This window comes from Neptunicella sp., assembly GCF_048268085.1.
In the GTDB taxonomy this organism is placed as follows: domain Bacteria; phylum Pseudomonadota; class Gammaproteobacteria; order Enterobacterales; family Alteromonadaceae; genus Neptunicella.
In genome coordinates, this window is sequence record NZ_JBLWWF010000017.1 from 1 (window position 1) to 100,491 (window position 100,491).

Here is a 100,491-nt window from a genome sequence, read left to right on the forward strand (position 1 = left end):
AATAGTGATTTTAAACAGTCGGTAAAACAACAGCTGGGCAATGTTTCAGTGCATGATTATTACGGTATGGTGGAGCAAACCGGCACAATTTATATGGAATGTGAACAGGGGCATTTACATTGCCCGGTTTGGTCAGATGTTCTAATTCGTAATCCGGGCGATATGAGCCTATGCGAGCCTCATCAAGTGGGTTTAATTCAGGTGAATTCGGTGTTGGCGCGAAGCTATCCGGGACATTGTCTGTTAACTGAAGATTTAGGGGAAATTTTAGGCGAAGATGATTGTGTCTGTGGCAGAAAGGGTAAATATTTCAAAGTGCATGGACGAGTACCTAAAGCTGAAGTGAGAGGCTGTAGTGATACCTTTGCCTGATGAGTTAAGTTCATTAGAGCCATTAAGTTGGCCACTGGTGTATCCTGAATTCTGTCAGACTACTCAACCTTTTTCTCCCTGGTCCAAGAGGTTGCTGGCAGAAGTAAATCAGTTAGCACAATTTATTCTTAATCACCCCCAAGCCCGTGATATGCCGGAAATAACGGCTTTAGGTTTTTGGTGTCGGGCCACTAATCTTGAGCCAATACGTCAGGATGCATCTGCATTGGTAAAGAGTGATTCGAAAGCCGGTAATATATTGCATATTGCCCCCGCCAATGTGGATACGGTGTTTTTTTATTCTACCGTGTTATCTCTATTGGCAGGGAACCGAAATATAGTGCGACTAAGTACCCGCAGCGGTGATATTACTCGTCAATTAGTTAGCCTGTTGCAATCATTTTTGCAAACGCATACTGATTCTGTATTACGTTATTTGTTGGCGATAGTGGAATATGACGCACAAAACAGAGTCGCAACAGCGAGCTTAAGTCGTTGGTGTGACCTACGAGTGATCTGGGGTGGAGACCAAGCGATTCAAGCGATTAGTGGTATTGAACCTGATACACAGCAATGTTGTTTTCCGGATCGGTTTTCACTGGCCATCATGCAACTCGATAGTGAAGAACAGATTGGTCTCGTTGTAGATCGCTTACTAAGCGATATGTTGCCTTTTGCTCAACAAGCCTGTTCTTCCCCTAAAGCATTGTTTTGGTGGCAAACGGCCAAGCCACTGCAACAGCAATTTTATCAGCAACTGCAAACTCAATTGGTGCAGCGAAAACAGCGGTTTGAAATGGCTGATCAAGTGGAACAATACCTTAATCAGCAACGTTTATTGATGTTAGGTGATAGTCAACTGATTCATCAGCACCCTTGTCAGGGACTGACAATTTTAGAGTTAGATAAAATAGAAGCAGACTTGTTTGATTGGCATTCCGGTCACGGTTTGTTGCTGGTTAACCAGCTTGCTTCTTTAGATAAATTACCCTTTGCCGATAAATTGCAAACAGTGAGCTGTTTTGGAATATCGGTAGCCGATTTGCAAAAGCAGCTGGACCGATTACCAATGGCTCAATACAAACGAATTATTACCCAGGGAAAAGCACTGGAGTTTCAGCCTATCTGGGATGGTATTGACTTATGTCGCGTGTTTTCGTTGTTGGATTATAAGTAATGATTGATAGTAATCATAATCTGTTTAGTCAGCGGTAGATAACATCTGCATGTCATCAGTGGATAATAAAATGAACGAAAGTCAACGTCCTAAGGCGGTGATTTTTGGAGCCAGTCAGGCGGGATTGGCTGCCTATCATCACCTTAAGGATGAATATGCAGTGATTGGCTTTTGCGATAATGATGTGAATAAGCAAGGTCAACGTTTAGCTGGTGTGATGACAGTGGCGCCTAATGAACTCCCTCGGATAGCCACGGACTATATTCTGATTGCCAGTGAGTATGCTGAATCGATAGAAAATCAATTACAACAGCTATCATTGAACGCCACTATTCAAACGTTACCAGCGAGATTAATTAAATTCAGTCACTTTCAGGACGATCCCGAGGTGAGTCAGATAGCAATCAACATTTTGCATCTGGTTTGTGCGCACCTGCAGCGCACGTCTGTTCGTTATTATGTAGATGCAGGGACTTTATTGGGGATTATCAGGGATAACGCATTAATCCCGTGGGATGATGATTTGGATATTGCCATTCATGCAGAAGATTTAGAGCAAACTAGGCAAAGTATGCAACCGTTGCTTCAACAATTGGCAACACTGACCGGTGAAAGCTGGCAATGCACTGAACAAACAAACATTAAAGTGTTTGGTGCCGTCCCCAAAGGTGCGATACGGGCAATGAAATTATCTTCAAATCAACCAGATAGTAAATTGCCGATGATGGATTTTTTTATTAAATATATCGACGGGCAATGGATGGATTATTGTTTGTCCTCACGTGGTTTTCGAATGCCGGCACTGCATTTTGAATATACTGAAAAGGTCATATTTGCTGGGCAACAATTGGCAATTCCCGCTCAGGTGGAAGACTATTTAGCGCGTCATTATGGTGACTGGCGCACTCCCAAGAAAGACTGGAATTTAAGTGATTTGCAAAATACCACTTTGTTTTAATTGGTTAAATTGTAAGCGTGGCATATAAACGATAGGGCTTTGTTATGACAACAGTAATCACCTACGGAACATTTGATTTAATGCATATTGGCCATCTGAACCTATTGGAACGGTTAGCCGCTATGGGTGATGAACTGATTGTGGCCGTCTCGACGGATGAGTTTAATCAAGTCAAAGGCAAACATAGCCTGTTTTCCTACGAGGAGCGAGCCAGATTAGTTGGGGCATTAGCCTGTGTGGATAAGGTGATCCCGGAACATAATTGGCAGCAAAAAGAGCAGGATGTGAAAGCTTATCAAGTAGATATTTTTGGCATTGGTAATGACTGGCAAGGAAAATTTGATCACTTGCCATGTGAAGTCGTGTATTTAGAACGGACACCCACTATCTCAACTACGCAGTTAAAACGTTCGTTGTCCCAGATTGATCCGGAAGCCATTAGGCAAATTAAACAGGGTTTGGATGGGGTGCTGAATATTGTCAAGGCGCTGGAATAAAACCCCTGTCAAACCGTATATGTTGATGGAAATACTATGTCATTAGTTAAAGACAAGCTGGATCTTAAAGCCGGGCAAGCTGTTTATATTACTCCTTTTACGCCGATGTCGGAAAAACTGAAACGGCATCTTGTTCAGCATTCTGATGTGACGGTGTTAGGATTTGTGGATAAAAGCAAACAAGGTGAGGATATTATTCACCCGGATCAGCTGGTTACTGAACAGTTTGACAACGTCTTAATCATTTCACCTAACTATGGACTGGAAATTTTTAAAGGGTTGCATCAATCCGGAATTGCTAAATCCAAACTGCAATTGGTGATTTATAGTGGTGTATTTAGCCGTATTTCGGCACTTAAGCTTTGGTGGCAAAAAACTAAAGATGATGCGTTACCGCGCATACATTTATTCTTGCAGCGCTATGTACAAAAAGCTTTGCAACGTGATGATCGGGCACTTTTTCTGTGCCAGGGCTTTATTGATTTAAATATTAAAGAGCTTTATCTGTACTTCTCTGCTCAACCTAATGTTCGTGCTGCGATAGCAACGGATAATCAACAGCAGATTGAGCAATTGCGCAAGGTGGGATTTAAGGTCATTCCGATTAAATCCTTACAGTTTATTTATTACAGTTTGCGCGCCAAACTAAAAATACTCGACCATACACCATTAACTAAAGATCTGCGTTACGCCATTCTAGGTTCAAAGACTATTCAGATTTGGCATGGTATTCCGCTTAAAAAAATAGGTCACTTGGCCAACTACAATATCGCTAAATATGATTTGATGATTTCTACCTCCGACTTTGTCACTGAATATGCCTTTTCAAAGGTGTTTGATTATAAAAAAGTGACTCATTCCGGTTATCCTCGAAACGACATATTGATTCAACAGCGAACCGATGAAAAAAGTCTGGCGATGGTGGAGCATGATATTTATCAGTGGATACAAAATTCGAATAAAAAGTTGATTATCTACATGCCAACTTGGCGAGGTGATTCCTTTGAAAATAATCCAATCAACTTGGAGCAATTGAATCTTTTTGCTAAGCAGCATGATTTGATTATTTTAATGAAAATGCATCCTTTTATTAGGCCCGAATCATTTTTCGACACGATGGAAACTGATGACTATCAATTTACTTCCGGGTATCAACAGAATGTGGTTTTTTATCCCAGTATTAATGATATTTATCCCCTGTTAGCTATGTCATCGATGTTAATTACAGATTATTCGTCGATTTACTTTGATTACTTGTTGCTGGATAAGCCCATCTTGTTTTTCATTTACGACAAGGATGATTATGTGAAACGGCAAGGCGATTTCATGCTGGATTTTGACGCCTATACACCGGGGCTTAAACCGACCGATATGCCGAGTTTACAACAAGCTATTTTGACTTCATTACAGCGAGACGAGTTTAAACAGGATAGAGCTACGTTGACGGAACGATTATATGAGCAACGAAATATTGGTCATAGCTCCGCAGTTATTTATGATGAAGCGATTGAGTTACTTCATAGTTAATATTTTCAACGATTGTGAAAATTTGACTAATCATGGTTGTTGCCGATAACAGAGTGGGCAATGAGTACATTGGTTGAGTAAACAACAGATAGGAATAGCATGCACATAACCGACAGAATTCGTTCCTCTATTGATAGTAATGGTATCAAACTGTTGTCATTGGATCTGTTCGATACACTTATTTTTAGGAAAGTTAACCGACCTCAAGATATTTTTTCAATATCCTATAGTTTGGCGATTCAACACATCTCTTTACCCATAGAACAAAAAGAATATCAAGAATTAAGAGTGCATGCGGAAAAAGCCGCCAGAGAAAAAACACAGAGTGAAGATATTACCCTTGAAGAAATATATGCCGAAATGCCTTTTTCTAAGGAGCAATCCAATGTTTTGCTAGCGTGTGAATTGGCCGCTGAGCAACAATCCAGTTTTATCCTGCCGGAATTAGCACAACTGCTAAGCGAAATTAGCGCCCAAGGCATATCTGTGTGTTTTATTTCCGATATGTATTTGTCGGTAACGCAGATAAGGGAAACCTTTTTTAATGACTTTCCTGATTTAACAACAATTCCTTTATTCGTTTCTTCACAAATTCGATTAACCAAATCCAGCGGCAAAATATTCCCTTATGTCAAACAATCATGCGAGATTGAATATAGCGACTGGTTGCATGTGGGTGATAATAAAATTTCGGATTTTGATTCGCCGAGACGCTTGGGAATACAGGCCATTCACTTTGGGATATTGCTCGATAATAAAATGATTGGCAAAGCGGAAAGTGAGTTTTATGCAGTAAGCAACTCAGCCATGGCAGCTAGAATGTTGGCAGCCAGCGATTTTAGCGATAAAGAAGCGGGAGAGCATAGAATCGCTCATGAACTGGGTGCGTTTGTTTGGGGGCCATTATTTTCGAATTTTGCCGATTGGATTATTGATAAAACCATAGCTGCTAATAGCAGGGTTATTTTATGTTTGATGCGTGAAGGGCATTTATTACAACCACTGTTAACCGCCAAACTTAAACATCGTGGTATTGAAAATATTCAAGTTATAAAATTTTATATTTCACGTAGAGCAGCATTCTGGCCTTCCGTTGATTTAGAACGACAGGATTGGTTTGATAAATTAGTTGAAATTTGGGTTCAAACCAGAGGATATACAGTCGTTAATTTTGTGAGAGATTTCAAAATCCAAGATCCTGAGCGCTACGAAAAATATTATGACTATGATCTAAAGGATAGTCAGGGTATCTATCTGAATGAAACTACTGTTTTACGTTGTTTAACGTCTGAGGCCAGAAAAAAACAGGGGGAGTTGGAAAGTTATATTCGTCAGCAGAAGAAAATGATTCATCAATATTTTCATCAAATGGTGGACTGTAATTTTAGGGAATGTGTTACCGTCGATTTTGGTTGTGGAGGTACAGCACAAGGCGCGATGGAGAGTATTTTTGTACAATCGGCCAAACAAAATTTGTTATTTTATTCGGCTGGAAGAATTTATCGCTACTTACAAAAAACGGTATACAGTAGCTTTATTGGTGCGACTAACAATCGTTGGCAAATCAGAAATACCTTGGGGCGTTCACCGGAGTGCATAGAAGCCTTAATGCTAGGGGATGAAGGATCTACATTAAGTTACCGGCAAGATGATAATGGCGTTGTCTTACCTGTTGTAGGCAGATCCATTCCTGAAAACAAAGCTATATGTGATAACTTTCTGGCGGGAGTTCTCAAGTTCATCGAATACCAAGTTAAGTTTCAATTATCGAAAATTAGTGATGATGACTGCATTAGCATATTGGCTCGTTATATTAAACAGCCTACAGGTGCTGAAAGTTCGTTATTCCAGTCAATTTATCATCAAGATAACTTTGGTGCAGATACGCTATTTCCAATAGTGTGTGATAAGCAAATAGCAGAAGTGAAAAAACTAGGCATTGTAGAAATGTTGTCTAAGTTTAATCAGAAGCGTCGTTGGGGGTATCGACGGATAAATTGGCCTCAGGCGGTTGTGAGCACACTAGACAAACATTACTTATTTAATGAATTGGGTATTAACAACGATAATTTTAGTCATGCTTTAACCTTAATCGATAAAATTAATGATAAAGGTTGGGATGAGTTTGCTATTTATGGTGTAGGGATGTTTTATGAAACAATGAAACCACTTTTTGAGCAGCATAATTATAAAATCAACTGTTTGATTGATAGAAAAGCAGAATTTAATGATTCATTACAGGTGAATGGGGAAAAAGTGCTAACTATTAATGATGCGCTAAATTCCGGAATACCCCGTGTAGTTGTTTGTTCTAACGCTTTTATTGATGAAATTGTCGATAATATTACTGTTAGCGCACGAAACTTGGAAATAGCTTATCCATTTGAAATTATGACGGTTTCTAATTAACTACTGTAGTTTGGATGAGCTCTAGACATTAATCTAGCTATTCAGTCCCATAATTCATATTAGTAAAAAGAAGTGCAGTTTGAAATGAAAATAGCCGTAGTATCAAAAGCGACAGCCAAAGGAGGCGGTGCCAGTAAGGTTGCGCAACAATTGACTGAGCTATTGAATAACTCCGGCCATATCGTCCACCATTATCGTCGTGATTTGGAAGCTGGTTATAGCCAGCAATCAACATCTGTGTATGGTAAGTATGAGAAGCTCGCCAAAAAGTCTTTTTACAAACTTAAAAAACTGGGTTTGCAAGAGATTATCCCGTGGGAATACTGGCATTTACGTGAAGAAATAAAACGTCACCAATTTGATTTAATTCATTTTCACGATATTACTACTGCCGTCTCGCCAGTGACACTTGGGCTGTTAACCACACACGCTCCCGTAGTATGGACAATGCACGATTGCTCATCTTTTACAGGTGGATGTATTCAGCCTAAAGGATGTGATCACTATCACAGCGGATGCCATCATTGTCCTCAACATGGTTTATGGCCACTTAAAGGACGCTTTGATTTAGCCTCTTATTATTTAAAAGTTAAAAAATGGCTACATAAAAAACCGATAAACTTAGTTTCTCCCTCCAAATGGTTAGCAGCCAAAGCGCTTGCTAGTGGAGTGGTGATAAATCCAATTCATGTGATTAATAATAGCGTTGATACGACCCAATTTTATCCTTTAGAGAAAGCAGAATCAAAGCGTCAGTTAGGCTTGGGTGAGCATGATTTTACCATCTTATTTGTGGCTAAATCTTTGTATGATCAATTTAAAGGACTTGAATATGCTAAAAAGGTTATTAATGGTGTTCGGCACCTAAATCCAACTATTTTAGTTATTGGTCGCATACACAAGCATCAAACGAATCCTTTTGCTGAATTCAAACATGTTTATGCAGGGCATTTAGACAGTAATGCAGACTTAAACCGTTATTACAATGCGGCCGATATTTTTCTAAATTGTAGTTTGGCCGATAACTTTCCTTTGGTTGTGTTGGAATCATTGGCAGCGGGTGTGCCGGTGATAGGCTTTAATACGGGGGGGATCCCGGAAATGATTCAACAGAATTATAACGGCTATTTAGTGGAAAAATATGACACCGATGCTCTCATCTTGAAGATTAAACAATTGACCAAAAACGAGGAATATAAAAATTGGAGTAAAAACGCTCGTCAGTCGGCCTTAACCTATTTTAATCAAGAGCAGATGCTCAAAAGATATACTGACTATTATCAACAAATTATTCAATCTCAAGGTCGTGACAAGTGACTAGAAAAGTATTGATAAGCTACGATCTGCTTACAGTAAAGCCATCTATGGGTCGTCAGATGGTATCGCGTTTTGACTTTGTTCAAACCATTTTGGAACGATTGGGTTTTGATGTGGTTTTAGAAACTAACAGAGAGCAATATTTTCCTTTTGACACTATCTGTGAGGACAGTCACAGTGGCTATCTGCGGACAGTAACCGGGGTTGATAAAAACAGCGTTGAGAGTCGTTTATTGCTCGAACATATTCAGCATTTTGATATTGTTATTTGTTATGAGTTAAGCGATGAAAGTTTCAAGCTTTTTCAGCAATTGAATATAGACGTTATTGATATTTGGTTTTCACCTATTCGCTTTTGTGCCGACAACATGTTTACCCTACGCGCATCCAACCCTGAAGTGCAGCAAAAATTATCGCTATTTAATATTGATGAGCAGGTGTTTTATCAACAAGCGAGAAAGTTGTCCGAACATTGTCAGCAATTTTTACCAACAGAGATGAAATTATCACCGAATAGCGCTTTATTAATTGGCCAAATGTTGCAGGATAAAGCGGTTATGAAAGGCGATAAGTTTATTACCTTGCAGGATTATCTGGATGAAATACAGACACTTGCTAAGCAGTATTCAATGCTCTATTTACTTAAGCATCCTTTCATGTCGGACCATGATTTTTCACTTATTCGACAAAGTTTGTCATCCATATCTAATCTAGTTTATTTACGACAAGGAAATGTGTATAAGTTGTTGGCATGCCCAGAGATTAGCGCGGTTATTGCCCTTTCATCGTCGGTTTTGAGTGAAGCGGTCTATTTTGGTAAACAAGTGCATTACTTATTTCGTAACTTGTTTGTTCAAGGATTTATTACTGTTCAGGATGCCTTCTTCAGTAGCGATTTTTGGGCTGCATTATTAAAGTGTGATAACCCTATTGCGGGAGTGAGCTATCTGCACTGCGATAATTTTTTAAGGGCAAGATTTAATGCAGCGTACGCTTATGAACCTTTTATCAGTGAAGTATTGAATGCCCGTGTGAAACCCAAAAAACAGATTGTATATAAGGGGATTACACAAATATATCAATTCCTTAATGAGCTTGATAAAGACAAACAATATGTGTTGTATGGGTATGGTACCGTAGGTAAATTGATTGCTCCTTTTCTCGGTAAAAATGTTAAAGGCATCATTGACGAGTCGCTTTCAACTGCAATTGACGTGAACATCAATATTTTGCAGCCCCATGATCTTACAACGGAAGATGAAGTGATTATTACAGCGTTTAAATATGCAGAAGAGATTATCCCTCAACTTCAGCCTTATACTCAGCATATTCATGTACTTTACAGTGAAGACTAAAAGACTGTCATGTAAATAAGTGTTTAATTAACACAAAATAGGCCGATACAAAGCTATCAGGCCAATTGTTGTGTGACTCTATTTTGTGCATGGCTATTCTATTGAGGGGTATGTAAGGTGAAACCATTTGATTAATACTCAAAATAAGATAAAAACAAAAAAGGTTCTTATGCATAGTTTAACGATTGATAAAATTAGCCAAGGTAAAGTTTTTTTCAGCGGAAACGATGGGCTTAATGATAGTTGCACTGCATGGAAGTTGAGTAAAGCTTACAAGGCGCTTGCTAACATTGAATGTATGCAGGGTTTAACGCTGCTGACCACTATGGAAGCTGATGCAACTTTAATTGATTGGTTTAAAGTATTAAAAGTAGGTGGTCAGTTGACCATTAGTGTACCTGATAGTAACTATTTTGCTCAAATGTGGATAGATGCAGATTGGAATGAAGCGACGTTAAGCGATGAATCATCGCCGGCTAGAACTTCTTTTACCGCGTTGTTTGGTGAGCAAAAGGCGGGTAATCCAAAGTTTGCCAATTATTCTACTAATTACCCAGATGTGAATAAGGCCGCATATAACGCAAAACGCCTACGCTTTTTACTTGAGCGAGTGGGGTTTGTTGATATTAATATCGCGTCAGATGGACATGGTGTTCTAACCGCGACAGCAATCAAATCGATGAATATCGGTGAGAGACAAATTGCCACTGATTATGCAAAAATTCGAGGCGATCATAAAAACAGATATCATTTTGCATGCGAAGTAGTTGCACCATCGACGCCGCAAAAAATACTCGATTGCGCTTGTGGTATTGGTTATGGAACTCTAATGCTCAGTAATGCGACGAAGGCAAAAGTAACCGGAGTTGATATTGATGAGGGCGCCATTAATTATGCACTTCAGTATTATTGTAATCAGAATACTGAATTTCTTTGTCAAGATGCCAGATTATTGGATTTTAAGGATGAAGTTTACGATGCCATTATTTCATTTGAAACCATAGAACATGTACCTTTTGATCAGGAGTTGATCAAGTCTTTTCATCAGTGGCTTAAACCAGGAGGCCAGCTAATTTGCTCTACCCCGAATCAAGATACATTGCCCTTTTCGCAGGAAAAATTCCCTTATCATATTAAGCATTATTCAAATGATGAACTAACAAATTTGTTAAAATCTGCCGGTTTTCAGGAAGTAGAGCTATTTACACAACGGGACGTTGTTTCTGGTGTTGTGGAGTCAGGTGATGATGGTTTCTTTACTGTTGCTGTCGCTATAAAGTAAATATGCATTTTTCAGTCATTATTCCGGTTTTTAATCGTTCAGAAACGTTGTATCGAGCGATAAGTTCAGTGTTTGCACAGCAAGTGCAAGACTTTGAAATATTGGTAGTGGATGATGGTTCTTCTTCGGCCTATGCTGCACAGATTTCCGCTATTGTGCAGCAATTTAGCGATTCTCGTATTCAATTATTAGTCCACCCGCATAATTTAAATGGTGCTGCTGCTAGAAATACAGGTATTGAGGCTGCGACGGGAGATTATATTTGTTTTCTTGATTCCGATGATGAGTGGTTAGATTCCAAATTAACCGAAGTTAAAAAGATGATTGATGCTAATGCTCATAAAAAGAGCAGCATTTTAGTTCATCATCAATATGCTAATGTGAAGGATGGAAATAGGGGACAACCTTATCCAATTCAAGCTAAGCAGTCTGGTGAATCTGTTGCACATTATTCTTTTGTGAAAAATCATGGTGGAGGAATCCAGTCCAGTACGATATGTGTTTCATCGCACCTGGCTAAAACTATCAGGTTTAATGAAAAACTAAAAGGTCATCAAGATTGGGATTTTGCCATAAGAGTTGGGGCTGAGTGTGATAATTTTGTTTTTATTGAACAGACTTTAACGTTGCGGCATTTGGATAGTGAAGATAGTGTGGTAATGAATCTGGATTGGAGATTTTCATTACAGTTCTTAATCGCATACAAAGTATTTTTTGAACCAGAATCACTTGCCTGTTATATGCAAAAAGTGGTTGTGACGAAGGCAATAAATGCGGAAAAGCTGCTTTCGCTCGCCTCATATCGACTTTTTTGGTACGCATTGTTGATTAAGCCATCAATAATATCCTTCATAAAAAAACAGCTAATAAGCAAATATTATTTATCACAGCGAATAGATGCTTTATTTCAATATTGCCATCGTTACAATATTTGCAATATTATCTTATGGGGACTGAACAGTTATACCAGTGAAATACTTAAGAAGGTTCCACAAAATATTGATGTGATTGCTATTATTGATAAAAAGACACAATCAAAACAGCAGTCATATTGTGGGATCCCTCTTCGATCTATTGATAACATAGAGGAGCGTTGTCTAAGTTCAGTGCAGGCTATCGTATTTGTTACCGATAATCATCACATCTCAATGAAAAACGATTTGGAAAAGAAAGACGGGAATTTATTGAATAAAATAATTAATTTTTAGTAATCATCTTACCCTATCTCACCCAAACTAAGGATAATCTGGATATTCAGCTATTTATGCTTCAATATCGCAGTTGTCGTCAAGCGGTACATTGTAAAGTAAATATTAGGTTGGTCGATAAAAGGATAATAGCTTCCGATTTTTTGTACCATAAAGTAAATAAAGCAGTTTTAATTTAATGGTGTAGCCGTCTAATCTGCTCTGATAATTTATTTTAAATGATACCAAATCCAATACAGATACAAGGTGACAAAGTATGATTCCTTTTAATATGCCAGCCAGAACCGGGCATGAAGATCAGTTTGTTATGGATGCAATCAACGCTTCTGCTATGTCGGGTAATAATAAATATACCAAACTTTGTGAATCGTGGTTTGAGCGGCATTTGTCTTGTAAACGTGCATTATTGGTAACATCTTGTACGCATGCGTTGGAAATGGCGGCTATTTTACTGGATATACAAGATGGCGATGAAGTCATTGTTCCATCATACACATTTGTAAGTTCAGCCAATGCTTTTGTATTACGTGGTGCAAAAATTATCTTTGCTGAAGTTGATCCTACGACATTAAATATTGATGCAGGGCAACTAGAAAAATTAGTTACTTCCAAAACTAAAGCCATTGTTCCTGTGCATTATGCCGGTGTCAGTTGCGATATGCATGACATTATGAATATCGCCAATAAATATGGCATTAAAGTGGTAGAAGATGCTGCCCAGTGTATTGATAGCCGTTATAAAAACCGGCCTGTTGGGGTATATGGTCATCTTGCCACGTTTAGCTTTCATGAAACCAAGAATATAACCGCGGGTGGTGAAGGTGGAATGTTGGTAATTAACGATCCTACATTACTAGATAGAGCGGAAATATTGCGTGAAAAAGGTACCAATCGGCGTCAGTTTGCTGAAGGGAAAGTAGATAAATATACATGGGTAGATATTGGCAGTAGTTATTTGTTAGGTGAGCTTAGCGCTGCTTATTTATACGCCCAACTATTAAATTTGCAGCAAATTCAGGATGCTAGAATGGCTTGCTGGAATAACTATTTTGAAAGCTTGTCGAAATTAGAATTATTAGGCCATTTACAGCTCCCATCAATACCCTCAACGTGCCAGCATAATGGACATATATTTCATATCCGTGTAAAGGATATTGAAAGCCGCGCCAAGCTTATTGATTATCTTAAAGCTAAAGGGATTATAAGTGTATTTCATTATGTTCCATTGCACAGTTCTCCAATGGGAAAAAAGGTGGGACACAATCCTTTCAACCTTGCTATCACTAATAAAGAGTCGCAACGAATAATGCGCTTACCTTTGTATTTTGGACTGAAAAACGAACAAATAGCATTCATTACTCAATGTATTAATCAATATTTTCAAATGAACCTTCATGATTGTGTTTCGGCGGTCAATAGCTAATAGTCGAAGTAATATTTAAAATTGCTGTAGTGTATATTATTCCTAGGCCAAATCTAATGGAACAAGCTTGCTTGTTTTGGCTTGACTCGTGGTTTTATTAAAGTAAATAAGGTGTCTTAATGAGTGACCCAACTAAAAAAAGCGGAGAGATTACTAATGATTCGGGACCAAGAACAATTAATAGTAAAAGATTGAAGGAGTTAAGTTCTGAATTGATTCATGAGTATGGAGATGGTTGGAGGCGTCATAATTTGAATTCTCTTACTGTTGATTCTTTAGCAAGGGTTTTGTATTTTTCTGACTTATATAAAAAAATTATTGATGTCCCAGGTGTTGTTTGTGAATTTGGAGTTCAGTGGGGTGCGTCATTATCTGTTTTGACAAACCTGAGAAGCATATATGAGCCTTTTAATCATAGCCGAGTGGTATATGGATTTGATACTTTTGAAGGTTTTATTGCAGTAGATGATCGTGATGGGAAACACGCAAGTTTAGGAGATTATGCATCTGCTTTAGGTTTTGAGATTAAGCTTGAAGAAATCCTTAGTTTGCACGAGAGTTTTGCTCCATTACCTCAAATCAAAAAGCACAGTTTGATAAAGGGAGATGCTTCTAAGACCATTGATACATGGTTGGACGATAATCCGCATGCCATTATCTCCATGGCTATCTTTGATATGGATTTGTATCAGCCTACCAAAGATGTTCTTAGCAAAATAATTCCAAGGTTAACGAAGGGGAGTATTTTGGTTTTTGATGAATTGAATTGTTCTTTTTTCCCGGGAGAAACCAGAGCTGTTGATGAGGTGATGGGACTGAATAATTTAAGGTTAAAGAGAAGTGAACTCCAACCTCATTGCGCTTGGGCTGTATTTGGTGATTAAAAATAGTGGAATGTATCACTATCAAATTTCTAAGGCTTGGTAATGGTGACAATTAAAGCTACACCATGGAACGATCCTGTTTTGGGAGGAAAAACAGTCGAACTGTTTTTTGATGAACAGAATTCAGAAGTATTATCAGCTCAACTTGAATCCACATTGCTTGATTTGAATATGTCAGGGGTCGTGTTTGCTCAAGTCAGAACAGATTATTGCCTTGAAAGAAGGGTTGTATTGGAAAAGCTCGGATTTCGATTTATTGATATTAGTTATGAACTTAAGTTTAATCAGCCGTTACGGCAAGCGGTCAACTGGAGAATGCCTACCGGGATAGAGTTGTGCACAGATTACTCGGAATCGGAATTAGATTTTGCAAAAAAAATGGCGTACGAAGATTTCAAGTTTGGTCGATTATTGGAAGATCCACGGATTATCCAATCATTTTCCAGGGCAAGAACCGGGCGCTGGATTGACCTTCTACTTAAAGAACCCTATAGCTTTTATTTGGCCAAATATAAAGGTGCTCCCATAGGCTTTCATGCAGAATTAAAACATTCTGATCATGTTGAATGGATTTTAACGGGTGTTTCTAGCCAATATTCTATGCTGGCACTAATGTTATGGCAGGAAGCTTTTTTGTTAGCTCAGACTAATTGTTGTAAAAGTATAACTACCGTTGTTTCTGCATTGAATTATGGTGTTATGAATATTTATAGTTCATTTCCATTTAGGATAAATAATGCATGGTGTGGTTATCATTGGCATAACAATATCTAGAATTAATTCAAAATCGTTTTCCACTGTGCTACTAGAGTATCTTCGGAGTAATGTTGGTTCAGACTCTCGATATTATGCATTATATCGGCTTCTGTCATAGATTCGATAGATAACTGGTTAATATCAAAAACTTTTAAATTTTGGCTGGTAAAAGTATCCCACATGCTGATAGATGGGCGCATGAATACCTTTACACCAAGACTGAGAAGTGTAATCAATGTCCCTACGCCTTGTTGTCTATTATGATCAAAAATTGCAATATCGATTTCCTGTAGATACGTTAAATATTCATCAAAGGATAAAAAGTTCATCAAGGGAACAAATCGTTCACCAAATAATGATTTACCATGTTCTACCACATGTTCTGCATAGCCTTTAACGCTGAGATTAGCATATGACAAAGGAACTATAATTTTACCCAAGTTTGAACGATGCTCTATCAGCCTGTCTAAAATCTGAATATGATTGTTATTTAGTGCAGCTGAATTACCCACTAAAACATTCTTTTTTTTACGCTTACTGACTCGAAGTGGATATGCTTTATACAGATTACTGGTATAGGCAAAACAACGAACTTGTTCACCTTGTGCTTTATACCATTTTTTGATAAATGCAACGTCACCTTCCACAAGGGAAATGTAATGGCCGACATTTTTAATCACTTCATGATGGGCTTGGTTTTTTAATTCGGGGGAATAAAAATCCCCACCCCACAATATCCAATAGGTTTTTTTTAATAAATCAGAATGTTTTAATAGGAGTTGATTGATTTTATCGCGCCAGAGTCCATGTAAAAATATTTTGTCTGCTTGATATAGTGGTGCCAGTAACTCATCGAAGTCTTGTGTTGTGTGACAAAATTTTACCCCGTGAGATGGTGTTAACCCAAAATCATATTTTTCACTCGTAATATAAAAAAATTGGTGTTCATTAATATTAAAATGTTTATTAATAAAGTCTATATAGGGCGGCATAAACTTTTCTGAAATCATAATGTGCAGATATTTCATATTTACAACTTCTGAATGGCAAAGCTTTGGGCTTCTGCAATATCCATTGTCAGGTAACGTAATTGGAAGTTATGTTTACTACAAAATTCATGAACTGCCTCAATCACTCCATATTTATAATCAGCTTCCCAGTTTCCTTGCGTATAATCGTGACCAGTCAAAAAGCCACCTGATTTAATTTTATACTGATATAGCTCTAACTCTTTAATGGTAGTTGTATATGAATGATCGGTATCTATATATACCCAATCAAAATATTGATCTGGGAATTGATTTACCGCCTCTATTGATAATTTTCGATGGATCTCGACCGTATTACTATTTATTTCTTTTAAGAACTTATCATTAACATTTTTAAATAAATTTTCTCCATATCGGGAAGAACCCCAAATATCGACTAAATGTAATTTTTCGGGGGTGGAATATTCTAAAATTTCCTGTGTAAAGTCGCCATTCGCGACACCCAACTCAGCCACAACACCATTCTTGGGTAATTCATTTAACAGCTCTCGCCTATTTGTCAATAGCCTTGTATTTTTGATTAAATTAGAATTTAAAGGGACTTTAGGGATTTTATTTAAATTTTCTCTCTTATATAGTTGATGTTGTGTTTTTATTTTTTCTTGGATTTTTTTGACCTGGTTAAGATCGTCAACATTAATATATTCATGAATATTTATTTTATCTAAAATACTTTCTATTTCATTTGCATAGCTTGATGTAATAATTATTTTGTCGAATTCTAACGACTTGAGATCGGTGTAATGATAAACGGGTAATCCAGAAAATTCGCTATTGCGCTTATCCTTATTGCTATCGATAAATCCTAAAACTTGGAAATTTAGGCTTAACGGAAATAAGTTATCAAATCCCTTTTTGGAAGCACCATATAAATATACCTTAAGCATTTTTTTACCTTTTTAATAAAAGTGTGCCGGAGCTTTATGTTGATTTTTAACAAACTGCATAGTTATTGTAATATTTTGACAATGAGATATAGTCATTGGTCGATATGCAAATTAAGAAAAGTTTGAAACTCTACGTAAATAATATTCCAATGTTAGAAATATAAAAATTTCTGTAGTGTAATTGTATTTTGTAGAGGATAAGTGCGGTGTTAAATACTTCTCAATAACGTCAATATCAACAAAATGACTATACTTTGAGCCATTTACATGCAATAACTCATTAATTCTGGCTAGTACAGATTCATCTCTTATTTCTCTTGCATAATTAATATAACCACGAATGATATTGTCTTTTTTCAAGTTATTAGACTCTTTCCCTGAAATGGTTTTTCGAGTCTTTTGCCAAGGTATATCATTGAAAAATTCAGGAAAAAACTTCAGCAGCATAGTGCTATATAACTTATGATCTTTTCTATATTCGTCGGGAAGAGATAAAACAAATTCCATCAGGCCATTATCGAAAAAAGGTTTTCTCTGTTCTATTTTATCTAAACTATTGACCGTTCCCATATTTGTAAAGCGTCTGACTCTATTCATGAGAAGGTGAGGTTCACTTTTATTTATGTCGTAGAACTCAGTATCAAAAGATAGTTGCTGTGTTTGGCCTTTATAGAAATTTTGCATGTTATATATATTTGCTTTTGTATCTAATGGTAATGATTTGAACCATCCGCCGCCGCATACAACATCGCCTGCATACCCATTTAGGTTGATTTCAATATCTATTGATATGTCATCTAAAAACTCTGAACCGTGCATATGCTGCATACTTAGCATGCCGTCGGTTCGCCATATGGAATCAAATCTCGGCTCAAACCAATTTTGAGCAGTGAAATGGTATATTTTATGATTCCAGTTCGTTTTATTCGCGACCATTTTAGCTATTTCTATATCATCACAGCCGTCTATACCAAAAGTAAATAATGTTCCTTTATAATCCGGATAGAGTCGAGTCACAGCTGCTACGATGGCACGACTATCCAATCCTCCGCTTAATGCTATTCCCATTTTTTTGCTTGGGTCAAAACGTTTTTTAATTGCATCTAAAAATAACCAACCCAGTTTCTCTGTAGCCTGTTTAAATGTAATAGATTGCGTCTTGATTGCTGACCATTTCCAGTAATACTCTTGTTTTAATTTTTTTGATTTGAGATCGAATGTCATTATAGTTGCGGGGTTGAGGAGCTTTACATTAGTGAATAGTGAGCGATCTTCTAATACATAACCAAGTTCAATAAAAGACTCTACTGCCTTGGGGTCAATTGATTTACTTATAAATGGTAAAGCTAATAAGCCTTTTACTTCTGGCGACCAGGAGAACCTGCTATTATCAAGTGAGTAGTATAGGAACTTCATGCCATACCTATCACTTATTATATGAATCTTTTTTTCTACACTGTCATATATGACCGCATTAAATATTCCATCAATTTCAGCAAGCGTGTTTTTGAGCTGCCCATTTAAATAGGATTTAACCAGTAATTCTTCGAAATCTTCCTTGGTATAATTATACTTCTCACCTTCAATTGAGATGAATATGTCTGCGCGATGGGATTTTTTTTTGTTTGGTTTAATTAGATGTACCTGTGACATTTGCAGGTGTTCGTCGCTTATTACAATTCCCGTAGTTAGCTGTGTTATTTCTCTAAGAGAAGAAGTCATTAACGGTATTAAGTTTTCATCGGGCTCATTTTTAGTATAACCATATATACCAGGCATATTAATTTACTCTAAGTGTTGTTCGTTTTTAAACATTTATCACATGATGTTATATGGTATTGCTTCTATTTTCTTGTTTCTAAAATGTAATATATCCGTTCAATATTTCAGATCTATCACTGTATAAATAAATCCATTGTCAAAATGAGTACTCACAAATAACTTACTAGAGTTTGGGAGTGAATTCTGTTCATTGTTACATAGGTATATAGCATAGCTGCAGTAGTTGACTCTAAATTGCTAAGTATGGAAAGCTCGTGTAGGTAATTAACAATTGCTTATATTATTCAGTAATAGAACCTTCATTGCGTGTGTGTTTAGTGTTTTTCTATCCATTAGAGTAGCCCTATCTTCAAAGCATGTTCAATATATAACAAAGCCGTATTACATTGTTGCATCAGTACTTACTATTTCGTCTGTTTGTCTAATATCTTTAATAAATGATATGCCTTGATTTGGATTTCCTCAGCTTGATAGGCCAACATCATCTATTGTTTGACGTTACTTTACGCAATCATGCCTGAATACGGTTTATTTACAGTCAATGGCAACGTTCGCTAATGTGGTTCAGTGAAAATGTAAAAGGGGCGTGGCATGGAACCCTGTTAGGACCGATTTGTGGGGATACCTCAGAGTTGAAGCCTTATACTGATTTTTAACAAATGGTGTCATTATTGTCACTCTTTGATTGATGAAATCTAGCCATCAGTCGATATATGTGCATAGCCTGTGCAGACAAGCTTTTTCTGCTGAACTTGTACGAACGTTGCTTATAACTTAATAGCATGGAAGGAGATTATATTCGCTTCGTTAACGATGATTGTTACAACTTGTGGCTATTGTAAAAATAATACAAACTTTATTTAATGATTAATAAGAATATATGTATTAATCAATATTATAGTTAAAGCAAAGGATGGCTGGACAATATTGCAAGTGCCAATTGATTATTCGCTAGAAAGTACGTTTGAAGATTGGTCGATAACTACTGATGAAGGTCGAACTGAAGCGTTTGGTCAATATGATCATGTTAGATGGTATGGTAAAGATTATCCCCAAAAGCTTTCATCAAATGGGTTTAATGTTAAAGAAGATGATTTTGTTAAAACCTTTAGTGAGGACGAGTTATATCGCTATGGTTTAATGTCTTCGGAATTTATTTACTATTGCCTGAAGTGAGAGGAAATGCCTATTGAAAACAAAAATAATGTCGTCCGACGTTATGATTCTCGTTACAAAAGGTTTAGATGCCCCCTCAAACGTTAGGTTGGGATAAGGGGTAGCAGGATTTCCGTTATTTCAGATTGTTTGATCATTTTGATATTGAAAGTAAACGAATGTTATACATAGGTTGTGGTTTTGGGGAAGAGTTAAGACTTTCAATGATTAAACCTTTTATCGGTGAAGTGTAAATGTTACTTAAGGTGAAAAAATGACGAGTTCTTTACAGTTTTTGAGTCAAAAACTTCATGAATGCAGTAAAGGCATTGCCGCCCCAGACTATATCGAACATGTTATTAAAGAATGGTATAAACTTGATCCAGAGTCGTGGCGTTGGAAGGAAGTTGAAAAATTTGAAGATCACACCGGTAAAATATTAGATATGGCATGCGGTGTCGGGACATTTTTTTTTATCGGATTACTTAAGGGATATGACGTTTATGGTATTGAACCAGAACCCTGGAAATTAGAATACATTAAGTTGAGGCTGGGCGAGTTAGGGAAGCTGGATGAATTACATCGAATTGTAGAAGGGGTAGGTGAGAAGTTACCGTATCCCGATGAAACATTCGATTTTATTTCAACTTACCAAACGTTAGAGCATGTTAATGATGTAGATTTATGTATCGATGAAATGGTGCGTGTTTTAAAACCAGGTGGGAAAATTATAATACGAGCTCCCGATTATAATAGTTTTTATGAACCTCATTATTGTGTTCCGTTCCTACCCAAAATGAATAAGAAACTTGCAGCTATTTATTTAAAAATACTGGGTAAACCATTAGATATTCTTTGGACTTTGAATTGGACAACTGCAGAGAGTATAGAAAGCTCTCTTGCAAGATATTCTTCATTAAAAGTTATTGATCTTTCTAGGCTTTATAAAAAAAGATTGTTTGAAAAGCATAGGCTTCGACTCCCTCAATTAATGCAAAATCTTTATTTAATTAAATTATATTTACGTTTTTTTGTAAACTTTAAATATTACAGAAAAATTTATACTTTTCGTGCAGAAAAACAAATATACATTGTTGTCACTAAACCGATTAACTAGTTGTTTATCTAAGCTAAAGGAGTTGTCACGTAGAGATGTATGTCAATTCATACGGCGGTATATTATTAAGCCTGTTATTTGCTTACTTTCTGCCCAACCCTTTGCTATCCTTACCAAGAGGTTTTGTGTCGGTGTGGTAGCTGGCAGAGGAGGTGAAAATGATTAATTTTAGTCCCAACAGTGAAAGCAATACATCTATATTGCAGCAGTTGCAGGAAAAGCAGAAATCCATTTTTGAAAAGTTATCTTCGGGCAAGCGGGTTAATAGTGCGGCTGACGATGCGGCTGGTTTGCAAATTATTGATCGACTTACGTCCCAGGTGTCCGGTTATCGTCAATCTGTAACCAATGCTTATGATGGTATTTCCTTGTCTCAGGTTGCAGAGGGCGGGTTGTCTGGTATTTCGAGCGATGTAAACAGGATCCGCGAACTATCGATTCAGGCTGGCAACGGTATTTTGTCTGCCGGTGACCGCAAGGCGCTGCAAAAAGAAGTCAGCCAGTTACAAGACAATATTAAACAAACCATTGATCAAACCGAATTTGCGGGTAAAAAATTATTGAGCAGTGACGGTAATATCGACTTTCAGGTGGGTGCCAATGCGGGTCAAAAGATTGGCGTGGGCACTAAAGATGTTGCTGGTGGCTTAGGTGATATTTTGAACGTGGATTTAAGCACAGCCAAAGGTGCTGAAGATGCACTAAAAGCAGCTGATAACGCTGTTGAATATGTAGGCTCTGCTCGGGCTGATTTAGGGGCTACCCAGAATCAGTTTGAAAGTGCCGCCCGTAACTTAACTCAAACTGAAGTCAATGTAGCCGCGGCACAAAGTCGGATACAGGACACCGATTATGCACAGGCAACGTCTGATAAAGTGGCCAACGATATATTGAGTCAAGCCAGTACAGCGGTGCAAGCTCAATCGAATCAGCAAAAAGGTCAGGTACTTGCTTTACTTGGCTAATTGAGTTTTAAGTCAAATAAACAGAAGGCCGTTATACGATGAGTATAACGGCCTTTTAGTCTCTGTATTGTAATACATCGAATGTGATAATTATTTTTTCAATATGCCGACAATATTGTCCTGTTCTAACACGATTAATGCAGTAATCTGATTTTTTTCCATCAGGGCGAAAGCATCACTCATTCGAGCGTCGGCACTGATGGTTTTCGGTGATGCCGACATCAGATCGGCAGCCGTCAAATCAAACACTTCTTTATTGTAACGGGTAAAAGCCCGGCGAATATCCCCATCGGTCGTGATACCGATGCCCTCTTCGGACTGGACTACCGCTAACCCTAGCTGACCACTGGAAATACAATCGACCAATTCAGCAAAGCTGGCAGACGCTTTTATCATTGGTAAGTTATCGCGGATCATTTCGTCTTTAACAGTGGCTAATAACCTGCGTCCCAAATTACCGCCAGGATGGAAGCGAGCGAAATGCTCCGGTTGAAAATCCTTAGCATGCATTAGCGTGACGGCAATGGCATCGCCCATGGCTAAGGTTGCTGTTGTGGATGCGGTGGGAGCTAACTGCAACGGACAGGCTTCCTGTTCCACACTGATATCCAGTATTGCATTGGCGACCCGGCCTAAACTAGACGTTTTATTACCTGTCAGGGCAATGACATAATTTTGATTGTCCGTTAAAAAAGGCATTAATTTCAGTAACTCTTCGGTTTCACCCGAATTCGAAATTGCCATAAAAATATCATCAGAAGTCACCATCCCCAAATCGCCGTGAAATGCCTCACTGGGATGCATAAAGAAACTGGGTGTACCGGTACTAGCTAGAGTAGCCGCAATTTTTTTGCCAATTAAACCGGATTTCCCCATGCCACACACCACCACCCGGCCTTTCGCTTTGAGGATCGCATTGATGGCTTTGTTATAGTCGCTATCCAGTTTTTCGGCCAAATGCAAGATGGCTTGTGCTTCTATTTTGAACACATCACGAGCAGTATTGAGTAAATCCATGCTGATTATTAATCGATAAGGTTTAATACTTCGGATGGTACCGATTAAATATTTATATTCCAAGTCAGTAAACTGGTTGCTATCACTCCATGAACAGTTAAAATCGATTTAATAAAAGTGGGCGCATCAATTATGTTGGTTAAAAATTGGGCGCTCCAATAATAATCAGTTAGGTGCATTTGGATTGGGAATGAATGATATTCTGGTGATCAGTGGGCAGGAAACCCGACGAGCAAGTTTGGAAACCGTACTTACCTTTATGGCGGAATCCTGTTGTACGGCCGAATTTGCTCAGGCTGTATCGCGATTAAACAGTTCGGTGCAATATAAAGCGGTATTGATCGATTCCGACCAACCTCAACAGGCCATCGAGCTGATCGAATCTTTTCCTCTGCAACCTTTCGTGGTTGTGGGCAGACCTTTGGATAATAAACCTGCGAATGTGGTGGGTGTATTAGCAGAGCCGTTAACTTATCCTGAATTGACGCGCATGTTACACCGATGCCAAGAGTATATTAGCCAGCGTCCGCAAAAAAATACTTCAGTTATTAATAAAACCAAACTATTTCGCAGCCTAATTGGTAAAAGTGCTGAAATTCAGCATGTGCGCCAGATGATAGAACAAGTTGCTCCCACCGAAGCTAACGTATTGGTATTGGGCGAATCCGGCACCGGTAAAGAGGTGGTGGCGCGTAATTTACATTTTTTATCGGCACGAAAATCGGGGCCTTTTATACCGGTTAACTGCGGCGCCATTCCTGCGGAATTATTAGAGAGTGAGCTTTTTGGGCATGAAAAAGGGGCGTTTACTGGCGCAGTGAGTGCCCGTAAAGGCCGATTTGAGCTAGCTGAAGGTGGTACGTTGTTTCTGGATGAAATTGGCGATATGCCATTACAGATGCAAGTAAAAATGTTACGAGTACTGCAAGAGCGCACTTTTGAACGTGTGGGTGGTATTAAGCCGGTTAAATGTGATGTTCGGGTAATCGCGGCAACCCACCGTGATCTGGAACAAATGGTCGAACAGGAAAAATTCCGCGAAGATTTATTCTATCGGCTCAACGTGTTCCCCATTGAAACCCCTGCATTAAGAGATCGCAAAGAAGATATTCCCCTGTTATTACAGGAGTTGGTGTCGCGAGTCGAAAAAGAAAATAGCGCGAATATTAAATTTACCGAAAATGCGCTAATTTCACTGATGGAGCATCACTGGGCCGGTAACGTCCGGGAGTTATCTAATCTTGTTGAACGTTTAACGATAATGTATCCCAATCAAATTGTTGATGTGGCACAACTGCCCCGCAAGTATCAGCATTTGGACGTGGATGATTATCAGCCCGATTACCCGGAGGAAATGCTCGAACGCGACGCGATCAATGCCATGTTTGGTGATGATCCTGATGTTGATGATGAAGAAGATGATGATTCTTCCCTCAATGGTAGTCTTAATGGTCAGTTGCCTCCCGAAGGTGTTAACTTAAAAGAATATATTTCAGAGCTGGAAATCTCTTTGATTAAACAGGCGCTGGAACAACAGGAGTGGGTCGTGGCGCGCTCCGCTGAATTATTGGGAATGCGCCGAACCACCTTAGTTGAAAAAATGCGTAAATATGATCTCTCCCGGGATGATTCATAACCTATTATCTGGTTGTCTTGCTTGTTGATGTCGTCTTTCTGACGCGACTTTTTCACGCTAACTTATTGAAATAAAACAACTATAAAATTGGCATGGTAACTGCTTTGTCTAATCTGTCTGGATTTTGACATGAGGTAGATATGGCCGTTGCACAACTTAGAGTAAATCCTACTCCGGCACCGCAGTCCGATAGCAAAACATATAGTGCGCAAGACATTTTAAGTCTTCAGCAGCAAAGTGATCGTTTAGCCCATTTACTTGAGGTGATGCCTGCTGGTGTAGTGGTCATTGATGGTCAGGGTAATGTTCGTCAAGCTAATCAGGTCGCTATTGATTTACTCGGAGAGCCGCTGGAAGGTCAGTCATGGCGGATGATAATCCAGCGTTCATTTCGTCCTCAAGCGGATGATGGTCATGAAGTGTCACTGTATGATGGCCGCAAAGTTAAGCTATCAATCTGTCCTCTGGAAAAAGAGCCAGGCCAATTAATTGTTCTTACCGACTTGACCGAAACCCGTCAATTACAGCAGCGGGTGAGTCATATGCAACGCTTATCCTCATTGGGGAATATGGTAGCGTCATTGGCACATCAAATTCGTACACCGTTATCTGCAGCCATGCTATATGCCGCCAATATTGCCAATAGCCGTTTAGATCAAACCTCACGGCAAAAATTCAGTGATAAGTTGTTATCGCGTTTGCATGATCTGGAACATCAGGTGAATGATATGTTGTTATTTGCCAAGAGCGGTTCAGAGCAGGTGGTAACCGAATTATCGATGCAATCTTTATTAGCTGAGGTAGAAGCCGGTGGAGAAGCCATGCTTAGTCAACATCAGGCGAGTATGGACGTACAGTTACCTGACCCGGATATTATTATTTTAGGCAATCGAACTGCACTGGCCGGAGCGTTACAAAATTTAATTCATAATAGTTTGCAGATTAAACCTCAAGGCGCCCACATTATTCTTAGTGCTAAACGTGATAGTCAGGATCCGGGCCATGTATTGTTATCTGTTAAAGATAATGGTCCAGGTATTGAACCGCAGTACATTGAACAGTTATTTGAACCTTTTTATACCACCCGTTCACAGGGCACCGGATTGGGCTTAGCGGTGGTTAAAGCGGTTGCACAATCCCACAAAGGAACGGTTTCAGCGGTCTCACCGGAAACCGGTGGCGCATGTTTTACGTTGAAATTACCCATTTTTATTCCAACCCAACCGATTAAAAATCCTTTTAAGCAGGAGTTAACGGCATGAATACCACTAAAATCATGATTGTTGAAGACGATCTTGGCTTACGTGAAGCCTTGGTTGATACCTTAATGCTCGGTGGATATGAAGTGGTTGAAGCCGATAGCGCTGAATCAGCCATGGTTCAATTGGGGCGACAAAAAGTGGATCTGGTCGTCAGTGATATTCAGATGGGCGATATGAGCGGCTTGGCATTATTAAAAAGTATCAAAAATAAATTCCCTGCCATGCCAGTATTATTAATGACCGCTTACGCCACTATTAATGATGCAGTGCAAGCCATGCGAGATGGCGCTACCGATTATTTAGCTAAGCCTTTTGCTCCCCAAGTGTTGCTTAATTTGGTTGAACGTTATGCTCCGGCACACAAAATAGAGTCACGTCAGCCTATCGTCGCAGATCCAGTCAGTTTGCAACTGGTAAAACTGGCCGAAAGAGTGGCTAGTTCAGATGCAACAGTGATGATTTTGGGGCCCAGTGGTTCTGGTAAAGAAGTGCTGGCGCGTTATATTCATGATAAATCGGCCCGTGCGGAACAGGATTTTGTCGCCATTAACTGTGCTGCAATCCCGGAGAATATGCTCGAAGCTACCTTGTTTGGTTATGAAAAAGGTGCGTTTACGGGGGCATTGCAGGCCTGTCCCGGAAAGTTTGAACAGGCTCAGGGCGGCACTTTGCTACTTGATGAAATCACCGAAATGGATCTGGCTCTACAGGCAAAAATCCTACGTGTACTGCAAGAAAAAGAAGTGGAACGCCTAGGTGGACGTAAAACTATTACCCTCGATGTTAGAGTTTTAGCCACCAGCAACCGCAATTTACTGGACGCAGTAGAAAAAGGTGAGTTTAGAGAAGATCTCTATTATCGCCTTAATGTTTTTCCGCTTACCTGGCATGCATTAGCTAAGCGTAGTGGCGATATTTTACCTTTGGCAGAACATTTGATTGAGCGGCATAGCCAAACCAATCCAGCGCCAAAGTTTACAGCGGCCGCGCGTACTAAGTTAATGCAATACAATTGGCCCGGTAACGTACGTGAATTGGAAAATGTAATTCAACGTGCACTTATCCTGTCAAATAGTGGACAAATTGATTGTCAGGATCTGATGATCGATAACATCAACACCACTGAGCAACTTGATGAGGTTCCGGCTCAAGAGCAGGAAGAGGCAAAGCTGGGAACTGAACTGCGTTACCAAGAGCATCAAATTATTCTAGAAACACTCAATGCCTGTAATGGACGTCGCAAAGAAGTCGCCGAGAAGCTCGGAATAAGTCCTCGAACATTACGCTATAAATTAGCTCGTATGCGTGATGTCGGGATACAGCTACCGGCTTAAGGGAAAAATCAGCAGCGAGCTGAAAACCTAAAAACACAAGATTCGTCAAGCCGTTAAGTAAGGCCAGAAATGACTTATCTTGTGCTTTGCTGTTCCTGCACCTCCACGTGTCCAATGGCTTTGCTCGTCATCCTTGCGGTGTTTGGGGCGGGAGGCCACATTTAAACGTTTCATATACCTGCTACTGGACCCCAGTTCAAAATACGACCGAGGTGACGGAGTTTAAGACCACTGAGATGACGAATTTACCCGTTCGTCCTGAGCGTGGGGCATGAACTGTCGAAGGGGGAATCTATCCTGGCGTTTATCATTGGCTCGCTCGTCGTTCGCAAGTCGCCACTATTTTTATCTAGTGTCAAAAAGTTGCCACTGTATTTAACACCCATAATTAACGGCATAACATATTGAAATATATATAAAATATTAATATGGCACTAGAGTTGCTATGTATTTTTTATAGTTAGATTACGTCACTAGGTTCAACGATGGATATAAAAGCACAAAGCTTATACAGCGAATTACAATCGCTCAGTGCCCAGGCCCAGATGGGGTTGGGAGATATGCAACCCACTCAAATTAATCCTTCGTCACAAAATTTTGGTGACATGCTCAGTCAGGCGTTGAATACCGTAAATAGTATGCAGCTGGACGGTAAGGACAAAGCCGTTAAGTTTGAAATGGGCGACCCATCGCTTAGTCTAGCCGATGTCATGATTGCCAAAGAGAAAGCCGGTCTGGCTTTTGAAGCAACAGTGCAGGTACGTAATAAAGTGCTGGAAGCTTACAAGCAAATTATGAATATGCCGGTGTAAATAAGAGGATTTTAGCGTGGCAGAAGCAACAGGCACAGAATTGGCCATTAGTAACACCGATGACCGAATGAGTGGTGATAAAGAATCCTCTCCCAGCTTTATTGAAAATCTCAATAGTGTTGATGTTTTGCGTCAAATCACGTTAGTGGTTGCGCTGGTTATTAGTATTGCAATCGCAATCTTCATCGTGATTTGGGCGCAAGAACCGGATTTACGCCCATTGGCGAAAATGCCTACCGCAGAATTAATTGAGCGTCTGGACTACCTGGATGCCAATCAAATCGAATATCAACTTAAAGGTAACACGATTTACGTCAATGAAGCTGACTACGAAAGTATTAAAATGGGGATGGCTCGTCAGGGCATGAATGAACCCTCTTCTTCTGGCAGCGATATTATCATGCAGGATATGGGGTTTGGGGTCAGCCAGCGGGTTGAAATGGAACGCCTGAAACATGCCAGAGAACAGCAAATCAGTCACACTATTGAAGATCTTTCCTCCGTTGCTAAAGCCAAAGTATTACTTGCATTACCCAAAGAAAATGTTTTTGCCCGTCGCGAGAAAAAAGCCGGTGCGACAGTGGTACTAACCTTAAGTCGTGGTGCCGTCTTATCTGGTGAAGAAGTGGATGCGGTTGTCGATATTGTGGCGTCCTCAGTGCAAGGAATGGAACCATCCAGAGTCACCGTTACTGATAGTACTGGACGCTTACTTAACTCTGGATCTCAGGATGCAACGTCATCACGGGCGCGCAAAGAATACGAATTAGAAAAAAAACGTGAAGCTGAATATCTGGCGAAAATTGATTCCATTTTAATTCCGGTTTTAGGGTTAGGAAATTACACTGCTCAGGTAGATGTGAGTATGGATTTTACCGCCGTCGAGCAAACCCAAAAGCGCTATAATCCCGATTTACCCTCAGTCAGAAGTGAGATGACGGTAGAAGATAATAGTATTGGCTCGGTAATTGCCGGTATTCCTGGCGCGTTAACCAATCAGCCGCCACTGGATTCGAACATTCCTGAACAGGCCAGCGGCTCTAATTCGCAAACCACCACACCAGGGCGGACCCATAAAGAAGCCACTCGAAATTTTGAGTTAGATACCACCATTAGTCACACCAAACAACAAACCGGCCAGATACGGCGGTTAAGTGTATCGGTTGCGGTTGATCATACCTATGCTACCGCAGCTGATGGCACAACCACCAGCGTGCCTCGTGATCAGGCTGAATTATTGAGTTTACGTCGATTACTGCAAGGTGGCATTGGTTTTGATATTACTCGTGGCGATACCCTTGAAGTGGTGTCAATACCCTTTAGCCGTGCCGATGACGGTGCAATTCCAGAAACGCCTATTTGGGAACAACTCTGGTTTATGCGTGTACTAAGATTAGTAGTAGGCGGATTGGTGATTATCGTGTTGATCCTTGCTGTTGTCAGACCGATGCTGCGTAAACTGATTAATCCCGATGTGGCACAGGATAGCGATGACTTTGATGCGGATACCGGATTGGATCTGGGCGACGATACGATCAGTATGCTATCGCAAGAATTCGATGCAGGTCAGGTTGGTTTCTCACCGGATGGCTCGTTACACATGCCTGATCTACATAAAGATGAAGATGTACTTAAAGCAGTCCGAGCACTGGTTGCCAATGAACCGGAATTGTCCGCTCAGGTGGTCAAAGGCTGGTTAATGCAAGATGACTAATAGGCAAAACTGATGGCTGAAGAATTAGCAGAACAACAATCAACCGGATATGACGTCGGTAAATTAGAAGGTGTTGAGAAAGCCTCGATACTGTTATTAAGTCTATCTGAGGATGATGCCGCCCAGATCCTTAAACATCTGGAGCCTAAGCAAGTACAGAAGTTAGGTACGGCGATGGCTAGCATTGAGGATATGACCCAAAACAAGATCACGGCGGTACATAAGCATTTTATCGAAGAGATCCAGAACTACAGTACCATTGGCTTCCAGAGTCAGGACTTTGTTAAAAAAGCTCTGACAGCAGCGTTAGGCGAAGATAAAGCGGCTAACTTGATCGACCAGATTCTGGCTGGTGGTGGCGCCAAAGGCTTGGATTCTCTCAAGTGGATGGATTCCAAACAGGTTGCGGGCATTATTCGTAACGAGCACCCGCAAATTCAAACGATTGTGTTGTCTTATCTGGATGCAGAGCAATCTGCCGAAATTATGGCGCAATTCCCGGAAAAAGTACGTCTTGATTTAATGATGCGGATTGCCAATTTAGAAGAAGTACAACCAGCGGCACTACAAGAATTGAATGAAATTATGGAGAAACAGTTTGCTGGTCAAGCTGGAGCTCAAGCAGCCAAAATGGGCGGCTTGAAATCTGCTGCTGACATCATGAACTATCTGGATACCAATATCGAAGGTCAGTTGATGGATGCCATCCGTGAACAGGACGAGGAAATGAGTCAGCAAATTCAAGACTTGATGTTTGTCTTCGATAATCTGGTGGATGCCGATGACCGGGCGATTCAAACTATTCTGCGTGAAGTGCAACAAGAGGCGCTACTTAAAGCCATTAAAGGTGCAGATGATAATCTTAAACAAAAAATCACCAGCAATATGTCCAAACGTGCCGCTGAAATGTTACTGGATGATTTGGAGGCATTAGGACCGGTGCGGGTTAGCGAAGTAGAAGCCGCCCAGAAAGAGATCCTGTCTGTGGCTCGTCGTTTGGCTGATGCGGGTGAAATCATGCTCGGTGGTGGAGGTGGGGATGAATTCCTCTAAGTCACTTCGCTGTATCCCAGTGATTCATCAGCTTGGATATTGTTATGTCTGATCGGGATGATGAATTATCCGAAGCGATAAAAGCATGGGAATTACCGCTGGTTGAAGATGAAGACAAACGTGCCCGTGAATCGGGTAAAACCAACGCCATTAATAAATCTCCCCAGTGGGTTTATGAGCCTCCGGAGGAGGAAGAGCAAGAGGAACTCACCTTGCCAACGGCGGATGAAATTGAAGCCATCCGCCAGGCCGCCTATCAGGAAGGTTTTGCAGAAGGAAAGCAGGAAGGTCTGCAAAAAGGCATAGAGCAAGGCAGCGAGGAAGGTCATCAGCAAGGTTATGATGAAGGTTTTGAATTAGGTAAAACCGAAGGGTTAGCGGTTGGTAGCGAAGAACTCACTCAGCACGTTGAACAATGGAAAAGCCTAGTTGAGCAATTGGTGAATCCTGTTGATAAAGTAGATAAACAATTAGAAAACGAATTAGTTTTGCTAGCGACTTCGTTGGCCAAAGCCGTTATTCGCTGTGAAGTTACCACTAATAGCGACATTATTTTCCAAGCCCTAAGTGAAGGGTTAAAAGTATTACCCATTGCTGATAAGCAATATCAAATTCGTTTACACCCTGATGACATGCAGTTAATCAAACAGCATTTTAGTGAAGAAGATATTGAACGGCATCATTGGCGTTTAATGGAGTCACCGGATATGACCCGTGGCGGTTGTGACATTGTTACTGATAGTAATGCGGTAGATTTATCAGTGGAAAGGCGCACTCGTGATGTGCTGGATAAATTCTTATTGCAGCAAGGTCTGGATTATCAATGAATAATTTACTTGAGCGGATCAAAAAATATCAGGATCAGGTGCCTCATCCGCAAACCGTAGCAGAAGGCAAATTGGTGCGTGGTATTGGTTTAACCCTTGAAGCGGTTGGTTGCCAACTGCCAGTCGGTAGTCAGTGTTTAGTGCAAACCATTGATGGTGATATTGAGGCCGAAGTGGTCGGTTTTGCCGAAAATATTACGTATTTAATGCCCACTGAAGCTGTAAAAGGCATTGTTCCCGGCTCCCGAGTACAACCCTTAAGTCGTGAACAAGGCATACCGGTGGGGATGGAATTACTGGGTCGAGTGGTAGATGGAAATGGTCAACCACTTGATGGCTTAGGCGCGATTAAAACCGATAAGCGGGTGCCACTTTCCCGCCCACCCATGAATCCTTTATTACGTAAACCAATAGAGCAGCCACTGGATGTTGGTGTTCGAGCCATTAATGCGATGTTAACTGTTGGTCAAGGTCAGCGGATGGGATTGTTTGCAGGTAGTGGTGTGGGTAAGAGTGTTTTACTCGGCATGATGACCCGCGGTACACAGGCTGATGTGGTGGTAGTAGGATTAATTGGTGAACGGGGACGAGAAGTAAAAGAATTTATCCACGATATTTTGGGAGAAGAAGAGCGTCAAAAATCGGTGGTAGTTGCCGCTCCGGCAGATACTTCTCCTTTAATGCGTCTTAAAGGGTGTGAAACGGCAGTCAGCATTGCCGAATATTTTCGTGATCAGGGCATGAATGTCTTGCTGCTAGTGGATTCCCTTACCCGTTACGCGATGGCTCAGCGGGAAATCGCATTAGCAGTGGGTGAGCCGCCCGCGACTAAAGGTTATCCACCCTCGGTGTTTGCACGTTTACCGGCATTGGTCGAACGAGCTGGAAATGGAAATACTAATCAAGGTTCTATTACCGCTTTTTACACGGTACTGGTTGAAGGTGACGACTTGCAAGATCCTATTGCGGATGCAGCCCGTGCGATTTTAGATGGGCATATTGTGCTAGCCCGACGTTTGTCAGATGCCGGTCATTATCCTGCTATTGATGTAGAAGCCTCGGTGAGTCGAGTGATGCCTATGGTGGTTAGCGAAGAGCATTTGGCCGCCTCGCGCCGGATCCGGCAAGTCTATTCCAACTATCAACAAAATCGTGACTTAATTAGTATTGGGGCTTACACCAAAGGCACCGATCCCAGAATTGACTTAGCCATTAATGCCGAACCCGCGATTAATCAATTATTCCAGCAAGGTATGAAGCAAATTACCCCTTATGACGAAAGTTTGGAAGATATGAGTAAATTGGCTCAAGCCCTGGGTCAAGGATAAAGCGGATGGCAGATAAACAATTATTGATGGTCGCACAGTGGGAAAAAGAAAAAGAAGACAAACTGGCTCGCGATTTTCAACAAGCGCAGCAGCATTGGTTAACTAATAAAAGCAAGCTGACCGGCTTGGAAAACTATCGTTTAGACTATTTGCGTCAACTACAGCAAAAGGGCGTTAATGGGGTTCGCTCGCTTTCCTATGGTCAACATCAATCGTTCATCGGTAAATTAGACAAGGCGTGTGAAGAACAAAGTAAATTGATCGCTAAAGCCAAATTGGTGGCCGATCAGCGTCGCGATCTGTGGTTAAAACAGCAGCGTAAACGTAAAGCGGTGGATATGTTGCTGGATAAAAAAGCCCTACAGCGGGAAATACAAGCTAATAAAGAAGAACAGAAATTGCTGGATGAAATCTCCATTCAAAAATTTATTCGAGCCAGAGCATAGTTGTTAATTAAAAATAACAGGTTGGAATAGAACTTGCTCTATTTGTCATTACAACCTGGATATAGACCGAAAGAGCCATAAAGCACGGTTTATAATCTGCCATTATAATGAATTTAACACGACTGTTTACGCTAAAATAACGATAAAAAACAGATGGTTAAATGTGTTTATTAGGATAGTTAGCATATGATGCAACAACTTGCCGCTTCATCAACAGAGCTTGCCACATCAAGTAAACAGGCTTCCCATAGTCAGGATACGGATAAACCTGCTAGTGAGTTTGTGGCGATGTTTGAGCAGCATCAGCAGAAAAAATCTAACACCTCAAATACGGGGACACATACGTCCTCATCAGAGCATAAACAGACCAATCAAACTAAAGGTAATCAGGAGAGGACTCATCCTGATTCAGCTGAGCAATCCGATAGCCAGACAAAAGCAGAAGATGCTACGCAAGTGGAAACAACGGCAACAACAGCGAATAAACCGGCCTCTAAAACCGGTGACGAAACAACAGTGGCTGACGAAAAAACAGATAATGTTGTTTCAGCAACGGATGATGAATTGAAATTAGCCAAGGACTCTGAAAAAGAAAGTGAGCAGTTACATACGACCTGGCTGGATCTGTTAGATAAAATTAAAGCGGTTACTCAGGGGAGTGATAAAAGCCAGTCTAAAGAATCGGAAGAGGAATCATCATCTGTCTTGAGTCAATTATTTGAAAAGTTATTTTCGTCAGAATCCGATAAGCAGGTGGATAAAGAAAAGTTTGATAACTCAATTGACCAGCTTGCCGATTCTACTGATCAACAGGAGCAACCAACCGATCTTGATTCATTGTTAGCTATGATAAATGAGCAGGGTGTGGCCGGTGAGCAAACTGATCCACTCAATGAATCTTCAGATAATACCGACATCATTAATATTTTGGCAGAGTTAATTAAATCATTGCAACTCAATGGCAGTAACGAGGACCAATCTCTGCAAAGCGGAACAGAGCAGTTAGACAAAGATAATTCAATCGATCAGATTATGGCGCAACTGACCGCAACAACAGATGGCCAATCAGGTGAGCAACAAGCCAGTCAGTTATTTGACAGCGTAGATCGGGTACTGGCCTTTTTAACCGCTCAACAGCATGAGGGCTCTCAATTATCAGCAAAACAGCAATTGCCTGAAGTTAAGCAGGATATTGCCAAGCTCGCCGATGACATGAAAAACATATTGTCGTTACCTAAAGAGCAGTTGAATAAAATGCTGGATAAGTTAACCACACAAATGTTGCCGGATACGCCAACGGAAACCAAACAAACTTTTATCGCTTCATTACAAGCGGGGATTAACGAAATACGCAATCAATTAGAGCAAGGGCGCGAACCCGGTTTGGATTTACAAGCGATGGTGGGCAAAGCCATGGCAGAGTTAACTAAAACCAATCCTGATTCGGCTGGGGCCTTGTCCCGTCAATCAGTGGCACAAGTACTGGATTTTGCTCGTATGGCCGATAACAATGCCCAGCCAATGGTAAGCAATCAAGCCGGTGAGCATATCGTAGATGATTCTGCCGTGCGACTTGGTGAGGCCGGAAAAGTACTTCAGCATAATAATGGCGTGGATAAAAACAGTACTAATCTGCAAAAAATGGAAGGTATTAAGACGCTGGTAGATAAAGTACAGCTAATGGTTAACCAAAAAAATCTAGTGGCTGATATTCGCATTGATCCACCGGATTTAGGCAGTATGCAAATTCGTTTGCACTTGGGGGGTGATCAAGCCAGTGTCAGTTTTGTGGTACAAAACCAGCAAGCCCGAGATATGTTGGAACAAAGTACTCCTCGACTAAAAGAAATGTTGGCCGAGAAGGGGATTGAACTTGGACAATCTTCGGTGCGTCAGGAAAAAGATCAAGCTAACGATGGTGCCGATCAGCAAGGATCCGCTAAGGGCGGCCAATTTGCCCAAGACGATAGCAATTCAGAGTCACCGGAACAGCAAACAACCCATGAAATGCACGTTACTAACGGGGCGTTAGGTGGCATTGACTATTTTGTTTAGCGCAAAATACAACAGATAAAAGTCCGTTAGCAGATTTGCCATTGCCAACAGGCCTCATGTTTCTGGATAATGGCAATACATTTATCTTATTAAGGATCGCTCGATGGCCGATGAAGAGTTAAAAATTGAAGACGGTGGCAAGAAGAAAAAGATGATCATTATCATCGCCGCAGCGGTGTTATTGATTGGTGGTGGTGCGGCCGCTTATTTCTTACTCGGCAGTGATGACGATATGCCGGAATTAGGTGAAGTGGTTGATCCCGGAGAACCACAAGCAGCGCCATCCAGTGGAACAGCCTTATATGTGGCGATGCCAAGGCCTTTTACTTTTAATGTGCCCGGTGTTGGTCGTGATCGATTAGTGGAAATCAAAGTCCAGCTTATGATCCGTGGCTTTGAAAACGAAGAAGAAATTAAAAAGCATATTCCGCTGGTTGAAGGGGCATTGTTAAAGGTATTTAGCAGTTCCAATGCAGATGATTTAGTGACTGAAGCCGGTAAAGTGGCAATTAAGGAAAAAGCGTTGCGGGAAGTGAGAGCAACCATGAAAAATATCACCGGCCATGAAGTTGTTGAGCAAGTTTTGTTTACTGGTTTTGTAATGCAATAGTGAAAAACCTTTGTTGTTGTGAAGGAATGTGATCTTTCATTTTTGTCAGCGGTGATGAATATGAAACAGCAATAGCCTTTGGAATAAGACAACATTTAAAGCAGGAAGGTAAAGTGAGCGATTTATTATCACAAGACGAAATTGATGCCCTATTACACGGGGTAGACGATGTCGAAGAAGAAGAAATTGATACGTCCATCGATGATGGTTCGGCGATTGAATATGACTTCTCTTCGCAGGATCGTATTGTGCGTGGTCGCATGCCGACGTTGGAAATTGTTAATGAGCGATTTGCCCGGCATATGCGGGTTAGCTTGTTTAATATGATGCGTCGCAGTGCTGAAGTATCGATTAACGGTATCCAGATGATTAAGTTTGGTGAATACATTCATACCCTGTTTGTTCCAACCAGCTTAAATATGGTGCGTTTCCGTCCACTGAAAGGGACCGGACTCATTACCATGGAAGCGCGTTTGGTGTTTATTCTGGTAGATAACTTTTTTGGGGGAGATGGACGTTTTCACGCCAAAATTGAAGGGCGGGAATTTACTCCAACCGAACGCCGTATTATTCAAATGCTGCTAAAACTGGTGTTTGAGGATTACAAAGAAGCCTGGTCGCCGGTAATGGATGTATCGTTTGAATATCTGGATTCGGAAGTGAATCCGGCGATGGCAAATATTGTTAATCCCACCGAAGTTGTGGTCATTAGTTCTTTCCATATTGAATTGGATGGCGGTGGTGGTGATTTCCATGTGGCATTACCTTATTCCATGCTCGAACCTATTCGTGAATTACTTGATGCCGGTGTCCAAAGTGATAAAGAAGATACGGATTTACGCTGGTCCAAGGCATTACGGGACGAAATTATGGATGTTAAGGTCGAGGTGTCCGCTGACTTACTCGATTTTGAATTATCCTTACAAGAAGTAATGGATTTACAGGCGGGTGATATTATCCCGATTGAGATGCCGGAACATGTCGTGATGTCGGTTGAAGAGTTACCCACATTCAGAACCAAACTAGGTCGCTCTCGTGACAATGTGGCATTAAAAATTACCGAGAAAATTCAGCGGCCGGTATCGGTTAAATCCGAATTGCAACTATTAACCAAAGGTGGGCGTCGTATTGATGGCGATGCTGAACTTGAGATCCTTGAAGAAGATCTGTAGACGAAGATAAAGAGGTAGCAGATGAGCACCGAAAATGAAGACGGTTTGGACGATTGGGCTGCTGCGATGGCAGAACAGGCTGATGCTGAAGCGGCTGAAGCCGAAGGCGGAGATGATGTTCAGGTCGCGGAATACGATGAGTTAAAAGAAGATGCCAATATTTCGGTAGAAGAAAAGCGTAAGCTGGATTCTATTTTAGATATACCAGTGACCATTTCGATGGAAGTGGGGCGCAGCCATATTAGCATTCGTAATTTGTTGCAATTAAACCAGGGATCGGTGGTTGAATTGGATCGAGTTGCGGGTGAGCCATTAGATGTTTTAATAAATGGCACGTTGATTGCTCATGGAGAAGTAGTAGTCGTCAACGATAAATTTGGTATCCGCTTAACTGATGTTATTAGTCAAATCGAAAGAATCAAAAAGCTCCGCTAAAATACTTGCTCGCCCCTTGCTGGGCGGGCTTTTCCTCCATTCCCAAAACGTATTTGCCCAATCAGCCTCACCCACTGATGCTTCCACCTATGTGTCAATTTTACTATCAATGATCGTGGTTTTGGCGCTGATTTTCGGTTTGGGTTATGTGATGCGTCGGTTTAATGTCACTCAAACCGGCAGTGCCCAAATGAAAATTGTCTCCTCGATGGCATTAGGCAATAGAGAACGCATTATGTTGATCCAGATAGGCGATGAACAGCATTTATTAGGCGTTACCACTCAGAATATCAATCATCTAAGTAAAATGGAGAATCCGGTTAGCCCGGAATCTGGCGGTGAAGGATTTAAAGATAAACTAAATCAATTTATGAAGCATAGCCGAGGTACGCGCGATGAATAAGTGGCTGTTGATTGGATTCATCCTGTTTGGCTTGCTGCCAACTGATGTCTTGGCACAGGGCATTCCTGCCTTGACCGTCACCCCTAATCCAAACGGGGGCGAAGATTACACCATGACCTTACAAGTTGTCGCCATTATGACGGCGCTCAGCTTGTTGCCGGCATTTTTGATTATGATGACCTCGTTTACCCGCATTATTGTGGTGTTGTCAATTTTACGTCAGGCGATTGGTTTACAGCAGTCGCCCTCTAATCAGATACTTATTGGCGTAAGTCTGTTTTTAAGTATTTTCATCATGAGCCCAGTGTTCGAAAAGATAAACGAACAAGCACTACAACCCTATCTGGACGAACAAATAACCTCTATTCAGGCTTATGAGCTCGCCAAAGCGCCGCTCAAGGCGTTTATGCTGGCGCAAACCCGGGTAAAAGATTTGGAAACATTTGTGGAAATTGGTGGGTATCAGGATCAATTTCAGGATCCGGCCGATGTCACCATGAATATTTTAATCCCTGCATTTGTAATAAGTGAGCTGAAAACGGCTTTCCAGATTGGTTTTATGTTGTTTATTCCCTTTCTTATTCTGGATTTGGTGGTGGCATCGGTATTGATGGCAATGGGGATGATGATGTTGTCGCCGATGATTGTTTCGCTGCCATTTAAGTTGATGCTATTTGTCATGGTAGATGGCTGGAATCTGGTGTTCGGTACCTTGGCCAACAGTTTCGGGATGTAGGGGAGTCAGATGAGCCCAGAAATCTTTGTCGATGTACTGCGAGAGGCATTATCCATGGTGATATTGCTGGTATCTGCGATTATTTTACCCAGTTTGTTTGTAGGACTGGCCGTATCGGTTTTCCAGGCGGCCACATCAATTAATGAACAAACTATTAACTTTTTGCCCCGCTTGATCGTCACGTTATTGGCATTGAGTTGGGGGGGCCATTGGCTGGTAGGGCAATTAATGGATTTCACGTTCGAGATGGTTGCCCGTATTCCTCAGGTAGTTGGGTAAGTTACATGGTTGTTGTTGCCGATACCATCACCCAATATCTGGCCGATTTATTGTTGCCGTTTATGCGGATATCGGGGTTATTTGCCGCGATGGTAGGACTCAGTGCCAAATCCATTCCTCCACCGGTCAGGGCGTTGCTGACATTATTTTTAACAGTTCTTATTATGCCGATGATTAAACCGGTACCAGTAGATGAAGTGCTGTCAGTAGGTACTTTTTTGTTGGTTATTCAGCAATTAATTATTGGTGTTGCGATTGGCTTTATTTCGATGATGATGCTCAATACTTTCGTGCTGTCGGGACAGATTGTAGCGATGCAAACCGGCTTGGGATTTGCGTCAATTGTGGATCCCGTCAATGGCATTAATGTACCGGCAGTAGGCCAATTTTATCTGATTTTGGCTACCTTGATGTTTTGGGCATTTGATGGGCATTTAGCCATGATCAAAATGATTATCCTTAGCTTTGAAGCCTTTCCGGTAGGAGCTGAATGGTGGGACGCGGAGAACTTTCAGAAAATCGCATTGTGGGGACGCTGGATGTTTATCGGTGCAGTGACTTTATCTCTCACGCCGATAGTCTCACTGCTTATTATTAATCTGGCGTTTGGAGTGATGACCAAAGCGGCACCACAGCTCAATGTTTTTACTATTGGTTTTTCTATCGCACAGATAACTGGCTTGATCATTATCTGGTTGACCATGGATAACTTCACCTTTCATTTTGAACAACAGTGGGGTCGGGCACAGCAACTGATGTGCGACCTACTGGTTGTCTGTCAGTAGAGTTATAAACGATGGCTGGTGCACACGAAAAAACCGAAGAACCTACCGCCAAACGAAAATCGCAGGCCCGAAAAAAGGGGCAGATTGCTCGATCCAAAGAGTTTGCTACCACACTCGTATTGATTGCCAGCGCTGTCGCGTTGTTATTTTTAGGCAAGAATATTGGTCAAGCGTTATATCATGTGATGAAACGCTCATTTACCTTGTCCCGCGATGAAACTTACGATTTCAATCATATGTTTCAGATTATGGGCGCGACAATCAGCGAAATCACCGTTCCGGTATTGTTTTATATGGCGGTGGTCTTTGCTGCCGGGATGTACGGCAATATTGCCTTGGGAGGTTATAACTTTACCCTTCAGTCGGCATCCCCAAAATTCGGTAAACTTAATCCGATTCGGGGCCTGAAGCGCATGTTTGGCATGAACGGTATTGTTGAGTTATTGAAAGCCTTAACCAAGTTTATTGTGGTGGCATTAACTACTTATATGTCGCTCAGATTATTTCAGGATGAAGCCTTGCATCTGGATATGGAACTCTATCCTCGCAATATGATTCATGCACTGGAATTATTATCCTGGGTATTTTTAATTATTTGCTGTTCGATGATCCCCATTGCCATTTTTGATGTGCCTTATCAAAAGTATAAGCATTCCAAAGCGATGAAAATGACCAAACAAGAGGTTAAAGATGAACGTAAAAACTCAGAAGGTAATCCTCAGGTAAAAAGTCGAATTCGTAAATTACAATACCAAGCAGCAGCGAAGCGGATGATGCAAGCGGTGCCGACTGCGGATGTGGTCGTAACCAACCCGACGCATTATTCGGTGGCACTGAAGTATGACCAGAATGGTAACAGAGCGCCAATTATGATTGCCAAAGGGCAAGATGAATTGGCAATGCATATCCGAACTATTGCCACCGCCCATGAAGTACCACTGGTTGCCTCACCTATGTTGGCGCGCGCGATCTTTTATTCTACCGAGGTAGATCACGAGATCCCTGCCAAATTGTTTATGGCGGTTGCCCAGGTGCTAGCTTATGTGTATCAACTTAAGGCTTACAAAAAAGGCAAAGGTCAGCGTCCTTCTCCGTTATCCAGAAACTTGCCTATACCGCCAGAGTTACGTCGATAGGGTCATTGACGAGCTACGAGCTATCTGTGCGTCATATCGCTTAAATGGCGTTCAAATAAGGTAACGATTAAGGTTTGGTATTATTGGCCTGGTTGTTGCAATTCCGATAGCAATGTCAATTTTTCGTTGTTCTCCCTATGGAATTAGCTTCATATTTCAATCGTATTGATAAAACTCAGGTTAAACAGATTACTTCCGGATTGGGCGCTCCGATCATCTTATTGGCAATTATGGGCATGGTTATTTTGCCTATGCCGGCTTTTCTACTCGATGCATTGTTCAGTTTTAATATTGCCTTATCCCTAGTAGTGATTCTGGTTTCAGTATTTACCAATAAACCGGTGGATTTTGGTTCTTTTCCCCTGGTTCTATTAATCGCAACAGTATTGCGGCTGGCATTGAATGTGGCCTCCACTCGAATTGTTTTACTGGAAGGTCATGAAGGTGGTGATGCAGCTGGTAAAGTGATTCAAGCTTTTGGTGAAGTGGTGATTGGCGGTAATTTTGCGGTGGGGATAGTGGTATTTGCAATATTACTGATTATCAATTTTAAAGTGGTTACTGCCGGTGCCGGACGTATTTCTGAAGTGAGTGCTCGTTTTACCTTGGACGCCATGCCGGGTAAGCAAATGGCCATCGATGCTGATTTGAATGCTGGTTTTATCGATCAGGATCAAGCGCGTGAACGCCGCGAAGAAATTACCGCAGAGGCTGACTTTTACGGCTCGATGGATGGTGCATCCAAGTTTGTTAAAGGAGATGCGGTCGCAGGTTTGTTCATCATGATGATTAATATTGTGGGTGGTTTATTCATTGGCATAATCCAACATGATTTGAGCTTCAGCGATGCAATCGAAATTTATACCCTACTAACTATCGGTGATGGGTTAGTCGCGCAAATTCCTTCATTGTTACTTTCTGTCGCAACCGCGATTATTGTTACTCGTGAAAATGACAGTCAGGAAATGGGCACCGAATTAAAACGTCAGTTGGGTAATCAGCAGGCCATGGTGGTCACTGCAATAATATTGTTTGTGATGGGGATCGTTCCGGGAATGCCGCACTTAGCCTTTTTAGGTTTTTCCGCTATCGTCGGGGGAACAGCATATTACCGCTGGAAACTGACGAAAGATGAGTCCGATGCCACCAAAAAATCCGGTGAATTGGTTGAAAGAAACAATGCGCCCACTGAAATCCGTGAGCTTGGTTGGGATGATGTGCAACATGTCGATACTATTGGTTTGGAAGTGGGATATCGACTAATTCCTTTGGTAGATAAAAGCCAGGGTGGCGAATTATTGACGCGTATTAAAGGCGTCAGAAAAAAATTATCCCAAGAACTCGGTTTTTTGGTACCTCCTGTGCATATCCGCGACAATCTGGATTTAAGCCCCAATACATATACGATTGCCATGTTAGGTGTCTCTATTGGTGAAGCCGATATCAGCCATGACAGTGAACTGGCGATTAATCCAGGACAAGTGTTCGGTAAATTAGATGGTACAGCAACTACGGATCCTGCCTTTGGGTTGGACGCGGTCTGGATTAAACCTAGCCAACGTGAACATGCGCAAACATTAGGTTATACCGTGGTAGATGCGGCGACAGTGGTGGCGACGCATTTAAGCCAGCTATTAACCACTAACGCCTACCAGCTATTAGGCCATGAAGAAGTACAGCAGTTACTGGACTTGCTGGCTAAAAACAATCCTAAGCTGGTCGAAGGGCTGGTGCCAGAAGTATTGCCTCTTAGTACCGTGGTTAAAGTATTACAAACACTGCTTTATGAAGGTATTTCCATTCGTGATTTACGCACTATTGTCCAAACCTTGTCCGAATATGGACCTAAAACACAGGATCCGGATGTATTGGTGTCAGCGGTGCGTATTGCCTTGAAACGCTTAATTGTTCAGGAAATCACTAATGGCGCAGCTGAAGTACCAGTCATCACCTTGGCACCAGAGCTGGAACAGATGTTGCATAAGTCTCTTCAGGCGGGTGGCGAAGATGGTGCAGGTATTGAGCCCGGCTTGGCAGAGAAATTACAGCAGTCATTAAGTGAAGCGGTTCAACAGCAGGAATTAGCAGGGGAGCCTTCGGTATTGCTGACCTCAGGAATGTTAAGGCCAGTACTGTCAAGATTTACCAAGAATGCTATTTCAGGACTACATGTTCTGTCGTATCAGGAAATTCCGGATGACAAACAAATTAAAATTGTCAGTGCTATAGGTCAATAGGGGATCGAAAGTGAAAATCAGACGTTTTTTTGGTAAAGATATGCGTGACGCATTAAACCAGGTAAAAGAAGAGCTAGGTAGCGATGCCGTTATTATGTCAAACAAAAAACTGGCTGATGGGGTCGAAATAGTCGCAGCTTACGATAAAGAGCCAGTTAAAAAATCGGTTATTGGTACGACTGCTGCACGTTCTGCGTCTCCCCAACAGGACAATAAACCTAAATCTTCCCCCAGTTTAAGTGAAATCATTGGTGATTCTGGTCCTGATAGTTTAAAAGCGTTGTTAGAAAAACAGGCTAAATCAGCACAAGAGTCATCACCAGTTTCGTCATCGAAAGATGAAAGTAACACCTCACAAACCAGTTCAATTGCTAGTCATCATGATATGGGCGAGATCAAGGCAGAGCTAGCTTCGTTGCGCAATGTACTGCAATTTCAGGTCAATGGTTTGTTAAAGCAGCAACAGCGTAATGCGCACCCTATGCAATCCTATTTGACGGACAGTTTAGAAGGAATGGGAATTTCTCCTGAGCTGGCACGCCAGGTGGTCTCTTTTACCCCTGCGGACTGCAGTGAACGGGAAGCGTGGGTATTTTTACTGAAATTATTGGCTAATCGCCTCAAAACCAATCAGAATGATATCTTGACTCAAGCTGGTGTAGTGGCATTAATGGGCCCCACGGGTACCGGTAAAACGACTACTATTGCTAAGCTGGCAGCTCGTTATGCACAACAACACGGCAGTGATAAAGTGGCGTTGATTACCACTGATGGTTACCGAATTGCGGCTTATGAGCAGCTTGCGACCTATGGAAAAATCATTGGTTGCCCGGTAAAAAAAGCCATTAATGCAGAACAACTTGACGAAGTTTTATACCAATTTCGCAATAGACAGTTAATATTATTGGATACAGCCGGATTTGGGCAAAGAGATATCAGGTTAATCAAACAGTTAGATACCTTTAAGCAAACTTCCTGTGCTACTATTAAAAGCTATTTAGTATTGCAGGCCAACGCGCAAAGGCAGGTTATGCAACAAACAATTAAGTTGTATGATGATATTTCTTTGCAAGGATGTATTTTCACAAAATTAGATGAGTGTTACAGTCTGGGTGAAATGGTCAGTGTAGCGATAGAGAATAATCTGCCGATCAGCTACTTGACGGATGGGCAGAAAGTACCGGAAGATATTCGTAACGCAGAGGTAAAATATATGATTTCAACTGCGGCACGTATGTATAAAAAATATGGATTAACCCCTATGACCTCTCGTCATGTTGAACAAGCGTCAGTAGCCGTATGATAGAGGATCAAGCGAGTAGCTTAAGAAGTATGCAGCAATCCAGTTTGATTAAAGTAATTGCCGTAACAGGCGGTAAAGGAGGTGTAGGTAAAACCAACATCACCTTGAATACTGCTATTGCGATGGCCAAAATGGGCAAACGAGTCATGGTACTGGATGCCGACCTTGGTTTGGCTAATGTGGATGTCATGCTGGGGCTACGAGTTGAAAAAAACCTTTCTCATGTCTTATCCGGTGAATGTTTGCTCGAAGAGGTGTTAGTGGAAGGTCCGCATGGACTTAAAATCGCGCCAGCGACGTCGGGTAGTCAGTCGATGACCGAATTAACCCATATAGAACATGCCGGTCTTATTCGCGCATTTAGCGAAATTCAACAAGATATTGATGTGTTAATTGTCGATACTGCGGCGGGCATCTCTGATATGGTGTTGAGCTTTTCCAGAGCGGCACAAGATGTCATGGTGGTGGTTTGCGATGAACCAACGTCACTGACCGATGCTTACGCGTTAATTAAAATTTTAAATCGCGATCATGGCGTATTCCGCTTTAAAATTGTGGCTAACATGGTGCGTAATTTACGTGAAGGGCAGGAATTATTTGCCAAACTTTCCAAAGTCACCGGCCGTTTTTTAGATGTGGCACTGGAACTTGTCGCGACAGTCCCTCACGATGAAAATATTCGTAAAGCGGTGCGTAAGCAAAAGGCGATAGTTGATGCTTATCCTTCTTCACCGGCAGCGATCGCCATTAATAATTTAGCTAAACAAGCCTTAAATTGGCCTATTCCACGACAGCCAGGTGGTCATTTGGAGTTTTTCCTTGAACAACTGGTACGTCAACAAAACGTTCAATCAATGCAGGGCGAGGCGTGAATAGTAAAGCAACAGCCTATCAACAACATGATGATAAAACCAAACTGGTAGAGCAGCATGCTTCACTGGTAAAACGTATTGCACATCATTTGATGGTTCGGTTACCCGCGAGTGTATTAGTGGATGATCTGATTCAGGCTGGCATGATTGGTTTATTGGAAGCGGCCAAAAACTTTGATGGTAGCAAAGGCGCGAGTTTTGAAACCTATGCAGGTATTCGAATTCGTGGTTCAATGCTGGATGATATTCGCAAAGGTGACTGGACTCCCCGCTCAGTACATAAAAATAACCGTGCTATTTCAGAAGCGATTGCCCAAGTTGAAAAAGACACAGGGCGAGACGCCAGAGATTTAGAAGTAGCGGAGTATTTACAAGTGAGTATTGATGAATATCATCAAATGCTTAACGAAGTAAATGCGGGACGAATCATTGGTATAGAAGATTTAGGTGTTACTGAAGATGTTATTTCTAACGATAGAAATAACAGTATTGATGAACCTTTTGATGATGTTTTGCAAGGATCGTTTCAGAAGTCACTGGCACATGCTATTACCACTTTGCCAGAAAGAGAGGCGATAGTATTATCTCTTTACTATGATGAAGAGTTGAATCTGCGCGAAATCGGTGAAGTACTGGAGGTCAGTGAATCACGAGTGAGTCAAATTCATAGTCAGGCAATGCTGCGGTTGAAAAACCGAATGAAATCATGGCGAACAGCTTAATAATTTATAAATAATAATGGCAAGTTGATACCTCAACGGAGGCGGTTTTGAATAAAAATATGAAAATTCTGGTTGTTGATGACTTTTCAACAATGAGACGTATCATCAAAAATTTGTTAAAGGATCTTGGGTTTACCAGTGTGCAGGAAGCGGATGATGGAAGTACCGCCTTGCCGATGCTGCAACAAGGAGACTTTGATTTTGTGGTGACGGACTGGAATATGCCCGGAATGCAGGGAATTGATTTGCTAAGAGCGATCCGTTCCGATGACAATCTTAAGCATTTACCGGTACTGATGGTAACCGCAGAAGCGAAGAAAGAACAAATCGTTGCCGCTGCGCAAGCCGGTGTTAACGGTTATGTTGTGAAACCTTTCACTGCAGCGACGCTAAAAGAGAAACTCGATAAAATATTTGAACGTCTGGGTTAACCGGTGGCTTATCCTGCCAATTTAGGAGAAGCTGAATGGCTAATTTACAAAAAACGTCAATCTCGTTAGACGATGCGAGAAAACTGGTCAGCTTGTTAGAAGCCGGAGATCAGGACGGAGCAAATCAATTACTTGAAACTGTCAGTATTAATGGTTCAGTAGAGTTATTTTCTGAAGTCGGTAAATTGACCCGACAGCTACATGATTCACTTAATAATTTTCAACTTGAATCACGTATTGCCGATCTGGCCAATGAAGATATTCCAGATGCGCAATCGCGCTTAAACTACGTCATCGAAACGACTGAACAGGCAGCCAATCGCACCATGGATGCAGTGGATACCTGTATGCCAATTGCCGAACAAATCAACTCTGGTATTAAAAATATTATGCCCGAGTGGAAAAAATTGATGACCCGTCAGCTAGAATTAAATGAGTTTAAAACGCTGTGTTATGACTTGGACGGTTTCTTGGAACAGTCGTTGGCGGAATCAGATAAACTAAGTAATTTGTTGACTGAAGTCCTTATGGCACAGGGGTATCAGGATATTACCGGGCAAGTGATCCGCCGTGTAATGGAGCTGGTTAAAGAAGTCGAAGATAGTTTGGTACATATGCTAACCATGTTCAGTATGCCAGAAGCTATTGATACTTCAGCGAAAAAGGATAAAGAGTTAGCAAAAGATTCCGATAAGATGAAAGCGGAAGGGCCCATCATCGATGCTGAGAGTCGAGACGATGTTGTTTCAGGACAAGATGATGTGGATGACCTACTATCTAGCTTAGGCTTTTAAGAGGAATGATTCATGGGATTTGAAGTTGACGAGGAAATCCTCGAGGATTTTTTGGTTGAGGCGGGAGAAATTCTGGAACAGTTGCAAGAGCAGCTTGTTGAGTTGGAAAATGATCCTGATAATGCCGATTTGCTCAACGCTATTTTCCGTGGATTCCATACCGTTAAAGGTGGCGCTGGATTTTTGTCGTTAACGCCTTTAGTGGAAGCTTGTCATGGCGCTGAAAATGTCTTCGACATCATGCGTACCGGTAAGCGCAAGGTCAATGCCGAATTAATGGATGTTATTCTGCAGGCCTTGGATAGCATTAATGACATGTTTGCTAAAGTGCAAGCGCGTCAAGAACTTGACCCTGCCGCGCCTGAACTTATTGAAGCATTACATCGACTGAGTAAACCTGAGTCCGAAGATCAGTTTACGCCTGCGGTCACCGCTCCTCCCGTTGTGGAATCTCCTCCGGTGGTGGAAGAAGAGAGTGTAAGCGAAAGTGAAAGTTCTTCAGGTGATATTGACGAAATTACCGAAGATGAATTTGAAAAATTATTAGACGAATTGCACGGTACCAGCAAGCCTCCTGCTAGTTCCGCTCCTGAAACCACACCCAGTGCTGGAAGTGATGGGGATATTACCGATGATGAATTCGAGTCTTTGCTCGATGAATTACATGGTAAAGGGCAGTTTGCCGTGGATAGTCCCGCTGCACCTTCTGCGCCGGTGCCAAGTTCTTCCCAATCAACAGCGAGTGGTAGTTCAGATACCGACGAGATCAGTGATGATGAGTTTGAATCATTACTCGATGAATTACACGGCAGTGGTAAAGGTCCCGGTGCGGTGGCTCCTCCCAGTGCCGACAAAACAAGTCAGGTAGAACCACCTCCTAAACCCGTTGAACCACCTGCTGCTAAAGCTGAACCCCCTGCAGCGGCTAAAGCATCTCCATCACCCGCAGCGGTTTCTTCTGCAGCCAAAAAGGATGATAAAAAAGCTGCCCCCGCAGCTGCAGCTGAAACCACTGTACGGGTCGATACTAAACGCCTTGATCAGATTATGAATATGGTAGGCGAATTAGTATTAGTGCGTAATCGGTTGTTGAGTCTTGGCATCAATGTGAACGATGAAGCGATGACCAAAGCGATAGCTAATCTCGATGTGGTAACGGGAGATTTGCAGGGCGCGGTGATGAAAACTCGCATGCAGCCAATCAAAAAGGTATTTGGTCGTTTCCCGCGGGTTGTGCGTGATTTAGCCCGAAGCTTAAAAAAAGAAATTACTTTACAACTAATTGGTGAAGAAACGGATTTAGATAAAAATCTGGTTGAAGCCTTGGCCGATCCGTTAGTGCATTTGGTTCGAAACTCGGTCGATCACGGTATTGAAATGCCCGATGACAGACAGGCTGCCGGCAAACCTAGAATGGGTACGGTAAAATTATCGGCATCTCAAGAAGGTGATCATATCCTGCTAATGATAGAGGATGATGGTAAGGGAATGGACCCTGATAAATTAAAGGAAATTGCCATTGGTAAAGGGGTGCTGGATGAAGAAGCCGCAGCACGCATGACCGATGAAGAAGCCTTTAATTTGATTTTTGCTCCGGGATTTTCTACTAAGGTCGAAATATCCGACATTTCTGGTCGCGGTGTCGGTATGGATGTGGTTAAAACTAAAATTAATCAACTGAATGGCTCCGTACAGATTAAGTCAGAACTCGGTGTGGGCACGACCTTGTCGATCAAAGTACCGCTGACCTTAGCTATTCTGCCCACCTTGATGGTGATGGTCTGTGATCAAGCTTTCGCGTTACCTTTGGCAACCGTTAATGAAATTATCAATGTTGATACAGGTAAAACCAATACTGTAGATGGTCAATTAACCATGATTGTCCGTTCCAAAGCGATACCGCTGTTTTTCTTAGCCGAATGGTTAAACCGCAACAAGAAGCATGTAGTAGATAAAACCAAAGGACATGTTGTTGTGGTGCAATTAGGTACACAGCAAGTGGGTTTTGTGGTGGATTCTTTAATTGGTCAGGAAGAGGTAGTCATTAAACCACTGGATGCTATGTTACAAGGCACTCCCGGTATGGCTGGTGCGACTATTACTAGTGATGGTGGAATTGCATTAATATTGGACATTCCTGGTCTCCTTAAACGATATGTCAAAAAAGCGTTAAACGCTTAGGAGTATTTTTCAGCCATGCCATATAAGGTTCTGGTGGTCGATGATTCGACGTTTTTCAGGCGCAGAGTTAAAGATATTCTGGCCAGAGATCCGGACCTCGAAGTGGTCGGGGATGCCAAAAACGGTCAAGAAGCTATTGAGCAGGTTATCGCATTAAAGCCAGACGTTGTCACCATGGATATTGAAATGCCGGTGATGGATGGAATTACTGCGGTAAAGCAGATTATGGCTTCTCATCCTGTGCCTATTTTGATGTTCTCCTCTTTGACTCATGAAGGGGCTCAAGCCACATTAGACGCAATGGATGCAGGGGCGCTGGATTTTTTGCCTAAGCGTTTTGAAGATATTGCACGAGATCGTCAAGAAGCGATTGATTTATTGCAGCAAAGAGTTAAAGCGTTAGCACGGCGCAAAAGTCGAGTCAGCAGTTTCATTAGCCGCTCAACATCCGTTCAGACGGGAGCACACACTACCGCTAGTCAGACAATAAAACCCTCGGTCAGCACATTAAGCACTAGTGTTCGTAAAAGTAGCTCGAATAAAGTCTATAAAATATTGGCAGTAGGTACATCAACCGGTGGTCCGGCGGCATTACAAAAATTATTGGCAACATTTCCAGCCAGCTTTCCTTATCCTATTTTATTGGTCCAACATATGCCGGGCACATTCACTAGTGCCTTTGCAGAGCGTTTGAATCGCTTATGTCAGATTAATGTTATCGAGGCCAAGGGCGGTGAAAGTTTACAAGCAGGAACGGCTTATTTGGCTCCTGGTGGGCGACAAATGATCCTAGATGGTCATGGGAATTCGGCTCGGATTAAAATTGTCGATACCGCAGAAGATCAACGCATGCCTTATAAGCCCAGTGTGGATTTAACGTTCACATCGGTGGCTAGAGTTTATGGCGGTGATGTATTAGGCGTTATTTTAACAGGCATGGGTGCTGATGGACGAGAAGGTTGTAAAGCGTTGAAAAGTCGCGGGGCCAGAATTTGGTCTCAAGATGAAAATAGCTGTGTTGTTTATGGAATGCCTCAAGCTGTAGCAGCGGCGGGGTTGAGTGATGCAGTTTATTCCATTGATGAGTTTGCCCAGCATATTATCGCTGAAATGCGATCCTGACGCAGCTCAATAAAACCATATTGAAGCGAGCTTGATATTGAAAGTCTGGACGGTTGCCAATCAGAAAGGAGGGGTAGGTAAAACTACCACCACCGTGACGTTGGGCGGTTTATTAGCGCAGCAAGACAAAAGAGTGCTTTTGATTGATACCGACCCACAAGCATCTATGAGCTATTATTTCGGGATTGATTCGGAGCAATTGACCAGCAGTGTCTACGATGTATTTATGGCGGGCAGTAGCCCTAGTCGAGAAAACGTGTTGGATTGTCTTTGTCCCACTAAACTAGACTCTTTATTTTTGTTACCTGCAACCATGAATTTATCTACTTTGGATCGGAAGCTTGGTAGTAAAAGTGGCATGGGATTGATTCTACGCAAAGCGATTCAAACATTGGTCGATGATTTTGATTATGTCATTATTGATTGTCCACCCACGTTGGGGGTGTCAATGGTGAATGCTTTGGCCGCGTGTGACCGTATTTTAGTGCCGGTACAGACTGAATTTTTGGCCCTTAAAGGGTTAGAACGAATGATGCATACTCTCGAAATTATGGCCAAAACACTGGCTCGTGAATTTGACTATACAATTGTACCGACTATGTATGATAAACGGACTAATGCGGCACTAGAGGCATATCAATCGCTGCGTGCCAGTTATGGTGACAGTGTCTGGTCTGCGGTTATTCCGGTGGATACACGCCTCCGTGAAGCCAGCCAGGCTCAGATGCCGCCGTCAGTGCACTGTCCCAAGTCACGAGGCGTATACTGTTATAACAATTTATTAAATTATCTGGACAGTTAATGACAAAAGGTTCATTTGCGAAAGAAGAGGTAATGGAAGAATACCTCTCATCATTATTAACCGAAGAACCGGCTCCGGCAGATGTGCTGGTTGAACAAAAGACGGTTCAGCACTTACTTGAACAGGTAGCCTCCGAACAAGAAAAAGACAAACTAAATCAACAGGTTGAATTAGCTCAAAATCGCCCTGTCGCTAAAGTAATTGAAGATTCGGCCGACAAGACTGATACCTTGGTCGAAAATATGGAAACCTCACCCGATGGTCAGGCGACATCGGTTAAAGCTTATCGACAAGGGGCATTTCAAGCGTTGTTTTTTAAGCTGGCGGGGTTAACGTTGGCCGTGCCTTTAACAGAGTTAGGCGGCATTCATAATTTGGAAAAGCCTAAACCACTGTTTGGCAAACCCGATTGGTTTTTGGGAATGATGTTGCACCGCGAAGAACAGTTAAGTGTTATTGATACCGCTAAATGGGTAATGCCAGAGAGAATGGATAATAAACTGGCAGAATCGCTAAAATATCAATATCTTATAATGTTAGGGGAAAGTCATTGGGGATTGGCTTGTGAATCGCTAATTAATACGGTTACGCTGCAACAGGAAGATGTGAAGTGGCGTGAAGTTGACGGTAAACGACCTTGGTTGGCAGGGTTGGTTAAAGATAAAATGTGTGCATTGATTGACGTGCAACAAATGATTGCCCTGCTTGAGCATGGCAGCATTTCTGGCAGTAAAGATAATAAACATTAATTATTCAGTATGTTATATCTTAATCAAGCTAATATAATGAATGATAGTGACAGACGCAGCTTGCAAGGGAGCAAGTCTTATGAGTGAAAATAAAAACTTTAACAGTACAAGCGGTGATGTAAACGATGAAGTCTTGCAGTGGGTAACCTATCGCTTAGGCGAAGAAACCTATGGCATCAATGTGATGCAAGTTCAGGAAGTGTTACGTCATACTGAGATAGCGCCGGTTCCTGGTGCACCTGATTATGTATTAGGCATTATTAACCTGCGCGGTAATGTTGTTACCGTTATTGATACTCGCTCACGCTTTGGATTGCCCTCTACAGATGTGACGGATAACTCACGTATTGTCATCATTGAATCAGAACAGCAGGTGGTAGGTATTTTGGTCGACAGTGTGGCGGAAGTGGTTTACTTACGCTCTTCTGAAATTGCCAGTGCGCCAAATGTGGGAACGGAAGAAAGCGCTAAGTTTATTCAAGGAGTCAGCAATCGAGATGGTGAGCTACTAATCTTGGTCGATTTGAATAAATTACTATCTGATGAAGAATGGAACGAAATCAGTAATATATAATGATGTAATTAATGATTAAAGCCTGTCCAGTTTATCAGGCTTTTTTTATGCCTTTTAGTCCCTGACTCGCGGATAAATACTATGACAGATTGGTATTATGGGCTCATGTTGTTGGCCGTGATAATAATATTACTGCTGTGGGTACACTTGCATTCGCAGCGTCGAATCAATCAACTCCAACAAAAATGGCAGGAACAACGTAAAACTATACTGGAATTAACCACTGAACAGCAGTTCTTGCGCGAATCAATTCATGAATTACGTACGGGCTCATTAGGGGTAGGGCAGAAAGTTCAGGATTTGGTAAAACAGTTACAAGTCACACAAGCCAGACAAGATGAACTCAAGGATCAGGATCCTGAAAGCAAACTCTATGGCCAGGCGGCTCGAATGGCTCAGCAGGGAGCCAGTGCCGAAGAGATTATGCACGAGTGCGAGTTACCTAAAGCCGAAGCTGAACTGTTGGTTCAATTACACAAGAAGTAAGCTTTTTGAGCTACGAGCTACGAGCTACGAGCTACGAGCTACGAGCTACGAGCTACGAGTTACGAGAACATAAAAAGCTAATGCGCTGAATAGATTCTGCAATCCATTTAAGCAACATCAAAAAATGATAATTGGGCGTCGCGTTGGCGACAGCAACCAAAGGGGAAAAAGCCGCTTCCCCTTTGGAATTCTCCGGGCATAAATAAACATCACTCACCTGATACTTTAATGTGCTGGCATAAAATAGCCGAATAATGCTTAGGGCGAAATCGGAATAGCAAAGTTACCTTTGGCCGCTTCAAAATAGGGGGCGCAGGATGTGGCACGAAAAAGGTATGGATGCAGTTGGTGTAGCCAATTAAGTTGTGGCTTTAAATTGACCAGGAGCATGTTGCCAGCCTTCCGGGAATTTTCCTTGTAGTACATAAGAAAACGCAATCAATTCAGCTATGACATGATATAGCTCTTCGGGGATTTGCTGACCTAAATCCAAACGTCCCAAAAAATCGGACAGGTGCTGATCTTCGTGTATCAATACACCACTTTGTTTGGCCAGTTGAATTATTTCGTCGGCTAAATCGCCAAACCCTTTGGCAATGACTTCGGGCGCATCTCCAGGCTGATATTTTAATCCGATCGCTTTTCTAGTTTTATTATCTTCCGATTTCATACTTTGGTCTCGAATAATTGATAGGGGCGTTGCTGTAAAGTAGCGGGAATTTTACCAAGCTGGCACTGACTTCTTGATACCTCAATTTGCAAGGCTTTAAAGCGTTTTTTTAACAGTGGTAAAAAATTCATCAATTGATGCAGGGTATCTTGATTGGAGGTATAAAAATCCAGTTCCAATTGATTTTTTTGTAATACGGCTTTGGTCAATACCTCCCCTAAGCTACCAATATCTAACTTCATGGTTAGATGCCAACGTTGACCGCTTTTCTTGGCGGATTTTTTCTTATCCGACGATTCAGGTTCACGGCGGATCAGTAATTCAACATCCTTGCGTTCGGCCCCTTGCCCGGTAGAAAAGTTATAAAACAGGTTGTCTTGACCTTGCAGTTGCTGTTCGGCACTGGCAATTTTATTGCCTTGGTGATTGGCGAGTAAACGTGACAGCGTTTTGCTTAGTTGTTGCTGTTGTTCAAGTTGTGACATATCGCGCAAATTGCGGCCAGTCACATTACTATTGGTCGTGCCGGCTGTTTTATCGCCTAATAAGGTGCTGATGGCATCGGCTAATTTATCGCTTTGTGCGGGTTGGTTTCGCGCTAATCTGGCGGCCAATGATAATTGCAACATCGCCACTATTCCGGCAACAAATCCTTGTGTAGGCGGAGGACTAACTAATTGAATAGGAGTGATGGGTAAGGCGCTGCTAGTTAACAGTGCTTTTAGTTGCTGATGTTCGGGCTCTTTCCCCTGGGGTTGGGTTTGCTCAATTTGCTGGAACAATTTCTCGATTAAGGGCTTGAGTTCGGGGGATTTAGCAATGAGTGGATCATTGACGATACGCTCTAACTGATTCATTAATTTTGTGGGCGAATCTTGTTGTGGCTGCAGTTGGCGCAATAATGTCTGTAGGGTTTGAGGGATCGTTGTTTGCCTTGGTGAGGTGGCCGAATCGGTCAATGTTGGAGTCAAGCTTCCATTAACACTTTGCGCCGATTTGACTGGTAATAATTCAACAATCTGTTTGGCCTGTTGCTTAGTCAATTCGATACTGGCCAGGGGTTTATCTTTAGGTTGTATCTGCAATATGGGTTGATTCGCCGAATTGATTTTGACACTGAGTTGCGGCTTGTCGTCGGCTGCCAACCACTGGTTTAATGTCGTTTGCACATTGCTTGGCAGTAAAGGGGCTAATTTGGCCACTATATTACTCGGTAACATCAACCCTTTACTGGCACTGATGGCGCCTAATAATTGTTGGGCACTTTCAGGCATTAACGCAATTGGTCGTTGGGCTTTGTTTTGCTGGTTAATGATGACTAGTTGCCATTCCTTGCCTTGTGGCCTGAGTTCCAAGGTGACTTGCTGGCCAAGTTGAAGCTTTTGCGGGTTAGCCACCGGTAATGCAATCTGTAAATCTTGTTTAGCGCTAGCGTTGTTAAAGGCAGGGGGCGTCGTGTGACGTTGTTGCTGAGTGTTGCCCAACTCCATATTGGTGGTTAATGGAGACTTCGCTTGTGCGGTTAGCAGGGGCAATAGCTTTTGCAACACCGCTTGTTGAATTGGCTGTTTGTTATCTGCAGATAAAAGACTTAATTCAATGCTCTGAGCACTGATATTGGTAATCAGTGCATTAAGCTGGATAGCTGAGGTTGCCGCGCTTTTTAATTGTAATGGCGGAATTTGCAATAATTGCTGAAACAAGGTGTCTTTAATGGCCAACTGTATGGGGGCGGCTTTTTCGGTAGCGAAAAAGAGCAGTAACTGGTTATTTTTACCAAGTTGTAATTGATATTGTTGGCCGTTTTGCAATTCGCCGCTTAATTGAGCGTTGCTGACTTGTTGCTGACCATTAGCACTGATTAATAATAGTTGTTCCCCGCTCAGATGTTTAACCAACACATCTATTGCTTGCTGATTGACCGCCGACTGTCTAGGGGACTGAAAGAGTTGTTGCAACGCATTACTGAGTTGTTGTAATGAAAATGAAGGAGCATCTGGCATGTTAATCTATCGGCCCAAGTGGTGATGTACTTAATGTTTTTTATTTGTTCAGCTTAGCATACAGAAAAATGCGATTTCGTCTTGCATTATGCTATTATTCCGGCCGTTTTTTGGGATTCAATTCAGAGGTTTGACTTGGCATTGTTGGTAGCGGAACAACTAACCTGTGTTAAAAGCGATCGGGTGTTATTTAGTCAGCTCAATCTAACGGTTCAGCCAGGCCAAATTCTGCATTTGCAGGGTCCAAACGGTGCCGGAAAAACCAGTTTGTTACGTATTTTGGTCGGTTTAAGTCAGGCTCAAAACGGACAGGTGTTATTTGAACAAATGCCACTTCCAGCGCATCCGGATATTCAGTCAAAAATACTTTATATTGGGCATAAAACTGGTTTAAATCAGAACCTTAGTGCCCTGGAAAACTTGCAATTCTGGACCAAGTTACAAGGCATAAATCCATTACCTGATTTGTATTCCATCTTACAAACTTTAGGCTTGGTTGGCTTGGAAGATATTCCTGTTGCACATTTATCCGCTGGTCAACAGCGTCGTGTGGCATTAGCAAAATTATGGTTAAAATCAGCTCTGCTGTGGGTATTGGATGAACCTTTCACCGCGTTAGATATTGAGGCAATAGAGTTGATTGAGCAAAAAATGCAGTCCCATGTTAGCCAGAACGGAGCGGTGATCCTCACCTCGCATCAAGTCTTAAAACAGCAACAACACGTCGAAACTCAATTGATGGAGTATCAATGGTAGCCGGTCAGTTGTACGCAGTATTTAAGCGAGATATGTTATTGGCATTTCGGCAGCGCTCCGAGTTATTGCAACCATTGATGTTTTTTGTGTTGGTGATCACCTTATTTCCGCTTGGCGTCGGACCTGGGCCTTTAGTACTGCAAAAAATAGGAGCCGGGGTGATATGGGTAGCGGCATTGTTATCAGCCTTATTAGGGCTGGAACGCTTGTTCAGAGATGATTTTTCCGATGGGACGTTAGAACAATTAATGATCTGCGGCTGTCCGATGAGCTTGGTCGTGCTGGTTAAAGTGTGTGGGCACTGGTTAGTGAGTATATTGCCATTGTTGTGTATTTCACCTTTATTGGCCTTATTTTTGAATTTAACCGTCGATATGTATTGGGCACTATTGCAAACTTTATTGATAGGTACACCACTGTTAAGTTTTGTTGGAGGGATTGGCGTAGCACTGACCGTCGGAGTCAGAAAAGGTAATGTCTTATTAAGTTTATTGTTATTACCCTTGTTTGTGCCTTTACTCATTTTTGCTACGGCGGCGGTGGATGCCGCTGCTTTGCAATTACCTTATAATGGTCAACTAGCCTTGTTGGCGTCTTTGTTGTTATTAGCAATAGGTTTGGCGCCACTGGCGACAGCCTATGCATTAAAAGTGAGTCAAAACTAATGTGGAAATGGTTACATCCGTACGCTAAAACCGAGCGTACGTTCCAGTTATGTAATACCTTGTTGCCTTGGTTTGCCTATCCCGCCGCGGTATTATTGATGGTTGGCTGTATCTGGGGACTTGCCTACGCGCCAGCGGATTATCAGCAAGGGGATGCCGCACGTATTATGTATATTCACGTCCCTTCAGCCATTTTATCCATGAGTACTTATGCCGTGATGGCTATTGCGGCGCTTATCGGTTTGGTATGGCAAATCCGCACTGCAGATATGGCGGTGGCTGCGATTGCCCCTGTGGGCGCGGTGATGACTTTTATCGCATTGTTGACCGGTGCTGCGTGGGGAAAGCCCATGTGGGGAACCTGGTGGGTATGGGATGCCCGCTTAACGTCAGAATTAATTTTATTGTTTATGTACTTTGGGGTGATGGCTTTATACAACTCTTTTGATGATAAACAGCAGGGGGCCAAGGCCGCAGGTATTTTGGCGTTGGTTGGAGTAATTAATTTACCTATCATTCATTATTCGGTGGAATGGTGGAATACACTCCATCAAGGTGCATCCATTAGCAAGTTTGAGAAACCTTCGGTGGATCCACAAATGTTGTGGCCATTGCTAATTTGTCTTGTGGGGTTGGCATTGTTAATTGCCACGATGAGTTTAATGGCATTACAGAATGAAATATTACGCCGTGAAAAGCATCGTCCTTGGGTGCAGCAGTGGGTACAGCAAAGGATAAAGGGAAAATAATCGATGCAGTTTGATAGTTGGGGCCAGTTTATTGGCATGAATGGTTATGGTTTCTTTGTCTGGTTATCCTTTGGGATCAGTGCGTTAGCGGTATTGCTGTGTATTGTTATTAGCCGTTATAACCGGCGTGAAATTATTCGAAGCATTATGCAGGCTCAACTCCGTAAAGAACGGATTTTGCAAGCCGAACAAGATAAAAACCAATCCGAGTCCGTGATCAGGAAGAGCAGTATATGAATCCCAGAAGACAAAAACGTCTGTTTGCCGTTATCGCTATCGTAGCCATTATTGGTGGAGCAATCAGTTTAATGCTGTATGCGTTGAATCAGAATATTGATTTATTTTACACCCCCTCGGAAATTCTTGATGGTAAAGATGGTCAGGTGCCTCATGTGGGGCAGCGATTGCGTATTGGTGGCATGGTTGTTGTTGGTTCAGTGCAACGGCATGAAGAAACCCTCGATGTGAGCTTTCGTTTAACCGATACCGGACCAGAAGTAACGGTGCTTTATCATGGTTTGCTACCCGATTTATTCCGTGAAGGACAAGGCATAGTCGCTACAGGTGTATTGCAAAGTGCCAATGTCATTAAAGCCGAAGAAGTCCTGGCCAAGCACGATGAAGAGTATATGCCACCGGAAGTGGCTGAAGCGGTTAAAGGGATCAAACACGTTAACCCTAATCAGTAATGAGGCATGACAGATGATAGGTGAAGTAGGTCATTTTAGCTTAGTACTAGCCTTATTAATGGCGATGTTACTGGCGGTTTACCCCATGTGGGGCGCGCAGAAAAATCATCCACAAATGATGGCATTAGCGAAACCCTTGGCAATCGGGGTATTTTTATTTACCTTGATCGCCTATGCCTGTTTAACATGGGGGTTTATTTCCAATGATTTCACCCTCAATTATGTCGCTCAAAATTCCAATAGCCTGTTGCCTATTTACTATCGTATTACTGCAGTGTGGGGTGGTCACGAGGGCTCTTTTCTATTATGGGTACTGATTTTCTCTATCTGGACAGCCGCTGTCGCATTGTTTAGTCGAGCAATGCCTATTGCGATGGTAGCCCGAGTATTATCGATTCTTGGGTTGGTGGCAGTGAGTTTTTATTTATTTATATTAATTGCCTCAAATCCTTTTGAACGCATGTTGCCGTTTTTTCCAGTTGATGGCCGTGATCTGAATCCGTTACTGCAAGATATCGGGATGATTATTCATCCTCCCATGCTGTACATGGGGTATGTAGGATTTTCTGTCACCTTTGCTTTTGCCATTGCTGCACTTATATCCGGTAAGTTGGATTCCACTTGGGCTCGTTGGTCTCGTCCATGGACGCTGGCGGCATGGATCTTTTTGACTATCGGGATTGCTTTAGGCAGCTGGTGGGCGTACTACGAACTTGGTTGGGGCGGCTGGTGGTTTTGGGATCCGGTGGAAAACGCCTCTTTTATGCCTTGGCTGATTGGTACCGCGTTATTGCATTCATTAGCGGTGACCGAAAAACGCAAAATATTTCAGTCTTGGACAATATTGCTGGCCATTGCAGCCTTTTCATTAAGCCTGTTGGGAACCTTTCTGGTTCGTTCAGGGGTTTTGGTCTCCGTCCACTCCTTTGCCAGTGATCCAACCCGTGGCTTGTTTATTCTGGGTATTTTAGTGCTGACAATTGGCGGGTCGTTATTACTTTACGCTATCCGTGCCCCCGGATTTAAAAGTGCCGGACAATATCGCACCTGTTCTCGTGAAGTAATGATGATGGGCAACAATGTATTGCTAACCGCAGCAGCGTTAGTGGTGTTATTAGGTACCTTATTGCCGTTAGTACATAAAGAATTAGGCTTAGGCTCTATTTCTATCGGGGCGCCATTCTTCGATCAAATGTTTACCTATTTGATTGTGCCTTTTGTATTTTTATTAGGTGTTGGCCCTATTTCTCGCTGGAAAAATCAATCACCCGCGGCTCTTAAAAATCGTTTATTGCTGGCATTGGGGCTGAGCCTTAGTGCGGCTATTTTAGTTAATCAAAGTTATTCAGAGCTGTCCTATATGGCAACATTGGGGACACTTTTATCCTTCTGGATTGTGATTACCAGTGTACAGGAAGTGTTGCAACGAGTTGGTAAAAGCGGCCTGTCTATCAGCAGTTTATCTTCATTGACTCGCAGCCATTGGGGCATGGTCACCGGGCATGTAGGCTTTGCTATTTCGTTAATCGGGATTGCCATTACCAGTCAGTACAGTGTTGAAAAAGATGTGCGAATGGCGGTGGGCGAAAGTGCCGAATTAGCGGGTTACCATTTTGTATTTAACGGTGTGAAACAGTTAAAAGGCCCTAATTACAATGGTTATGTTGGCTTGGTGGACGTGCATGAAGGTGAGCATGTTGTTGCCACTATGCAGGCTGAGAAACGTTTTTATCCGGTGCAACGCTCGATGATGACCGAAGCGGCAATCGACACCAGTTTTTCACGGGATTTATATGTCGCTTTGGGTGAGCAACTGAATAATGGCGATTGGGGATTACGTTTGTATGTGAAGCCGCTGGTCAGCTGGATTTGGATTGGCGCTTTTATCATGGCCATTGGTGGCTTGCTTTCTATATCGGATAAACGTTATCGCATGGCAACTGTGTTCTTACGTGGTCGTTCAGCGGAAAAAGCGCTTAAACAGGCTGAGGCACCCGCGTGATGAAAATAAATAAATACTGGTATTTTATTTTGCCCTTGGGGGCATTTTTACTGATTAGCGTGTTTTTATTCAGTGGTTTGTTTTCCAATCCCCGTTATGTAAATGAAAGTCAGGTAGACCGACAAGCGCCGTCTTTTAATCTGCCGGATGTGATGGATGCGTCACGCCATTACGATCAGCATATTTTTGAAGGTCAAGTCACCCTGTTAAACGTTTGGGGGGTATGGTGCGTGACCTGTGCCGTTGAATTACCTTACTTAACTCAATTACGTGAACAAGGTGTGCGAATTGTTGGCTTGTATTATGAGCAGGAAATTGATCCTGATTTTGGGGCTAAACCTTTGCCGCAAATACAGCGCGAAGTCCAGCAGCAACTAGACAAGCTAGGTAATCCGTATCAATTTAATATTTTTGATTTTGACCGCTCTTATTCACTGGATCTGGGGGTAACAGGGGCACCGGAAACATATTTAATTGATCAAACGGGCAAAATCCGTTTACACCATATTGGCGACGTGAATGCCCGAGTGTGGCAGGAAAAAATTTATCCTCTTTATCAGCAGTTGAGTAAGCAATGAAGTATCTGATCTATCTGGGCATACTGTTATGCACGTTTGCCGTTACCGCGGTAGAAGAAATTTACCAGTTTGATAATCCCCAGCAACAGGCGTTGTTTGCAGAATTATCTCATCAGTTACGTTGTCCGAAATGTCAAAATCAGAATATTGCCGACTCCAATGCGTTAGTGGCACTGGACTTAAAACGTAAAGTGTATCAGCTCGTGCAGCAAGGCCAGAGTAAGCAACAAATTGTGGATTATATGAAAGAGCGTTATGGCGAATTTGTGTATTACCAACCGCCAGTGACACCGGCGACATTAGTTTTATGGGTTCTTCCGGCGTTATTGGTCGTAGTCGGGTTTGGCTTTTTATTACGTCGCCGTAAAACCACCGATATTAATCAAGATAGTATTGCCCAAGCGGATAAGCTGCTGGAGAAAGAACAATGATGGTATTTTTCTTGGCCGCTGCCAGTTTGTTGTTGCTTGCCTTGTTATTGATTGTGGTTCCGTACTGGCGGGCGAAAAAACGTCAGCAAGAGATTGCGACAGATCAACAGCAAATGAATATAGAGCTGACTCGCCAACGGCTGAGCGAATTACAACGTGAAAATCAGCAAGGTTTGTTATCTGATGCCGATCAGATAGAGGCAGAAAAAGAACTAAAAAGCGCATTAGTCGACGAATACCAGCAAACTGAAGCTACAACACACTTTCACCGTTCAGGATGGTTACAGGGGATTGTCGCGATAGTGATGCTATGCATCGTGGCGACGGTTTACTGGCATTCCAATCAATTAGCTAAAATGGAACATTGGCAAGAGGCTATTAAGCAATTTCCGTCTTTGGCTAAACGAGCCGTGATGCAAGCTGACCAAAGCGTAACGGAACAGGAACTAACCGACCTTGCCCTGGGGTTGCGCACAACCCTACAGGATAAACCCGATGACGCCGTCGCGTGGTTGCTGCTGGGGCGAGTGTATAATGCAATTGGATATGTTGAGCCCGCTATTGCTGCCTTTGAACGCTCTTTGGAGCTTAATCCTGAGCATATAGGAGCTAAAATTAGTTTGAGCCAGTCATTGGTTATGACCAATCAACCGGCACAATTACAACGAGCAAAGGGATATTTGCAACAAGTGTTAGCCCAAGATGAGTCGGATGCTGATGCCATAGGCCTGTTAGCGATTGTTGCTAGCCAATTGGGCGAAAATGAACTGGCGATCAAAAATTGGCAAAAATTACTGCAACAGGTGCCACCAAGTGATCCAATGTATCAATCTATCGCTCAGCGCATTAGCGAGCTGCAGCCCGATTCGCCAGAAAGTAGCCATACAGCTGACGATACGCAGACCGCTTTCACATTAACGGTGAATGTTGCCGAAACCTTGCGCAGTAAGATACCTAAACAGGGATTTGTGGTGGTATTCGCACAAAATGCCGAAACAAACATGAAAATGCCCGCTGCGGTAATTAAGCAACCTTTAAATCAATGGCCTGTGACGGTTGAATTAACCGATAATAACGCCATGTTAGCTACCTATAAATTATCTGATCTTAAACAGGCACGTTTGGTTGCCCGTATTTCGCTAGATGATAATGTGCAAAAGGCATTAGGTGATCTGCAAGGCGAAATCGTTTTACCCGTGCAGGCGGGACAGAATGTTTCAGCCAATATTATGATTAATCAGGAAGTGACTCAGTGAAGAAATTATCCCCGCTATTGGTTCTGACGCTCGTAATCGGACTTGGTGGTTGTGCCAATAAGCAGGCTGTTGAGCAGCAAGTTGAGAGTAATCAAACGACTCAGTACGTTGATCAGCGCGACCCGTTTGAATCTTTTAACCGTGATATGTGGACCTTTAACTGGGATATTTTAGATAAAAATATTCTGCGGCCGGTGAGTTTATCTTACGCCCGCAACATGCCTTCATTTGCACGTAAAGGGCTATATAACTTTGCCTTAAATTTGGAAGAACCGGGCAATGTGATCAATAACCTGTTACAAGGTAAAGTGGCTGATTCGTTGATTAGTTTGGGGCGTTTTTTACTCAACTCGACGTTTGGTTTGTTAGGCACTCTGGATGTGGCAACCGATGCGGGCATTGCCCGTCATGACGAAAGCTTTGCTGAAACACTGGGCGTGTGGGGATTCGGTTCCGGCCCCTTTTTGATGTTACCGGCACTCGGTCCTAGCGATGTGAGAGATAGTTCAGGTAAATTGGTGGAAGGGGCTTATTTCCCGCTAGATACCACAATTTATATTTCGTTTACGTCCAATTTGATCAAAGCGCTAGAAAAACGGGCTTCTCTGGTTGATCAGGAACAGTTATTAAATGATGCGGTTGACCCCTATGCATTAATGAAGAATGTCTATTTTCAGGATCAGCAATTTAAAATACTCGATGGCAAAGTAAAAACCACACAGGAAGAACAAGATCTAAACGACGATATCGATTCCTATCTGGATAATTTATAAGCTAAAGCTCACGTTAAGGAACTAACATGAATCAATTTGCACATATAACACAGAAATTGACGCAGCAACCACATAAATGGCTCGTCACCGGTGTCGCCGGGTTTATTGGTTCCAATTTACTTGAAGCCTTGCTGAAACTTGATCAGCAAGTTGTCGGGCTGGATAACTTTGCCACTGGCCATCAAAAAAATCTGGATGAAGTGCAACGTTTGGTTAGTGCAAAACAATGGCAAAATTTTCGGATGATTGAAGGGGATATACGTGATGCCGAGACTTGTAATAAAGCCATTGATGGTGTGCAACATGTGCTTCATCAGGCGGCGTTAGGCTCTGTACCTCGTTCATTAAATGATCCTGCCACCACTAATGATGTGAATATCAGCGGCTTTTTGAATATGTTAATTGCGGCAAAAGAACATCAGGTAGGGTCTTTTGTCTATGCGGCGTCCAGTTCGACCTATGGTGATCATCCAGCTTTGCCAAAAGTGGAACAAAATATTGGTAATCCATTGTCACCCTATGCGGTGACCAAATACGTCAACGAATTATATGCTGATGTGTTTGCCCGCTCCTATGGTTTTTATGCGACAGGTTTACGTTACTTTAATGTTTTTGGTCGTCGTCAGGATCCTGATGGTGCCTATGCTGCGGTAATCCCTAAATGGACCGCGGCAATGACTAAAAATGAGCAGGTTGCAATTAATGGCGATGGCGAAACCAGCCGCGACTTTTGTTATATCGACAATGTCGTGCAAATGAATATTTTAGCGTCCATGACTTCACTTGAAAGCAGTCAAGTATTCAATGTTGCAGTGGGAGATCGTACTAGTCTAAATGAGTTATTTGATGCGATTAAGCAAGCCTTAAAACAACAAGGAATTGATTATCCGTCCGAGCCGGTATATCGGGATTTTCGCGCCGGTGATGTACGCCATTCGCAAGCAGATATTAGTAAAGCAAAATCAATGCTCGGTTATGATCCTAAATTTCGGATTGCGGAAGGGATTAATCTGACCATGCCATGGTATGTGGAGAATGTGTAGGGTAATTTAGCTACGAGCTACGAGCCAAACGCGTAGACAAGGCTATATGAGTTTATTTCCGTACACCCTTAGTCTTGTCGAAGGGGCAGGGCGAACGGTTTGTTTTAGTTATGTCATCCCCGCATGTTGTTAGCGGGGATCCAGTGCGTTTTCTTTAGCTCGTCGCTCGAAGCCCAACACTTGTCGCTTTACTTATATCCATTCGGATTTTTTGACTGCCAGCGCCAGGTATCTTCACACATTTCATTGATGCCTTTATGGGCCTGCCAGCCTAATGCTGTTTTGGCCAGATTGGGATCGGCATAACAGGCAGCGACATCCCCGTCGCGGCGCGGACAAATTTGATAGGGAACCGGTTTGTTACTCGCTTGTTCGAAGGCGGTGACCATATCCAGCACCGAATAGCCTACTCCAGTGCCAAGATTATAGGTAACCAGACCGACATTCTGTTGGAGTTTCTCAATCGCTTTAAGATGGCCGTTAGCCAAATCTTCTACATGAATATAATCTCGTACGCCTGTTCCATCCGGAGTATCGTAATCATCACCAAACACCGATAATAATTCACGTTTACCAACTGCCACCTGGGCGATAAAAGGCATTAAATTATTAGGAATGCCATTGGGATCTTCACCAATCAGGCCTGACTCATGGGCTCCCACAGGGTTAAAATAACGCAATAAAGCAATATTCCAGCCGTTATCGGCAATGTATATATCCTTGAGGATATTTTCTATCATCAATTTGGATTGCCCATAAGGATTGGTCGGTTTACCTTCGGGCATTGATTCATTCAATGGCAAGCTAACGGGATCGCCATAGACGGTAGCGGAAGAGCTAAACACCAGGTTCTTAACGCCATATTCAGCCATTACTTCAAATAAGGTCACCGATCCCATCACATTATTGCGATAGTATTGTAGAGGATGTTGTACCGATTCACCTACCGCCTTTAAGCCCGCAAAATGAATAACCGAATCGATAGAAAACTGCTGGAATAACGAGTGAAGTGCGTTTTTATCGCATATATCGCCTTGTATAAATGTGACTTTCTTACCGGTAATACTTTCGACGCGACGCAATGATTCCTGACTGGCATTACATAGATTATCTAGCACAATAACCTGATAACTGGCTTGCAGCAGCTGTAATACGGTGTGACTACCAATATAACCAGCTCCGCCAGTAACTAAAATATTCATGTTCAACTTACTCCTTTGATTCGCGTTCAGATTGCAACACATCTGACAGGTATTTTTCACTTAAACCATATTGTAATGGCTTGATCAGTAATGGAAAACACAATAACAGTAATAGCATCCACAGCATCACCGACCAGTCTTGTCCGACTCGCAATAATAAGAAAAACACCGGTACTAAAATCACTAATTTTAAAATATTTAATAACAGTTTTTCGGGTAAAGTTAGCTGTTTACTGGCTTGGCTGAGTTTATCGATTCGCTCAACTAAGGGGAGTGCCGCTAATTGTGGAATGTGTTTACTGGAAAAAATAAGTCGCATGAACAAGCCTTTAGATTAAATGGATAGATATAAAAAAGCCGGATAATTATCCGGCTTTTCGAATGAAGACCCTAGTATTTAATGTACGCCGTGCATACCTTTTTTCAGTAGAGGTGTCATGACTAAGATAAATACACCGACACCGATACTGATTAAACCAATGTCATTATAAACGCTGATAGTTGCGCCAATGTCTAATTGGCCACTGTCTGCACCATGAGCACTACTGCCGGTAAGTGAACTGATCCATCCCGCGACATAATTGCCTAAAGCGGTAAACAGGAACCAGGTTCCCATCATCATGCCGACAATTTTAGTGACACTAAGTTTAGTCACCATGGATAAACCCACCGGGCTTAAACATAATTCCGCGACGGTTAAAGATAAATAAATAAACACCAGCCACATGAAGCTCTTGTTGGTGCTGTCATCCAGTCCCATTCCCCAGGCAAACACCATATAGCCCAACCCTATTAGTAACATGGCCAAACCGAATTTACCGGGCGTAGAGGGTTCAATACGTTTTTTAGCTAATGCCACCCATAACCAAGCCATCACCGGCGCCAACATTACGATAAATAAGGCATTTAACAGTTGCACCTGGGAAGCAAGTACATTCATACCCAATACATTGAGATCAAATTGTTGGTCAGCTAAGAGTGTTAAACTGGCTGCTTGTTGCTCAAACAACGCCCAAAACACTGATTGGATCGCAATCAAAAAGCACGCGACCATAATACGATTACGTTCAATCGTATCGCATTGGGTAAAGGCGTAAACCAAAATAATACCAATCATCACAAAGCCGGAAACGCCCAACAGCGACCCAACGAAGGTTTGATATTGCATCAGTACCCAGCTCACCGCGACCAGAACTAAACCGAACAGGTAAATGGTATATTCTTTATTTAAACCAATAGGGGATTTTTCTTTTAAAATGGCAGGATTAGTCGGTTCTGCACGGCCATCTAAATAACGTTGGCCCCACAAAAATACTAATAATCCAAACAGCATCCCTATACCGGCAAGACCAAAACCGTAGTTCCAGCCATAGGTTTCACCTACATAGCCCACTAATGCGGTAGAGAATAATGAACCTAGATTGATACCCATATAAAAGATTGAGAAACCACCATCACGGCGAGGATCATTCTTTCCGTATAACGCACCGACAATCGTGGAAATATTGGCTTTAAGAAAACCGACTCCAGTGATAATCAGGGCTAAAGCCAAAAAGAAGATATTGATATACAGATCATTTCTGACAACGGTATCGCCGTCCATAAAGGATGCCGGGCCATGGAATCCCATCAACCCGTGCCCTGCGACTAATAAAATCGCTCCATAGGTAACGGCTTTTCGGCTGCCTAAATAGCGATCAGCCATATATCCACCAATAATTGGCATCATATAAACTAACCCAGCGTAGGCGCCATAAATCATACTGGCTTCACCAGCGCTGTATAAATGGTATTTAACGAGATATAACACCAAAATGGTACGCATTCCGTAATAAGAAAAACGCTCCCACATTTCGGTTAAAAAGCAGATTGCGAGTCCGATGGGATGTCCCATCAAATTACGTTCTTGCGAACCTGCGTAGAGATCTTCAGTGGTCTCTGACATTTCTTACCCCTAATTCATTTGAATGACTTATTATAATAATAATTAATTTGTTCAAATTAGTTATAAAACTAAACCGAGCGGTTATACCGTTGCTAACAATGAAAAGCAAGAAATGAGGGATGTGATAACGGTTATATACGTCAAATGGCTAAGTCCAGCATTAAATATTATCGAAATCTGGGCAGGTATTTTCAGCTACCCATTAATGTTCACTGAAATAAAAGTGTAAATAACAATATATTGCTATTCTTTAAATGACTTAATTTTATCTGAAGTGATTTAAACTGTGAAAAAACAATAACAAATTAGATCAATTTACTAACACGAATAGACTGGTAAAGCGTGATATATCTTTGTTAACATCGCCACCCATAAATACAAATCATATTTCTTGTGCAAACACATGGAACACGTGAACTGCATGGTTTTATTTAGGCAGGAAAATGTCGCTAATCAGATACATAACTTACAACAGAAGATAGAATGAATTTTAAATATTTACCGACAAGTTTTGTATTAAATCGATTGGTTAGGCGACATAGATTTAAACGGATTTTATATTCAATAAGGAATTATAGTTAAGATGTTTGCTTACCTTGAGTTTACCCCCCTTTTTATGGCTTTCTTTGTAGCTGTTTTGTTGATCGTCGTGATGAATCCGGTCGCACATCAATGGGGACTAGTGGATCAACCAGGAATTCGAAAAAATCACAAAGGCATTATTCCACTTACAGGTGGGCTGGCAATGTTCTTTTCAATTCTAGTGTCTAGTTTCGCGACAGATGTCTGGTTACGTAACGACCCAATGTTTTTCACCGCAGCATCTTTCATTGTTTTATTAGGTATGCTGGATGATCGTTTTGAGTTAAGCCCCAAAGGAAGGCTTATTTGTCAGTTTGGTGTCGCGGCAATTATGGCTTGGAGTGCACAAAACTATGTTACCTCTTTAGGTAATATAATTGGTTTTGGGGATATTCATTTAGGAGTTTTCGGGTATTTCTTTACATTAGTGTGTGTCGTTGGTGTCATCAATGCCTTCAATATGATGGATGGTATAGATGGATTAGCGGGGGGCATGAGTCTAATTGTTCTGTTAGGTGTCGTTGTCTTATTATTATTGTCCAATAATGAAGCTGAAATAATGGGGCCTATGCTAGTCATTGCGGCCTTAGTTCCTTTCCTTGCGTTTAACCTGAGTATTAAAGGTTTTAAAGGTAATAAAATCTTTATGGGCGACTCGGGTAGCATGTTTATTGGCCTTACCATTGTATGGTTACTTGTAGAATATACACAGGGACAACACGAATCGATGCGTCCTATTACCGCTGTTTGGTTAGTTGGGCTTCCCCTGATGGATATGGCAGCCATAATGTATCGTCGTGCCAAAAAGGGAGAATCTGTATTACGACCAGATAAACAGCATTTGCACTATATTTTCATGCGGGCAGGATTGTCTTCAAAAGCCACTTTGATAGCGATATTGCTCATTGGCTGTGGTTATGCCTGCATTGGTATTATTGGCGAAATAGCACAGATTCCAGAGTATGTGATGTGCTGGTTGTTTATTGTAGGTATGTTTATTTATAGCTACATTATCCAAAATATATGGATGATATTGCGTCAATTACGCTTGATTAAGCGAAGTTTTAATTAATTAACATTCACTTAGTTATCTAATAATCTTACATAAACGACCTATTGGCGCGCAGTTTTTATATCTTCATTGCTGATGTATACTTCTGACTCATCATTGATAAATAAAACATATTTCTAATGGATAAAATGTTCTATAACTATAATTTTCAAATACCTGTATGAAATATCTCACCGTTTTTTCTCTACTTTGTTTGATATTGTCCGGCTGTGCCGGAAATGTGCATACACAAACTACTCAAAATAATGTGTTAGATAAGGCTCAAGGTGTTTCAGCCTATAAAACCTTACCTAGTGTTAATTGGGTGCAACTTGATAATGCCGACATTGGTACAAGCATGGTGATTGATAATAGTCATGTGCTATTAGGGAAAAAATATTTTTCTGCTAGTGGAGCAATTTGTCGACAGCTTAATTGGATGGCAGATGAAAGTGGTTCAATCCAAAATAAAACGGTATGTAAAAATAATAAAGAAAAACAGTGGTATTTGGTAAAACCAATTGTGGTGCCGCATGAAGAGTTCTATGAATTGGTGAACAAATGATGATGCAACGACCGACCTGTAGGTTTTTTCTGATAATTTTTCATATTATTTGTTTGGTTAGTTATATTCCTACAGCGCTTTCTCAAACAAATTTATCCGCGGAACAAATTGAACAAGCCAAACAAGCTGGTCAAAGTCAACGAGTTGATTTATCAAAGTATATGCAAACCGAAAATGGTCATATCGGAGAAGATAATAGTACTCCACCGCATAGAAAAACAGATAACTCTTATAGCCCATTGCCTTTTGGCTCCAACTTATTTGATAGCGGAATTGACTCAAGCCGCACCGATGGGTTGAATCCTGAGTATCTAATCGCGCCAGGAGATAAAATATCAGTTCAGCTATGGGGCACTGTAGAAATGGCTGATGTTTTCATTGTCGATAATCAAGGCAATATTTTTCTACCGCAGATTGGCCCAGTGCAGGTAATGGATGTTCCTGCCAAAGCAATCAATACCGTCGTTACTGAAAAAATACGGTCCGTTTATACTAATAACGTCAATATTTACGTTAATTTATTAACGGCAACTCCTATTAGTGTATATGTTTCAGGCCCAGTTGTTAGACCCGGTCAATATGCCGGTCTGTCTGCTGAATCTGTTCTTTACTATTTAAAACGGGCCGGAGGAATAGATCCAGAAACCGGCAGCTATAGAAAAGTTCAGGTTATACGTAATAATCAAACCGTGATGACTTACGATCTTTATGACTTTTTGCGTGAAGGTAAACTGGCTCCGTTTGCATTTAAAGATGACGATGTGATTTTAGTCGCTGAGCAAGGGCCTGTGGTGACGGTTGAAGGTGCAGCTCGATATCCATTTCAATTTGAATTAACTAAAAATCATTCAACAGGAAATGATCTTGTCTACTATGCTCGGCCGTTATCTAAAACCAGCCATGTTGCTATCAATGGTAATAGACTCAATGGGCCTATTTCTGTCTATGTGCCATTAAATGAGTTCCTGGAATTTCCTGTCGCTGATGGCGACGTTGTACTTTTTAATGACGACTTAAGACCTCAAGTAATTAGTGTACAGATTTCTGGAAGTTATGTTGGTCCTTCTTTTTACACAGTAAATAAAGATGTTCGCTTAAATGACCTGTTGAATCACATTGAGATAGACCCGGAATTAGCTGATATATCTTCCATTTACATCAAAAGAAAAAGTGTTATTGAACAACAGAAGCAGCTTTTGGAATTGTCACTACAACGTTTAGAACGAAGTGTATTCACAGCCCCTGCGGCATCTGATGGTGAGTCAAGAATTCGAGCTCAGGAAGCTCAGTTGGTGATGAAGTTTGTAGAAAGAGCCCGCAGTGTAAAACCTCTTGGAAAAGTCGTTTTATCGGCCGATGGACATATTGCGAATGTTAGATTGGAGCAAGGTGACGAAATTGTCATTCCATTAAAAACCGATTTAATTCAAGTTTCTGGAGAGGTGATGCTTCCTCAGGCGATTGTCTACAATACTGGCGCAACTATTTCTGATTATGTTGCATGGTCAGGTGGGTACAGTGAAAGAGCAAACAGTGACAGAATTGCTATTGTGCATGCTAATGGTTTGACGTCTTTTGTTGATTCAGGAGAGGGGGGCCATTGGTTTAGTAATGACGATAGTTATCAAATTAAGCCTGGCGATCAAATTTTAGTATTACCTAAAGTGGATACCAAGTTGCTACAAGCGGTTAAAGATATTACTCAAATTATTTACCAGATAGCTGTAGCAGCTAATGTTGCTATGAATTGATTGGTAAAGATAATCTTCTATGGCAACGGTTCAAAAAAGAAGTAAATGGAAAATTTGGTGCGATGTAATCTTTGCTCTATTTGCCCGGGAAATCCGTATCGGATTTAATGATAAGTTCGGTATAAGTTGGGCAGTACTGAATCCAGTTATTTTTATTTTATTACTTTCTTTTGCCAGAGGCCGACTTGATGGCGGTGAAACACACGGCATTCCTACCTTTGTGTTTATGTCCTATGGACTCATAATCATTCAAGTGTTTTTACAAACCTTTAATGCAGGCTCCAGTGCGATAAAAAAAAATAAGGCATTATTTGCTTTTAGGCAAGTACAGCCGATTAGTGCAGTGATTGCAGCGTGTTTTTTTGAAGTGTTAGTTAAAGTGTTTGTGGTATTAGGGCTAATGTTAGCCATGTATTTTCTGGACATTGAATTAAAAGCATCAGATCCCCTAAAAATAATGGTGTATGTTTTGTCTATTTGGCTTTTTGCCTTAGGCATGGGGATGATATTTGGCTTGGCTATTCTTTTTGTGCCGGAAGTTCAAAAAGTACAATCCTTGATTACCAGACCCTTGTTTTTTATCTCAGGGGTGTTTTTTTCATTACAGGATTTTCCACCCGATTATTGGCACGTACTTAATTGGAATCCAATATTACACGCTATTGAGCTAGCCCGTTTCGCAGCTTACCCAGAATATGGTGATGCTGGCGTAAGCATCGGTTATTTAATGGTTACTGTACTGACTACATTGTTTCTGTCTTTGATGGTGTATCAAATATCTTGGAAGCAGGCCATTAGCCGATGATATTATTGGATAATGTGACGAAGTGTTATCGCTCTCAGGTGGATAATTTGTATATTTTCAAAGATCTTAACTTTGAAATTCCACCTGAACACAATATTGCTATTTTAGGCGCAAATGGCGCCGGTAAATCTACTTTATTTCGCTTGATTGCGGGAAGTGAATATCCGAATAAAGGACGAATTATCACGGATAAAAGTATTTCCTGGCCTGTTGCATTGAGTACCGGTATTCACGCTCAAATGACCGGCCGTGAAAACACCCGTTTTATAGGGCGCGTAAATGGTGTCGCGGATTTAGCTGAATATGAAAGAAGAGTCGTTGAATTTGCCGAATTAGGCAAAAAATATGAATTACCAGTCGCCAATTATTCGAGTGGAATGCGTTCTCGATTGGCTTTTGCTTGTTCATTAAGCATAGATTTTGATGTGTATTTAATTGATGAAGTAACCGCTGTTGGTGATGCTAATTTTAAAAGAAAAGCTAAAAAAGCACTGCTAGATAAAAGCAAAGAAGCAAGCGTAATAATGATTAGTCATCAAATGAATGAATTGCGTCAATTTTGTGACAGCGCCATTGTTATTGATCAAGGCCAATTAACATTTTACAACGACCTTAATGAAGGTATAAAAAAATATGAGGCGTTATAAATATGACTCAATCATCACAGCATAGTTTAGAAAATGAATTGGCCGAATTTAAGGCTAGTCTTGAAAAAGGTCAATGGATGGATGCTGAATTTCTATTGACTAAAATTGAGGATATCAAAGAGAGTAATTTACCTTTGGCAATTCGATTGCTGCAACGAGTGAGAAACCTCAAACCAAGTGATGCTATTAATCAGCGTATAACATTGCTTAATCGGCAACTCAGAGCTAAAAAACCGGAATTGATGCAATCATCGTCATCTGAGAATGAGCCGGTTATAAAGTCTACACGTTCTATGGAATCGAATAACACCAGCCAAATTCCAGAACCTCAATTTTCGGTTAAACAATGGCAATACTGGCGACGATGGTTAATGAGACCCTTTATTGCATGCGTTATTATTCCTTTCTTATTATTTGCTCTATATCAGATTATTTGGGCTAGCTCTCGATATGAAAGTCATGCACAAATGATAATCCAGCAACCCAATGGTATGACGACCTTGGAGCCTAAATTAGCTCTGTTGTCCGGCTTTGCTGGGGGAATGAGTAGCGGTTCTGATACGCAATTGTTACAGGCCTTCATTTATTCAAATGATATGCTTGAGTTCCTCGAACAAAAACTTGAATTGAGTCAGCATTATGCCAGTAAAGACCACGATATCTTTAGTCGTTTATCATCATCTGCGAGTCTAGAAAAAAAGCTGGAATATTTTCAAAAACACGTACTCGTTGAGATAGATGACCAATCCTCCGTTTTTACGGTTAAGGCGCAGGGGTTTGAGCCCGAGTTTGCCCAGCAGTTAACTATTGCCATCACTGAACATGCTGAACAATATATTAATAAAATTGGGCATGATTTAGCTAAAGCTCAGTTAGCGTTTGCCCAACATGAACACGATCTGGTTATGAATAAGTTGCAGCAAGCCAAGAGTGCCTTGTTAAGCTTTCAGCAGCAATACAATTTATTGGATCCAGAGGCTGAAGGCATGGCCCTACAGCAAATCGCGTATGGTATAGAGAGTCAAATTGCGGCCAAGAAATCGGAGCTAAGGACTTTACGCAGTAGTATGAGTGAAACTGCTCCAATGGTAATGCAGACTAAAGAACAGTTACAAAGTTTACAGGAACAACTGGAACATGAACGTCAAAGGTTAACCCGCTTATCCAAAAGTTCAGATATTGAAAATAAGGGACAAGGTTTGGGGGTTAACGAAATTATTGCCAAATTTGGCGAGTACAAAATGAATCTCGAGTTTGCGATTGAAGCTTATGCCTCATCTCAGGTTTCTCTCGAAAAGTCGAGGATTGAAGCTTACCGACAATTGAAATATTTAGTCGTTGTGGAAGCACCGACATTACCAGAAGAAGCCAAATATCCTCGGGTAGGGTATAATTGCATGCTGTTTTTTGTGCTTATCAGTATGGTTTTTGGTATTGGTAAAATAATTTTGGCGACAATCGAAGAGCTTAAATAGCACTTTTGAAGAGTAATAGGAAATATCATTAATATGAGTAGAAAAGGTATTGTTTTGGCGGGTGGCTCAGGAACACGATTACACCCACTTACATCTGTCGTGAGTAAACAACTCATGCCCATCTATGACAAACCAATGATTTACTATCCTATTTCTACATTAATGTTGTCCGGGATCCGCGAAATATTAATCATTTCCACTCCGCTTGAGTTACCACGATTCAAGGAACTACTAGGCACGGGAGAAAGTTGGGGAGTTGAGTTTAGCTATGTCGCACAGCCCTCTCCAGATGGCCTAGCCCAGGCTTTTATTTTGGGTGAACAATTTATTGGCGACGATGCCTGTACATTAGTGTTAGGCGATAACATTTATTACGGCCATGATTTGCAAGTGTCTTTAGTTAACGCTGCTAAACAAACCCATGGTGCAACTGTTTTTGGTTACCATGTTAACGACCCGGAGCGATATGGTGTCGTTGACTTTGATCAAAATTGGAAAGCCTTGTCAATTGAAGAAAAGCCGCTTCAGCCAAAGTCAAATTATGCAGTAACAGGATTATATTTTTATGATAATCATGTTGTTGAAATGGCGAAACAAGTTAAGCCATCCGCTCGTGGCGAATTGGAAATTACCGACCTCAATAGCATGTACCTAGAGCAAGATAAATTGCATGTTGAGTTGATGGGAAGGGGATCAGCGTGGCTAGACACTGGCACCATTGATAGTTTGCTTGATGCTTCCAATTTTATTGCTGCGATAGAAAAGCGCCAAGGCCTAAAAATATGTTGCCCCGAAGAAATTGCGTTTCGAAAAGGTTATATCAATGCAAACCAGTTAGAACAATTGGCCACCCCATTAATTAAAAGCGGTTATGGAAAATATTTAATGAAACTGCTGCAAGATAGAGTGAAGTAAATGCAAGTTATTGATACTCCAATAGCCGATGTTAAAATTATTGAGCCGAAACTATTTGGTGATGAAAGAGGTTTTTTTCAGGAAACGTTTCGTGATGACTGGTTCCGTCAGCATTGTGCCGATGTCACTTTTGTACAAGATAATCATAGTAAATCAAAGCAAGGAATTTTAAGAGGGTTGCATTATCAGTTACAGCAAACCCAAGGTAAATTGGTGCGTGTGATAGAAGGTGAGGTGTTTGATGTTGCTGTGGATATGCGTCAACATTCGAGTACTTTTGGTCACTGGTTTGGCGTGTACTTATCGGCACAAAATCATCGTCAATTGTGGGTGCCGGCCGGTTTTGCTCATGGTTTTTATGTAACCAGTGAAACGGCCGAATTTGTTTACAAGTGCACTGATTACTATCATCCAGAATCAGAAGTAAGCATGTTATATAGCGATAATGATTTAGCTATACAATGGCCATTAATTAATAATAGTGAACCCTCACTTTCAGATAAAGACCGTCATGGTGTGTTGTTTCAGCATGCACCGACATTTAAATAAAGTGTTACTTAAATCATGATTATTGTAATTGGAAAAAGTGGCCAATTAGCTCTAGCTATCAGAAAAATCGCAGCAGATAGGGAAATCCTCTTTCTAGGTCGGCATGATATTGATATTACTACTATTGATAATATCGAATTAACACTCAAACATTTTCGTCCTGTGGCAATTATTAATGCCTCTGCATATACCGCGGTGGATAGGGCTGAAACGGATGCTGAACAAGCCTACTTGTTAAATGAAACTGCCGTAGCGAATTTAGCCCGGTATTGTGCTAAAAGGGCTATCCATTTTGTTCACGTTTCTACCGATTATGTTTTTGCGGGTAATAAAGGCAGCCCCTATCTGACTGACGATGACTATGGGCCTAAAAGTGTCTATGGTTCGAGTAAAATGGCCGGTGAAATAGCAATGTTAAAATATTGTCCGAACGCCTGTATTATCAGAACTAGCTGGGTGTATTCCAGTGAAGGGCAAAATTTCGTTAAAACAATGTTGCGTCTCATGCGAGAAAAGTCAGAGCTAGGTGTCATCGATGATCAAATCGGCTCACCAACATCGGCTAACGCCTTGGCAAAAGCTTGTCTTGTAGCGGCAGAGAAGAAAGTGGTTGGCATCCATCACTTTACTGATGCCGGAGTAGCCAGTTGGTATGATTTTGCAAACACAATTCAACAATTGGCGCACCAAAAAGGATTGTTATCCACGCTAATTCCCATTAATCCTATACCGACCCGCGCTTATCCGACACCGGCTCAACGACCCGCATATAGTGTACTGGATAAAAGTAGTTTAAAAGAAAGTTTTAATCTGCAACCCAAGCATTGGCAGAGTGAATTAACGATGGTATTAGACGAGTTGTGTCAAATTAAAACCGATTAGAATGAAAGGCATATAGAACCAATTGTTATCTATGTGCAGCATAAAAGGAATAATCACAGTATATGAAAAAAACGTTATTAGTGACTGGTGGTGCCGGTTTTATCGGAGCAAACTTTGTTCATTATTGGTTGAAATCTAATCCCGATGATTCAGTTATCGTACTTGATGCACTCACCTATGCAGGCAATATTGATAATCTGGCAAGTGTACAATCGCTGGCAAATTTCCATTTTGTGCACGGTGATATATGCGACACCGATCTGGTAGAAAAGTTATTGCATGAATATCAAATTAATACCATTGTGCATTTTGCTGCTGAATCCCATGTGGATCGCTCCATAACCGGTCCCGATGCGTTTATTGAAACCAATATTATGGGAACCTATAGCCTACTTAAAGCAAGCAAAAAGGTATGGATTGATTTGCCCAAAGAACAAGGCCGAGAATCCGTATCACATCGTTTTCATCATGTCAGCACGGATGAAGTTTATGGGACTTTGGGGCCAGATGATCCCGCTTTTAGAGAAGACACAGCATACGCTCCCAATTCCCCCTATTCAGCCAGCAAAGCGGCTAGTGACCATTTAGTGCGTGCTTATCATCATACTTATGGATTAGATGTCACTACCAGTAACTGTTCGAATAACTATGGTCCATACCACTTCCCTGAAAAATTGATTCCTTTGATTATTGCTAATGTGTTGCGTAACAAGCCCTTGCCTATATACGGGGATGGACAACAGATCCGCGACTGGTTGTATGTGGAAGATCATGCCCGTGGGATTGAGCTGGTTATTAATAAAGGACGTGTAGGTGAGAACTACAATATCGGTGGACATAATGAATGGGCCAATATCGATATTGTTAAACTGATTTGTGACAAGATGGATCAGGCCTTTGCCACGGATCCCCTGTTACAAAAACGTTTTCCACTGGCAAGCCAAGCAATAGCGGGGGAAAGCCAAAGCCTAATTTCCTATGTTACCGACCGTCCTGGTCATGATCGCCGTTATGCCATTGATGCAACTAAGACTAATCAAGAATTGGGCTATAAACCGTCTGAGTCTTTTGAAACCGGAATAGCTAAGACATTACAATGGTATTTAAGTAATGAGTCCTGGTGGAAGCCGTTGCTAATTAACTAGCGTATAGATACAAGCTGGCTATATAGAATGATAAAGAGATAAATTAATGACAGATAATGTATCTGCAAAGCATATCTATTTGTTAAGTGCATCAGATCGATTTAATTATGGGGATTTATTGTTTCCCATAGTTGCAAAACATGAATTGGCTAAATTAGACGATTATGTATTTCATAATGTAGCTACTGTCGATTCCAATCTGACCCAATATGGGGCTCTCCCAACAAATAGCTACAAAGTATTATTGAACTATAAAAAACTTCCTCCCAACGCTACCTTATTGGTGGCGGGAGGGCAGGTATTAAATGCCGATTGGTCACGATTATTGAGTTTTATTAAACCTTTTTACTTTTCGATCTATCAAAAGTATCAAGGGAAAAAGCTGGAAAAGCTTGCTAAATGGTTATTTGGTCGGAATCAGGTGTCCTTTCCATTTATGCCCTCAGCACCAGGGTTATTAGATAAAATGAAATTGATATATCATGCAGTTGGGGGAGGGATTCCCCGAAAAGCAAAATACCGTGAAGAAGTTAGCCGCAGCTTTAAACATGCTCAATATTTAAGTGTACGTGAATGCGATGCTCAACGTGTAATCAAAAATAATTTTGGTCTAAACGCAACACTAGTACCAGATTCTGTGATGGTATTAAGTGATCTGTATCCTAAAGCCTCTTTACCTCGTAGCCTTAATAAGCCATACGCCTGTGTGCAATTTGGGTTTCATAAGAGTCAAGGCAAGCTAGAAGTCGTATTAAATCAATTACGGAAAATTTATCGTCAGCAAGGATTGGCGATAGGGCTATTATCTATTGGAAATTGTGCAGGCCATGATGACGAAATGACGGTGCAATGGATCAAACAGAATGCTGATTTCCCTGTACATGTTTTGCCATGCCAAACCATTGACCAGATAACCAGTGCGATTGCTCATGCCGAGATTTATATAGGCACCAGTTTGCATGGAGTGATCGTATCGATGTCTTACGGTAATCCCTTTGTGGCAGTAAATAAGCAGGTTAAGAAAGTGGAGGCTTATACCAAGGCATGGGCTCCAGAGTACTTACAAGGGAGTATTGCATTCTTCCGCATAGCAGAGACGACCAAACAACGTTTGGCCGCTCATATTGGCTATCCAGATTTAATACAGCAGCAAAAACAAATGGTGCGGGAGTCATTCCAGCGGATCCATCAAATAGCCGCGAAATAAGCCCAAAGAGATAGTGAACTTGGGCTACTTTTTGACAATAAAGTTTTGTGTTAATTTCCGCTTTTCAGGTTCGTCAAAATTTTCGACCAGATAATTTTGTTCTACTTCCATCGTCATCGGTCTTTTGCCGCCTTTAACCGTTATTTCTAACGGGAAGGTCAGTGATAATGTTTTGAGTGCTTGTTTTTCTTGGTTATCAACAATAACAGGCGTGGTTTCAGCTTTAAGTTGCGGCTCACCAATACAGGTCATTTTAAGTAATGTTGAACCAGCATGTTGGCGATTTAATTCGGTTGTAATATCTGTTGCTAAAAATTGGGGGAAATCATTCCCACGTCCTATTAGCCCGATCATACTTTCGACTTCTTTGGCACAGTCAAACCCGGTAATTTCAGGCTTTGCTTGTTCAGTTGCAGGCAGAGTCTTAGCTGAGACAATCGGACTAAATAATCCAGATAATAAACAAAATATTATCGCTTTTTTCATTCTTAACCTCATTATTACTAGTAAATAGAGTAGTTTAGTATCGCTAACCTTTAGCAAAATTTATGTTCGTTAACAGCATCTGTTAAATGACGTTTAGTCAATCGCAATACTGGACTCCTGTGGGACAATGTCTACAGATAAATGGTCAATTCTGGCACGTTGCAACTCGTCGGTTAATTGTTCTGCCTCAGTAGGAGAATTAAGCACATAGGGTATAATCATTATCATCAATTCGGTTCTATCCTGAGCGTTGGTATCGGTACTGAATAATTTACCTAACAAGGGAATTTTGCCTAATAAAGGAACGCCTTGCTGCCCCTTACTGGTGGTTGATGAAATTAAACCGCCTAGTAAAACCGAGCCACCGTCTTTTAAAGTTACAGTGGTACTTAATTTTCGATTCAGAATAGTCGGAGAATCAATATTACTGGAAGACGTAGCGGCAGCTTCACTTAACTCTTGATTAATTTCAATATCCACAAAACCGGAAGCATGCACAGTTGGTTTTATATCTAGTAATATACCGGTTTTTCGATAGCTGACATTTTGGATTACCGGCGCATTCTCATTGGTGGTGCTTTGGCTATTAGAAGTGATAATCGGAATTTCATTACCCACGTCGATAGAGGCCTCACCACCACTTTTGACCATAATTCTGGGGCGAGAACGAATATTGGCTTTTTTATTCTCATAAAAGGCATTTAATACTGCACGGGTTCCTGATGCTGTTAAATCAACTGGGTTAGTTCCTTTAACGTTTAATCCACTCGCGCCAAGCCCTAAACCACCGATGGTGCTTAATGATAAATCAAACCTACCAAGTGTGGACTTGGCTAGCCACTCAAGTCCGGTGGCTTCATTATCATTTAATTGTACTTCTGCCAGAATAACTTCCACCATGACTGATGGCGCAGGTTTATCTAATTTCTTGATCACCGGTAGTACCTGTAACCAGTCTTTGCCACTACCACTAAATAGAATGGTATTGAGTTGTTCATCGACGGCGTAGCGTCCGTTGGCGTTATCGTTGTTAACGTATGAACTTTGTCTCTTTGTAGGTGATGATGTTTGGGAAGATGCGGAATTTGATGAATTAGAATCATTTGGCTGACTGGAGCTTTTAAAATTAGCTACCCCTAAACTGTTCAATACTTCTACAATATGAGTGGCTGGGGTGCTCTGCACTTGATAGCTAAACAGACCATTTTCCACACTGTTATGTTGTTTAGTTTCAAGCGTTTTTGCCCATTCGATAATGTGATTTAATACTTCATCTGATTTGGCAAATACAATCAATTGGCCGACCGATTCAAGCGGTAATAAACGGATTGCTGCATTTCCGTCGCCTTTTCTGACCGCATAACCTTCGGTTTTTAAAACCTGTTCTAAATTATCAGATAATTCAGTCACGTTACTTAAGCTGGGACGAATGATGCGGCTATGCATACCTTGCATGGTGGGTCTGTCTAATAACTCTGTAGCAGCGAGTGCTTGTTCAACAATACGTTGAGGTCCAACAAAAATTAACGCATTACGGGTTGGATCTTCCTTAATTTCAAGCTCTTTACTTGGAAACATCGGCGTTAACCACCCTCTCACCATTGGTGTAGTAACAGCAGTTAGCGGGTAGATGTAAAAAATAGGGCGGCTACTGGAGGGCACTTCAGGTAATGTTCTGCCACTAATTAGTAGTGGTGTTTCACCACTGGCAATCGCTTCAGAAAAATTGAACATTAATACATTATCTTTAAGTGAGGTGGCCACACCGTAAGATTTTAATGTTTGGGTGGCCAGGCTATATAAATCCTTCTGACTCACGGGTTGGGTGATACGCATAGTAATTAAATCCGGAGTACGCTGTACACTGGGTTCAACCACAAAGTTCAAACCAAGTTGATTGCCGAAAACTTCATTAATAAAAGCGCCTACCGGCATATTGTTAAAGGTCAAACGACTTACTATGGAATCCGGTAATATTGGTACTATTGCGTCTAAAGCTTTTTCCGAGGCCTCTTTCACCGTAATGGTCGGCGTTTTTAACACTTTCAGAACACTGTTTTGTTGTTGTTCACTGCCTTCAAAAATGGTGGATTCGTTTTCTTTAATGTCTTTGGGCGCGCGCATTGGAGTAGTAAATATCTCATTGTCATGCTTGGCGGCTTGATAAGCTGGTCCCCTGAAATTAGCGCACGATGAAAGAAGGCTAATAACACTAATGACGATTAACGAGCGGGGAACTAGCGCGATAGGATGTTTAATTGATTGCATATCGAGTTATTTTCCAGTTTTGGAAGAAGTTAAATTTTTATCATCGTTTGGTGAATTGCGAAACAATGATTGCTGATAAGTCTGATTGCTGTTGGTGTTTTTCCACATAACAGTGTCTGGAAGAATTGATTGAATAATCCAGCTGTCTAGCCAGCCATCACCTTCTGTTAATTGCACCGGAGTCTGTTGATTGGGGGTAATCAATAAAATAGAGCGTGGTTTATCGGCAACAATAGCAATAATAGTTGAATCAGAAATTTGCACCGGTTTATCTTCAATAACAACTTGGGGAGACTTTTGTTTACTTTGATATTGAGGTAACACTTGCAAAGCCGATTGCCAATCAATTTCGATTGGCTTGTCACTTAACAAGTCTGTGGTATTTTTTTCTTCCGAATTATATTGACCTGATTGGACATGAGTTACAATCGAAATAAGTACGATAAGTAGCACAACAGGGATGCAAACAAGCAGTATACGTCTATTCATTTCCGTCCCTTTTATACAGCATATCGACAACTAAATTGATAGAGTCAGATGTTTTTGGGGAGTACTGTAAGGAAGCAATGCGCCGATTTTTAGCACTTTGATCAAAATAACTTAAAAACTCGATAAAGTTGGACTCATTCAGTTGGCCAGAAATATCGACACGTACTGTCCAAAATGGATGTTGCCCCACTTTCAGCTCTTCAGAACCTAATAAATTAATTTGTTTACGCTTTATTAGTTTGCCAATGATTTTTTCTATATCAGTTAATGCTTTGGCTTCGGCAGTGCTTGATGATGAGACCGACGGAATATTTTTTATTGCTAATTGAAAATTTTCATTGGTTGCCGTTAGCTGTTGCTCGTCTAGTGGTTGTTTTGCTGTACTTTGCAAACGAGCCAGTAGATTGATTTGTTGCTTAACGTCGGCCTGCTGTAAGGATAAATCATCAATAAAATATTTTACTAATGACAGGGCTAGCATCCCCACAATAGCAACCACCATCCATTGTAGTCTGGGGTTACTTTGATACTCAGCAAAGGCTTGGCTTTGTTTGAAACGAGTTACCGAATTCACTTGATTTTAGCCTCGAGAACCCAAGTATTTTGGGCATTATGGGGACGAATATTAACTTGAGCTAATGCATTTAATTTTTCTAGTTTTCCGATTAAAGAGGTAATATCAACATCGGCAGAGACAAACTCAAGTTCAACGTTTTTATTTTGCCATGTAACTTGATTGACTTTCCATACCCCTTGCTCGTTTAAAACATTAACGATGATTCCAAAGCTTTCTGGAAAAAAACCTTGTTCTTGCTGCCAGGTATGCAGGGTTGATAGCGACATTTGTTGGTCGCGTAACTGGGTTTGTTTGGCTAACTTTTCGCCTAAGTCATCTGCTAGTAGAGTATTTTGTTGCTCAACATTATATTGCTGAATCTTTATGGTTAAATATCCCGCTCCGACCCAACATAAACCACAAAAAAATAAAAACAATGTAATGGTTAGCCAAGAAGCTGGCTTTTTGAGTTCCTTATCCAGTTTTCTTTCCATCGCCCATGGAGTGGATAACACTATATTTTGCTTATTGGTTAACTGATCTTTGTCTCCGTTAACGGAGTTAGCAATGCAATCGATTAAACAGCCATCTTTCCATTGTTGTTGATAAATATAGGTATCACTAGCAATAGTGTGTTGACCTTCAGGCAATGAGGTTTGTGCTGCCGTTTCAGGAATACCCGATAAAGGCTGGGGCGAAAACCAGGCGTGTAAGCCTTTTTTACTCAGGTAGGTGTAACGATCACCTTGACTAAAAGGTGATAGCGTCTGCGATTGTAAACTGGCCCATTTTTTTATTTCGGTATTTTTTAAATTTTTTGGGAAGGGTTTAAACACAAAAAAGGTCATCGACGTTCGATCAGTTTTGTGATCAGCTGGCCAAATCCATTGGTTTATTAATGTCAGGTAACGTTCAAATTGTTGCTTAATCTGTTCTGCCATAGACGACATCTATTTAAAATCACTTCTTTTTTTAATTTTCTGTGGTGTAATATAACCTATTAAATTTGATTATTTAATCGGTTCTTTTTAATTGTCTAAAAGTACGGCATAAATGATAACCAATGGGACATTGTACCAATTTGAATAGCCAGCTGCATATCGATTCGACATATCTTGATTCTCATTTACCGCAAATTTTATTTGCCGCTAACTTAATCTCAAAGGCGGACATTAGTTTGCTGCAAAAAACAGCTCAAGAGCTCCATTGTAGCGTTGCTGATGCCCTCGTCCGCATGGGATTGTGCGGTGAAGATAGTATCTATTCGGCAATGAGCCAAGCGATTGATTGGCCACTAGTGGACAAAATAGCACAATGTCCGGCCGCCCCAGAAGTTTTAAGTGCTTGTCAGACGTATGGTCTTAATGTCGATTGGTGCATTGAACGTAATCTCTACCTTGTTCAGTCAGACAGTCAATTGTCGGTATATGTTCTCAAAGCGACGGCTGCTTTTGAATTGGGGGTGGTGGCATCCTTAGCCCAACAGCAAAAAGTTGTTTGTCATTTAATTACCCCTGCAATGGCTGTGAGTATTGCTGATGATGTTAATCGGGAACGAGCCGTTTCTGAATTGTTTGGTCAGGTTAATACTGACATTGCTGCATTGGCAGAAGAGGCGCCAGTGGTCAATTTAGTCAATAGTATTGTCGAGCGAGCGGTTCAGGCCGAATCATCCGATATCCATATTGAGCCGGGCGCACAAAATATGGTGGTAAGGTTTCGTGTGGACGGTCGCATGAATGAGTTTATGCAGCAACCGATGGCACGATTCCCCGCAATTGCTTCACGGATAAAATTATTATCGCAGCTGGACATAGCTGAGCGAAGGTTGCCGCAAGACGGTCGTTTTAGTATACGAGCGGGTAATAAAGATTTTGATGTGCGGGTTTCTACAGCCCCGGATGTGCACGGTGAGTCTATCGTTATGCGTTTATTGCCGAAAAAACGCGATGAGTTGAGTATTGATGGCTTGGGATTTGAACCTGACCACCTTAAACTAATCCGTGAGTGGGGCAGTTTGAGTAATGGAATTGTTCTAGTTACAGGGCCAACGGGTTCGGGAAAATCAACCACGCTATATGGTTTATTGGCGGATATAAAAACCGGTCAGGAAAAAATAGTGACGGTTGAAGATCCGGTAGAATATCAGCTAGATGGTATAACCCAAGTTCAGGCCAGGCCCGAAATAGGCTATACCTTTGCCAAGGCTTTACGGACTTTCTTGCGTCAGGATCCAGATGTCATTATGGTGGGAGAAATTCGAGATAAAGAAACTGCCGATATAGCGGTACAGTCTTCTTTAACCGGTCACTTGGTACTATCTACCTTGCATACTAATGACGCTTGCTCGGTCTTTCCAAGGTTAGCCGATATTGGCGTGGAGCCTTATTTGGTAGCGGCGACTATTCAGGGCGTACAGGCGCAACGTCTGTTGCGAAAGTTATGCCCCAATTGCAGTGAACCTGCAGAAGCCCCCACATTTATCAGTAAAAATATGACAGGCGATTGGCGCAAACCGGTGGGGTGTCATGAATGTCAGGGACGAGGGTATCGAGGGCGTATCGGTGTTTATGAGTTGGTGCCCGTGTCAGCTGCAATGCGTGACTTGATCACACGACGGGCACCAGTATCAGAGATTCGTGAAATGTCGCGTTTGGCAGGCAATCGCTCTTTGCTCGATGATGGATTATTGAAGGCTGCAAAAGGAATAACCAGCGTTGATGAAGTATTGCGTGTTTGTAGTGTCGAAGAGAAAGAGTCGTGAAATTCAAGTATCAAGGAATTGAGCTGGCATCCAATCAACGGGTTGAAGGTGAAATTGAAGGGGTAAGTCGGCAGGAAGTAGTGCGCTTATTGATTGACATGCGCATTGAAGCAATTAATGTCGAACCGCATATTGAGCAGCAAAAACGCGGGCGTAAAGTCACCACATCTGATCTCGCTATTCCCCTTCAGGAACTGGCCACCCTCACTGAATCGGGGGTTTCTTTGGTCGATGCCGTTAAGGCGCTGGCGCAGAATAAAGAAAATCCGCTACTGGCTCGTGGCTTTTCTGCTATTGTCAGCCGTATAGAAGGAGGTGAGAGTTTTTCCAGCGCGATTAACGAGTCTTCTTTACCCTTTCCAATTTATGTTTCTCATTTAGTTCATGCAGGAGAGCTAAGTGGCCAATTATCTATGGCGTTGCTTAAAGCGTCAGAGCAACTTAATTATGAACAAGCCGTCAAAGGCGATATAAAAAGTGCGTTAACCTATCCCATTGTATTAATTGGGGCAGGTATCGCAGCCATGCTCATTATTTTCTTTGCCGTTGTGCCTAAATTTAGTCATTTACTTGATTCGGGCAAAGAATTACCCACGTTAGCCTACGCGGTATTAACCGCAGGGCGTTATGCGAATGAAGCGCCCTATACCATATTGGCGGTATTATCAGCGGTAGTGATTGCAATGGTGACTATCTTTACCAACCAAAAAGTTAAACGGATGGTAATGGACCTGGCGTTGGAATTACCGGTGATTGGCCCCTGGTTGGGGGAACAGGATGCTGCGCGTTGGGCATCATTGTGTTCTGCAATGTTATTAGCCCGGGTTAATCTGATTGCCGCATTGAAACTGGCGGCAGAATCTTGTGAGTTTACCCGCAGACAATTGCGTGCCAAAAACATGATTACCGATATTGAATCCGGGATGACATTTACTGAGGCGTTGACTCGATCGCGTCTGGTGCCAAACACGTCGCTTAATCTGGTTTCGGTTGGGGATAAAACTGGTCAGTTGGCGGAAATGCTTAACGCGGTTGCTGCCCTGCATGATGCATCGTGTAAAAGAAGGATGAAACAAGTACTGACATTAATGGAGCCGATTGCCATTTTAATTGTTGGTGTGTTGTTGGGGATCATGATTTTAGGTATCGTTCTAGCTATTACCGCTTCTACGGATATTGCTATTTAGCTGGTTTCTTGTCATCCGGTAGTGTTCATCATTCCGATGGTGTTCGTCATCCCGGCAGTCTTTTGAGCCGGGATCCAGTAGTAAGGGCATCAAATATTTAAGAATGGATTCCTGCCTTCGCAGGAATGACGGAAAGAGACATGGATTCCTGCCTTCGCAGGAATGACGGAAAGAACGGAATGTTGGTTTTCGTCATTAAGGTAGTCCTCGTCATTCCGTTAGTGTTTTTCTATCGTCATCCCGGTAGTGTTCGTCATTCCGGTAGTCTTTTGAGCCGGAACGGGATCCACTAGTTGATAAGTCAAAAGAATAAAGAATGGATTCCTGTTTTCACAGGAATGACAGAAAGAGACATGGATTCTCGCCTTCGCAGGAATGACAAGTATTTCGTCATCTCGATAGTGTTTTTATTGTCATCCCTATGGTGTTTTGAGCCGGAACGGAATCCAATAGGAGAAACATTGATATTTAATTTAAGTGTGGATTCCTGCCTTCGCAGGAATGACAGAAAGAGACATGGATTCCTGCTTTCGCAGGAATGACAAGTATTTCGTCTTCCCGATAGTGTTTTTTATTGTCATCCCGGTAGTGTTTTGAGCCGGGATCCAGATACAATGTGTAGCATTATTTTATTATCAGTAAAAATTTTGAGGGTATATGAAACAAATTCGCCAAGCTGGATTCACCATGATTGAACTACTCGTGGTGTTAGTTATTTTAGGCTTATTAGCAGGGTTAGTGGGGCCGCAATTTTTTGGCAAAGTGGATGCCTCTAAAGTGCGTACCGCAGAAACACAAATCAAAATGTTAAAAATGGCGATGCAAACGTATCGATTGGATATTGGTCGTTATCCTAATGCATTAGCCGATTTACGCTCAAAACCTTCTGATGCCGGCAATTATTGGCAGGGGCCTTATTTAGATGAAGCAATCCCTAAAGACCCGTGGGATCATGAGTACCAATATCGAATAGATAGTGCCGCTGACCAAGGCTTTTTGTTATACAGCCTGGGAGCCGATGGCGTAGAAGGCGGTGAAGAACTGAATGCTGATATAGGCTATGTACCGAATCGCTAAAAATCAAAATGGTTTCACCATGATCGAGCTACTTGTCACATTAGTCTTGATCGGGTTGATTTCAGCGATGGTGGCTCCCCAACTTGATTCATGGCTAGCATCGCGCCGAGCGGCCGCTATTCGAATGGAAATTAGCAGTCAATTTGCCATGTTACCATTAAAGGCCAATCGTTCTGGACAGGCAATCCTGATCGATAGTGCCAGTAAGTTAAACATAACTGATGCGCAGCTTACTTTCCCCCACCCTGTCATGATCAATGCTAATGGCTTTTGCCAAGGTGGACGTTTTCAATTGCAACAAGCAGATACATTGATGGACTTCGACGTGCTATCGCCTTTTTGTGAGGTAAGACGTGTTATCCAAAACTGAAGCCGGATTCTCACTAATAGAGGCAATAGTGGCATTGGTAATACTCGCCTTAGTGTTTACCTCCGTATGGGGGTGGTTTGCGACAGCTACCAATAGTACCCAGCGTATTGAGCAAGCCTTATCGTTGCCCGAGGTGTTTTCGCAGTTTGTGGTTAATATCGAACTGGAAGATTTAAAAACGCCTCAGTCCGGCATTTATCGTATTGGTCAGTATGATGTGGAGTGGCAAGCTACTGTTGATAAACGATCCGATCAGGAAGCGTATCGTCGTCAACCAGCCTGGATAGTCGCCTTGTTTGCAATAAAGGCGACTATTAAACAAAACGGTCAACTGGTGTCCGAGTTTCAAACTAAAACGCTAAAGCAATGGCGTGATCCAAACTATGTTGAAATGCCGGATTTTTAATGACCATCCCTTATCGAACGATCAAAAGTATCCCCGCTGCCCAAAAACAGGCAGGTTTTAGTTTAATTGAAATGTTGGTGGTGTTAGTTATTTTGGCGCTCACCACCTCGTTGATGACACAAGGCCTATCCACCACATGGAGTAATTTTTCTCGCCTCGGGGCCCGTGATTTACTCAATTCTTCGGCACAATTACCCTTAAGTTGGTTTTCACAAAGCCTGGCCGGTGCGGTGTTATATCATCCAGATGTGCCGTCGGTGATTGGGAGCGCTAACCGTTTTGAATACATCACCTTCATGGCGCCCGATGACGCAAAACATATTCCACAAAAAATAGTATGGCAATTGGTTTCAACAGACGGTGGTTGGCAATTAGCTTTTTCAAGCGAAAGCCATCCGCAATTATCTTATATAAAAGCCTTTTCGTCGTTACCCCGCTTTGAATATTGGGTGGATCAGCAATGGCAAACCGAATTTAAACCGGATGCTGGCCGATTACCTACTGCGGTAAGAATTGTTCAGCAAGATACGATAATGGTAGTCGCTAAAATAGCTCGACCGGAACAAGCCGATATCCCCGCCGAATTGCCCATCTTCGGCAAGTACGAGTTTTAGCTGAGCGCATACATGGTAACCGATAAATTCAATGGGGTAGGAGTGAAAAGTCGTGGAGCGGTCTTGATTGCGGTACTGATTATTTCGGTAGTGTTAGTTGTCTTGATGGGGGTCACTTCCAAATTAATGGATAGCCGTTTGCAATTAGCCTTGCACTCCAAACAAATGTATCGCGATAAAACAGCCGTTTACGCCAAAGCCAATGAGTTAAGTTATTTACTCGCCACACAACGCTTAACCGTGGCAGGAGTTAGCCAAGGTATTGCAAAGCAGAGTCTGGAACGTAATGACGATGGCTTATTTCTTAATCCTATTGCTGGAGATGAAATCCGTACCGATGGTTACCAATATAACGACGATACGGGCATGAAATACAGCATCCAAAATGAAAATGGTTTAATCCCGATTAATTCTTCAGGGCAGTATTGGTTAAAACGTTGGTTAAAAGCCCAAGGCTATAATATGGCTGAGCAAGCTAAATTTGCCGATATTCTGGCCGATTATGCCGATGCGGATGATTGGCGTCGGCCTGGCGGTGCCGAAAAAAGTGAATACAACGCAAAAAAACTATCGGAACCGGCTAATTTTTTACTACAAAATTGTAGCGAGTTACAGCAGTTGCTACTGTGGCAAGAGTTGTTAAAACAGCATCCTGAATATATGGGATACTGCAGTTTACGCCGTACCCCATCGATTAATATTAATGCTATTCCGATCCGATTATGGCAAATGATATGGCCACAATCGGCAACTCAACTTGCTCAGCGCAGAAAAAACAATAGCTGGTTTATTTATGCTGATGAAGTCAGTCAAATTGAGCCCTCGTTTATTAATGAGTCAGATGAAATGTATTCACCATTAGGGGGGAACACTTTTAAGCTCATCGTCAATCTGCATCAGCAAATCTATAACAGTAGAGTTACTATCGGCACTAATCTACATCCTCCGGTTGTTTTTAAAGCGAATGTGGACTTTAGTCACTGATAAAAAGCCAGCATAGATGAATTGGAGTATTTTTTAGTATACCTAAGTATGATTTTGCTGCTCAATAAATGGGCTAATTGTCTGAAAAAAGATATGTTTTTTTACTTTTAACGATTGTTTACGCCATCTAACTACTCTATAGTTGCGCCATCAAAATTGACGTGTTAAAACTTGCTTCGTCAAATTAGCGGATAAGTTCGTGTTAATTCTGATAAATTTGATTAAAAAAGTTGATTACTACAAACTAGTGTTGTAGCTTATTATAAGTCGTCTGGTGGTTAGTCACCAAGGACTTGGTGGCAAATTGCCATGATACAAAAAACTATAGTTACTCTTGCAGGAGACTGGAATGTTAAATAAAAAAATCTTAGCCGTAGCAATTGCTACTGGCTTTACAATGAACGCTTACGCAGTACAGGATTTAAATGCTAGTCCAGCTGATAAAGCCGTTGTTTTTGCTAAAGAGCTTATCACCGCAGGTTCTGATGTGGTTGTTACTAACGCGGGTAATATTTTAGATATTAAATCTAAAGTAGGTTTCTCTATTGCTGATGGTACTTCTAAATATGTGCGTATCGTTTTAACTAATGCCGTATTTGAAACCGCCGTTGTTGCAGGTGATTTGTCTTCAGCTACTAACGCTGATGCTGGTTTTGCTATTTCTCAAGGTGGTGCTAAAGGCGATAATTATGTGGTTATCGAGGTTTCCGCTACTAATGCTAATGATATTCAGCAAACTGATACTATCACTCTGGCTGTAGCTGATTTAAATATCTCGCAATCAGCGACTACAACTGTTGCTTATACTTTGCATGATTCAGCGGTAAATGCTGTTGCTGGTACTAATGCACTGGCTAGTTATTCAGGTGCAGTTGCCCAGGTTGCTAGTATTACATCTGGTACATTTGTTGATGCTAAAAATTCTGTTGCTACAGTAGATTCACAGTTTATTGCATTTGGTTTTGGTGCGTCTTCTGGGTCTGATGCCATTTCAGCTACTGTAGGTTTGGTAGGTGCAATCGATACTAGTAAATATCTAACTGGTACCGGATATAAAACAACTGGTGTTGCTGTTGCTGCTGCTGATTTAGTTACCCCAGCCCAAAATGTTACTTTTACAGGTGACTTTAGCTTCGGTACTTGGACTTTATTTGACAATGCTACATGTACTTCTAATGCAAATGATGTTCCTTTGACCGTTAATGCTGATGAAGATGGTACTGATGCAGAAGCGATTGCTGATGTAAATGCAGCTTCTTATTTGTGTGTTACTGTAAATGGTACCGATGCTATCGAAAAAGGCAGCTACAGTGTTTCTTTGGATACTGATGAGTTGACTGATACTATTGGTAAAATTTCTTATGACACTACGTCAATTGAAGTACCTTACCTGTCTACTTATACTGGCGTAAATCAGAAGTTCTTCTTGGTTAACAACGGTGCTTCTGATGCGGTTTATACTATTTCTTTCACAACTGAAGATGGTGTAACTGCAACTGATAAAGCTAAAGCCTCTGGTACTGTTCCAAAAGGCGAAATGTTAACGATTAAAGCAACTGATATTGTTACTCTGGCCGGTGCAACACGTACTGCCGCTACCATTGAAGTTGAAGCGAAGGATGAAGATATCTCTGCTGCAACTCAGACAGTTAACCTGTCTACTGGTGGAACTGATACTGTTGTTCTTAACGACTAATCTTTATTAGTTATATCTTAAAAAGCCTTCGCTAAGCGAAGGCTTTTTTGTATCCGCAATTTGTTAAAAATGAGTAGGAAAATGGGTTTATGAGTCGATTAATCCTTTTGGTCTTTTGGATTTCATTCGAGGCGTTGTGTGTACCGTTTGATCTGGAACAATCAAATCCATTGTTTTTTGCCAAAGAACCGCTATCACGACTTGATTTTACCGGAAGTGGTGGGGTTAAAATTTATAATGCGGGTGATGTTCTTAATCTTACTTTTACGGTCAATTTTTCTTTGTCACCTAGTTCAAAATACGTCAGACTCGACGTGGAAAATGGTGTTTTTAATCAGTCTTTTCCAACGTCAGGGTTGGCTGTTGATCCTAACTATACAACACAGTTATCAGCAGGAGGGGGACTGGGCGACAATTATATGATTGTCGAAGTGAAATCTCCAACCATGCTGAGTCGAGATACACGTTTAACACTGGAAAGTAATGCATTTATTATTAAGGATATTAGCAAGCCTTTAAGCGTTACCTATAGATTATATGAAACAGCTTCAGATGCGATATACGCGGGCCCTTATCTGACTGAGATTAAAACGGATATGGCTCAGGTTATTTCAGCACTGGGAGCTTCTTTTACTCAGTCATTTACACATCGGGTGGGTTTCAACAGTGATTTTTTGCGTTTTAATCCTACCCTTAGAACTCCCAATGTCTTTAGTTTAGGGGATGCATCGGCACAGTTAGCGTCAACCGGAAAATTTGTAGGTGAAAGATTGATTATTGATAATGTGTTACTCGCCTCTACCGCTTTACCCATTACTGACTTCAGAGAATTATTGGCTGGAGTGAACACTTCTAATCAGAGCGCAACTATCAGTGGTGATTTTTCATCGATTAAAGCATTTTTAAATGAAGATGATGATTGTGCTGGAGCACGTTACGAATTAGGCGAATATACATCTAAGAATGAATTTAACGTTAGCATTGATACGTTGGTCGATTATCCTGTTTTTTGTTTGTCTGCTGAGCGAAATGATGCTCCAATTAAACGGTCAAGCTATCAGTTGGATTTGGGGTTGGGGTTTGGAACCAGCGAATTAGCTGAATTGGTTTATGATGCCGCTACCATTGATCTGCCATATATCACCAATTATAACGGATATCGTCAGCGGATAATGTTAGTTAATCATACCGGTTACGAAGTTGCTTATACATCGAGATTCGTTACTGAACAGGCTGTCGGTGATAATTTTATTGTGGGAGACATGGCTAGTGGGGTTATTCCTGCGCGTACCACTTTGAAGTTAAATGCAGAGGATCTGGTCACTATCGGGGCTGGTGGCCCCTCTAGAATTAGTGCGCGAATATTTATTGATGCCAAAGCTAAAGACATTTCTGCTGCGGTACAAATATTGTCCCCCAGTAGTAGTGAGCCGCCAATTACGCAAGTGTTACAAGTAATAGAGTATTAAATGTAGTTCTTAGAGTGGCTAACAATAAATATTAGTGTTTTATTACCATTAAACTTTACGGGCTACTACAGAAAAAAATGTACGGTATTTGGGAAATAGTTTTAGAAATAGATTTCCCATTCTTCGTTTAAACTTGGAAGTCGACTGCCATTCCCCGCGATAAATGATTGTTTCAACCTTGAATCCAATACGGCCTAGAAAAGTAATAACTTCTACCGGTGAATACAGGCGTACATGACCCATATGCCCCAAATGTTGTAGCTTCATATATTCGTCATATAGATTGGGGGGCAGTTTGCTTTTGAATACAAAATTATACCAGCCTTTCCACGACATTAAATTTGGTGTTGATAGCATCAATAATCCGTTAGGAGCCAGTACTCGATGTACTTCTTTCAAGGTAAAGACGGGATTAATTCTTAGGTGTTCAAAAACTTCATTAAATACCGCTACATCAAAAGTATTATCTTCCAGAGGTAATTTAGTAATTTCAAAATCGATACGTTTTACCACTAAGTTATCTTTTTCGATGATTGATCTAAAACGGCCTGGCTTAAGATCTAGGCCCACAACATCATATTGCAGTCTTTTCAATGCGGTTGTAAGAATGAACGGTGCCGAACCGAACTCAAGGATTTTTGACTTTGGTTGAGCAAAGCGCTGAACATAATCTATGTCATAAGATAATCTTTTTTTCTGACCTTTGGCATATTTTCTGTACCAGTTTAAAAGTTTTTTGTCATTGGGTGTTATATCAGCGATCGCATCATCAAGACTCTTTATACTAGACGGTGTGACTTCCCAGTTCTCTGAAATTATTTGTTGCTTCAAGTTTATAACCTTAACTATTTTACTTTATCTTAGGATACGCATTTTGGTGCTTGAGTGCTATATCAAGATATGTCGCATTTAACAATTTTCATTATACATTCAAATGCTTTAGGGACGTCTAATTCTACATTTTCATTTGCTTTGGCAAAATGACTTAAACAATCAATATAGGTATTTTTAATACCAGAAATGGCATCAATCATAAAAAAATTAGTATTAATATTTTTGTTGGATAATGTGATTAATTGCACGTTATTTGAGTAAGAAAATAGTATTGAATGCAATGCGGAACCAATTGTTCCAACTATAAACTCTGCACTGTTTACTAGCTGTATTTGTTCAGCTAGTGACATTTTTTCTGGGTGGTGAATCGTGAATCCTGCTTTTTCTAGTAGTATTTCCAACTCTTTTTCATCTTTTACTATACGTTTTGATGAGTGCAAAGCACTTCTAGATAAATATACTTTGTTGGAATAGAGTTGTTTGCTTCGTTGTTTAGATAGGATGTTTTTAGCCATATTCCTGCATGTTATACCGTGTTGTGAATGAATACTTTTTCTAATGGTAAAACTGGATTCGGGTACAACGACTTGTTCAATTTTGACTTGTTTATTTAGAAATAGAAAATTTTCAGGTTTGCAAAAATTTAAATTGTTGATAAATATTCTTTGATATACAGGAATCGAGTTAAAGTTCTTATGTAATATTTGGGTTTGTTTAGGTGCATTGTTATGGAATATGATTGGTAAATTAGATTTTTCTAAATACCACAGTTTACTTATTTGTTCTGTAATAAAATGTCCATAATGATGGTAACCAAAAGAATTTATAAAGATTGCTTTTTGAATACCCTGTAAATTTTTCTTTAGGGGGATTTTGTTAGGGGGACTGCTGGCTTTTTCATTTTGTCCTCTAATAAGAATGGTTTCTTCTATAAGAGAACCGTTATTGTCATATAAAGCACAATAACGAGGGTCAAAAATGACATCATGATAATATTTTTCGGCCAAACTATCTAAAATCTCAAAATCAGCTCTTAAATCACTATCAAATTGAACAGACTCGTGCATTATTTTACCTACAAAATTTAACTGATAAGAGATATACATTATACCTGTTGCAGCTATGGTCCACTTTAGTTTTTGGAAATGTGTATATATGCCAAGTTAATAGAATAAATATTATAATTGGCTATAAATATCCATTTTAACTCAGATACAACTGTGCCTAAATACTCTGCCATTAAAGCCGATTATGATACGATTTCTAACACAGTTTTTTATTTTTTAGGATTTTCGTGCAACAAACAATACAATTAGTCACAGGGATCCCCCGCTCTGGTACCACACTCTGTTGCAAATTGTTAAATCAGCGGAGTGATGTTATTGCGCTACATGAGCCAATTAATCCATCATCATTTTCCAAATCCATTAGCCCAAATCAAGCGGTTGTTGAAATTCAACACCAAATAGAAGGTTTTAATCATGCGATTCAGCATGGTTTGCCTTTTAGTCATGGCGCTCAAGGTGGACTAGATATTGATAACCCGGTGGGAAATGAGCAACAACGTGGTATACGTCAAGTCGTGGCAAAACGGGGGAAAATCCAGTTAGCGCCTCGGTTAGCCAAAAGCTATCAGCTTGTTGTGAAGCAAAATGCGTTGTTTACAGCTCTGTTGCCGTTACTTTCGAAAAACTATCCTATTGTGTGCATAGTTCGAAATCCGGTGGATGTGTTGTTATCCTGGATGACAGTTGATCTCCCTGTTAATCGCGGTCATATCCCGGCAGGCGAGCGTTTTTCACCGGAGTTGCGTGAAATGCTACGAGGTAAAGATTGCTTGCAACGACAATTGACCATTTATCAATGGTTTATTAACCAGTTTAGCCAAAGTGGTTTGTCTATTGTACGTTATGAAGACGTGATCCACAGTAATGGAGCTGTACTGGATAAGGCGATTGGTTTGGCTGAAATACAACGAGATAGGTTAACGGCTAAAAAACGGCAGTTTGAATTATCTATTGTTGACAGGATTGAATCCGTTTTACCTCGGCTGTTTGCGATGGATTATGCAGGATTGTATTGTGTCGCAGATATTCAACTGGCGTTGGATATGGTTGTTGAGAATGGATTCCTGCTCCCCGATAAAAGCACTCGAGGATGAAGTTTTTTTGCAGGAATGACGGGAAAGGATGTGGATTCCCGTCCCCGATAAAAACACTCGAGGATAAACTTTCACGCAGGAATGACGGGAATAGAGTTCGTCATTCCGGTTGTCATTTGAGCCGGAACGGGATCCAGAGGTAGATGCGTTGATATTTAGAAATGGATTCCTGCCTTCGCAGGAATGACAGGAAGGGATGTGGATTCCTGCTTTCGCAGGAATGACGGGAAGGGATGTGGATTCCTGCTTTCGCAGGAATGACAGGAAGGGATGTGGATCCCTGCTTTCGCAGGAATGACGGGAAGGGATGTGGGGTCCTGCTTTCGCAGGAATGACGGGAATAGAGTTCGTCATCCCGGTAGTCTTTTGAGCCGGGATCTATATTTCCGAATATGCTTTATGTGCAATAATGTTAGGATTAACAGCATTATCTCAATAACGATTCTATTAATAACGATTATTCATGCCAGATAACCATTCACACAATTCTTCTTTATTTTATTTATGTACTGGCTTTCATCGTAGTGGTACTTCACTGGTTGCTCAGACGTTGGCTGACAATGGCATGCGTATGGGCAATGAGTTGATGGGAGCCAGCTTTAGCAATCCGTTGGGGCATGTTGAAGATCTGCCTGTTGTGCGTTTGCACGATAAAATATTTAGTATTAATGGCGTCGATTGGCGCTATCACGACCATGCTCCGCTGGTAAAGCCCAATTGGTTGTCGAATTATATAAATCGTTATTGTGTGGAAAAGCGTAATGATACCGATTTAAACGGTGTTAAGGATCCCAGAGCCGTATTTTTTCTTAAGGATTGGCATCATGCTCTTGGACCTGACTTACGTTGCATTTTTATCTACCGGCACTGGTCTACGGCCTGTCATTCGTTGTTTAAGCGGCACAGTCGTCATTTAATTAATAGTGTGCCTGCCATGGTTGCCAATAAACTTAATTTCAGTTTTTGGCAGCATCCTGACTTAGCCTTCGATATGTGGCGAACGAGCAATAAGCGCCTGCTGGAGTTTTATCATGCTCATCCAGATAAATGTTTGCTCATTTCACAACAAGCTTTTGTAGATAATAATTTGAGGGTGCAGCAATGTGCCAGCAAAATCGGTTTATCGGCTAATAACTTTATTTGCGAAAATTACCGACCCACATTAATGACTGAAAATGTACAACAATCGACGATCAATATGCTATCCACTGAGCAACGACAACAGTTGGATGATCTATGGTTTGAATTAGAACAAAATGCCGACGTTGCTTGTGGCAATGTACCCGAAATTGTGAAAGACAAATGGTTTCCCGCTCCCCGGCATTTTACTCACAAGAGTCGCCCGGAGAGAAGGCCGATAGTTCTAACACCGTTCAATTTAGCTGAATTAAGCTGGCAGGAATGTTTTGGTTTCTTAGTGCGTATACCCACTAATCGCACTGATCAACAGTTATTTGCGGCATTATTTAAACGACATTTCACTAGCGTCGAAAATTACCAGACTCTGGCACAAATTACCCACAAAGTAGGCGACTATCTTTCTACTAAATTGGCAAAGATGCGCGCCATGCAAGTGGATTGTCAGAGCTGGCGAATAGCTGATTGGCGACTTTTTACTGACGATGATCGCCAATGGATTACCAAAGACTCTACTGAATTGCCGCAGGGGAATCCGTTTTCGCTTAGACCTAAGACTGATTTAACCAAACGTGAGACAAAATTCACTTTTGATTTAGATAAAGACTGGTCTGTCTTTTTGGATCTATTACAGGATAAACCAAGGTCGGTGGTTGCAGATTGGTTAATCGGTGGACTGTTATATAAGGCATGCAATGATGCACAGGTATATCAGGCCATTGCCCATATTGCCATACAGCACAAATTGTATGCTATTGCCGAGTTTTCCGTGCTTTACGGCATGCGTTTGCAGCAAGATGCGATTAATACTATGACATTGGGGGATGTGTATCGGGCGACCGGTTTAATTGAGCCTGCGCGAGCTTGTTTTATGTTGGCTAACCGTTTTGAGCAAGATGAACCCGGCATTCTGGCAAGATTGGCTGATGTTTGCCTAACTGCCGGTGAATATGATGACGCTCGGATTTATCTAAAGCAGGCCGGTAATATTGAGCCAAATCACCCTGTTGTTGAGTTTTGCCAACAACGAATGACACCACATGTTTCCTCGGATCCGCAACAGGAAACAACATCTACTATGGATTTGTCGCCCATGTTGATGCCTGACAATGAGCACTATGAAAATGTTGTGAACTTAATGCGCACTGATTACTTGCAGGGTAAACAACGTGATCAGTTTTATCGACAAAATGCTTTTGTACAACGCCATAACCGGCAATGGTTAGGGGCCGGATTACAGCATTTAGCACCACGGTCACAAATTAATCTTTGTAGCCATATTTATTCCCACTGGCGTACCTTATTTAAACCAGCAGTATTAGCGACAGAGCTGGAACTGGCTTCACAACCTGCGCCTGAGCAAATTAACGTCGAAAAGGCGGCACATTTAAAATTAAAAACAGCAGTTACCCTGTTTGTAAATGATGTGTCTTTGTTATCAGAGTTGTTTTGCTTTATTGAAAACATCTCTGCTGCAGTTGATCTTTATTTATTTGTAGAGCCTGATAATTATATTAAATTGCAACAAGTACTTGAGCAAAGCTCAATCCAGTCTTTGCCTATTGTGACCACATCGAACCAACCGACAGAACAAATGCTTTTGCAAACTGAATTAGAGTTGGTTAATGGTTATCAGCTAGTTTGTCGTTTGACTACGTTATCGCTAGACGGAAATAAACCGTTGGCGAATTGGCGATTACAGTTGTTATTTTCATTATTAGGGACCCCAGAGCTTGTCGAAACTATTGTTGATAAGTTTGTACAAGAGCCCCAATTAGGTTTGGTTTGTGCGCCATACCATAAAGCCTGGGCGAATAAGCTGGCGGAGGAAATTCAACGTTGGCGTGTACATAGTGGTTTGGGGGATTCATTGGTTGAGTTATGGCCTGTAGTTGGTGGAATGTTTTGGTATCGTCCTGCTGCTTTAAGGACGTTTAGTGAGGCTGAGCATCAGCTTGAAGACGCGATGACGTGGCAATTACCCGTGAGTATTTATCAAAATGATTTTTATTGCCGGTTTAGTCATCGGTTAGATGATTAGTTTTGGCTGTACTAAATTGTTGATTTCGTTCTGTTCCGGTTTCCGGCTCAAAACATTACCGGGATGACGACAATTTTATTCCTGTCATTCCTGCGAAGGCAGGGATCCATACTTAAATATTGTGACATACCAACTAATGGCTCCCGGCTCAAAACACCACCGGGATGACGACAATTTTATTTC

94 protein-coding genes and 1 pseudogene are annotated in these 100,491 nt (G+C 41.4%); 79 read left to right on the forward strand and 16 right to left on the reverse strand.

The window, feature by feature from the left end; translation table 11 throughout:
* From ACTD55_RS13775 to ACTD55_RS13835, 13 genes and pseudogenes are all read left to right on the forward strand, one after another.
* Positions 1–372, forward strand: a pseudogene (locus ACTD55_RS13775) (acyl-protein synthetase); the annotation flags it as partial.
* Positions 365–1,549 carry an acyl-CoA reductase gene (locus tag ACTD55_RS13780; protein WP_438864914.1) on the forward strand — a complete coding sequence of 395 codons (1,185 nt, stop codon included), beginning with the start codon at positions 365–367 and terminating at the stop codon, positions 1,547–1,549. The pseudogene ACTD55_RS13775 and the gene ACTD55_RS13780, both read left to right, overlap by 8 nt.
* Before the next feature lie 70 nt (positions 1,550–1,619).
* The gene (locus tag ACTD55_RS13785) at positions 1,620–2,507 is read left to right on the forward strand and encodes a LicD family protein (protein ID WP_438864915.1); all 888 of its coding nucleotides are present in this window, start codon (positions 1,620–1,622) and stop codon (positions 2,505–2,507) included.
* 44 nt (positions 2,508–2,551) lie between these two features.
* Positions 2,552–3,004 carry an adenylyltransferase/cytidyltransferase family protein gene (locus ACTD55_RS13790; protein ID WP_438864916.1) on the forward strand — a complete coding sequence of 151 codons (453 nt, stop codon included), beginning with the start codon at positions 2,552–2,554 and terminating at the stop codon, positions 3,002–3,004.
* A gap of 36 nt (positions 3,005–3,040) precedes the next feature.
* On the forward strand, positions 3,041–4,531 hold the full coding sequence (locus tag ACTD55_RS13795) for a CDP-glycerol glycerophosphotransferase family protein (protein ID WP_438864917.1): 1,491 nt from the start codon (positions 3,041–3,043) through the stop codon (positions 4,529–4,531).
* 99 nt (positions 4,532–4,630) lie between these two features.
* Positions 4,631–6,940, forward strand: a complete 2,310-nt coding sequence (locus ACTD55_RS13800) for an HAD family hydrolase (RefSeq protein ID WP_438864918.1) — start codon at positions 4,631–4,633, stop codon at positions 6,938–6,940.
* An 84-nt stretch (positions 6,941–7,024) separates the two neighbouring features.
* Positions 7,025–8,257, forward strand: coding sequence for a glycosyltransferase (locus ACTD55_RS13805; protein ID WP_438864919.1), 1,233 nt, complete (start codon positions 7,025–7,027; stop codon positions 8,255–8,257).
* Positions 8,254–9,612, forward strand: coding sequence for a hypothetical protein (locus ACTD55_RS13810; RefSeq protein WP_438864920.1), 1,359 nt, complete (start codon positions 8,254–8,256; stop codon positions 9,610–9,612). Before ACTD55_RS13805 ends, ACTD55_RS13810 begins: the two co-directional genes overlap by 4 nt.
* 127 nt (positions 9,613–9,739) lie before the next feature.
* Positions 9,740–10,894 (forward strand): methyltransferase domain-containing protein, encoded by a 1,155-nt coding sequence (locus ACTD55_RS13815; RefSeq protein WP_438864921.1) that lies wholly within the window; start codon positions 9,740–9,742, stop codon positions 10,892–10,894.
* A 2-nt stretch (positions 10,895–10,896) separates the two neighbouring features.
* The gene (locus ACTD55_RS13820) at positions 10,897–12,102 is read left to right on the forward strand and encodes a glycosyltransferase family 2 protein (RefSeq protein WP_438864922.1); all 1,206 of its coding nucleotides are present in this window, start codon (positions 10,897–10,899) and stop codon (positions 12,100–12,102) included.
* 256 nt (positions 12,103–12,358) lie between these two features.
* Positions 12,359–13,525: a dTDP-4-amino-4,6-dideoxygalactose transaminase gene (rffA, locus tag ACTD55_RS13825; RefSeq protein WP_438864923.1), complete on the forward strand. Its 1,167-nt coding sequence runs from the start codon at positions 12,359–12,361 to the stop codon at positions 13,523–13,525.
* A 119-nt stretch (positions 13,526–13,644) separates the two neighbouring features.
* Positions 13,645–14,409 carry a TylF/MycF/NovP-related O-methyltransferase gene (locus ACTD55_RS13830; RefSeq protein ID WP_438864924.1) on the forward strand — a complete coding sequence of 255 codons (765 nt, stop codon included), beginning with the start codon at positions 13,645–13,647 and terminating at the stop codon, positions 14,407–14,409.
* A 42-nt stretch (positions 14,410–14,451) separates the two neighbouring features.
* Complete coding sequence (locus ACTD55_RS13835) at positions 14,452–15,183, forward strand: hypothetical protein (protein ID WP_438864925.1); 732 nt, start codon at positions 14,452–14,454, stop codon at positions 15,181–15,183.
* Positions 15,184–15,185: 2 nt separating this feature from the next.
* Here the strand turns inward: ACTD55_RS13835 and ACTD55_RS13840 are convergent, their stop codons facing one another.
* The 3 genes from ACTD55_RS13840 to ACTD55_RS13850 form a co-directional block, all read right to left on the reverse strand.
* Positions 15,186–16,193: a TDP-N-acetylfucosamine:lipid II N-acetylfucosaminyltransferase gene (locus ACTD55_RS13840; RefSeq protein ID WP_438864926.1), complete on the reverse strand. Its 1,008-nt coding sequence runs from the start codon at positions 16,191–16,193 to the stop codon at positions 15,186–15,188.
* A 2-nt stretch (positions 16,194–16,195) separates the two neighbouring features.
* Complete coding sequence (locus ACTD55_RS13845) at positions 16,196–17,101, reverse strand: class I SAM-dependent methyltransferase (RefSeq protein ID WP_438864927.1); 906 nt, start codon at positions 17,099–17,101, stop codon at positions 16,196–16,198.
* Between the two features lie 111 nt (positions 17,102–17,212).
* Positions 17,213–18,880: an asparagine synthase-related protein gene (locus tag ACTD55_RS13850; RefSeq protein WP_438864928.1), complete on the reverse strand. Its 1,668-nt coding sequence runs from the start codon at positions 18,878–18,880 to the stop codon at positions 17,213–17,215.
* Between the two features lie 930 nt (positions 18,881–19,810).
* Between ACTD55_RS13850 and ACTD55_RS13855 the strand changes: the two genes are divergently transcribed.
* From ACTD55_RS13855 to ACTD55_RS13865, 3 genes are all read left to right on the forward strand, one after another.
* Complete coding sequence (locus ACTD55_RS13855; RefSeq protein WP_438864929.1) at positions 19,811–20,059, forward strand: hypothetical protein; 249 nt, start codon at positions 19,811–19,813, stop codon at positions 20,057–20,059.
* A gap of 253 nt (positions 20,060–20,312) precedes the next feature.
* The gene (locus ACTD55_RS13860; protein ID WP_438864930.1) at positions 20,313–21,155 is read left to right on the forward strand and encodes a class I SAM-dependent methyltransferase; all 843 of its coding nucleotides are present in this window, start codon (positions 20,313–20,315) and stop codon (positions 21,153–21,155) included.
* 158 nt (positions 21,156–21,313) lie between these two features.
* Positions 21,314–22,120: a flagellin gene (locus ACTD55_RS13865; protein ID WP_438864931.1), complete on the forward strand. Its 807-nt coding sequence runs from the start codon at positions 21,314–21,316 to the stop codon at positions 22,118–22,120.
* Positions 22,121–22,210: 90 nt separating this feature from the next.
* On the opposite strand, the gene ACTD55_RS13870 is transcribed toward ACTD55_RS13865, so the two are convergent.
* Positions 22,211–23,200, reverse strand: a complete 990-nt coding sequence (locus ACTD55_RS13870) for a KpsF/GutQ family sugar-phosphate isomerase (RefSeq protein WP_438864932.1) — start codon at positions 23,198–23,200, stop codon at positions 22,211–22,213.
* Between the two features lie 127 nt (positions 23,201–23,327).
* On the opposite strand from ACTD55_RS13870, the gene ACTD55_RS13875 reads away from it, so the two are divergent.
* The 30 genes from ACTD55_RS13875 to ACTD55_RS14020 all read left to right on the forward strand — a co-directional run bounded on the left by ACTD55_RS13875 (position 23,328) and on the right by ACTD55_RS14020 (position 53,433).
* Positions 23,328–24,773, forward strand: a complete 1,446-nt coding sequence (locus tag ACTD55_RS13875) for a sigma-54 dependent transcriptional regulator (protein WP_438864933.1) — start codon at positions 23,328–23,330, stop codon at positions 24,771–24,773.
* A gap of 140 nt (positions 24,774–24,913) precedes the next feature.
* Complete coding sequence (locus tag ACTD55_RS13880) at positions 24,914–26,035, forward strand: sensor histidine kinase (RefSeq protein WP_438864934.1); 1,122 nt, start codon at positions 24,914–24,916, stop codon at positions 26,033–26,035.
* Entirely contained in the window at positions 26,032–27,369 is a 1,338-nt protein-coding gene (locus ACTD55_RS13885; RefSeq protein WP_438864935.1) for a sigma-54-dependent transcriptional regulator, read from the forward strand. The genes ACTD55_RS13880 and ACTD55_RS13885 overlap by 4 nt, the downstream gene beginning before the upstream one ends.
* Positions 27,370–27,854: 485 nt before the next feature.
* Positions 27,855–28,181, forward strand: coding sequence for a flagellar hook-basal body complex protein FliE (gene fliE / locus ACTD55_RS13890; protein WP_438864936.1), 327 nt, complete (start codon positions 27,855–27,857; stop codon positions 28,179–28,181).
* Positions 28,182–28,197: 16 nt separating this feature from the next.
* Positions 28,198–29,895 carry a flagellar basal-body MS-ring/collar protein FliF gene (gene fliF, locus ACTD55_RS13895; protein ID WP_438864937.1) on the forward strand — a complete coding sequence of 566 codons (1,698 nt, stop codon included), beginning with the start codon at positions 28,198–28,200 and terminating at the stop codon, positions 29,893–29,895.
* A 12-nt stretch (positions 29,896–29,907) separates the two neighbouring features.
* A complete protein-coding gene (gene fliG, locus ACTD55_RS13900) occupies positions 29,908–30,948 on the forward strand; it encodes a flagellar motor switch protein FliG (protein WP_438864938.1) in 1,041 nt (346 codons plus the stop codon).
* A gap of 44 nt (positions 30,949–30,992) precedes the next feature.
* Positions 30,993–31,775: a flagellar assembly protein FliH gene (gene fliH / locus ACTD55_RS13905; protein ID WP_438864939.1), complete on the forward strand. Its 783-nt coding sequence runs from the start codon at positions 30,993–30,995 to the stop codon at positions 31,773–31,775.
* Entirely contained in the window at positions 31,772–33,103 is a 1,332-nt protein-coding gene (fliI, locus tag ACTD55_RS13910) for a flagellar protein export ATPase FliI (RefSeq protein WP_438864940.1), read from the forward strand. The genes fliH and fliI overlap by 4 nt, the downstream gene beginning before the upstream one ends.
* Positions 33,104–33,108: 5 nt before the next feature.
* Complete coding sequence (gene fliJ / locus ACTD55_RS13915) at positions 33,109–33,549, forward strand: flagellar export protein FliJ (RefSeq protein WP_438864941.1); 441 nt, start codon at positions 33,109–33,111, stop codon at positions 33,547–33,549.
* Positions 33,550–33,735: 186 nt separating this feature from the next.
* Positions 33,736–35,604 (forward strand): flagellar hook-length control protein FliK, encoded by a 1,869-nt coding sequence (locus ACTD55_RS13920; protein WP_438864942.1) that lies wholly within the window; start codon positions 33,736–33,738, stop codon positions 35,602–35,604.
* A gap of 103 nt (positions 35,605–35,707) precedes the next feature.
* A complete protein-coding gene (gene fliL / locus ACTD55_RS13925; RefSeq protein ID WP_438864943.1) occupies positions 35,708–36,214 on the forward strand; it encodes a flagellar basal body-associated protein FliL in 507 nt (168 codons plus the stop codon).
* 113 nt (positions 36,215–36,327) lie between these two features.
* A complete protein-coding gene (gene fliM / locus ACTD55_RS13930) occupies positions 36,328–37,386 on the forward strand; it encodes a flagellar motor switch protein FliM (protein ID WP_438864944.1) in 1,059 nt (352 codons plus the stop codon).
* Between the two features lie 21 nt (positions 37,387–37,407).
* Positions 37,408–37,821 (forward strand): flagellar motor switch protein FliN, encoded by a 414-nt coding sequence (gene fliN, locus ACTD55_RS13935; protein WP_438864945.1) that lies wholly within the window; start codon positions 37,408–37,410, stop codon positions 37,819–37,821.
* Positions 37,781–38,224 (forward strand): flagellar biosynthetic protein FliO, encoded by a 444-nt coding sequence (gene fliO / locus ACTD55_RS13940; RefSeq protein WP_438864946.1) that lies wholly within the window; start codon positions 37,781–37,783, stop codon positions 38,222–38,224. The genes fliN and fliO overlap by 41 nt, the downstream gene beginning before the upstream one ends.
* On the forward strand, positions 38,217–38,960 hold the full coding sequence (fliP, locus tag ACTD55_RS13945) for a flagellar type III secretion system pore protein FliP (RefSeq protein ID WP_438864947.1): 744 nt from the start codon (positions 38,217–38,219) through the stop codon (positions 38,958–38,960). Before fliO ends, fliP begins: the two co-directional genes overlap by 8 nt.
* Before the next feature lie 9 nt (positions 38,961–38,969).
* Positions 38,970–39,239: a flagellar biosynthesis protein FliQ gene (fliQ, locus tag ACTD55_RS13950; RefSeq protein ID WP_416305768.1), complete on the forward strand. Its 270-nt coding sequence runs from the start codon at positions 38,970–38,972 to the stop codon at positions 39,237–39,239.
* Between the two features lie 5 nt (positions 39,240–39,244).
* Positions 39,245–40,024: a flagellar biosynthetic protein FliR gene (gene fliR / locus ACTD55_RS13955; RefSeq protein WP_438864948.1), complete on the forward strand. Its 780-nt coding sequence runs from the start codon at positions 39,245–39,247 to the stop codon at positions 40,022–40,024.
* An 11-nt stretch (positions 40,025–40,035) separates the two neighbouring features.
* Positions 40,036–41,160 (forward strand): flagellar biosynthesis protein FlhB, encoded by a 1,125-nt coding sequence (flhB, locus tag ACTD55_RS13960; protein WP_438864949.1) that lies wholly within the window; start codon positions 40,036–40,038, stop codon positions 41,158–41,160.
* Between the two features lie 137 nt (positions 41,161–41,297).
* Entirely contained in the window at positions 41,298–43,397 is a 2,100-nt protein-coding gene (gene flhA, locus ACTD55_RS13965) for a flagellar biosynthesis protein FlhA (RefSeq protein ID WP_438864950.1), read from the forward strand.
* Positions 43,398–43,407: 10 nt separating this feature from the next.
* Positions 43,408–44,700 (forward strand): flagellar biosynthesis protein FlhF, encoded by a 1,293-nt coding sequence (gene flhF, locus ACTD55_RS13970; RefSeq protein WP_438864951.1) that lies wholly within the window; start codon positions 43,408–43,410, stop codon positions 44,698–44,700.
* On the forward strand, positions 44,697–45,572 hold the full coding sequence (locus tag ACTD55_RS13975; RefSeq protein ID WP_438864952.1) for a MinD/ParA family protein: 876 nt from the start codon (positions 44,697–44,699) through the stop codon (positions 45,570–45,572). Before flhF ends, ACTD55_RS13975 begins: the two co-directional genes overlap by 4 nt.
* Complete coding sequence (locus tag ACTD55_RS13980; RefSeq protein ID WP_438864953.1) at positions 45,569–46,294, forward strand: RNA polymerase sigma factor FliA; 726 nt, start codon at positions 45,569–45,571, stop codon at positions 46,292–46,294. Before ACTD55_RS13975 ends, ACTD55_RS13980 begins: the two co-directional genes overlap by 4 nt.
* A 47-nt stretch (positions 46,295–46,341) precedes the next feature.
* On the forward strand, positions 46,342–46,725 hold the full coding sequence (cheY, locus tag ACTD55_RS13985) for a chemotaxis response regulator CheY (protein ID WP_416305759.1): 384 nt from the start codon (positions 46,342–46,344) through the stop codon (positions 46,723–46,725).
* A 35-nt stretch (positions 46,726–46,760) separates the two neighbouring features.
* Positions 46,761–47,519: a protein phosphatase CheZ gene (locus tag ACTD55_RS13990; RefSeq protein WP_438864954.1), complete on the forward strand. Its 759-nt coding sequence runs from the start codon at positions 46,761–46,763 to the stop codon at positions 47,517–47,519.
* Between the two features lie 12 nt (positions 47,520–47,531).
* On the forward strand, positions 47,532–49,700 hold the full coding sequence (locus tag ACTD55_RS13995; RefSeq protein WP_438864955.1) for a chemotaxis protein CheA: 2,169 nt from the start codon (positions 47,532–47,534) through the stop codon (positions 49,698–49,700).
* A 15-nt stretch (positions 49,701–49,715) separates the two neighbouring features.
* The gene (locus ACTD55_RS14000) at positions 49,716–50,822 is read left to right on the forward strand and encodes a protein-glutamate methylesterase/protein-glutamine glutaminase (protein WP_438864956.1); all 1,107 of its coding nucleotides are present in this window, start codon (positions 49,716–49,718) and stop codon (positions 50,820–50,822) included.
* Positions 50,823–50,859: 37 nt separating this feature from the next.
* Positions 50,860–51,624 (forward strand): ParA family protein, encoded by a 765-nt coding sequence (locus ACTD55_RS14005; RefSeq protein ID WP_438865004.1) that lies wholly within the window; start codon positions 50,860–50,862, stop codon positions 51,622–51,624.
* Entirely contained in the window at positions 51,624–52,373 is a 750-nt protein-coding gene (locus tag ACTD55_RS14010) for a chemotaxis protein CheW (RefSeq protein ID WP_438864957.1), read from the forward strand. Before ACTD55_RS14005 ends, ACTD55_RS14010 begins: the two co-directional genes overlap by 1 nt.
* A 79-nt stretch (positions 52,374–52,452) precedes the next feature.
* Positions 52,453–52,947 carry a chemotaxis protein CheW gene (locus ACTD55_RS14015; RefSeq protein WP_438864958.1) on the forward strand — a complete coding sequence of 165 codons (495 nt, stop codon included), beginning with the start codon at positions 52,453–52,455 and terminating at the stop codon, positions 52,945–52,947.
* Positions 52,948–53,028: 81 nt separating this feature from the next.
* Complete coding sequence (locus ACTD55_RS14020; RefSeq protein WP_438864959.1) at positions 53,029–53,433, forward strand: DUF2802 domain-containing protein; 405 nt, start codon at positions 53,029–53,031, stop codon at positions 53,431–53,433.
* Positions 53,434–53,791: 358 nt separating this feature from the next.
* Here the strand turns inward: ACTD55_RS14020 and ACTD55_RS14025 are convergent, their stop codons facing one another.
* Positions 53,792–54,103 (reverse strand): EscU/YscU/HrcU family type III secretion system export apparatus switch protein, encoded by a 312-nt coding sequence (locus ACTD55_RS14025; RefSeq protein ID WP_438864960.1) that lies wholly within the window; start codon positions 54,101–54,103, stop codon positions 53,792–53,794.
* Entirely contained in the window at positions 54,100–56,106 is a 2,007-nt protein-coding gene (fliK, locus tag ACTD55_RS14030; RefSeq protein ID WP_438864961.1) for a flagellar hook-length control protein FliK, read from the reverse strand. The genes ACTD55_RS14025 and fliK overlap by 4 nt, the downstream gene beginning before the upstream one ends.
* Positions 56,107–56,241: 135 nt before the next feature.
* Here fliK and ccmA point away from each other — a divergent pair, with 135 nt between their 5' ends.
* Genes ccmA through ACTD55_RS14085 form a run of 11 tightly spaced genes read left to right on the forward strand, consistent with a single transcriptional unit; the run spans position 56,242 to position 65,048 of the window.
* Positions 56,242–56,862, forward strand: a complete 621-nt coding sequence (gene ccmA, locus ACTD55_RS14035) for a cytochrome c biogenesis heme-transporting ATPase CcmA (protein WP_438864962.1) — start codon at positions 56,242–56,244, stop codon at positions 56,860–56,862.
* Positions 56,856–57,527 carry a heme exporter protein CcmB gene (gene ccmB, locus ACTD55_RS14040; protein WP_438864963.1) on the forward strand — a complete coding sequence of 224 codons (672 nt, stop codon included), beginning with the start codon at positions 56,856–56,858 and terminating at the stop codon, positions 57,525–57,527. The genes ccmA and ccmB overlap by 7 nt, the downstream gene beginning before the upstream one ends.
* Positions 57,527–58,276 (forward strand): heme ABC transporter permease, encoded by a 750-nt coding sequence (locus tag ACTD55_RS14045; RefSeq protein WP_438864964.1) that lies wholly within the window; start codon positions 57,527–57,529, stop codon positions 58,274–58,276. Before ccmB ends, ACTD55_RS14045 begins: the two co-directional genes overlap by 1 nt.
* 3 nt (positions 58,277–58,279) lie before the next feature.
* A complete protein-coding gene (gene ccmD, locus ACTD55_RS14050; protein ID WP_438864965.1) occupies positions 58,280–58,513 on the forward strand; it encodes a heme exporter protein CcmD in 234 nt (77 codons plus the stop codon).
* The gene (gene ccmE, locus ACTD55_RS14055; protein ID WP_438864966.1) at positions 58,510–58,965 is read left to right on the forward strand and encodes a cytochrome c maturation protein CcmE; all 456 of its coding nucleotides are present in this window, start codon (positions 58,510–58,512) and stop codon (positions 58,963–58,965) included. Before ccmD ends, ccmE begins: the two co-directional genes overlap by 4 nt.
* Positions 58,966–58,978: 13 nt before the next feature.
* Positions 58,979–60,967: a heme lyase CcmF/NrfE family subunit gene (locus tag ACTD55_RS14060; RefSeq protein WP_438864967.1), complete on the forward strand. Its 1,989-nt coding sequence runs from the start codon at positions 58,979–58,981 to the stop codon at positions 60,965–60,967.
* A gap of 5 nt (positions 60,968–60,972) precedes the next feature.
* Complete coding sequence (locus ACTD55_RS14065) at positions 60,973–61,545, forward strand: redoxin family protein (protein WP_438865005.1); 573 nt, start codon at positions 60,973–60,975, stop codon at positions 61,543–61,545.
* Positions 61,542–61,976 (forward strand): cytochrome c-type biogenesis protein, encoded by a 435-nt coding sequence (locus ACTD55_RS14070; RefSeq protein ID WP_438864968.1) that lies wholly within the window; start codon positions 61,542–61,544, stop codon positions 61,974–61,976. Before ACTD55_RS14065 ends, ACTD55_RS14070 begins: the two co-directional genes overlap by 4 nt.
* Positions 61,973–63,232 (forward strand): c-type cytochrome biogenesis protein CcmI, encoded by a 1,260-nt coding sequence (ccmI, locus tag ACTD55_RS14075; RefSeq protein WP_438864969.1) that lies wholly within the window; start codon positions 61,973–61,975, stop codon positions 63,230–63,232. Before ACTD55_RS14070 ends, ccmI begins: the two co-directional genes overlap by 4 nt.
* On the forward strand, positions 63,229–64,005 hold the full coding sequence (locus tag ACTD55_RS14080; protein ID WP_438864970.1) for an MlaA family lipoprotein: 777 nt from the start codon (positions 63,229–63,231) through the stop codon (positions 64,003–64,005). Before ccmI ends, ACTD55_RS14080 begins: the two co-directional genes overlap by 4 nt.
* A 26-nt stretch (positions 64,006–64,031) precedes the next feature.
* The gene (locus ACTD55_RS14085; RefSeq protein WP_438864971.1) at positions 64,032–65,048 is read left to right on the forward strand and encodes an SDR family oxidoreductase; all 1,017 of its coding nucleotides are present in this window, start codon (positions 64,032–64,034) and stop codon (positions 65,046–65,048) included.
* A gap of 188 nt (positions 65,049–65,236) precedes the next feature.
* Here the strand turns inward: ACTD55_RS14085 and galE are convergent, their stop codons facing one another.
* The 3 genes from galE to ACTD55_RS14100 all read right to left on the reverse strand — a co-directional run bounded on the left by galE (position 65,237) and on the right by ACTD55_RS14100 (position 68,195).
* Entirely contained in the window at positions 65,237–66,250 is a 1,014-nt protein-coding gene (gene galE, locus ACTD55_RS14090) for a UDP-glucose 4-epimerase GalE (protein WP_438864972.1), read from the reverse strand.
* Between the two features lie 7 nt (positions 66,251–66,257).
* Positions 66,258–66,569: a DUF6170 family protein gene (locus ACTD55_RS14095; protein WP_438864973.1), complete on the reverse strand. Its 312-nt coding sequence runs from the start codon at positions 66,567–66,569 to the stop codon at positions 66,258–66,260.
* A gap of 78 nt (positions 66,570–66,647) precedes the next feature.
* Entirely contained in the window at positions 66,648–68,195 is a 1,548-nt protein-coding gene (locus ACTD55_RS14100; RefSeq protein ID WP_438864974.1) for a peptide MFS transporter, read from the reverse strand.
* Positions 68,196–68,778: 583 nt separating this feature from the next.
* On the opposite strand from ACTD55_RS14100, the gene wecA reads away from it, so the two are divergent.
* From wecA to ACTD55_RS14155, 11 genes are all read left to right on the forward strand, one after another.
* Entirely contained in the window at positions 68,779–69,849 is a 1,071-nt protein-coding gene (gene wecA, locus ACTD55_RS14105; RefSeq protein WP_438864975.1) for a UDP-N-acetylglucosamine--undecaprenyl-phosphate N-acetylglucosaminephosphotransferase, read from the forward strand.
* Positions 69,850–70,009: 160 nt separating this feature from the next.
* Positions 70,010–70,393, forward strand: a complete 384-nt coding sequence (locus ACTD55_RS14110; RefSeq protein WP_438864976.1) for a hypothetical protein — start codon at positions 70,010–70,012, stop codon at positions 70,391–70,393.
* Entirely contained in the window at positions 70,390–72,144 is a 1,755-nt protein-coding gene (locus ACTD55_RS14115; protein ID WP_438864977.1) for a polysaccharide biosynthesis/export family protein, read from the forward strand. Before ACTD55_RS14110 ends, ACTD55_RS14115 begins: the two co-directional genes overlap by 4 nt.
* A gap of 19 nt (positions 72,145–72,163) precedes the next feature.
* Entirely contained in the window at positions 72,164–72,949 is a 786-nt protein-coding gene (locus ACTD55_RS14120; RefSeq protein WP_438864978.1) for an ABC transporter permease, read from the forward strand.
* Entirely contained in the window at positions 72,946–73,596 is a 651-nt protein-coding gene (locus ACTD55_RS14125; protein ID WP_438864979.1) for an ABC transporter ATP-binding protein, read from the forward strand. Before ACTD55_RS14120 ends, ACTD55_RS14125 begins: the two co-directional genes overlap by 4 nt.
* Before the next feature lie 2 nt (positions 73,597–73,598).
* Entirely contained in the window at positions 73,599–75,071 is a 1,473-nt protein-coding gene (locus tag ACTD55_RS14130) for a lipopolysaccharide biosynthesis protein (protein WP_438864980.1), read from the forward strand.
* Between the two features lie 33 nt (positions 75,072–75,104).
* Positions 75,105–75,986, forward strand: coding sequence for a glucose-1-phosphate thymidylyltransferase RfbA (gene rfbA, locus ACTD55_RS14135; protein WP_438864981.1), 882 nt, complete (start codon positions 75,105–75,107; stop codon positions 75,984–75,986).
* Entirely contained in the window at positions 75,987–76,535 is a 549-nt protein-coding gene (gene rfbC / locus ACTD55_RS14140) for a dTDP-4-dehydrorhamnose 3,5-epimerase (protein ID WP_438864982.1), read from the forward strand.
* Positions 76,536–76,550: 15 nt separating this feature from the next.
* Complete coding sequence (rfbD, locus tag ACTD55_RS14145; RefSeq protein WP_438864983.1) at positions 76,551–77,417, forward strand: dTDP-4-dehydrorhamnose reductase; 867 nt, start codon at positions 76,551–76,553, stop codon at positions 77,415–77,417.
* A gap of 62 nt (positions 77,418–77,479) precedes the next feature.
* Entirely contained in the window at positions 77,480–78,562 is a 1,083-nt protein-coding gene (gene rfbB, locus ACTD55_RS14150; protein ID WP_438864984.1) for a dTDP-glucose 4,6-dehydratase, read from the forward strand.
* 46 nt (positions 78,563–78,608) lie between these two features.
* A complete protein-coding gene (locus ACTD55_RS14155) occupies positions 78,609–79,769 on the forward strand; it encodes a polysaccharide pyruvyl transferase family protein (RefSeq protein ID WP_438864985.1) in 1,161 nt (386 codons plus the stop codon).
* Between the two features lie 24 nt (positions 79,770–79,793).
* Here ACTD55_RS14155 and ACTD55_RS14160 read toward each other — a convergent pair whose 3' ends face one another.
* From ACTD55_RS14160 to ACTD55_RS14180, 5 genes are all read right to left on the reverse strand, one after another.
* Complete coding sequence (locus tag ACTD55_RS14160) at positions 79,794–80,255, reverse strand: hypothetical protein (RefSeq protein ID WP_438864986.1); 462 nt, start codon at positions 80,253–80,255, stop codon at positions 79,794–79,796.
* A gap of 93 nt (positions 80,256–80,348) precedes the next feature.
* Complete coding sequence (locus ACTD55_RS14165; RefSeq protein WP_438864987.1) at positions 80,349–82,523, reverse strand: type II secretion system protein GspD; 2,175 nt, start codon at positions 82,521–82,523, stop codon at positions 80,349–80,351.
* Positions 82,524–82,529: 6 nt separating this feature from the next.
* Positions 82,530–83,012 (reverse strand): hypothetical protein, encoded by a 483-nt coding sequence (locus tag ACTD55_RS14170; protein ID WP_438864988.1) that lies wholly within the window; start codon positions 83,010–83,012, stop codon positions 82,530–82,532.
* Positions 83,005–83,586, reverse strand: coding sequence for a hypothetical protein (locus tag ACTD55_RS14175; protein WP_438864989.1), 582 nt, complete (start codon positions 83,584–83,586; stop codon positions 83,005–83,007). The genes ACTD55_RS14170 and ACTD55_RS14175 overlap by 8 nt, the downstream gene beginning before the upstream one ends.
* Positions 83,583–84,509 carry a hypothetical protein gene (locus tag ACTD55_RS14180; RefSeq protein WP_438864990.1) on the reverse strand — a complete coding sequence of 309 codons (927 nt, stop codon included), beginning with the start codon at positions 84,507–84,509 and terminating at the stop codon, positions 83,583–83,585. The genes ACTD55_RS14175 and ACTD55_RS14180 overlap by 4 nt, the downstream gene beginning before the upstream one ends.
* 122 nt (positions 84,510–84,631) lie before the next feature.
* Between ACTD55_RS14180 and ACTD55_RS14185 the strand changes: the two genes are divergently transcribed.
* From ACTD55_RS14185 to ACTD55_RS14225, 9 genes are all read left to right on the forward strand, one after another.
* Entirely contained in the window at positions 84,632–86,332 is a 1,701-nt protein-coding gene (locus ACTD55_RS14185) for a GspE/PulE family protein (protein ID WP_438864991.1), read from the forward strand.
* Positions 86,329–87,519, forward strand: a complete 1,191-nt coding sequence (locus ACTD55_RS14190; protein ID WP_438864992.1) for a type II secretion system F family protein — start codon at positions 86,329–86,331, stop codon at positions 87,517–87,519. Before ACTD55_RS14185 ends, ACTD55_RS14190 begins: the two co-directional genes overlap by 4 nt.
* Before the next feature lie 657 nt (positions 87,520–88,176).
* A complete protein-coding gene (gspG, locus tag ACTD55_RS14195) occupies positions 88,177–88,596 on the forward strand; it encodes a type II secretion system major pseudopilin GspG (protein WP_438864993.1) in 420 nt (139 codons plus the stop codon).
* Positions 88,580–88,966, forward strand: a complete 387-nt coding sequence (locus tag ACTD55_RS14200) for a pilus assembly FimT family protein (protein WP_438864994.1) — start codon at positions 88,580–88,582, stop codon at positions 88,964–88,966. The genes gspG and ACTD55_RS14200 overlap by 17 nt, the downstream gene beginning before the upstream one ends.
* On the forward strand, positions 88,950–89,372 hold the full coding sequence (locus ACTD55_RS14205; RefSeq protein WP_438864995.1) for a PulJ/GspJ family protein: 423 nt from the start codon (positions 88,950–88,952) through the stop codon (positions 89,370–89,372). The genes ACTD55_RS14200 and ACTD55_RS14205 overlap by 17 nt, the downstream gene beginning before the upstream one ends.
* The gene (locus ACTD55_RS14210; RefSeq protein WP_438864996.1) at positions 89,372–89,986 is read left to right on the forward strand and encodes a PulJ/GspJ family protein; all 615 of its coding nucleotides are present in this window, start codon (positions 89,372–89,374) and stop codon (positions 89,984–89,986) included. The genes ACTD55_RS14205 and ACTD55_RS14210 overlap by 1 nt, the downstream gene beginning before the upstream one ends.
* Positions 89,987–90,028: 42 nt before the next feature.
* Positions 90,029–90,970 (forward strand): hypothetical protein, encoded by a 942-nt coding sequence (locus ACTD55_RS14215; RefSeq protein ID WP_438864997.1) that lies wholly within the window; start codon positions 90,029–90,031, stop codon positions 90,968–90,970.
* A gap of 349 nt (positions 90,971–91,319) precedes the next feature.
* Positions 91,320–92,666 carry a hypothetical protein gene (locus ACTD55_RS14220; RefSeq protein ID WP_438864998.1) on the forward strand — a complete coding sequence of 449 codons (1,347 nt, stop codon included), beginning with the start codon at positions 91,320–91,322 and terminating at the stop codon, positions 92,664–92,666.
* Positions 92,667–92,755: 89 nt separating this feature from the next.
* On the forward strand, positions 92,756–94,135 hold the full coding sequence (locus ACTD55_RS14225) for a hypothetical protein (RefSeq protein WP_438864999.1): 1,380 nt from the start codon (positions 92,756–92,758) through the stop codon (positions 94,133–94,135).
* A 48-nt stretch (positions 94,136–94,183) separates the two neighbouring features.
* On the opposite strand, the gene ACTD55_RS14230 is transcribed toward ACTD55_RS14225, so the two are convergent.
* Both ACTD55_RS14230 and ACTD55_RS14235 read right to left on the reverse strand, forming a co-directional pair.
* A complete protein-coding gene (locus ACTD55_RS14230; protein ID WP_438865000.1) occupies positions 94,184–94,966 on the reverse strand; it encodes a class I SAM-dependent methyltransferase in 783 nt (260 codons plus the stop codon).
* Between the two features lie 62 nt (positions 94,967–95,028).
* A complete protein-coding gene (locus ACTD55_RS14235; RefSeq protein WP_438865001.1) occupies positions 95,029–96,036 on the reverse strand; it encodes a glycosyltransferase family 61 protein in 1,008 nt (335 codons plus the stop codon).
* A gap of 227 nt (positions 96,037–96,263) precedes the next feature.
* On the opposite strand from ACTD55_RS14235, the gene ACTD55_RS14240 reads away from it, so the two are divergent.
* Both ACTD55_RS14240 and ACTD55_RS14245 read left to right on the forward strand, forming a co-directional pair.
* Complete coding sequence (locus ACTD55_RS14240) at positions 96,264–97,130, forward strand: sulfotransferase domain-containing protein (protein ID WP_438865002.1); 867 nt, start codon at positions 96,264–96,266, stop codon at positions 97,128–97,130.
* Between the two features lie 463 nt (positions 97,131–97,593).
* Positions 97,594–100,308 (forward strand): rhamnan synthesis F family protein, encoded by a 2,715-nt coding sequence (locus ACTD55_RS14245; protein ID WP_438865003.1) that lies wholly within the window; start codon positions 97,594–97,596, stop codon positions 100,306–100,308.
* The last annotated feature ends 183 nt before the right edge of the window (positions 100,309–100,491 follow it).

Coding starts and splice junctions, on each gene's coding strand:
- ACTD55_RS14100 (WP_438864974.1), bottom strand. CDS start 68,195: ATGTCAGAGACCACTGAAGATCTCTACGCAGGTTCGCAAGAACGTAAT.
- ACTD55_RS14120 (WP_438864978.1), top strand. CDS start 72,164: ATGGCAACGGTTCAAAAAAGAAGTAAATGGAAAATTTGGTGCGATGTA.
- ACTD55_RS14070 (WP_438864968.1), top strand. CDS start 61,542: ATGAAGTATCTGATCTATCTGGGCATACTGTTATGCACGTTTGCCGTT.
- fliO (WP_438864946.1), top strand. CDS start 37,781: ATGTTATTAGTCAAATCGAAAGAATCAAAAAGCTCCGCTAAAATACTT.
- galE (WP_438864972.1), bottom strand. CDS start 66,250: ATGAATATTTTAGTTACTGGCGGAGCTGGTTATATTGGTAGTCACACC.
- ACTD55_RS14060 (WP_438864967.1), top strand. CDS start 58,979: ATGATAGGTGAAGTAGGTCATTTTAGCTTAGTACTAGCCTTATTAATG.
- fliQ (WP_416305768.1), top strand. CDS start 38,970: ATGAGCCCAGAAATCTTTGTCGATGTACTGCGAGAGGCATTATCCATG.
- ACTD55_RS14010 (WP_438864957.1), top strand. CDS start 51,624: ATGACAAAAGGTTCATTTGCGAAAGAAGAGGTAATGGAAGAATACCTC.
- ccmD (WP_438864965.1), top strand. CDS start 58,280: ATGCAGTTTGATAGTTGGGGCCAGTTTATTGGCATGAATGGTTATGGT.
- ACTD55_RS14115 (WP_438864977.1), top strand. CDS start 70,390: ATGATGATGCAACGACCGACCTGTAGGTTTTTTCTGATAATTTTTCAT.
- ACTD55_RS13885 (WP_438864935.1), top strand. CDS start 26,032: ATGAATACCACTAAAATCATGATTGTTGAAGACGATCTTGGCTTACGT.
- fliN (WP_438864945.1), top strand. CDS start 37,408: ATGAGCACCGAAAATGAAGACGGTTTGGACGATTGGGCTGCTGCGATG.
- fliK (WP_438864961.1), bottom strand. CDS start 56,106: ATGCCAGATGCTCCTTCATTTTCATTACAACAACTCAGTAATGCGTTG.
- ACTD55_RS14245 (WP_438865003.1), top strand. CDS start 97,594: ATGCCAGATAACCATTCACACAATTCTTCTTTATTTTATTTATGTACT.
- flhA (WP_438864950.1), top strand. CDS start 41,298: ATGGAATTAGCTTCATATTTCAATCGTATTGATAAAACTCAGGTTAAA.
- ACTD55_RS13795 (WP_438864917.1), top strand. CDS start 3,041: ATGTCATTAGTTAAAGACAAGCTGGATCTTAAAGCCGGGCAAGCTGTT.
- ACTD55_RS14020 (WP_438864959.1), top strand. CDS start 53,029: ATGACAGATTGGTATTATGGGCTCATGTTGTTGGCCGTGATAATAATA.
- ACTD55_RS14160 (WP_438864986.1), bottom strand. CDS start 80,255: ATGAAAAAAGCGATAATATTTTGTTTATTATCTGGATTATTTAGTCCG.
- ACTD55_RS13860 (WP_438864930.1), top strand. CDS start 20,313: ATGACGAGTTCTTTACAGTTTTTGAGTCAAAAACTTCATGAATGCAGT.
- ACTD55_RS14045 (WP_438864964.1), top strand. CDS start 57,527: ATGTGGAAATGGTTACATCCGTACGCTAAAACCGAGCGTACGTTCCAG.
- ACTD55_RS13865 (WP_438864931.1), top strand. CDS start 21,314: ATGATTAATTTTAGTCCCAACAGTGAAAGCAATACATCTATATTGCAG.
- ACTD55_RS14220 (WP_438864998.1), top strand. CDS start 91,320: ATGTTAAATAAAAAAATCTTAGCCGTAGCAATTGCTACTGGCTTTACA.
- fliG (WP_438864938.1), top strand. CDS start 29,908: ATGGCTGAAGAATTAGCAGAACAACAATCAACCGGATATGACGTCGGT.
- ACTD55_RS14130 (WP_438864980.1), top strand. CDS start 73,599: ATGACTCAATCATCACAGCATAGTTTAGAAAATGAATTGGCCGAATTT.
- ACTD55_RS13840 (WP_438864926.1), bottom strand. CDS start 16,193: ATGAAATATCTGCACATTATGATTTCAGAAAAGTTTATGCCGCCCTAT.
- ACTD55_RS14170 (WP_438864988.1), bottom strand. CDS start 83,012: ATGAATAGACGTATACTGCTTGTTTGCATCCCTGTTGTGCTACTTATC.
- fliE (WP_438864936.1), top strand. CDS start 27,855: ATGGATATAAAAGCACAAAGCTTATACAGCGAATTACAATCGCTCAGT.
- ACTD55_RS14110 (WP_438864976.1), top strand. CDS start 70,010: ATGAAATATCTCACCGTTTTTTCTCTACTTTGTTTGATATTGTCCGGC.
- gspG (WP_438864993.1), top strand. CDS start 88,177: ATGAAACAAATTCGCCAAGCTGGATTCACCATGATTGAACTACTCGTG.
- ACTD55_RS14000 (WP_438864956.1), top strand. CDS start 49,716: ATGCCATATAAGGTTCTGGTGGTCGATGATTCGACGTTTTTCAGGCGC.
- ACTD55_RS14085 (WP_438864971.1), top strand. CDS start 64,032: ATGAATCAATTTGCACATATAACACAGAAATTGACGCAGCAACCACAT.
- ACTD55_RS14180 (WP_438864990.1), bottom strand. CDS start 84,509: ATGGCAGAACAGATTAAGCAACAATTTGAACGTTACCTGACATTAATA.
- ccmI (WP_438864969.1), top strand. CDS start 61,973: ATGATGGTATTTTTCTTGGCCGCTGCCAGTTTGTTGTTGCTTGCCTTG.
- ccmB (WP_438864963.1), top strand. CDS start 56,856: ATGGTAGCCGGTCAGTTGTACGCAGTATTTAAGCGAGATATGTTATTG.
- ACTD55_RS14025 (WP_438864960.1), bottom strand. CDS start 54,103: ATGAAATCGGAAGATAATAAAACTAGAAAAGCGATCGGATTAAAATAT.
- rfbB (WP_438864984.1), top strand. CDS start 77,480: ATGAAAAAAACGTTATTAGTGACTGGTGGTGCCGGTTTTATCGGAGCA.
- ACTD55_RS13850 (WP_438864928.1), bottom strand. CDS start 18,880: ATGCCTGGTATATATGGTTATACTAAAAATGAGCCCGATGAAAACTTA.
- rfbC (WP_438864982.1), top strand. CDS start 75,987: ATGCAAGTTATTGATACTCCAATAGCCGATGTTAAAATTATTGAGCCG.
- fliP (WP_438864947.1), top strand. CDS start 38,217: ATGAATAAGTGGCTGTTGATTGGATTCATCCTGTTTGGCTTGCTGCCA.
- ACTD55_RS14095 (WP_438864973.1), bottom strand. CDS start 66,569: ATGCGACTTATTTTTTCCAGTAAACACATTCCACAATTAGCGGCACTC.
- ACTD55_RS14235 (WP_438865001.1), bottom strand. CDS start 96,036: ATGCACGAGTCTGTTCAATTTGATAGTGATTTAAGAGCTGATTTTGAG.
- ACTD55_RS13875 (WP_438864933.1), top strand. CDS start 23,328: ATGAATGATATTCTGGTGATCAGTGGGCAGGAAACCCGACGAGCAAGT.
- fliJ (WP_438864941.1), top strand. CDS start 33,109: ATGGCAGATAAACAATTATTGATGGTCGCACAGTGGGAAAAAGAAAAA.
- ACTD55_RS13785 (WP_438864915.1), top strand. CDS start 1,620: ATGAACGAAAGTCAACGTCCTAAGGCGGTGATTTTTGGAGCCAGTCAG.
- ACTD55_RS14015 (WP_438864958.1), top strand. CDS start 52,453: ATGAGTGAAAATAAAAACTTTAACAGTACAAGCGGTGATGTAAACGAT.
- ACTD55_RS13845 (WP_438864927.1), bottom strand. CDS start 17,101: ATGCTTAAGGTATATTTATATGGTGCTTCCAAAAAGGGATTTGATAAC.
- ACTD55_RS14225 (WP_438864999.1), top strand. CDS start 92,756: ATGAGTCGATTAATCCTTTTGGTCTTTTGGATTTCATTCGAGGCGTTG.
- rfbD (WP_438864983.1), top strand. CDS start 76,551: ATGATTATTGTAATTGGAAAAAGTGGCCAATTAGCTCTAGCTATCAGA.
- ccmE (WP_438864966.1), top strand. CDS start 58,510: ATGAATCCCAGAAGACAAAAACGTCTGTTTGCCGTTATCGCTATCGTA.
- fliH (WP_438864939.1), top strand. CDS start 30,993: ATGTCTGATCGGGATGATGAATTATCCGAAGCGATAAAAGCATGGGAA.
- rfbA (WP_438864981.1), top strand. CDS start 75,105: ATGAGTAGAAAAGGTATTGTTTTGGCGGGTGGCTCAGGAACACGATTA.
- ACTD55_RS13920 (WP_438864942.1), top strand. CDS start 33,736: ATGATGCAACAACTTGCCGCTTCATCAACAGAGCTTGCCACATCAAGT.
- ACTD55_RS13990 (WP_438864954.1), top strand. CDS start 46,761: ATGGCTAATTTACAAAAAACGTCAATCTCGTTAGACGATGCGAGAAAA.
- ACTD55_RS13805 (WP_438864919.1), top strand. CDS start 7,025: ATGAAAATAGCCGTAGTATCAAAAGCGACAGCCAAAGGAGGCGGTGCC.
- flhB (WP_438864949.1), top strand. CDS start 40,036: ATGGCTGGTGCACACGAAAAAACCGAAGAACCTACCGCCAAACGAAAA.
- ACTD55_RS13975 (WP_438864952.1), top strand. CDS start 44,697: ATGATAGAGGATCAAGCGAGTAGCTTAAGAAGTATGCAGCAATCCAGT.
- ACTD55_RS13835 (WP_438864925.1), top strand. CDS start 14,452: ATGGTGACAATTAAAGCTACACCATGGAACGATCCTGTTTTGGGAGGA.
- ACTD55_RS14185 (WP_438864991.1), top strand. CDS start 84,632: ATGGGACATTGTACCAATTTGAATAGCCAGCTGCATATCGATTCGACA.
- ACTD55_RS14155 (WP_438864985.1), top strand. CDS start 78,609: ATGACAGATAATGTATCTGCAAAGCATATCTATTTGTTAAGTGCATCA.
- ACTD55_RS13820 (WP_438864922.1), top strand. CDS start 10,897: ATGCATTTTTCAGTCATTATTCCGGTTTTTAATCGTTCAGAAACGTTG.
- fliL (WP_438864943.1), top strand. CDS start 35,708: ATGGCCGATGAAGAGTTAAAAATTGAAGACGGTGGCAAGAAGAAAAAG.
- ACTD55_RS14210 (WP_438864996.1), top strand. CDS start 89,372: ATGACCATCCCTTATCGAACGATCAAAAGTATCCCCGCTGCCCAAAAA.
- wecA (WP_438864975.1), top strand. CDS start 68,779: ATGTTTGCTTACCTTGAGTTTACCCCCCTTTTTATGGCTTTCTTTGTA.
- ACTD55_RS14200 (WP_438864994.1), top strand. CDS start 88,580: ATGTACCGAATCGCTAAAAATCAAAATGGTTTCACCATGATCGAGCTA.
- ACTD55_RS13800 (WP_438864918.1), top strand. CDS start 4,631: ATGCACATAACCGACAGAATTCGTTCCTCTATTGATAGTAATGGTATC.
- ACTD55_RS13995 (WP_438864955.1), top strand. CDS start 47,532: ATGGGATTTGAAGTTGACGAGGAAATCCTCGAGGATTTTTTGGTTGAG.
- ACTD55_RS13880 (WP_438864934.1), top strand. CDS start 24,914: ATGGCCGTTGCACAACTTAGAGTAAATCCTACTCCGGCACCGCAGTCC.
- fliR (WP_438864948.1), top strand. CDS start 39,245: ATGGTTGTTGTTGCCGATACCATCACCCAATATCTGGCCGATTTATTG.
- fliI (WP_438864940.1), top strand. CDS start 31,772: ATGAATAATTTACTTGAGCGGATCAAAAAATATCAGGATCAGGTGCCT.
- ACTD55_RS14165 (WP_438864987.1), bottom strand. CDS start 82,523: ATGCAATCAATTAAACATCCTATCGCGCTAGTTCCCCGCTCGTTAATC.
- ACTD55_RS13790 (WP_438864916.1), top strand. CDS start 2,552: ATGACAACAGTAATCACCTACGGAACATTTGATTTAATGCATATTGGC.
- rffA (WP_438864923.1), top strand. CDS start 12,359: ATGATTCCTTTTAATATGCCAGCCAGAACCGGGCATGAAGATCAGTTT.
- ACTD55_RS13830 (WP_438864924.1), top strand. CDS start 13,645: ATGAGTGACCCAACTAAAAAAAGCGGAGAGATTACTAATGATTCGGGA.
- ACTD55_RS14125 (WP_438864979.1), top strand. CDS start 72,946: ATGATATTATTGGATAATGTGACGAAGTGTTATCGCTCTCAGGTGGAT.